We start from the raw sequence: 115343 nt of genomic DNA, 5'->3' as shown, positions 1-115343 counted from the left end.
GACGGTGTCGCCGTCGACGATGGCGGCCTCGATCTTCTGGACCTCCTCGACGCCTGCGGCCTCACCGAGCAGCAGGGACTTGGTCTCGGCGGCCAGGACGAGCGCGATGAGGATGAGCAGGATGCCGATGCAGAGGGTGCCGATGCCGTCCCAGACGCCGTCGCCGGTCGCCAGGGCGACGCTGACGCCGACCAGCGCCAGGATCAGGCCGACCAGGGCGCCGAGGTCCTCCAGGAGCACGACGGGCAGCTCGGGGGCCTTGGCGTGGCGGACGAAGTCCTTCCACGACCGCTGGCCGCGCAGGGGGTTGGACTCCTTGATGGCCGTCCGGAAGGAGAACGTCTCCGCGATGATCGCGAACACCAGGACGCCCACCGGCCAGTACCAGTGGTCGATCTCGTGGGGGTGCTTGATCTTCTCGTAGCCCTCGTAGATCGCGAACATGCCGCCGACCGAGAAGAGCACGATTGAGACGAGGAAGGCGTAGATGTAGCGCTCGCGGCCGTAGCCGAAGGGGTGTTGCGGGGTGGCCTCGCGCTGGGCCTTCTTGCCGCCGACGAGCAGCAGGGCCTGGTTGCCGGAGTCCGCGAGCGAGTGCACGGACTCGGCGAGCATCGATGACGATCCACTGAAGATGAACGCCACGAACTTCGCTACCGCGATCGCGAGGTTGGCGGCGAGTGCCGCCACGATCGCCTTGGTGCCGCCTGACGCGCTCATGTGTTCGCGTTGTCCCTTCGTACGCCGTCCCGGGCTTTGCCCGTCCTTTGCGGTGGGCCATTGTTGCAGCCCGGCAGGACGCCGGCGCGCCAGGGCACCATGTGGGTCGTTTCAGACGATGACGGTCGCCCGGAAGAGCGTGCCGTTCCCGGACACTTCGGTCTGTTCCCCGGCGGGGACGAAGACCGACTGACCGGGGGTCAGTTCATGCTCGCCCGGCCGGACCGTGCCTGCCGTGCAGAGCAGGATCTGCGGGGTCGCACGGGTGAGGTCGTGAGAAGCGGCGCCCTCTGGGAGGACGTACCGGGAGAGCCGGAACTCGTCGATCGGGGTCTCGTAGACCTCTTCGCCGTCGGGGGACGCCTCCGGGCGCAGCACGCCCGGGTCGCCGGCCTCGAAGCGGACGATGCGCAGGAGTTCGGGGACGTCGACGTGCTTGGGGGTCAGTCCGCAGCGCAGGACGTTGTCGGAGTTGGCCATGATCTCGACGCCGAGGCCGCTCAGGTAGGCGTGCGGGATGCCGGCGCCGAGGAACAGGGCCTCGCCGGGCTGGAGTCGGACATGGTTGAGGAGCATCGCGGCGATGACTCCGGGGTCGCCCGGGTAGTGGTGGGCGATGTCGGCGTAGGGCGCGAAGTCGCCGCCGAGGCGGGCGCAGGCGGCCGCGGCCTCGTGGACCGTGCGGGCCATCTCCTCGCGGTCGGCGGTGAGGACCGCGGTGAGGACCTCGCGCAGGGCCGCCTCCTCCGGCTGGGCGTGCAGGAGGTCGACGTACGGCTTGAGGGAGTCGACGCCGAGGCCGTCGAGGAGGTCGGCCGCCTCGGCCGGGGTGCGGAAGCCGCACAGGCCGTCGAACTCGGTGAGGGCGCAGATGAGTTCGGGCTTGTGGTTGGCGTCCTTGTAGTTGCGGTGGCCGGCGTCCACGGGGATGCCGCGGCGCTCCTCGTCCTCGTACCCCTCCTTCGCCTGGGCGAGGTCGGGGTGCACCTGGAGGGAGAGCGGGGCGCCGGCGGCGAGGATCTTGAGGAGGAAGGGCAGGCGGGGGCCGAACCTGGCCACGGCCTGTTCGCCCAGTTCGCGCTCGGGGGCGGCCTCGATGACGTCGACGAGCGTGCCGCGGGCGGTGCGCGAGGGGGCGCCCGGGTGGGCGCCCATCCACATCTCCGCCTGCGGTTCGCCGGTCGGGTCGGTGCCGAGCAGCTTCGGGATCGCTGTGGTGGAACCCCAGGCGTAGGGGCGGACGGTGTTGTCGAGGCGGTCCATGCTGTGTCTCTGTCTCCGTACGTACGCTGCTCGGCGGGCGCTGGTCACAAGGCGCGGGACCAGATCAGGCTCTCGAAGCGAGCGCCAGGTAAACGGCGGCGAAATCGGTGACGGCGATCAGTTCCGCGAGGGTCTCCAGTTCGTCGCCGGACTCCGGCTCCAGTTCGCTGATCGGCGTGTCGTGGCTGAGGACCAGGTCACGGGCGGCGGGGGCGGCGGTGAGGCCGCCGATCGGGCGGTCGCGGAGGAGTACCACGCGCGCGTGCAGGGCGGGCGGCTCCTCGACGCGGTCGCGGAAGAAGTCGTTCGGGTCGGCGCTCGCGGCGAGCGGGCCGGCGAGCAGGGCGCTGTGCGCGGCGAGTGCCTCGGGCAGTTCGGCGACGACGGCCGGGGCGCCGGAGAGCTCGGCGAGCGCGGCGGCGAAGCGGCGCCCGGCGGGGCCCGCGGAGGTCCCCTCGGTCCAGATGATCGGGAGGGCGTCGGCGAGCTCGGCGGCCAGGGTCTTGGCCGGGTTGCTGTAGGTCGCGATGGCGGGCCCGCAGCGCTCGGCGATCTTGTCGAGGCGGTCGGCGACCTTCTCCAGGGCGTCGGGCGGGGCGGCGAGCAGGCCGGTGCGGTCCAGGAGCGCGAGGAGCGGGGTGAGCAGTGCCCACAGCACGCCGGGGGCGGAGGCGGCGAGGGGTTCGTCCTGGTCGTACGGGGCGGTCGCCATCGGTACGAAGAGGCCGTGGGCGCCGTCGACCGCCTCGGCGAGCGGCGAGTGGGACGGGGCCACGGCGACGACGCTGCAGCCGCGGCGGTAGGCCTGTTCGGCGAGCAGGGACAGGCCCGGCTCGCTGCCGTCGGGGGTCGCGATCAGCAGCAGGTCCACGGAGCCGGCCCAGCCGGGCAGCTCCCAGCGCATGGCGCCCGCGGCGGGCGCGACGCCGGAGGGGGCCAGGCGGGTGACGGGGCTGCCGGCTCCGGCGAGCGTGCCGAGGAGGTCGGCGGCGTGGGTGGCGGCGGCGCCGGGGCCCGCGATGAGGACGGCGCGGGGGCGGCCGTCGGGTTTGAGGTCGCCCACGCCGGCCTCGGCGGCGTGGCGGGCGGCGGTGCGCACGCGGGCGCCCGCTTCGGCGGCGCCGCGGAGCAGGCCGCGGTGGTCGGCCTCCGAGAGTGCCTCGGGGGTGTCGAGCAGCGATTCGTCGAGCATGGGCGGGCAGCCTCCGGTCGCCGGGTCGTCGGGTTCGCGGGTCTCCGGGTCGCCAGGTCGTCGCTTACGCGGGGCGGCGGGCCTCGTCGACGAGGAGGACGGGGATGCCGTCGCGGACGGGGTACGCCAGGCCGCAGTCCTGGCCGGTGCAGATCAGCTCGGTGTCCTGCTCCTTGAGGGGGGCGTGGCAGGCCGGGCAGGCGAGGATCTCCAGGAGGCCGGCTTCGAGCGGCATGGGGTGTGTCCCTTCGGGGATGCGCTGGTACGTGTGCCTGTGCGGATGTGCCTGGTCAGGTTACCGCCGGGAGGGGTGGGGTGGCGGGGTTGGGCCGGGGTGCGGCTGTGCGGGCCACAGCGGCACCCCGGGCGAAGCTCAGCCCCGGATGATCCCCAGTACGTCGTCCCGCACCTTCGCCATCATGGCCTCTTCCCTCGCCTCCGCGTTCAGGCGCAGCAGCGGCTCCGTGTTGGAGGGGCGGACGTTGAACCACCAGTCGGCGGCGGTGATGGTGAGGCCGTCCAGTTCGTCCAGGGTGACGCCGTCCTGGCCCTCGTACGCGGCCCTGACGGCGGCCAGGCGGGCGGTCTGGTCGTCGACCGTGGAGTTGATCTCGCCGGAGGCGGCGTAGCGGTCGTACTGGGCGACGAGGGCGGAGAGGGTGCCGTCCTGGCCGCCGAGGGCGGCGAGGACGTGCAGGGCGGCGAGCATGCCCGTGTCGGCGTTCCAGAAGTCCGCGAAGTAGTAGTGCGCGGAGTGTTCGCCGCCGAATATCGCGCCGGTCCTGGCCATCTCGGCCTTGATGAAGGAGTGGCCCACGCGCGTGCGTACCGGTGTGCCGCCGTTCTCCTTGACGACCTCCGGCACCGACCAGGAGGTGATCAGGTTGTGGATGACCGTGCCCTTGCCGCCGTGCTTGGCGAGTTCGCGGGAGGCCACCAGGGCCGTGATCGCGGACGGGGAGACCGGGTCGCCGTTCTCGTCGACGACGAAGCAGCGGTCGGCGTCGCCGTCGAAGGCGATGCCGAGGTCGGCGCTCTCCTCGCGGACGCGCTGCTGGAGGTCCACGAGGTTGGCCGGGTCCAGGGGGTTGGCCTCGTGGTTGGGGAAAGTGCCGTCCAGCTCGAAGTACATGGGCACGAGGTCCAGGGGGAGGCCCTCGAAGACCGTCGGGACGGTGTGGCCTCCCATGCCGTTGCCCGCGTCGACGACGACCTTCAGGGGGCGGATGGCGGTCAGGTCGACGAGGGCGCGGAGGTAGGCCGCGTAGTCCCCCAGGGTGTCCCGCCGCGTGGTCGTTCCCGTCGTCGCGGCCGGTTCGGGGCCGCCCGTCTCGCTCCACTCCTCGACCAGTGCGCGGACCTCGGCGAGGCCGGTGTCCTGGCCGACCGGGGCGGCACCGGCGCGGCACATCTTGATGCCGTTGTACTGCGCCGGGTTGTGCGAGGCGGTGAACATCGCGCCCGGCAGGTTCAGCGAGCCCGATGCGTAGTACAGCTGGTCGGTCGAGCACAGGCCGATCTCGGTGACGTCCACACCGCGGGCCGCTGCTCCGCGCGCGAAGGCGGCCGACAGCCCGGGCGACGAGGGCCGCATGTCGTGCCCGGTCACGATCGCGCTCGCGCCGGTCACCTGGACGAAGGCGGCCCCGAAGAGCTCGGCGAGCGGCTCGTCCCACTGGTCCGGAACGACACCGCGCACGTCGTACGCCTTCACGAGCTGGGAGAGATCAGCGGCCACGGCCACCCCTTCTGAAAGTCCTCTGGTCACCACAAACTACCCGCAACCACTGACAGTGGACGGTGCGGTACCTGAGTGACTCCCAGCCGTAACCTCAGGTCAGAAGCGGAATGGTGTCGTCAGGACAGCATCCAGCCCAGCACCGGCGAACTCTGCCCGACCACGATCAGACACATCACCAGCAGCAGCCCGATGCTCCAGGGCAGAACCTTGCGCAGCAGGTCCCCCTCGCGGCCGGCGAGGCCCACGGCCGCGCAGGCGATGGTGAGGTTCTGCGGCGAGATCATCTTGCCGAGGACGCCGCCCGAACTGTTGGCGGCGGCCAGGAGTTCGGGCGACAGGCCGGACTCGCGGGCCGCGGTCACCTGCAGCGCTCCGAAGAGCGCGTTGGCCGAGGTGTCCGAGCCGGAGACGGCCACGCCGAACCAGCCGAGGACCGGGGAGAGGAAGGCCAGCCCCGCGCCGGCCGCCGCCACGAAGTGGCCGATCGTGGCGGCCTGTCCGGAGAGGTTCATGACGTAGGCGAGGGCCAGGACGGACGTCACGGTGAGGATCGCGAACCTCAACTCGTGCACCGTGGCGGCCCATTCCCTGGCCGCCACGCGCGCGTGCACGCCGAGAACGACCGCCGTGAAGAGGCCCGCGAGCAGCACGAGCGTGCCGCCCGTGGACACGATCGGCCACATGAAGACGTTCGCGCCGACCGGGTCGCCGTCCGCGTTCACGACGTTCAGGAAGGGCCAGTCGTACGTCTGTGTCGCCTTGGCCAGCCAGTTCTTGATCGCCGGGATCTGGGCGAGGGAGAAGATCACGACGATCAGCGCGTAAGGGGCGTAGGCGCGCAGGACTTCGCGGTGCGGGTCGTCCTCGTCCAGGTCCTCGCTGCGTGCGCCGGTGAGCACGGCCGCGCGTACGGGCTCGGCGGCGGGCCTGCGCGCGTGCGGTACGGCGACCAGGGCGCCCGCGCCGGCCAAGGCGGCGCCGATGTCGGCGAGTTGTGCGGAGACGTAGTTGGAGGCGGCGAACTGGGCTATGGCGAAGGCGATTCCGCACACCAGGGCGGGCACCCAGGTCTCGCGCAGCCCGCGCCGCCCGTCCACCAGCCAGACCAGCACCAGCGGCACCACGAGGGCCAGCAGCGGAGTCTGACGGCCCACCACGGACGCCACGGTGTCCAGGGGCAGTTCGGTGACCTGGGCGAGGGTCACGACCGGTGTGCCCATCGCGCCGAAGGCGACCGGCGCGGTGTTGGCGACCAGGGCGACGACCGCGGCGCGCACCGGGTCGAAGCCGAGCGCCACGAGCATGACCGAGCAGATGGCGACGGGTGCGCCGAAGCCGGCGAGGGCCTCCAGGAGGGCGCCGAAGCAGAAGGCGACCACGAGGGCCTGGATGCGGGGGTCGTCCGACAGCCGTCCGAAGGAGCGGCGCAGGATGTCGAAGTGCCGGGTGTGGACCGTCATCCGGTACACCCAGAGGGCGTTGACGACGATCCACAGGATGGGGAAGAGCCCGAAGACCGCTCCCTGGGCGGCGCTGGAGACCGTCTGGCCCAGCGGCATGCCGTACGCGAGCCAGGCGACCAGAGCGGCCGCCAGGAGGCCGGTGAGGCCCGCCAGGTGCGCCTTCATGCGGACGCCGCCGAGCAGGACCAGGACGATCACCAGGGGTAGGGCGGCCACCAGGGCGGACAGGCCGAGCGAGCCGGCGACGGGTTCCAGTTCCTGGACGTACACGGGAGCCCTCGATTCCGTCATGCGGAAAGCGATTTCTCGTTTCGACGTAACTGGAATGGTCATGTCCGCGACAAGCGCCCGTCAATGGGCGTGCAGCACCCGGAGGAACGCGCGTTCACGAGAAGGCGGAACGTGCCTGCCCAAGAAGGGGGCGGGGAAGGTCAGTTGTCCGGGGAGCGCAGGACCCGGAGATGGCCGCGGCGCGCGACCTCCATCGGGTCCGCCCCTCGCCCGCCGCCACCGGCCCCGGCCGCCCGCTCCTGCGGACGGGCCGCCTCACGCACGGCGTTGGCAAGCGCTTCCAGGTCGTCCCCGCTGGGCCGGGCCGGAGCCGAGCCGTCGACGAGACGGACGACCTCCCAGCCGCGCGGGGCGGTGAGGCGCTCGGAGTGCTGGGCGCACAGGTCGTAGCAGTGGGGTTCGGCGTAGGTGGCGAGCGGGCCGAGGACCGCGGTCGAGTCGGCGTAGACGTACGTCAGCGTCGCGACGGCGGGACGGCCGCAAGCGGTGCGCGAACAGCGACGTACAGGGCTCACGACGTTGGACGGTACCGCACTCTTGAGCGGGCCGCGACGACTCTCCCCGAGGTCACTCCACCGTGTCGTGGTGTGAAACGCCCCACATGCCCCTTCGGCCCCACCTCGCTGACCTGCGGCGACAGACGCGTCCAAAAGGCCGGACGGTTCTGGAACCGGTCACCACCCGGCGCAAACCATGTCAATTGCCTTGAGGTCGGCGGTCTTGGAGGGATACGGAATCGAGCCCAACCTTGGCTGGAATGGTCAACTGCCGACATGCCGCCCGGGATGCACGGGAGCGGTCCGCGCCGCCGCGTGGGCGTCGGGCACCCGGGCCCGGCGGGGACTACGCTTCACCAGTGATGGACAACCCCGTACCGCCTCGTACCGCCGGACCCGGGCCCCGCCGTCGTGATCGCCACGGTCGGGGCATGCGCGGGCCGATCGCGCCTCCGCAGGTGCCGCTCGCGGCGAGCCGTGCCGAGGCGTTCGCGGACCTGGTGCAGGACTCCGTGGAGCGTCTGGAGCGACGGTGGCCGCAGCTGGCCGACATCGATTTCCTGGTGCTCGAGGTACCGAGGCTGGAAGCGCCCGGGGAGGTCTGGAACGACGAGGCCGTTCCTCTGGGCGGCACGATTCCCTCCCTGGACGGCAGGCCGGCCCGGGTGATCGTGTACCGGCGCCCGGTGGAGATTCGCACCAAAGCGCGGGACGAGCGGGCCGCCCTCGTACACGAGATCGTCGTCGAGCAGGTCGCCGAGCTGCTGGGGCTGACTCCCGAGACGGTGGATCCGCGGTACGGCGAGGACTGAACCTCCCGCTGATCCGCATGCGCACTGATCCGCATGCGCGCTGCTCGGCATCGCGCTGCTCGGCATCGCGCTGCTCGGCATCGCGCTGCTCCGCATCGCGCTGACCGCCCCCGCTTGCGCGGTCCGCCCTACTTCTGCAGCACCGACAGGTCCTGGTCCGCCTCCGGTACCGCCACCGTTCCCCGGTCGTCAGGGAGCGTCTGGATGGTGAAGCCCGGCACGCCGTCCTCCGTGGCCGCCAGCATCCGCGCCGCGTAGACCGGGCCGCCGGAGACCGGCTCGACCGTCAGGGCGTACGTGCCCTTCCCGCCGCTCGGGGTCGGGGCCTCGACGTTCTCGGTGGTGCCCGCCTTGATCGTGTACGTCTTGGTGACGGCCGTACCGCCGTCGCTGCCCGCCGACGCGGTGACCTTGACCTCCGCCGCCCGGCCGGGGGCGACCAGGGAGAGGGTCGTGCCCTTGGCGCTGTTGTCGGCGGACGTCGCGCGCGTGCCGACCGGTCGGGTGGCGGGGATGAACGCCGTCTCCTGCTTCGACCCCTTGCCGCGTACGACCCGCAGCGCGGCGACCACCGGCACGGACTGGTCGGTGGGGGTCAGGATCAGGGAGCCGGCCTCGCCGCGGGTGAGGTCGCCGAGGTCGACCGCGGTGGTCATGCCCGCCTTGACGTGCAGTGTCTCGTTGCCTGCCGGAGTGATCTGACCGGACGGCGAGGAGAGCGCCACCTTCAGGTCCGCGTCCGAGTCGCCGGGGGTGAAGGCGACCAGGCGCACCGCGGTGGCGTCCTTGGGGATGCCCGGCAGGACGAGGCTGCCCATCGGGTCGGTGGACGCGGCCAGCCAGTCGCCGCCGAGCTTGTCGTCCAGCGCCTGTACGGCGGCGCCCACGCGCCCGCTGCGGACGTTCACATGGACGGTGAGGTTCTCCTGCTTCTCGTCCGTGAGCGTGGACAGCAGGACCGGCTCGCTGGAGTGCGGCTGGATGGTGATGCCCTCCCCCACCGTGGACTCCAGGGCCCCGTCCTTGCCGTAGAGCTCGATGTCGACGACGGCCGCGGAGTCGTCGGGGTTGGTCAGGTGCACGTAGTCCGTGCGGTCGGCGGCCGTGCTGGCGCCCGGGAACCAGAACTCAGTGTCCGGTGCGGTGCAGTTGACGCCCTGGAGACCGCGGCCGGTGCCCGCGGCGACCTCGGTGGTCTCCTGGACGGCCCAGCCGGGCGCGAACTTGCCCTCGGCGGTGCCGACGAGGGCGGGCGAGTCGCCGCCGGAGGCGTCCCCGGTGACCGGGGTGCCGGGCTCCTTCGGCGTCAGGACCGGCTTGTCGGCCTTCTTCTTCCCGCCGCCCTCCGCCGACTGCTCCGTGGCGGACAGGAGTTCGGCCTTGCCGTCGCTCCCCGTGCCCTTGGTGACGGGCGTGTACGAGGTGTACGTCGTGTCCGCGAGGTCGGAGATGCTGGGTGACGGGCACAGCAGGCTGGTGCGCTCCACGGGCAGTACGGCGGCCGCCCGGGCGGTGTCCGTGCCGGCGGCGTCCGGTGTGGTGAGCACGGCGAAGCCGGTGACGGCGGCGAGCGCGGTGGTGCCGACGATCAGGGACAGGGTGGTGCGGTTCACTGCTGACTCCCGTCGGGGCGCTCACTGCCGTTGCCGTGCGGGTGCGGCGCGTTCGGGTCGTACGCCGGGTCGTAGCCCTGGTCGTCGTAGCCCTGCTGCTGGTACTGCTGGCCGTAACCCTGGTCGTACGGCGCCTGCTGGGACTGGCCGCCGTACGCGTACGGGTCGTACTGGCCGCCCTGGTACGGGTCCGCCTGGTAGGGCTGCTGCTGGTCGTAGCCCTGCGGGTACTGCTGCTGGGCTCCCTGGTACTGCTCGCCGTAGCCGCCGCCGTGCTCGGCGCCCGCGTAGTTGGGGGTGTCCCACTCGCCGTAGGACTGCTGTTGCGGGACGACGGCGGGGGCCTCCGGAGGAGGAGGCGGGAACTCGCCGGACTGGCCACCCTCTTCGGCCTCGGCCTCGGCCTGGGCGCGCAGGCGGCGGGCGCGGCGGCCCTCGCCGGCGACGGCCTGGGCGGGGACGGCCGGCTCCTCGGGGAGGTCGTCGTCGACGTCGCGGCGGCGGCCGGGCAGGGCCAGCACGACCAGGACGAGGGCGAGGGCGCCCTGGGTCCACAGCCAGGCGGTGTGGGTGATCGGGGCGTCGAAGGTGACGTCCAGCTTCCCGCCGGAGGCGGGGAGTTCGAAGCCCTGGGCCCAGCCGTCGAGGGTGGTGCGGGTGAGCGGCTTGCCGTCCAGGGTGGCCGTCCAGCCCTCGGCGGCGGTGTCGGCGAGACGCAGGACGCGGCCTTCGGCGCCGGACGGGATCGTGGTGTGGATCTCGACGGGGCCGGCGGCGACGGGCTGCGGAGTGCCCGACTTGGGAACGATGGTGGCGCGCGCGACCTCCTGGTCGACCCGCCACAGCCCGCTGCCGTCCTGCTGGCTGAGCCGGGACAGGCCGGGGGTGGCGTCCAGGACGCGGGTGACCTCGCGGGGCGCGCCCTTGTGGACGAGGACGTAGCGCACGGCGAACTTGCCGAGCTGGTCGGCCTGGTCGGCGCCGGAGCCGGCCACGAGGTTGGCGACGATCTTGTCGAGGCTGCTGTTCTCGCCGTCGGCCGCGGTCAGTTCGGCGTCGCCGAGGCGGGCGCCGGAGCCGCGCACCAGCATGTAGCCGACGTGGGCGGCGGAGTCGCTGTCGAGGACGAGGGTGCGGGCCTGGTCGCGGGTGCCGCTCTCCTCGGCGACGAACGCGGGCACCTGCACCGGGTTCCGTCGCTCCAGCGGGCCGTCGGCGCCGCCGATCATCCAGCCGGCCGCGACGAGCAGCGGGCCCGCGGCCGAGGCGAAGGCGATCAGCGCGGCGACCGGCTGGCGCCAGCCGAAGCTCTGCTCGGCCACGCGCGAGCGTGCCCCGTCGGCACCGAGGACGGCGGCGGCGAGGAGGGCGAGGCCGTAGACGAGGGTCGCGGGGCCGGCCCAGGTGGAGGCGTTGGACAGGACGGCGAAGACGAGGCCCACGAGGGCGGCGGCCCAGGCCGTCCAGATCCCGAACTGCCGCCCGGAGCGCAGCAGGGCGGCCAGCGCGGCCAGGACGATGCCGATGAGCATCAGCCCGCTGACCGTGCCGGGACCACCGGGGCTGATGCCGAGGAGGTCGAGGGCGGAGGCGGCCGAGGCGCCGTACTCCAGGCCGGCTTCCTGGAAGAAGCCGAACGGGAGGAGGGACAGCGACCACGGGGCGAGGATCAGCAGGGGCGTGCCGAGCTGGGCCACGAAGCGCAGGCCGTAGACGGTGATCTCGCTGCGGCGCACGGCCAGCAGGCCGATGCCGAGGATGAGCGCGATGGGCCACACGATCGGCGTGAACGCCGTGGTGACGGTCAGCAGCAGGGCGTACGCCCAGGTGGCTCGCCAGCTGCCACGCGCGCCCGAGCTGTGCGCCAGGCCGCTGGCCGCGACGCCCGCGCGCGCCATCAGCGGCAGCAGGATGGCCAGCACGGCGGTGCCGATGCGGCCGCCGGCGAGGGCGCCGGTGGCGGCGGGCAGGAAGGCGTAGACGACGGCCGCCCACGCGCGCAGGAGGCGCGACTCGACGAGCGGGCGGGAGGCGAAGTAGGCGGCGAAACCGGCCAGCGGCACCGAGCAGACCAGCAGGACCGTGACCGCGAGGCCGGTCGAGCCGAACAGCACGGAGGCGAACATCGCGACGAGCGCGAGGTACGGCGGTGCGGACGGGGTGCCGCCGACGCCCACCGCGTGCCAGGCGTCGAGATAGCGCGACCACAGCTCGCTCGAGTCGGCCGGAGCGGGCAGCAGGGCGCCGCCCGCGAGCGCGCCACCGCCGAGGAGGGCGCGGCAGGCGATCAGGGAGACCAGCAGCAGGACCAGGAAGAGCACCGGGCCGGGCTTGCGGGCGATTCGCTTCAGGCGGACGAACTGCTCGACCTCGAGGAAGTCGGCGTCGTCACCGCCCGGCCCGGACTCGACCGCGCCGCCGTGCCGGCCGGCTCCGGAGGTCGCCTCGGGGTCGGAGCTGCCGAAGAGGCTGCTCGCGGCCTGCTCGACCGTGGCGCGGACGGTGGCGCCCGGCGGCGGGAACAGCGGCCGCATCTCGTCCTTGTCGACGGCCGGACGGCCGCGCCTGCGGCGCCCGGCGAGGATCCGCTCGGGCCGCAGCAGGGTGCCCAGGAGGCCGCGGATCTCGTCGACGGCCTGTCCGGGGACCTTGCCGACGAGGTAGGCCACGGTTCGCAGGAGGGTGCCGAGGACGAGGCGCACCAGCACCCAGGGCAGCACGGCCGTACGCGTGTTGACGAGCAGGGTGTAGACGGCGCCGGCCTTGTCGACCTTGTGCGGGGAGGCGGTGGTGCGGCCCGCGCAGTCGACGGTGCGGCGCTCGCGGGAGGCCGCCTCCGCGTGCCGTACGACGGCTTCCGGGGCGATCAGGACGCGGTAGCCGGCCGCGTGCGCGCGCCAGCACAGGTCGACGTCGTCGCGCATCAGGGGCAGCCGGCGGTCGAAGCCGCCGAGCTCCTCGAAGACGTCGCGCCGGATCAGCATGCCGGCGGTGGACACGGACAGCACCGGCCGGACGTGGTCGTGCTGGCCCTGGTCCTGTTCGCGGCGGTCGATGCCGGTCCAGCGGCGGCCGGAGTGGGCGATGCTGACGCCGACCTCCAGCAGCTGCCGGCGGTCGTACCAGCCGCGGAGCTTGGGGCCCACCACGGCCACGTCGTCCCGGCCCAGTTCGTACTCGGTCTCCACGACCCGCAGCAGCTGGGCCAGCGCGTCGGGTTCGGGGGCGCAGTCGTCGTGCAGCAGCCACAGCCACTGCACCGGCTCTCCGTGCGGGAGCTCGGGCATGTCGTAGGCGTCGTCGCGCCAGCTGCGGGTGACGGGGTCCCAGCCGCTGGGCCGCTTCAGGTACGGCAGCTCGTCCGGAGTGAGGACGGGGGCCATGCGGCCCGCCTCCTCGACGGCCTGGCCGAAGCCGGTGCGCCGGGCGAGGTGCAGTACGCGGTCGGCGCCGAGGACGTCGGTGACCAGCTGGGCGGAGTCGTCCGCGCTGCCGGTGTCGGCGCCCATGGCGAACTGGACGGGGCGCTCCTGGCCGAGCAGCCCGGCGAGCGCGTCGGGCAGCCAGCGGGCGCCGTCGTGGGAGACGAGGACCGCGGTCACCACATGACGCGGAAACTCAGGTGTGGCAGCGGTGTCTTGCTGGGCTGCCGTGTGGCTGTGCACGGACATCGAGGTACGGGCCCCGGTTCGGTGGACTGAGGTGGACGCCTGTGCCCCGAGGGGGCAGCGGGGCGTCTCGGACGAGCGCCCACACTATCGGCTGGGCATGGCGACGGCCCGCCGCCTGTGGATAACCCACCTGCGACGGGCCGTTCGTGACGTACGTGACGTATATGTGCGCGGACTCGAGGCATGCCCCCTCGGATCAGACCGCCGCCTTCTTCAGTCTGCGGCGCTCGCGCTCGGACAGGCCGCCCCAGATGCCGAAGCGTTCGTCGTTGGCGAGGGCGTACTCGAGGCACTCGGAGCGGACCTCACAGGCGAGGCAGACCTTCTTGGCCTCGCGGGTGGAGCCGCCCTTCTCGGGGAAGAAGGACTCGGGGTCGGTCTGGGCGCACAGCGCGCGCTCCTGCCAGCCGAGTTCCTCGTCCGCGTCGTCGACCAGCAGTTGCTGCACCGTCTCGGTCATGTGCGCCCCTCGTCTGTCTTTCGCGTCCCCGTGATGTAGCCGTACCGATTTCGGCTGAACGACACGAGTGAAATTACAAGTGTGCTGCTCCGGGCGAGTCAAGCCGAGATCTGCTATTGGGCCCCTTATTCACTCTGCGGAACCAAGGCCTAGCGGAAAGTGTTCAAATCGGCATAAACCTTGACAAGCAGACGAGACCCTTGAGGGACTCCGTTCCCGCACCGCGCCTGGGGGCCTGTACGGAGAAGGACGCCCAGGAGTTCGATCTCGTTCCGAGGACCGTGCGCCCGGTTGTGCGCCATGTGTCCCGGTGGGCACATGAACAAACCTTTCACCTGGGAGATGAACCGGATGAGGTGAAACATGTCCCACATACCGGGCGTCGAGTTGACAGTGGAGGTGTGAGCCGCTGTCCTTGTGGGCATGCTCGCGAACTTGGCACTCACCTCGACCCGCTCCGCCGGGTCCCTCGGTGCTGCCCACGCTCGCTGTAGCTGTTGTTGCTGTCCCGGCTGTTGAGCCAAGCGCGCTCCGGCTGCCTCTGAGTCCACCGCGACTCGGCTGCTTGTTCCCCCCGCCCGGACCAGGGCATCTCTGTCCCCCGCGACCCGGGCGGGCGGTACGTGACACCCAGCCATCCCCCACACTCTTCCGCCGAGGAACACCGCACTCCATGAACAGCGACAGCGACCTCCAGATCGCCGGCGACATCCTCGAAGTCCCGCACCTGCTCCAGCCCCCGCGTGAGCACCCGGCCACCGTCGCCGAGTTCGTCGGGCTGGCCCGCTCCATCGCGGCCGACCGCGCCCAGTGGGAGCACCTTGTCCAGTACGACGCGACCACCCGCTGGTACCACCGGCTGCGTACCGGCCCCGGCTACGAGGTCTGGCTGCTGTCCTGGGTGCCCGGACAGGGCAGCGGACCGCACGACCACGGCCGCTCCTCCGGTGTCCTGACCGTGCTCGACGGAACGCTGACCGAGCGGACCGGGCGGGGCACGCGCGCGTTGGAGGCGGGGGCTCAGCGGGTGTTCGCGCCGGGGTACGTGCACGAGGTGGTCAACGACACACTGGAGCCGGCCATAAGCCTGCACGTCTACTACCCGGGCCTGACCGAGATGCCGATGCACGCGCCCCAGTGCTCGGCCCCGGCCACGTACGACGAGGCGGACGCCCTAACCGCCTGACGCGTTGTCGTACCCGCCTGTAAGACTTGCTCCCATGCGCATTGTGGTTCTGGCAGGCGGCATCGGTGGTGCCCGGTTCCTGCGCGGTCTGAAGCAGGCCGCGCCGGACGCGGACGTCACGGTCATCGGCAACACCGGGGACGACATCCACCTCTTCGGGCTGAAGGTCTGCCCGGACCTCGACACGGTGATGTACACGCTCGGCGGGGGCATCAACGAGGAGCAGGGCTGGGGGCGTGCCGAGGAGACCTTCCACCTCAAGGAGGAGCTCGCGGCGTACGGCGTGGGGCCCGAGTGGTTCGGGCTCGGCGACCGGGACTTCGCCACGCACATCGTGCGGACGCAGATGATCGGCGCCGGGTATCCGCTGAGCGCGGTGACCGAGGCACTGTGCGACCGGTGGAAGCCTGGCGTACGGCTGCTCCCCATGACCGACGACCGGGTCGAGACGCATGTCGCCGTCGAGGTCGACGGGGAGCGCAAGGCCGTTCACTTCCAGGAGTACTGGGTGCGGCTGCGGGCCTCCGTGCCGGCCGAGGCGATCGTGCCGGTGGGTGCGGAGCAGTCGAAGCCGGCGCCGGGCGTCCTGGAGGCGATCGCCGAGGCGGACATCGTGCTGTTCCCGCCGTCCAACCCGGTCGTGTCCATCGGCACCATCCTCGCCGTGCCCGGCATCCGGGAGGCGATCGCCGATGCCGGAGTGCCGGTGGTCGGGCTGTCCCCGATCGTCGGGGACGCGCCCGTGCGCGGGATGGCCGACAAGGTGCTCGCGGCGGTGGGCGTCGAGTCGACGGCCGCGGCGGTCGCCGAGCACTACGGCTCGGGACTGCTGGACGGCTGGCTGGTCGACACCGTGGACGCGGGCGTGGTGGAGCGGGTGGAGGCCGCCGGGATCCGGTGCCGTGCCGTACCGCTGATGATGACCGACGTGGACGCGGCCGCGCAGATGGCGCGTGAGGCGCTGGCGCTGGCGGAGGAGGTGCGGGCGATTTGAGCGGCGTGCCTGTCGACGGTTTTCGGGTCTGGGCGGTGCCCGGGCTGCCCGAGGTGCAGCAGGGGGACGATCTCGGCAAGCTGATCGCCGCCGCCGAGCCGGGTCTGGTGGACGGGGACGTGCTGCTCGTCACCTCCAAGATCGTGTCCAAGGCGGAGGGCCGGATCGTCCAGGCGGCCGACCGGGAGGCCGCGATCGACGCCGAGACCGTGCGGGTGGTGGCGAGACGCGGTGCGCTGCGGATCGTGGAGAACCGGCAGGGGCTCGTGATGGCCGCCGCCGGGGTCGACGCCTCCAACACCCCTTCCGGGACCGTGCTGTTGCTGCCCGAGGACCCGGACGCGTCCGCGCGGGCGATCCGGGAGGGGCTGCGGGACGCCCTCGGGGTCGATGTCGGGGTCGTCGTGACGGACACGTTCGGGCGGCCCTGGCGCACGGGGCTCACGGATGTCGCGATCGGCGCCGCCGGCGTGCGGGTGCTGGACGACCTGCGCGGGGGCACGGACGCGTACGGCAATCCGCTCAGCGCGACGGTCGTCGCGACGGCGGACGAGCTGGCCGCGGCCGGTGATCTGGTCAAGGGCAAGGCCGCCGGGCTGCCCGTCGCCGTGGTGCGCGGGCTGTCGCACGTGGTGGCCGCGGAGGACGGGGAGGGGGCGCGGGCCATGGTGCGCGGTGCGCGCGACGACATGTTCCGACTCGGGACCTCGGAGGCGGTACGGGAGGCGGTCACACAGCGCCGTACCGTACGGGCCTTCACCGACGAGCCCGTCGACCCGGGCGCCGTACGGCGGGCCGTGGCCGCGGCCGTCACCGCGCCGGCGCCGCACCACACGACGCCGTGGCGGTTCGTGCTGCTGGAGTCGCAGGCCGCGCGGAGCGAACTGCTGGACGCCATGCGTGATGCCTGGGTCGCGGATCTGCGGCGGGACGGGAAGAGCGAGGAGTCGATCGGCAAGCGCGTGCGGCGGGGGGATGTGCTGCGGAAGGCGCCGTATCTGGTGGTGCCCTGCCTTGTGATGGACGGGTCGCACACATACGGCGATCCGCGCCGGGACGCTGCCGAGCGGGAGATGTTCGTGGTCGCCGCGGGGGCCGGTGTGCAGAACTTCCTCGTCGCGCTGGCCGGGGAGCGGCTGGGATCGGCGTGGGTGTCGTCCACGATGTTCTGCCGGGACGTGGTCAGGGACGTGCTGGGGCTGCCGGAGGGATGGGATCCGATGGGGGCCGTGGCGGTCGGGCATCCGGCGGAGGAACCCCGGGCTCGGCCGGAGCGGGAGGCCGGGGCGTTCATCGAGGTGCGGTGAGCCTGGCTATACGGGCGCTGGGGCGTCGTGCGGCCGCATAGTCTCGTAAGGCCGCCTAGTCTCGTAGCGCCGCCTGTTCTCGTACGGCTGCCTGGTCCCATAGGGCGGCCGGGCCTCATAGGACAGTCTGGGCTCGTACGGCAGTCTGGGCTCGTAAGGCGGTCTGGTCTCGTAGGGCGGCCAGGACACCTCCGACTTCTCCGGGAGCTCATTCGTGGCAGGACGATTCGCTCCCCGGCCCACGCGTACGACTGTGCGCGGCGGGGAGGTCGGGGTGCCCGCGGCGCGGGGCGTGCCGCGGCAGGCGCAGGCGCCGGGGCTGGTGCGGACGTATGTGCCGGAGGGGCCGCTCGAGCTCGGGCTGGTGCTCGGGCCGCTGCGGCGGGGGCCCGGGGATCCGACGTTCCGGGCGATGCCGGACGGGTCCGTGTGGCGGGCCGCTCTCACTCCTGCCGGGCCGGGGACGCTGCGGGTCGCCGCGGCGGGTGGTGCGGTTCGGGGCGAGGCGTGGGGGCCGGGGGCCGAGTGGCTGTTGGAGCGGTTGCCGGGATTGCTCGGGGCCGATGACGATCCGGCCGTGTTCGCTCCTCGGCACCGGGTGGTGGCGAGGGCGTGGCACCGGCGGCCGGGACTGCGGTTGACGCGGACCGGGCTGGTGCTGGAGTCGTTGATCCCGTCGATTCTCGAGCAGAAGGTCACGACCGACGAGGCGTACCGGGCGTGGCGGTTGCTGGTGCGGAAGTTCGGGGAGCCGGCGCCGGGGCCTGCGGCGGGTGGGCGGCTGTGGGTGATGCCGGCGCCTCGGACCTGGGCGTTGATTCCGTCGTGGGAGTGGCATCGGGCCGGGGTCGACAACAAGCGGGCGTCGACGATTCTGCGGGCTGTTCGGGTTGCGGGGCGGATGGAGGAAGCGGTGCGGATGCCTCCGGCTCAGGCGCAGGCCCGGTTGGAGCTGGTGCCGGGGGTCGGGCCGTGGACTTCGGCGGAGGTTGTGCAGCGCAGTCATGGGGCGGCGGATGCGGTGACCGTGGGGGATCTGCATCTGCCGGGGATTGTCGGGTGGGCGCTGGCCGGGGACCGGGACGCGGATGATGACGCGATGTTGGAGCTGCTGGAGCCTTATGCGGGACAGCGGCATCGGGCGGCTCGGTTGATCCTGCTGAGCGGGATGGTTTCGGCGAGGCGGGCGCCGCGGATGCCTCGGGGGGACATCGGGCGGTTGTGACCTCGGCGGCGTTGTGGTGACCGTCCCCGGGGGGCTGCGCCCCGCGTCGTTCAACGCCGGGCAGGCTCGGTCGGCTGCCCGGCGTCGGGGTGGAGTGGAGGGGTGGGTTACTGGTCCGGGGAGAAGCGGACTGCGCCTGCCGGGATCTGGGCGTTGCACCAGATGCGGATGCCGTCGCGGAGTTCGTTGTCGGGGCCTATGACGGCGCCGTCGCCGATGACCGTGCCGGTGAGGACGGAGCGTTCGCCGACGCGGGCCCGGGTGCCGACGAGGGAGTCGGTGATGACGGCGCCGGGTTCGATGACGGCGCCCGGGAGGATCGTGCTGCCGAAGATGCGCGCGCCCTCGGCGACGAAGGCGCCCTCGCCGACGACCGTGCCGCCGGTGAGCTTCGCGTCGGGGGCCACCCGTGCCGTCGGGAGGACCAGGCGGTCGCCGCAGCGGCCGGGGATCGCGGGGGACGGGGCGCGGCCCAGGACGAGGTCGGCGGAGCCGCGGACGAAGGCGGCCGGGGTGCCGAGGTCCAGCCAGTACGTCGAGTCGACCATGCCCTGGAGGTGGGCTCCGGCCGCCAGGAGGTCGGGGAAGGTCTCGCGCTCGACGGAGACCGGGCGGCCGTGCGGGATCGTGTCGATGACCGAGCGGCGGAAGACGTACGCCCCCGCGTTGATCTGGTCGGTGACGATCTCCTCGGGGGTCTGCGGCTTCTCCAGGAACGCCAGGACCTTGCCCGTCTCGTCCGTGGGGACCAGACCGTAGGCGCGCGGGTCGGTGACCTGTGTGAGGTGGAGGGAGACGTCCGCGGCCGTCCGCTCGTGGGTCTCCACCAGCGCCCTGATGTCCAGGCCCGTCAGGATGTCGCCGTTGAAGATCAGGACCGGGTCGTCGGGGGCCGAGTGGAGGCGGGAGGCGACGTTGCGGATCGCGCCGCCCGTGCCGAGGGGCTCGTCCTCCGTGACGTACTCGATGTGGAGTCCGAGGGAGGAGCCGTCGCCGAAGTACGGTTCGAAGACCTCGGCCAGATAGGAGGTGGCGAGCACGATGTGGTCGACGCCCGCCGCTCTCGCTCTCGCCAACTGATGCGTGAGGAACGGGACCCCGGCCGCGCGGACCATGGGCTTCGGTGTGTGCACCGTGAGCGGGCGCAGCCGCGTGCCCTTGCCGCCGACCAGGAGTATCGCTTCAGTCACCTGTCGTCTCTGCTTCCTGCCGGGACCGGCCGAACTCTGTTTCGGCCGGCCAGTGTATGCAGACCGTTGTCTGGTGCCTTCGATGGCCGTGCGGCATTCCGCCCCTGCCCCCCGACGGCGGTGAACGTGTCGTCCTACGGCTGCTCCCCCAGCCCTGGTCCGGGCTTATCGGCCCTGGTAGCGGGCCGCCGTCGAACGGGTCGTACCTAGCTTGCGGTAGAGCTGCCAGCCCGGGCAGGCCGTTGGGAAGCCGTCCCGGTGACCGGAGATCACATTCAGTCGTACATTCTTTCCCTTGCGGTACAGATTGCCACCGCCCGACTTCAGGTATGTCTTGCCGCGCGGATTGGCGCCGTGCAGGCCGAGTTTCCACGCGGTGAGCCGGGCGATGCCCTTCACCGCGGAGGCGGACGGCTTGGTGGAGCCGAAGCTGCCGAGGACGGCGATCCCCATGCTGTTGGTGTTGAAACCCAGCGTGTGGGCGCCCAGGACCGGCTTCGCCACACCCCCCGCACGCCCCTCGTAGATGTTTCCGCACTTGTCGACGAGGAAGTTGTAGCCGATGTCGCGCCAGCCCATGCTCAGGACGTGGTAGCGGTAGATACCGCGAATGACTGAGGGAGCCTGGGCGCACCGGTACCCGTTGCCGGAGGCCGTGTGGTGCACGAAGGCCGCCTTGACCTTCTTCGTGTAGACGAACTTCCGCTCCCGCAGGCTCTCGTTCGCGCCCCAGCCGCGCCGGGTGACGATGCGCGGGCGCGGGCCGATCTTCGGCTTCGCCCGCTGCTCCCGCGTCAGCTCTGGGGCTTCGAGGGTCAGCAGCTCCCGCTCGGTCTGGCTCCGGGTGAGTTCCGGGATCTCGGTGGCGCCGAAGGGGGCCAGGCCGGCGTTGGCGGCGGAGGCGTCCACGGCGGCGAGGGCCGCGACCGGTTCGGCGGTCGGGGCGAGGGCGCGGGCGCGGGCAGCGCCGGCGGTGACGTCCGGAGCCGCCTCCGGCGGGGTACCGGGGTCGACCAGTTCGAGGCGCATACCGGAGGGGAGCGGAGAGCCGGCCGTCACCGTACGGGGGCCGCGGGCGGTCTCCTCGACCCGGTGGTCGTGGGCCCCGGCGTCCGCGCGGACGCGTACCTCCACGCCGTCCGAGTCGCCCACCCACAGCGGTGCGGTCGCGCCGCGTACCCGGCCCGAGGTGCGCTCGGCGGTGTCCGGGTCGGCCGCGTGGTCGGCGTTGTGGGTGTCGACGTCCTGCCAGCCGGACCAGGTGCCGGTGCCGGCGGCGCGGGTACGGACCTGGACGCGGCCGTGGAGTTCGACGTCCGGGTCGTCCCAGATCACGCCGACGAGTGAGAAGTGCCGTACGTCCTGGCGGGGCAGGCCCTGTTCGGCGGTGGGGGCGAGGGTTCGGTCAGGGTGGGTGAGGGGCGCGAGGGGCAGCGACTGGGTGCTGCCGGGCGCTTCCGCGGCCGGGGCGGGTCTCGTGGGCGGTTCGGCCGGTGCGGGTGCCTTGGCCGGGGTGGTCGTCGTGACCGGGGTGTTCGTCTTGGTGGGTGCGTTCGTCTTGGTGGGTGCGTTCGTCTTGGTGGGTGCGTACGCCGTCGGCGCTCTCGCCGACAGCACGGTCTCCGTGGCCGGCGGGCTTGCCGCGGCCGCGGGCGGGGTCAGCGGAAGGGCCAGAGCGGCCGCGCAGGTGACGCCGATCGAGGAAGCAAGGAATCCACGCATGCCCCTGATCTTGGACATAGTCATACATATCTGTCCATTGGGGAATTGACGGGCCGTTGGGCGGCGTTCCGCCGAACCGGTGGCGGACCGGCGGCGATCCGTGGCCCCACCCGCCGGTGCGCGATCGCGGGCCCGCGTACGCTTCTTCGGGTGAACGCCACCGATCGCACCCCTGCCGACCTGCTGCGTTCCGCGCTCGCCGCGGACCCCGGACGCCCCCTGGTGACCTTCTACGACGATGCCACGGGCGAACGTGTCGAATTGTCCGTGGCCACCTTCGCCAATTGGGTGGCCAAGACCTCGAACCTCCTCCAGGGCGACCTCGCCGCGGGACCCGGCGACCGGGTCGCGCTGCTGCTGCCCGCGCACTGGCAGACGGCGGTGTGGTTGCTGGCGTGTTCGTCGGTGGGGGCGATCGCCGACGTGGGCGGTGATCCGGCGGTTGCCGACGTGGTGGTGAGCGGGCCGGATTCGCTGGAGGCGGCGCGGGCGTGCTCCGGGGAGCGGGTCGCGCTGGCCCTGCGGCCGCTCGGCGGGCGGTTTCCGCAGCCGCCGGCCGGGTTCGCCGACTATGCCGTCGAGGTGCCGAGTCAGGGGGACCGGTTCGCGCCGTTCGCGCCGGTGGATCCCGACGCGCCCGCGTTGATCGTGGCCGGGCGGGAGTTCAGCGCGGCGGAGGTTGTGGAGCGGGCCCGGGCGGAGGCGACGGGGGTGGGGCTGACGGGGCCCGGGTCGCGGCTGCTGTCTGCTCTGCCGTACGACACGTGGGAGGGGTTGAACGCGGGGCTGTACGCGCCGCTGGCGACCGGGGGGTCCGTGGTGTTGTGCCGGAACCTGGATCAGCTGGGCGAGGAGGCGCTGGCCAAGCGGATCGAGAGTGAGCGGGTGTCGGCTACGGCCCGGTAGGCGCGGCCTGCTTCCGACCCACCCGGCGTTGGCGCGGGCGCTCCTGGGGGCTCCGCCCCCAGACCCCCGGACCTATGCCCACCCACCGCCCGTCTCGGTCGGTCGAGAGGTGACCGTCACCTGGGGGCTGCCGCCCCCAGACCCCCGCATCCGTCCCCCGTTCGGCCCCCTCCACCCACCCCCCGACCCCCCATCCACGCCATGGTCGTAGGAGCAGCTCGCACGACACGCTCGTACGCCGTGAGGGGTGGATGCCGACGTGACCGACACCGCAGGCGCGCCTACCGCGCCCTCCCGAGCGCTCGGGCCGGGGGCGGGGGCCTCGGCGACCGGTGCCGGGCTGATACGGCGGCGTCGGCGGCGGTGGGTGCGCGGGGCCGGGGTTGGCGTCGTGGTCGTGCTGCTCGCGGCCGGCGGGGCCGGGTGGGCCGTCTACGCGAAGCTGGACGGGAACATCACGTCGGACAAGGCGGCGGCGGCCGAGCTGGCGCGGTACGAGAAGGAGCGGCCGACCTCGCTGGTGCGGGGGGCGCAGAACATTCTGGTGATCGGTTCGGACTCGCGCTCCGGGGACGAGAACCGGCGCTACGGGCGGGACTCGGGGACCGAGCGGTCCGACACCACGATCCTGTTGCATCTGGCGGCGGGGCGGGGCAGTGCCACCGCGGTGTCGTTGCCGCGGGATCTGATGGTGGACGTGCCGGGGTGCCTGCGGCCCGACGGCACCCGGTCGGAGCCCATGTTCACGATGTTCAACTACGCGTTCCAGGTGGGGGGTTCGGCCTGCACGATCCGGACCGTGGAGCGGCTGACGAACATCCGTGTCGACCACCACATGGTCGTCGACTTCCACGGGTTCAAGGACATGGTCGACGCGGTCGACGGCGTCGAGGTGTGCCTGGCCGAGCCGATCCGCGACAAGGCCGCCAAGCTGAGGCTCCCGGCGGGGCGGGTGACGCTCGACGGCGAGCAGGCCCTCGGGTATGTGCGAGCCCGCAAGACGCTGGGCAACGGCAGTGACACCGACCGGATGGACCGGCAGCAGCGGTTCCTGGGGGCGCTGGTCAACAAGGTGCAGAGCAATGACGTACTGCTGAATCCGGTGAAGCTCTATCCGGTCCTTGACGCCGCCACTTCGTCACTGACGACCGACCCGGATCTGGCGAGCCTGCGTGGTTTGTACGAACTCGTGCGCGGGCTGCGCGACATCCCCACCGAACGTGTGCAATTCCTTACAGTGCCGAGGGAGTCGTACGTCTACAACGCCAATCGTGACCAGCTCGTGGAGCCCGAAGCGGAAAGGTTGTTCGAGCGGCTGCGCTCGGACGCGCCGGTGGAGGTCGCGGAAAAGGTTCCGCGGAACTCGGCGGCTCCTGCCGACTCGGCGACTAAAAGCCGCAATTCGGCCGAGAACGACGAGGAAAGCGACGAGAGCGTGGACGGGGAGGCGAGCGAGAAGGCGGACGGCGAAGGGTCCGGTGAACCCTCCGCCGTCAATTCGCCCGCGCCGACCTTCCGCGGGAACACGGCCGCCGAGGACGCGTGCGCGTAAAGCGTTCGCCAAGGTGACGCACAGCCTCCCGGGTAAATGGGCGGATTGCCCAGTTGTAGTGACGTGGAATTAATCACCGGCGTCACTAGGAGCCGAACAAGCCGGTTAGTGTGAGCGATCCGGTGCCACCGGCCATAGGTCTGTCCTGCGGTCGAGCACTGTGTGACCGAGACCCGAGCGCCTTGGAGGGGAAGGCGCCGCGTGGCCCCGACGGAGGGTTCAGACAACCGTGGACGCGCAAGGCCGTGGGCGGGCGGACGACATCGACCCCGCAGACCAGTGGGTACTCAACCCGCACACAGGCGAATACGAACTGCGACTGACCCCTTCCGCACCGCAGTCACCGCGGTCGGCCGTTCCAGGGCCCCGTAGATCGGTCACCGACAGGGCGGGCGCCCCGCCGCGCGGGCGTACGGCTTCCCCCGCGGCCCCTGCGGCCCCCGGCCGTGAGGTGCCGCCGCCGCGCAGGCGCCGGGGCGTGCCCGAGGAGCCGTTGCCGGGGCGGCGCGGCCGACGGCCGGCGAAGAAGTCCAAGGCGAAGAAGATCCTGCTGTGGACCGGCGGCACGATGGCGTTCGTGCTGGTGGCCGCGGCGGGCGCCGGGTACCTCTACATCGAGCACCTCAACGGCAACATCACCTCCGTCGCCGACGACGGCGCGAGCACCGGTGGCTTCCAGAAGGACAAGGCGATCAACATCCTGTTGATCGGCACGGACAAGCGCACCGGCTCGGGCAACGAGGGCTACGGCGACGCGGGCAGCGTCGGTCACGCGGACACCACGATCCTGCTGCACGTCTCCAAGGACCGCTCGAACGCGACCGCGCTGAGCATCCCCCGCGACCTGATCGTCGACATCCCCGACTGTCCGACCACGCAGAAGGACGGCACGAAGGAGATCATCCCGGGCACGACCGGCGTCCGCTTCAACACCAGCCTCGGCCAGGACGACCGTACGCCCAGCTGCACCGTGCGGACCGTCACCGAACTGACCGGGGTCCAGGCCGACAACTTCATGGTGGCCGACTTCAACGCGGTCAAGACGCTGACCTCGGCGGTCGGCGGGGTCGACGTGTGTCTGGCCAAGGACATCAAGGACCCGGACTCGCACCTCGACCTGAAGAAGGGGACGCAGCACATCTCGGGCGAGACGGCGCTCGCGTTCGTGCGCACCCGGCACGCGGTCGGGTTCGGCGGCGACCTGAGCCGGATCACGCTGCAGCAGCAGTTCCTCAGTGCGCTGATGCGCAAGCTGAAGTCCAACGACACGCTGACCAACCCGGCGAAGATGATCAAGCTGGCCGAGGCGGGGACGAAGGCGCTGACCGTCGACTCCCAGCTGGACAGCATCAACAAGCTGAAGGACCTGGGTCTGGAGCTGGGCAAGCTCAACGTCAAGAACCTGACGTTCACCACGGTTCCGGTGATCGACAACCCGGCGGAGAAGGTCAAGGCGACCGTCGTGGTCAACCCGAACTCGGCGCCCCAGGTCTTCGACATGATCAAGAACGACGTGTCGTTCACCGAGGTCAAGGCGCAGAAGAAGAAGGAGGCCGCCGCCGTGGCCGCCCGGCTGAAGGGCACCAAGGCGGACGCCTCCGAGGTGCGGGTGCGCATCCTCAACGGCGGTGCGGAGGCCGGCAGCGCGCAGGCGGAGCTGGAGTACCTGCAGAACGAAGAGGGCGTGCTGAAGTCGGAGAACGCGGGCAACGCGAACGCCGAGCTGGCGAAGACGACCCTCGAGTACGCTCCCGACCAGGCCGACCAGGCGCGGCGGCTGGCCGCCATCATGGGCCTGTCCGGCTCGGCGATGAAGCCGGGCGAGAGCGTGACCAACTCCCAGGGCCTGCCGACGATGACCCTGACCCTGGGCAAGGACTTCAAGGGCGCGGGCGTGTCGCTCACCGCTCCGACGAAGGCGCCGGAGGGGGTTCAGCAGTCCACCGCGGACAAGGTCGAGTGCGCCAAGTGACCTGAGGGGCCCGGCTTACGTCTGACAGGGCGTGGGGCAGGCCCGTCGACGGCGCGAGGGTAGGGGGGAACTGGGGATGACGCACAGCAGTGTGCACGGGGAGGGGACGCGACGGGGCGTCCGGCGCGCGAGTGGGGCGGGGCAGGAGGGCGGCCGTCGTGGGGACGACGGCGACGGCTCCGGCAGACCCTCCTCCGGCGGCGGGCACGGCGGGCGGCGCGGCCGGCGACGGCAGGCCAGGCGCAGGCACCGGGTGCTGCGCTGGTCGGCGACGGCCCTCGCGGTGCTGATACTCGGCACGGCCGGCGCCGGATACCTCTACTACCAGCACCTCAACGGCAACATCGAGAAGGGCCGGCGCAGCAACGCCGACTCCAAGGCGCGCAAGACCGAGCCGAACGCGGCCGGTCAGACGCCGCTGAACATCCTGCTGATCGGCTCGGACAGCCGTAAGTCCGACGCGAACGTGTCGCTCGGCGGCGGCAGGGACAACCGCGACAACCCGCCGCTGGCCGACGTGCAGATGCTCATCCACCTGTCCGCGGACCGCAAGAGCGCCGCGGTGGTGAGCATTCCGCGTGACACCCGGGTCGACATCCCGGCGTGCAAGGACCCGGACAGCGACGAGACGTACCCGGCCACCAACGAGATCATCAACACGACGCTGGGCCGCGGCGGCGCCGGCTGCACGCTGGCCACCTGGGAGAACCTCACCGGGATCTACATCGACCACTGGATGACGATCGACTTCGCGGGCGTGGTGAGCATGGCCGACGCCATCGGCGGCGTCGAGGTCTGTGTGAACCAGAACGTGTGGGACCGCGCGCGGCCGAACGTGCCCGGCGGCTCCGGCCTGAAGATGACGGCCGGCCGGAAGAAGGTCAAGGGCAAGCAGGCCCTGGAGTGGCTGCGCACCCGGCACGCCTGGGGCAGCGACCCGCTGCGGGCCCGCGCCCAGCACATGTACATGAACTCGATGATCCGCACGCTGAAGAGCCAGAACGTCTTCACCGACGGCGGCCGGCTGATGAACCTCGCCGAGGCCGCCACCAACTCCCTGACGGTCTCCGAGGAACTCGGCACGGTCAAGAAGCTGTACGACCTCGGGATGCAGCTCAAGACGGTGCCCACGGACCGCATCACCATGACCACGATGCCGACCGTCGAGGACAACGAGAACGCCAACCACCTGCTGCCGGCCGGGGCCGACGCCGAGAAGATGTGGGCGATGCTCCGCGACGACGTGCCCTTCGACGACAAGGGCGCCAAGGCGGACGCCAAACCGGCGAGTCCGGCGAGTACGGCGAGCGCCGGCCGGACCACCGACGACCCCGCCGCGGCCGACGACGAGATCGGCGTCCTGGTGCAGAACGCCACGCGGTCCGCCACCCTCGGCCCGGTCAGCGGCCGGGCGAGGGACATCGCCCGGGAACTCGTGGGCAACGGGTTCACCCAGGCCACGACGGACACCTCGGCGGCGCTCGCCGAGGAGCGGACCCTCGTGCGCTATCCGAGCGCCGAACTGGCGGGGGATGCCCAGGCGGTGGCGAAGTCCCTCGGGATTCCGGCTGGTTCGGTGCGGAAGTCGGCGGACGTGTCCGGTGTCACAGTCGTCGTCGGCGCCGACTGGCGTTCCGGCACGGCCTATCCGAAGCAGAAGACGCCTCAGGCCGGGGATCTGCCGAGCAATTCCGACGCCATCAACGGATCCGACACCGGTCAGTGCATGGACGTGTACGAGCCGTATCAATGGTAGAACCCGGCCGCGCGGTCCCGCCCTTCGGCCCTGCCGCGCGGTCGAACTCCCTTTCAATAGAAACCGGTGAAAGTTCACTCGCCGCCGAACCGTGCGGATAGTGTGAGCGATCCATGGGGGAAGGCGCCGTGTGGCCCTGACGGAGGATTCGGACAACCTTGGACGCACCAGGCCGTGAGCGGGCGGAGCACATCGACCCCGCAGACCAGTGGGTACTCAATCCGAACACCGGCGAATACGAACTGCGGTTGACGCCCGCCGCACCGCGCCGGACCGTTCCCCAGCCCCGGGGCAGCCGTACGGCACCGCCGGCGACCCCCGGCCGTGAGGTCCCGCCCCCGCGCAGACGCGGCCCCGCCCCCGAGGAGCCGCTGCCGGGCAGGCGCGGACGCCGGCCGGTCAAGAAGAAGTCCGGGGCGAAGAAGGCCCTGTTGTGGACCGGCGGCAGCCTGGCGTTCGTCCTGGTCGCCACCGCGGGCGCCGGCTACTTCTACCTCAAGCACCTCGAGGGCAACGTCAAGACGACGGACGTCGGTGACGCGGGCTCCAGCAGCTTCAAGAAGGACGAGGCGTTCAACATCCTCGTCATCGGCACCGACAAGCGCACCGGCGAGGGCAACGACGGTTACGGCGACACGGGCAGCGTCGGCCACGCCGACACCACGATCCTGCTGCACGTCGCCAAGGACCGCTCCAACGCGACCGCGCTGAGCATCCCCCGCGACCTGATCGTCGACATCCCGGAGTGCCAGGCCAAGAAGGACGACGGCACCGAGGTGACCGTCCAGGGACAGCAGGGTGTCCGCTTCAACCGGAGCCTCGGCGAGAGCGGCCGGGACGCGGGCTGCACCATGCGGACGGTCAAGGAGGCCACCGGCATCCAGCCGGACCACTTCATGATGGCCGACTTCAACGCCGTCAAGACGCTGACCACGGCGGTGGAGGGCGTCGAGGTGTGTGTGACGGAAGCCGTCAACGACAAGCAGTCCAAGCTCGTCCTGCCCAAGGGCGAGTCCACGGTCCAGGGCGAGAAGGCCCTCGCCTTCCTGCGCACCCGCAAGAGCTTCGGTAACAGCGGCGACCTCGACCGCATCAAGGTGCAGCAGCAGTTCCTGGGCTCGCTGATGCGCAAGATGTCCTCCGGCGACACCCTCACCAACCCCACGAAACTGCTGAAGCTGGCCGAGGCGGCCACCAACGCCCTCACCGTGGACACCGCGATCGGCAAGGTCGGCACGCTCAAGGACCTGGCCCTGGAACTGAAGAAGGTGCCCACCAAGAACATCACCTTCGCCACGATCCCGGTGGTGGACAACCCCACCGAGGAGATCAAGGCGACGGTGATCGTCGACGAGACCAGGGCGCCCCAGGTCTTCGACATGATCAAGAACGACATCTCGTTCACCGAGGTCAAGGCGCAGCAGAAGAAGGAGGCCGCCGCCGTGGCCGCCCGCCTCAAGGGCACCAAGGCGGACGCCTCCGAGGTGCGGGTCCAGGTCTTCAACGGCGGTGCCGCGTCCGGCAGCGCGCAGACCCAGCTGGACTGGCTGCAGAACAGCGCGGGCGTCGTCAAGTCGGAGAACGCGGGCAACGCGGACGCCGACCAGGCGAAGACGACCCTCGAGTACGCGCCCGACCAGGCCGACCAGGCCCGCCGGCTGGCCGACATCATGGGCCTCTCGGGCTCGGCGATGACGCCGGGCGAGAGCGTGACCAACTCCCAGGGACAGCCGACGATGACCCTGATCCTGGGCAAGGACTTCAAGGGCGCGGGCGTGAAACTCAACTCCGCCTCGGCCCAGACCCCGGGCGTGGACAAGTCCACGGCCGACAAGGTCCAGTGCGCGAGTTGACGAGCAGAACGCGCAAGTTGACGAAATAGAGCAACCTGACGGGCCCGTCGTATGTCTCCTGGACGTACGGCGGGCCGCGCCATGGCGCGAGGGCGGTAGTCGGGGAGGACTCGGAAGTGACGCGGAACAGTGTTCGGGATGTCGAACCGGCCACCAAGGAGGTCGGCACCACCGGCGACGGCCTGCACGGCGGGCGCGCCGGGCGCCGGTCGCCACGGGGCCACCGACTGCTGCGCTGGTCCGCGGCGACGCTCGCCGTGCTGATAATCGGCTCGGCCACCGCCGGTTACCTCTACTACCGGCACCTGAACGGCAACATCAAGAAGGACGAGCTCAACCTCGGCGACAACAAGGTCGCCGAACCGACGCCGAACGCCGCCGGCCAGACCCCGCTGAACATCCTGCTGATCGGCTCCGACGCCCGCGACACCGAGGAGAACCAGCAACTCGGCGGCGCCCGCGAGACGTTCGGCTCGACGCCGCTGGCGGACGTGCAGATGCTGGTGCACCTGTCCGCCGACCGCTCCAACATGTCGGTCGTCAGCATGCCCCGCGACACCCTCGTGAAGATCCCGAAGTGCACGGACCCGGACGACGACGAGGTGTACCCGGCGAGCGAGGGCCGGGTCATGACCAACCGGAGCCTCGGCCACGGCGGTCCGGGCTGCACGGTGGCCACCTGGCAGGAGCTCACCGGCATCCACATCGACCACTTCGTGATGGTCGACTTCGCGGGCGTGGTGTCCATGGCGGACGCCGTCGGCGGGGTCCCGGTCTGTGTGGACGCCAACATCCTCTCGCGCGACTGGCAGGGCCACGGCTCCGGTCTGAAGCTGAAGGAGGGCACCACCCCGGTGAAGGGCGAGCAGGCCCTGCAGTGGCTGCGCACCCGCTACGGCTTCGAGGACGGCAGCGACCTCGCCCGCGCCAAGGCCCAGCACATGTACATGAACTCGATGGTCCGCACCCTGCGCGAGAACGCCACCCTGAGCAGCCCCAACAAGCTCCGCAAACTCGCCGAGAAGGCCACCGCGGCCCTCACGGTCGACCCGGGCCTCGACACCGTCAAGAAGCTCTACGACCTCAGCAACGAGCTGCGCAGGGTCGATCCGGCGCGCATCACCATGACCACCATGCCCAACCGGTACGTCGGTGCCCGCGTCGAGCCGACCGAGGACGCCGAGCAGCTGTTCCGCCTCGTCCGGGAGGACATCGCGCTGGACGGCAAGGACGAGAAGAAGGCGACCCCGGCTCCCTCGGCGACCGCCTCCGGCGACCCGGCCGCCGCCGACGACGAGATCGGCGTCCTCGTCCAGAACGGCACCCGCACCGACACCCTCCGCGCGGCGAACGACCGGGCGAGCACGGTGACCGGGCTGCTCGTGGAGAAGGGCTTCACCAAGGCGGAGGCGGACACCTCCTCCGCACTCAGTGAGGACCGAACGGTCGTCCGCTACCCGAGCGCCGAGCTGAAGGGCGACGCCCAGCGGGTCGCCAAGTCCCTCGGGATTCCGGCTAGTTCGGTGGAGCGGTCGACGGACGTCTCCGGGGTCACGGTCGTCGTGGGCGCGGACTGGCGCGAGGGTACGGCGTACCGGGCGCCCGAGGAGGACGACACCACCCCGAAGTCCGCCGAGGCGCTCAACGGGGCCGACGAGGACGCCTGCATGCACGTGAACCCGAAGTTCACCTGGTCCTGACGGTCAGGCGGACGCTTCCTGCGCGTCCGCCTGCACCGCCGGGCGCCGGCTCGCGATCACCTTGCGGGCGAGCGAGCGCGGGCTGGTCAGGAAGCCCCAGCCCCACGACATGTGCATGGTGGCGAGGGCCACGGGGATCTGCAGCCGCGCCTTCGGCGACAGCCCCTTGCCCGCGGGCAGGGACCCGAGGGTGATCGCCGCGAGGTAGCCGCCCGGGAGCACGAGGGCCCACGGGGTGACCAGGACGCCGACGACGAGTCCCGCCACGATCGCGCACACCGCGGTCGGCGGGGCGAGGTAGCGCAGGTTGATGGAGCCCTCGTGGTAGCGGGCGACGACGTGCCGCCAGCGGCCGTAGTCCCGGTACTGCCGGGCGAGGGCGCGCACGCTCGGCCGGGGCCGGTACGACACCTTCAGCTCGGGCGAGAACCAGATCAGCCCGCCCGCCTCCCGGATGCGGAAGTTGAGCTCCCAGTCCTGGGCGCGGATGAACTCCACGTTGTACCCGCCCTGCAGCTCCAGCGCCTCGCGCCGGAACACCCCGAGGTACACGGTCTCGGCCTCGCCGGCCTCGCCGCCCGTGTGGAAGGATGCGTTGCCCACGCCGATCCTCGAGGTCATGGCGGCGGCGACCGCGTGCTCCCAGTCGTTCTCGCCCTCGGCGTGCATGATGCCGCCGACGTTCTGCGCGCCGGTCTCCTCCAGGAGCCGTACGGCGGTGGTGATGTAGTTCGGCGAGAGCATGCCGTGGCCGTCGACGCGCACGACGACCGGGTGCCGGGAGGCCCCGATCGCGGCGTTCAGCGCGGCGGGCGTACGGCCGGTGGGGTTCGGCACGGTGTGTACACGCGGGTCTTCGCGCACGAGTTCGGCCGCGATCTCGTCCGTACGGTCCGTGGACGGACCGAGGGCGATGACGACCTCCATCTCGCCGGCGTACTCCTGCGCGAGGATCGCTTGGACGGCTCCGCGCAGGTGCCGCTCCTCGTTGAGGACGGGCATGATGACGGACACGGCGGGGAGCTGCACGTCGGGCTTGGCGTTCATAGGGAGCAAACGTTACCGCGAACGGGGGACAGCGCCGCGCCCCGCCCGGGGCGGTGCACCGGACCGCAGATCGTATGGGCCTACGGTGCTCACGATCCCACGTACGGCCCCTCGCGGAGGTGTCCCCCCATGCCCACGCCGCCCCGCTCCCCAGCCGCCCGACCCCCGCGCCGCCCGCAGCCACAGCGGTCGGCGCGGCCCCCCGTACGACGGAAAAAGCCGCGCTGGGCCATGCGGGCGGTGACGACCCTCTCGGTGGTCGTGCTCGCCTCGGCCGGAATCGGTCACGCGGTGGTCACCAGCCTGGACGCGGACATCGCCCGGGTCGACGCCTTCAAGGACATGAAGAACCGCCCGAGGGCGGGCCACGGCATGAACGTCCTGCTCGTCGGCACGGACGGCCGCGACAGGATCACCGAGGCCGAGCGGCAGAAGTACCGGCTCGGCGGCGCCCCCTGCCACTGCACCGACACGATGATGATCGTGCACATCTCGGAGGACCGGGAGCGGGCGAGCGTGGTGAGCCTGCCGCGCGACTCGTACGCCATGACACCGGCCCACACCGACGGGACGACGGGCGAACGGCATCGCGGACACCCGGTCAAGCTCAACGCGGCGTACGCGGAGGGCGGTCCGCAGCTGACCGTCCGGACCGTCGAGAACATGACCCGCGTGAAGATCGACCACTACCTGGAGGTCGACTTCACCAGTTTCATGAAGACGGTCGACGTGCTCGGCGGGGTCAAGATCTGCACCGCCGAGCCGCTCAAGGACACGTACACCGGCCTCGACCTCCCGCCCGGCACACACACCCTGCAGGGCGGCCAGGCCCTCCAGTACGTCCGCTCCCGCCACGTCGACGGCGCCTCCGACCTCGGCCGGATGCAGCGCCAGCAGCGCTTCCTGGCCGCCCTGATCGACCGCACGACCTCCTCCGGGATCCTGCTGAACCCGATGAAGTTCCGGGACATCACGCGGGCCGTCCTCGGCTCCGTACGCGCCGACAAGGGCTTCGGCACGCACGAACTGCTCGACCTCGGCCGGGCGATGCGCAACTTCTCGCCCTCCTCCTCGGAGTTCACGACGGTGCCGATCGGGCAGATGGGGTACCCCGTGGAGGGCGTCGGCTCGACTCTGAAGTGGGACGCCAAGAAGGCCGGCCGCCTCTTCCAATCACTCCGCGACGACAAGCCCCTGTCGGTCCACAAGCCGAAGGCCAAGGCCCTGCGCGTGGACGTCGCCCCCCAGCAGATCCGCGTCCAGGTCGAGAACGGCACGGCGACGGCCGGCCTCGGCAAACGCGTGGACGCGGCACTGGCGGCGACGGGCTTCCGCACCACCCGGCTTCCGGTCAACGCGGCCGATCGCACGCTGAAGCGCACGGTCGTCGCGTACGACCCCCGCTGGGACCGCTCCGCCAAGTCCCTCGCGGCCGCGTTGCCGGGCAGCGAGCTGCGCGCGGTGAAGGGGCTCGGCGCGACGCTGAAGGTGATCGCCGGGGCGGACTTCCGAGAGGTGCGGAAGGTTCGGGCGGTGGATCCGGCGCAGGGAGAGTTCGGGGTGGTGCGGGGGGACGAGGTGTTGTGTTCGTAGGGGTTCGGGAGTTCTTCCCTGGACCCGCTCAGTCCTCGAAGCCCTCCGCCACCCGCCGCTCCCGCAGCTCCATGATCGCCCGGCGTCGGGCCAGGCGGTGCGTGCGGCGGATCTGGGCCTCCTGGTAGCGGCGCTTGTCGCGCTCGGTCTCCGGGAACACCGGCGGTACGCGGCGGGGCCTGCCGTCGGCGTCGACGGCGGCGAAGACGAGGTAGGCCGAGCCGACCTGGGTGGCCGGGTTCGACTCGTTCCAGCGCTCGGCCAGCACCCGCACCCCGACCTCCATCGAGGTCCGGCCGGTCCAGTTGACCTGGGCCTTCACATGGACGAGGTCGCCGACCCGGACCGGCTCCAGGAACGCCATCTCGTCCATGGACGCGGTGACCGCGGGCCCGCCGCTGTGCCGGCCGGCCACGGCTCCGGCCGCGTCGTCGACCAGCTTCATGATCACGCCGCCGTGCACGGTGCCCAGGAGGTTCGTGTCGGCGTGGGTCATGATGTGGCTGAGCGTGGTCCGGGACGCCGAGGTCGGCTTGCCCGGGATATCCGGAGTCTCCGATTCCGCGGCGGAGGCCTGATCTGTCATGGCCTCCACCTTATGCGGAGGTGACATCCCGGGATTTTGTGTCAGCTTCGCAACAGCAGTGCCCTTATTTTCCGACGAACCTTGTAAGGCACATAGCAGTGCCCTGCACACTGGGGCCCATGAACGATTGGCCCGAGGCATGGTCCGACGACAACCGCGGCAGCCGGTACGGACGCGGCAGCGCAGGCGCACAGCCCGAGAGCGCCCGTGTCATGCGGCAGGTCCGCCGCGGCCAGGCGGCTCCGCCCGGGCAGGGAGGGTACGGGGGCCCCGGCGCCCCGGCCCCGCCGTACGGCGGGGTTCCGCAGCAGCCGTCGTACGTCAACGGCGGTGACGACACCGTCTACGACGACGGGTACGACAGCGGCTACAACACGGGCCAGGTCTACGGCGGTGGCCCCGGTGGTCCCCCCGGCGCCGGCACCCGTGGTCCGCGCCCCGCGCCGAACTGGCGTCGGCGGATCAAGCTGACCTCGATCACCGTGCTGGTGGTGCTGGTCGCGACGACCGTCGGCACGTACTTCTGGGCCGACTCCAAGCTCAACCGCGAGGTCGACCTGTCCAAGGTCATCGACCGGCCGGAGGCGGGCGAGGGCACGAACTACCTGATCGTCGGCTCCGACAGCCGCGCGGGGATGTCCGCCGAGGAGAAGAAGAAGCTGCACACCGGCTCCGCCGAGGGCAAGCGCACCGACTCGATGATGATCCTGCACGTCGGCGGCAACGGCGACACGCTGATCTCGCTGCCGCGCGACTCGGACGTGGAGATCCCGACGTTCAAGGGCTCCGACTCCGGCAAGACGTACCCGGGCACCGGCCGCCACGTGAAGCTGAACGCGGCCTACGCGGAGGACGGCCCCGAACTCCTCGTCCGCACCGTCGAGTTCAACACCGGCCTGCACATCGACCACTACGTGGAGATCGGCTTCGCCGGCTTCGCGAACATCGTGGACTCGGTCGGCGGCGTCGAGATCGACATCCCGAAGGGCGGCATGAAGGACACCAAGTCCGGCGCCGACTTCGAGGCGGGCAAGCAGACCCTGAACGGCGAGCAGGCGCTCGCCTTCGTCCGTACCCGGTACGCGCTCAAGGGCTCCGACCTCGACCGGACGAAGAACCAGCAGAAGTTCCTCAACGCCCTCGCCAACCAGGTCGCGACCCCGAGCACGATCCTCAACCCGTTCAAGCTGTACCCGACCATGGGCTCGGGCCTGGACTCGCTGATCGTCGACAAGGACATGGGGCTGTACGACCTGGCCAAGATGTTCTGGGCCATGAAGGGCGTCAACGGCGGCGACGGCAAGTCGATGAACATGCCGACCTCCGGATCCACCAGCAGCGGCAACCTCATCTGGGACAAGACCAAGCTGAAGACCCTGGTCGACGAGCTGAAGAACGACGAGAAGGTCACGGTCTCCGAGTGAGTGACCCCTCCCGACCCGGCAGAGCACCGTTCGACGCGGTGCTCTGCGACGTCGACAACGTGATCCGCTTCTACGACTCCTCCCGGCTGCACGCCCTGGAGCGCGCCGCCGGGCTGGCCGAGGGCACCACCATGAAGGTCGCCTTCGCCCCGGAGACGGTTCAGCCCCTCGTCCTGGGCCGGATCGACGGCCAGGAGTGGGTGCGCGCGATCGCCGAGCCCCTGATCGGCCAGGTCCCCGAGGCGACGGCCTGGGAGCTGGGCACGGCCCTCCTGGAGTCGCCCTTCCACGCGAACGACGAGGTCGTCTCCCTCCTCCGCCGGTCCCGCATCCGGGTCCCCCTCGTCCTCGTCACCAACGCCACCCTCCGCCTGGAGGACGACCTCACCGCCCTCGGCCTGACCGACCTCGCGGACCACGTCGTGAACAGCGCCCGCGTGGGCCTCGCCAAACCGGACCCCCGCATCTACCGCCTGGCCACGTCCCTGGCCGGCACCCGCCCCGACCGCTGCCTCTTCGTCGACGACACCGAGGAGAACGTGGAGGCGGCGGCAGCGCTGGGCATGCACCCGGTCCACTTCCGCGAACCGGCCGATCTGGCACGGGCGTTGGAGCCACTGTTCGCCTAGGCGGCCGGCCTCACGTGAAGTCCGCGTAGGCCAGGTGGCGTGCGCAGCGCCGACAGCGGAAGAGGTACGCCGTCGGCCGACCGCCGGCATCCAGCGCGGCCAGGAAGGCCGCGTCGTGGTCCGCCGCGAGGGTCTCCAGGGCGTCCGGCCACGACCGCAGCTCGCGGGCGCACGTACCCGAGGAAGACGGCCGCGTCGCCGCAGTGGGACAGCCAACGCTCCTGCTGCCACCCGGAGAACCCGGGCGTGCGCCGCTCGACCGCGTGCACCACCTCCATCGGCACGTCCCGCCCGTCGACCTCCGTGAACTGCGCCTCGTACCGTTCGGCGGCGCTGCCGTCCGCGATGCACCACGGGCACAGGGGGTCCGAGAGGTCGGCAGCGCTGAAGACCGGGCCGGTGTAGGCGTAGCCGCGGCGGAGGCCGCAGCACGCGCACGGGGCGTCCGAGGGGGCCACGGAGCCCGTGCCGACGGGGTCGGGGTGGTACGGGAAGGCGGGCAGCGGCTCGGTGTCGGTCACGGGCCCACCCTGCCCCGCCACGCACCAAGGGCACCCGGCAGGGTGCCCTTGAAGCCTTTCTCAGTCCGGTGTCACATCGTCGCGCCCGCCATCGCGCGGCAGGTCTGGGCGCAGCGGCGGCAGGCCTCGGCGCAGGCGGTCATCTGGGGGTCGTCGGGCATCGACATGCAGGCCTCGGCGCACGCGTCGCAGGCCTTGGCGCACAGGGCGCACATGTCGGTGGCGAGGGTCGAGCGGCGCATCATCATGTCCGAGCACATGCGGGTCGTCTCGGAGCAGTCGATGAGGGCCCGCATGATCTGCATCTGGGCCTGTCCGCCCTTCTGCATACAGGAGCTCATCGTCTCCTCGCATGCGCTGTGACAGGTCATGCACGCCTCGATGCAGTCCTGCATCTCCTTGCTGAGCTGGGTGGTGGTGGGCTGCTGCATGGTTCCTCCTCCGGTGGCGGGAACCGCGGGGGCGGAACCCGCCCTTCCGTACTACGCCTGCGCGGGCGGGTGCGCCACGGGGCGGACCGGAGGAATCCGTGAACGGTACGCACGTCGCCCTCCGCCTCAAGATCAGGCGGAGGGCGACGGGACAGAGGCGGAGGTGCCTTACGGCAGGTTGCGCGCCATCACGATCCGCTGGACCTGGTTCGTGCCCTCGTAGATCTGCGTGATCTTGGCGTCGCGCATCATGCGCTCGACCGGGTAGTCCCGCGTGTAGCCGTACCCGCCCAGGAGCTGCACCGCGTCCGTGGTGACCTCCATCGCCACGTCCGAGGCGAAGCACTTCGCCGCCGCGCCCTGGAAGGTGAGGTCGGCGTCGCCGCGCTCGGACTTCGCCGCGGCCTGGTACGTCAGGGCGCGGGCGGCCTCGATCTTCATGGCCATGTCGGCGAGCATGAACTGGATGCCCTGGAAGTCGCCGATGGGCTTGCCGAACTGCTTGCGCTCCTGGACGTAGCCCTTGGCGTAGTCCAGCGCGCCCTGTGCGATACCGAGCGCCTGGGCCGCGATCGTGATGCGGGTGTGGTCCAGGGTCTTCATCGCGGTGGCGAAGCCGGTGCCCTCCTCGCCGATCATGCGGTCGGCCGGGATACGGACGTTGTCCAGATAGACCTCGCGGGTCGGGCTGCCCTTGATGCCGAGCTTCTTCTCCGGGGCCCCGAAGGAGACACCCTCGTCCGACTTCTCGACGACGAAGGCCGAGATGCCCTTGCTGCGCTTCGTGGGGTCGGTGACCGCCATCACCGTGTAGTACTCGGAGACGCCCGCGTTGGTGATCCAGCGCTTCACGCCGTTCAGCACGTAGTGGTCGCCGTCGCGGACGGCCTTGGTCTTCATGCCGGCCGCGTCGGAGCCCGCGTCCGGCTCGGAGAGGGCGTACGAGAACATCGCGTCGCCCTTGGCGAGCGGGGCCATGTACTTCTTCTTCAGGTCCTCGGATCCGGAGAGGATCACGGGGAGGGAGCCGAGCTTGTTCACCGCGGGGATCAGGGAGGAGGACGCGCAGACGCGCGCGACCTCCTCGATCACGATCACCGTGGCCAGCGCGTCCGCGCCCGCGCCGCCGTACTCCTCGGGCACGTGGATCGCGTGCAGGTCGCCCGCCACCAGGGCCTCCAGCGCCTCCTGGGGGAAGCGGGACTCCTCGTCCACCACGGCGGCGTACGGCGCGATCTTCGCCTCGGCCAGTGAACGGATCGCGTCACGGAGCATGTCGTGCTCTTCGGACGGGCGGTACAGGTCGAAGTCAGCCGATCCGGCCAAGGTCTCTCACGCTCCAAAGACGCTGTGATGCTGGCGCTAATTACCGTTAAGTAACCCAAATTTTAAGGGCCCGCCGACGGGAGTGATACGTGAGCTTGGCGACAGCGGGAAAGTCAGCAGAGAAGTTGCCCGCCGAGGGGCCGCCCCATGCCCCGACTATGCTCTTCCCGCGCACCTCACGCACCCCCCTGTCGTCCCCCGGGAGCACCACATGAGCCTCAAGATCACCGTGATCGGCACCGGCTACCTCGGCGCCACGCACGCCGCCGCCATGGCCGAGCTCGGGTACGAGGTGCTGGGGCTGGACGTCGTACCGGAGAAGATCGAGATGCTCCAGCGGGGCGAGGTCCCGATGTACGAGCCGGGGCTCGAGGACCTGCTGCGCAAGCACGTCGCCGGGATCGAGGGGTCGAGCGGGCGGCTGCGGTTCACCATGGACTTCGCCGAGGTGGCGGCGTTCGGTGACGTCCACTTCGTCTGCGTGAACACTCCGCAGCGGCACGGCGAGTACGCCGCCGACATGTCGCACGTGGAATCCGCGATCGCCTCCCTCGCACCGCACCTGGCCGGTCCCGCGCTCGTCGTCGGCAAGTCGACCGTCCCGGTCGGCTCCGCCGACCGGCTGGCCCGCTATCTCGCCGAGAACGCCCCGGCCGGCGAGGACGCCGAGCTGGCCTGGAACCCGGAGTTCCTGCGGGAGGGCTTCGCCGTCCAGGACACACTGCGGCCGGACCGGATCGTGGTGGGCGTGCGCAGCGAGCGGGCGGAGAAGCTGCTCCGCGAGGTGTACGCGACGCCGGTCTCCGCGGGCACGCCCTTCGTGGTCACCGACTTCCCGACCGCCGAACTGGTGAAGACGGCCGCGAACTCGTTCCTGGCCACCAAGATCTCCTTCATCAACGCGATGGCGGAGGTGTGCGAGGCCGCGGACGGGGACGTGGCCAAGCTGGCCGAGGCCATCGGGTACGACGACCGGATCGGGAAGAAGTTCCTGCGGGCCGGGATCGGCTTCGGGGGCGGCTGTCTGCCCAAGGACATCCGCGCCTTCATGGCCCGGGCGGGAGAGCTGGGTGCCGACCAGGCGCTGACCTTCCTGCGGGAGATCGACTCGATCAACATGCGCCAGCGCGGGCAGATGGTGGAGCTGACCCGGCAGGTGCTGGGCGGCGGTTCCTTCCTCGGCAAGCGGGTCGCCGTGCTCGGCGCCACCTTCAAGCCCGACTCGGACGACGTCCGCGACTCGCCCGCGCTGAACGTCGCCGGGCAGATCCACCTCCAGGGCGGCCAGGTGACGGTGTACGACCCGAAGGGCATGGACAACGCCCGCCGGCTCTTCCCGACCCTCGGGTACGCCGACTCCGCGGTCGAGGCCGTACGGGGCGCCGACGTCGTCCTCCACCTAACCGAGTGGCGCGAGTTCCGCGAGCTGGACCCGGCGGCGCTCGGCGAGGTGGCCACGGACCGGGTGATCCTGGACGGGCGCAACGCCCTCGACCCGGAGCTGTGGCGGCGGGCCGGGTGGCGTTACCGGGCGATGGGGCGGCCGACGGCCTGAAAGGAATTCGGGTCCCAGAAGACCGGTTCCATGAATTGCTGACGGGTTCGACGAAACTCCGGGATTTCTCGCGGATTCGGTGAAGGCCCGGCTGCATTTACGGCGATCCCATGGGGGCCGTACGCGGAAATCCCCGCGTGCGGCCCCCTTGCCGAGCCGCGTCCGAAGCAAGTCCCGCACGGCATCTGAGGTCACCGGGACCGGCATATGCCTGCCGTCCGCCGAATCCTCAACACGAGTTCGATTCCCTTTCGAGCAGTATTCGGAATCGACCGTTCTCACAGACCGGCACCCCCCGAAAGAGAGGTAGGCAACGGCCGTTTAACAAACGCGTAGCCAAGCGGAATCCACGCTCCACTCCACTGGTCGTCATTCGCCACACCTTCCGTCGGCTTTGACCAGACCATGCCAGGAGTGAGACATGCCCATGTTCCGTAGGGCGGAGTGGCCACGGGACCACCGCGACGAAGTGGTGGCGGGCGCGCTCGTCGGCGCGGTGATCATCGTGCTGGGGTACGCCTCGGGAATCGGTGCCCCCTCCGGCACCGCCGAGGCCGCCGCTCCCCCGGCCTCGCCGCCCGCGGCCACCGCTCCGGCGAGCCCCGCCGCACCGGGAAACTCCGGCGGCACCGGCGCGCAGGCCCCCGGCACGGGTGAGCTGCCGTCGTACGGGGGAGTCGGCGGGATCGGCGGCACGGGTGCGGACACCGGCTACGGCACCGGCGGCCAGGGCGACCACAGCGGTCACACCGGCGGCACGGGCGGCACGGGCGACCCCGGCCACCCCGGTCACGAGACCTCGCCCACCCCGGCCCCCGGCACCACCTCACCCACCCCCTCGCCGACCGACCCCGACGCCGACACCTGCGAGGACGGCGAGGTCACCCTCGTGCAGCCGCTCCTGACCGGACTCGCCGAGCCCATGTTCGGCCTCCTGAACGGCGGCGACACCGAGGAGACGCCCGAGCCGCAGCCCTCCCCCTGTGTCGGGCTCGCCCCCGTCTCCGTCACCGGGCTCCTCGGCATCAGCGCCTCCCCGCTGCCGGAGGCGACGCCGTGACCCGGAACCTCCGCCGCGCTCTGCTGCTGCTCGTCCTCACCCCGCTGCTGTACGCCCTGGCCGGCGCGCCCCAGACCGCCTCCGCCCACACCGGGCTGGTCTCGTCCTCCCCCAAGGACGGCGCCGAGCTCGCCGAGGCCCCCGACCAGCTCACCCTCACCTTCGACGAGCCCGTCGACCTCGCCGACGTCCGCGTACTGACGATGGACGGCAACCGGCTCCCGGTGTCCCGCACACCGGGCGGCGGCTCCGACAGCGTGCGGGTCGCCCTCGCGGCCCCGGTGGGCGGTGAGCTCGCGGTCGTCTGGTCGGTGATCGACGAGAAGGACGGGCACGCGTCCTCCGGCCGGCTCACCTTCACGACCGGCTCCGGCGCGGCCGCCGCGGCCACCACGACCGGCGGCGACGAGGCCGCGTCCCCCGTTCCCGCACCCTCCCCCTCGGTGCGGAAGGGCCTCGTCGCCGCCCGCTGGGCCGGCTATCTCTCGCTGGCACTGTTCGTCGGCGGGCTGGCCTTCGTCGCGCTGCTGTGGCCGCGCGGCACGCACGAGCCGCGGGCCCGGGCGCTGCTCGTACTCGCCTGGATCGGCGGCCTGCTGTCGACGGTCGCCACCGTCGGCCTCCAGGGCGCATACTCCCCCACGCTCGACTTCGCTCGCGCGGGGGGACCCCCATCGCTCGGCGGCTTCCGGGACGCGCTGCGCCCCGGGACGTACGCCGACGTGCTGGCCACCGAACCCGGCGTGGTGCTCGCCGCGCGCGGTCTGCTGTGGGTGCTCGCGGCCGTGGTGCTGGGCGCGCTGATGCAGGGCGGGCCGGGCACCTCCCGTTCCCCGGGCTGGCGGGTGGGCGCCCTGGCGGTGAGCTTCGGGCTGCTGCGTACGACCGGAATGGCGGGCCACAACTCCGAGGGCAGCCGACCCACCTGGGGTGCCGTCGCCGACTTCGTCCATCTGCTCGGTGCCGCGCTGTGGATCGGCGGGCTGGTCATGCTCACGGTGGCCGTGCTGCCGCGCCGGCGGGCCGGTGAGCTGGCCGCGGTGGTGCCGGGCTACTCGCGGCTCGCGGCCGTGAGCGTCACGGCCATCGTCGCCGCGGGGCTGGTGCTCGCCTGGCAGGTGGTGGGGTCGTACGACGCCCTGCTGCACAGCTCGTACGGACATCTCCTGCTCCTCAAGACGGCCGTCCTCGGGACCGTCCTCCTCGCCGCGTACGCCAGCCGCCAATGGGTGCGTACGCGCCTTGATCTCGCCGTGCTCCTGCGCGGTGACGCCGCGACCGTGCGGCCTTTCGGTTACTCGGTCGCGGCCGAGACGGGGCTCGTCCTCGTCGTGCTCGTCGTGACGAGTCTGCTGGTCACGGCCGACCCCGGCCGCTGAACTCCCCCAATGCACGAAGGAGTCGTAGTGAAAGAGAGCAACAACACCGGTGAACGGCGGCGCAGGCCGCCGACCGGGAACCGGGGCCTGCTGGTCGCCGGGCTCGGTGCGGCGCTGGCCGCCGTACTCAGTCTCGGGCTGCTGAACGCGGCCTCCGGCTCCACGAGCTCCTCGGAGCAGGCCGCGGGCGCGGCTCAGGCGCCCGCTGCCGCCGCCGAGGCGCAGCCCGCGGCGGCCGCCGCTGCCGACTACCAGGTCGACATCATGGGCAACGAGTTCGGCTCCGAGGACCAGCTCGTCGTCGAGGTCGGCCAGACGGTCCAGTGGACCAACCACGACAGCGCGCCGCACACGGTCACCACCACCAAGGCCCCGGTGAAGTTCGACTCCGGGACGCTGGAGCAGGGCGACTCGTGGTCCTACACCTTCACCAAGGCGGGGACGTACGAGTACTACTGCGCGGTGCACCCGGACATGGTGGCGTCCGTGAAGGTCGTCGAGGCCGGCGGCGGAGGCGGCTCCACGCCGACGCCCACCCCCACCCCCACGGCCCCGCCCACGAGCGGCCCCACTCCCACTCCGACGCCCACCACGACTCCGACCACGGGGCCGACCGCCACGCCGACCCCCACGGACGGCTCCGGTGGCGGCTCCGGTGACGACGAGCAGTGCGCCAGCGTCCAGAACGTGCTGATGCCGATCCTCCAGCACCTCTACGCGGCGCACCTGGAGCGGTCGCCGGGTGAGCAGGTGCAGGACGCTCTCGCCCTCGACTCGTACATCAAGATGCACACGGTGTGGATCGAGAGCATCCTCAAGCCGGCCATCGCCGACGGCGGTTCGATCCTCGACAGCACGCTCAGCGTGCTGCTGAACCACGTCAACAAGGCGCACCTGGAGGAGTCGCTCGGACAGCAGATCACCGATCTGCTCGACGTCGACAGCTACGTCAAGATGCACACCGTCTGGGCCGGGCAGCTGCTCGCTCCCACCACGGACTACGTCAGCAACAACTGCTGACGCGATCCGCGACAACGGGGACGCCGCTCCGGCCGGGGCTCAGCCGGCCGGAGCGGCGCCCTCCCCATTCTCCACACCTTCGCCACGCTTCGGGAACCGCTTCCAAGGAGTCCGGGATGACGACCGTCACCCTGCCCACCGTCCCTCCCCCGCCGGACTCGCGCACCGGCACCGGCCGGTCGCTGCCCCTGCCCGGCCGGTACTCGGTCGCCCCCGGCCGCTCGCTCGCCGAACTCACCGCCTGGTACGGCCCGTTGCCGACCCGGCGCCGCCGCGTCGCGCTCGCCGGGGCGTCCCTCACCGTGTCCGACCCCCGGTCCGACACCGACGCGCAGACCCTCCTCGCCGAAGCCGAACACCCCCGCTTCCACTTCGAGTTCGACGACCCTCGCCTCGAGGCCGCGCTCACCTCCGAGCGCGTGCACGAGTCCCACGGCCGTCTCCAGCTCTCCGGCGACCTCGACCTGAACGGCGTCGCCTTCCCCGTCCTGCTGCGGCTGCGCGTGGTCGAGCGGGCCGACGACCGGCTGCTCGTGGTGGGCGCCGCCCGGCTGCCGTACCGGCTGCTGCGCCGCGCCACCGGGTTCCGGCTGCCGTGGCGCGTGCCGGCCACCCGGCTGCGGCTGCTCGTCGCGGCGGAGTTCGCGTGAGGGCGGCCCGGCGCATGGCCCGGCCCACGGTCCGCGGCGCCGCCGCGTCCGCCGTCCTCGCCCTCCTCGCCCTGCCGCTGCTCCCTGCCCAGCAGGCCTCGGCGGCCTCGTACAGCGTGGCGATGAAGGGGTACGCCTTCTCGCCCGCGAGCCTGTCCGTCCCCGTCGGGTCCACGGTCACCTGGACCAACCAGGACACGGCACCGCACGACGTGAAGACCACCTCGGGCCCGGTCTCGATCCACTCCCCCATGCTCGACAAGGGGGAGAGCTGGAGCTTCACGTTCGGCACGGCCGGGTCCTACGGCTACTACTGCACGGTCCATCCGGACATGACGGCCGGGATCACGGTCAAGGCGGCGGCACCGGCGACGACGGCCGCGCCCACGCACGACCACTCCGAGGACTCGGGCTCGTCCGGCTCGTCGACCGGCTCCTCGGGTACGTCGGGCTCCTCCGGTACGTCGGGTTCCTCGGGTTCCTCGACCGGGCATGCGGACCACCAGGCGTCCTCGCCCGGCCGGACGCCGGCGAGCAGCAAGGCGCCGACGATGAGCATGCCGCCGTCTCCGTCGGCGTCCGCCGCCCCCGGGGCGGCCGTACCGCAGTCACCGCAGCCGGGGCAGATGGCACAGCCCCAGACCGCCGCCTCGTCGGTCCGTCCGCTCGACCCCCTGCTGGTGCTGGCCGGCATCGTCGCCGGGGTCGCCGTGCTGTGTCTGCTGGTCGTCGGGTCCCGGTCGGCGGCGCACCACAGGACCGAGGAGACGGAGGCGTAGGCACAGGCGTAGGCGTTGGCGTAGATCAGTCCTTCGCCCGGTAGCGGCGCATCTTCGCGCGTGCGCCGCAGACCTGCATCGAGCACCAGCGGCCGCGTCCGGCCGGGCTGCGGTCGTAGTACGCCCAGTGGCAGTCGACGGCCTCGCAGGCCTTCAGCCGCGTCCAGGTGCCCTCGACGAGGGCCTGGGCGACGGCCGCCGCGACCCGGGAGAGCAGCGGGCCCTCGTCCGCCGGGGCGAGGGCCGCCGAGCCGTCGCCCGCGTCGACCGTCACCACGACGGGCGCCCGCGCGAGCAGCTCGCCCAGCGGGGTCACCGTGCGGTGCGGCGGGTGGCCCGCGTGGGCGAGCAGGGCCGCGCGCAGGGACTCGCGCAGTTCGCGGGCGGCCGGGAGGTCGTCCTCCGTCAGCCCGAATTCCGCCCTGCCCAGCGAGTCGACGCCCGACTCGATGTCCAGCGTGTTGACCAGGGACTGGATCAGGGCCAGCCCCCCGGGCGCGGGGGATCTCTCACTCACTCCTGCGACGTTACTGCCAATAGGGATGCATGCGGTAACCGTTACTGGTTACCCTGCTCTACAGGTAACCCCAAAAGGGGTGACTCCGACTTCGAGGAGGAAGTCATGGCTCTCGCCAAGCTGGGTGTCGTCGTCCTGGACTGTCCCGACCCCAACGCCCTCGCCGCCTTCTACGCCGAGGTGCTCGGCGGCACCGTGGAGGACCAGGGAGAGTGGGTGGACCTGAAGCTGCCGGACGGTCAGGCCCTGGCCTTCCAGGCCGCACCCGGATACGTACCGCCGAAGTGGCCCGCGCCCGACCACTCGCAGCAGTTCCATCTGGATCTGGACGTGCCGGACCTGGACGCGGCCGAGAAGGAGGTGCTGGCGCTGGGCGCGAAGCCGCTGGACACGGAGGACCGCACGCGGACCTTCCGGGTTTACGCGGACCCGGCGGGGCACCCGTTCTGTCTCTGCGCCTGCTGATCGCCCCGTTGACCGTCGTCTGCTGACCGCCTGTCGAGCCGGGAGGACCCCATGGCACCCGTGACACCCGTGGCCCGCTTCCGTTCCGTCGTGATCGACTGCCCCGACCCGCACGCGCTCGCCGACTTCTACGCCCAGGTCGGCGGCGGCACGCCGGAGGCCGAGGACGACGACTGGGTCGTCCTGCGGATTCCGGACGGGCCGCGGCTCGCCTTCCAGCGGGCGCCCGGCTTCATTCCGCCGGAGTGGCCGCGCGCGGACCGCAACTCGCAGCAGTTCCATGTCGACTTCGACGGCGGGACCACCTGGGAGGAGATCGACATCGCCGAGGAGAAGGTACTGGCGCTGGGGGCGCGGGTCCTGGACCGGGAGGACTACGAGAAGAAGGACTTCCGGGTGTACGCCGACCCGGCGGGCCATCCCTTCTGCCTCTGCCGGATCGACCCGCTGTAGGTGTCCCTGGGGCGTCCTCGGCTCAGCCGTCCAGGTCGGCGATCTTCGCCGTCGACGGCTCCCGGCGCAGCTGGGCCGCGCGGGCGGTGAAGTCGGCGCTGCGCAGGACGCGCTGGACGTTGCCCCAGGTCAGCAGGGCGATGTCGGACTCGGGCCAGCCCCGGCGCAGGAGTTCGGCGATGAGGTGCGGGTAGCAGGAGGCGTCGCCGAGCTCCTGCGGGTGGGCGGTGCCGGCGTCGAAGGTGCCGGACAGGCCCACGCACTCCGCGCCCGCGACCCGGCGCACGTGGTCGAGGTGGTCGGCGACGTCCCGGACCGTCGGGCCGGTCTGCTCGGCGGTCAGCGGCACCATGCACAGCCCCTTGGCCTCGCCCAGCTCGGCGAGCAGGTCGTCGGGAAGGTTGGCCGGGTGCGGACGCAGGGCGCGGGCGGCCGAACGGGTGCACAGGGCCGGCGCCTTGGACACCGCGAAGACCCGGCGGACGGTGTCCGCGGAGGCGCCGGAGAGGTCGGCGACGACGCCGAGGCGGTTCATCTCGCGCAGCACCTCCTCGCCGAACCGGGTGAGCCCGGCCTCGCTCGCCCAGGTCGCGCCGGTCAGGGTGAGGGCGCGCAGGCCCAGCGCGTGCAGGGAACGCAGGGTGCCGAGGGAGTCGCCGAGGGCGGCCGCTCCGGCGGGGCCGAGCAGCACGGAGATGCGGCCGCAGTTGCGTACGTCGGTGATCTGGCCGGCGGTGTAGGCGAGGCGCAGGCCCTCGGGGTAGGCGCGCACGACCGTCTTGACCAGGTCGAGCTGTTCCAGGGTGGCGCCGACGGCCCGGTCGCCGTCGAGGCCCTCGGGCAGGTGCAGCGACCACAGCAGCGCGCCGACATGGCCCTCGCGCAGCCGCGGCACGTCCGTGTCGACGGCGCTCTCGCCGAGCTCCAGGTCGTACCAGGGCAGGTGGCGCAGCGCCCAGGGCAGCCCGTTGTAGCCGTCGGCGACGGGGTGCACGCCGAGGATCGCGCGGGCCCGCTCCAGCGGGGAGGTGCCGGGGTCGGCGACGAGGGCGTACGGCTCCGCCGGGACGGACTCCGCGAGCGGCTCGGGGAGGGATTCGGGGAGGGACTCGGGCAGGTCGTCGAGCTCGCCGAGCTCTGTGGCGGTGTGCAGGTCGTCCTGGAGGTCTGCCATGGCGGGCTCCGTCCTGATCGCAGTACGGTCACCGTCGCACGGAGCCGGAGGGCCTTCCTGGTGGGCGGGGCGTTCGGGGTATGGGCCCGGGCACCTTTGGCCATGAATCTTCGTCCTTAAGTACGTGAAGGTTCAAAAACCGGTCCGCCTCCTTGTTGTGGACGCCGACCCGGGCGCCCGCCCCCTGATGACAGCGCTCGGCGAACGCGGATTCGAGGTGTACGCGGCCAACCGCGGCCGGTTCGCGATACCCGTCGGCCGCTCCGTACGGCCCGACCTGATTGTCCTGGACATGGCCCTGCCGGACGGCGACGGCGTCGAGACGTACGACGGACTGCGCGCCGTGGGCGTCCACGCGCCGGTGCTGTTCCTGACCGCGCGCGAGGACAGCGCGGCCGGAGAGCAGCTGGGCCGCGTGATGACGGACGCGGACGACCACCTCACCAAGCCGTTGGAGCTCGACGAAGTGATCGCCCGCGTCCAGGACCTGCTGGCCCGCGACCGGGCCGACGAGAGCCGGCTGCTGCGCCACGGGGACCTCGCGGTGGACGCGGCGCGCCGCGAGGTCTGGCGGGCCGGGACCCGGATCGAGCTCTCGACCCGGGAGTTCGCGCTGCTCGGCTACCTGCTGGACAACGCGGGCCAGGTCGTCACGAAGAAGCAGATTCTGGAACGGGTCTGGGGAGCGCCGTTCCGCACCGGGACCGTCGAGACGTACGTCTACTATCTGCGCCGCAAGCTGGGCGACCACGACCAGTCACTGATCCGGACCGTGCGCGGCCTCGGCTACACGATGGCGCGCGGCTGAGCTGCCGCCCGGCATCAGCCGTCGAGCGACTCGATCGTCGCGTTGGACGGCCCCCGCCTGGCCTGGAGGTCCCGCGCCACGTCCTCCGCCGCGCCCAGCACCCGTACCGCGTTCTGCCAGGTCAGCTTGGCCAGGTCGGACGTCGACCAGCCGCGGTCGAGCAGTTCGGCGATGAGGTTCGGATAGCCGGAGACGTCGTTCAGGCCGTCCGGGGTGAAGGCGGTGCCGTCGTAGTCGCCGCCGATGCCCAGGTGGTCGATGCCCGCGACCTCGCGCATGTGGTCCAGGTGGTCGGCCACCGTCGAGACCGTCGCGACCGGACGCGGGGAGCGCTCCTCGAAGGCGCGGTGCACCTTCATCGCCTCGGCGGTGGTGGCGAGGTGGTGGAAGCCGTGGGCGCGCATGTTCTCGTCGGCCGCGGCGGTCCAGTCGACGGCCGCCTGGAGCACGAACTTCGGCACGAACGTCACCATCGCCATGCCGCCGTTGGCCGGCAGCCGCTCCAGGACGTCGTCCGGGATGTTGCGCGGGTGGTCGCAGACGGCCCGCGACGAGGAGTGGGAGAAGATCACCGGCGCCGAGCTGGTGTCCAGCGCGTCCCGCATGGTCGTCGCCGCCACGTGCGAGAGGTCGACCAGCATGCCCTCCCGGTTCATCTCCCGCACGACCTCACGGCCGAAGGCCGACAGCCCGCCGACGCCCGGTTTGTCGGTCGCGGAGTCCGCCCACGCCACGTTGTCGTTGTGGGTGAGGGTCAGGTACCGGACGCCGAGGGCGTACAACCCCCGCAGCGTGCCGAGGGAGTTGGCGATGGAGTGGCCGCCCTCCGCCCCCATCAGGGAGGCGATACGGCCTTCCGCGCGCGCCGCCTCCATGTCCGCGGCCGTCAGGGCCGGCCGCAGGTCCTGCGGGTGACGGGCGAGCAACTGCCGTACGCAGTCGATCTGTTCCAGCGTCGCCGGGACCGCGTCGGGCAGGTCGGAGCGGACGTACACCGACCAGTACTGCGCGCCGACGCCGCCCTCGCGCAGGCGGGGGATGTCGGTGTGCAGGTGGGCGTTCTGGTGGCCGGCGAGGTCGCGGGCGTCGAGGTCGTAGCGGACCTGTTCGCGCAGCGCCCAGGGCAGGTCGTTGTGCCCGTCGACGACGGGGAACTCCCGCAGCAGCTCCCGGGCTTCCGCCAGCGAGGGGGAGGTCATGGCCGTCACTTCCCGAAGCCGAAGCCGTTGCCCGATCCGTCCACCTTGGTGCGCAGGCGCTTGCCCTTCTCGGTGGCCTGGTCGTTCAGTTCCTGCTGGAAGTCCCGCATCCGGCCGAGGAGTTCCTCGTCGGAGGTGGCCAGGATCCGGGCCGCCAGCAGGCCCGCGTTGCGGGCACCGGCGACCGAGACCGTCGCGACCGGGACACCGGCCGGCATCTGCACGATCGACAACAGCGAGTCCATGCCGTCGAGGTACTTCAGCGGCACCGGCACGCCGATCACCGGCAGCGGGGTGACCGAGGCGAGCATGCCCGGGAGGTGGGCGGCGCCGCCGGCCCCCGCGATGATGACCTTCAGTCCGCGCTCGGCGGCCTGCTCGCCGTACGCCACCATCTCGCGCGGCATGCGGTGCGCGGAGACGACGTCGACCTCGTAGTCGATCTCGAACTCGTCGAGGGCCTGGGCGGCGGCCTCCATGACGGGCCAGTCGGAGTCCGACCCCATGACGATGCCTACTACGGGGCTCATTCGGTGATCGTGCCTCTCAGATAGCCGGCAGCGTGACGGGCGCGCTCCAGCACGTCGTCGAGGTCGTCGCCGTAGGTGTTGACGTGGCCGACCTTGCGGCCGGGCTTCACGTCCTTGCCGTACATGTGGATCTTCAGCCCGGGGTCGCGGGCCATGCAGTGCAGGTACGCGGAGTACATGTCCGGGTAGTCGCCGCCGAGGACGTTGACCATGACCGTCCACTTCGCGCGCGGGCGAGGGTCGCCGAGCGGGAGGTCGAGGACGGCCCGGACGTGGTTGGCGAACTGGGACGTGATCGCGCCGTCCATCGACCAGTGGCCGGAGTTGTGGGGGCGCATGGCGAGCTCGTTGACGAGGATGCGACCGTCGCGGGTCTGGAACAGCTCGACGGCGAGGTGGCCGACGACGTCCAGTTCCTTGGCGATCCGCAGCGCCATCTCCTCGGCGCGCAGGGCCAGTGCCTGGTCGAGGTCGGGAGCGGGCGCGATGACGGTGTCGCAGACGCCGTTCACCTGCTGGGACTCGACGACCGGATAGGCGACGGCCTGACCGTGCGGCGACCGTACGACGTTCGCGGCCAGCTCCCGTACGAAGTCGACCTTCTCCTCGGCGAGCACGGGGACACCCGCGCGGAACGGCTCCTCGGCCTCCGCCGCGTTGTCGACGACCCACACGCCCTTGCCGTCGTAGCCGCCGCGGACGGTCTTGAGGACGACAGGGAAGCCGTCGCCCTCCTCCGCGAAGGCGGCCACGTCCGCGGGGTCGCTCACGATCCGGTGCCGTGGACACGGCACCCCGATCGCGTCGAGCTTCGCGCGCATCACGCCCTTGTCCTGGGCGTGCACGAGCGCGTCGGGGCCCGGGCGGACGGGGATGCCGTCCGCCTCCAGGGCCCTGAGGTGCTCGGTGGGGACGTGCTCGTGATCGAAGGTGATCACGTCACAGCCCCGCGCGAACGCGCGCAGCGTCTCGAGGTCGCGATAGTCGCCGATGACGACATCGCTCACGACCTGCGCCGCGGAATCCTGGGGAGTGTCACTGAGAAGCTTGAAACGGATGCCGAGCGGGATGCCTGCCTCGTGTGTCATACGAGCGAGCTGACCCCCGCCGACCATGCCGACTACCGGGAACGTCACGTCCCTAGGGTATCGGGCACGCCACAGTGGCTGATTTCACCGTCCCTGGGCCGTTCCTTTGCCTGGCTGTGAGTCCATGCACAGGCGATCACGAACGGGGGGTGGTTAGCATGGCTGGGTTGACGAATCCGACGGACGGGGGCCTGGACGGCCATGGAAAGTGGTTCCTCGGCGTCTCGTACGGCGCCCCCGGCACCCCGCAGCGCGGCGCGGCAGCGCGTCGACCGGCTGTTGCGCGAGGCCGCCAAGTTCGGTGCGGTGGGCGGGGCGGGAGTCCTGGTCAATCTCCTCGTCTTCAACCTGGTCCGGCACACCACCGACCTCCAGGTCGTGCGGGCCAGTGTCATCGCGACGGTCGTGGCGATCGTCTTCAACTACATAGGGTTCCGCTACTTCACCTACCGTGACCGCGACAAGACCGGCCGCACCAAGGAACTCACCCTCTTCCTACTGTTCAGCCTGGTCGGACTGGTCATCGAGAACGGCCTGCTCTACGTGGCGACCTACGGCTTCGGCTGGGACAGCTCCCTGCAGAGCAACATCTTCAAGTTCGTCGGCATCGGCATAGCCACGCTCTTCCGCTTCTGGTCGTACCGCACGTGGGTGTTCCGCACGCTTCCGGCCAAGGAAACGGTGGCCGACGCGGAGTCGATCCTGGCCAGGGCGGCGAAGAAGCCGCGCTCGCAGCAGCGCGTGCCCTAGAAGGGCTTCAACGGACCGTGGGCTCCTCGTCCTCCGCCGACGTCTTCTTCACCGGCGTACGCGACAGGAACAGAGCGAACACCGGCGGCTGGGTCTGGAGCATCTCCAGACGGCCGCCGTCGGCCTCCGCGAGGTCCCGGGCGACCGCCAGGCCGATGCCCGTGGAGTTGCGGCCGCTGATAGCGCGCTCGAAGATGCGGGCGCCCAGGTCGGCGGGGACGCCCGGTCCCTCGTCGGTGACCTCGATGACCGCCTGGTTGCCGGTGACACGGGTACGCAGCGCGACCGTGCCGCCGCCGTGCATGAGGGAGTTCTCGATCAGCGCGGCCAGCACCTGCGCGACCGCCCCCGGTGTACCGACCGCCGTCAGGTGCCGCTTGCCGGAACTCACGATCGCCCGGCCCACGCCGCGGTAGGCGGGCCGCCACTCGGCGAGCTGCTGCTGGATGACCTCGTCGAGGTCGAAGGTGACGGCGGAGCCGGTGCGCGGGTCGCGGGAGTTCGTCAGCAGCCGCTCGACCACGTCCGTGAGGCGTTCCACCTGGGTGAGCGCGACGTTGGCCTCCTCCTTCACCGTGTCCGGGTCGTCGGTGAGGGTGATCTCCTCCAGGCGCATGGACAGCGCGGTCAGCGGCGTACGCAGCTGGTGGGAGGCGTCGGCGGCGAGCCGGCGTTCCGCCGTCAGCATGCGGGCGATGCGCTCGGCGGAGGAGTCCAGGACGTCGGCGACCCGGTCCAGCTCGGGGACGCCGTAGCGCTTGTGGCGGGGCCGCGGGTCGCCCGAGCCGAGGCGTTCGGCGGTCTCGGCGAGGTCGGTGAGCGGGGAGGAGAGCTTGTTGGCCTGCCGGATCGCGAGCAGTACCGCGGCGATCACCGCGAGCAGCGCCACCAGCCCGATGATCAGCAGCGTGCGGCCGACCTCGCGGGTCACCGAGGAGCGCGGCTCCTGGACGACGACGGTCTCGCCCCGCTCGCCCTTGGCCTCGCCGCGGATGACGTCACCGGTCGGCTTGGTGCCGACCTCGATGGGCGCCTCTCCCGGGATCCGGATCACGGCGAAGCGGTCACCGGCGACCTGGTCCTTCAGGACCTCCGCGTCGACGGTGCCGGTCCCGAGGAGCCGGCTGTCCACGATGCTGGCCAGCCGGGCCGCCTCCAGGTCCACCCGTTCCTGGGCGCTGCTGCTGATGGTGCGGGTCTCGACGATGACGAGGGACACCCCGAAGACGGCGATGACCACGAGCACCACGGCGAGGGTGGACTGGATCAGACGGCGACGCATGTTCTCTTACCTGTTCGACGTCTGCCCGGGCTGCCGGGACCGTCTGGACTGTCTGGGATGTCCGGCGGCCCTGCCGGGCCGGTGCGGGTTCAACTCTTCTCGAAGCGGAAGCCGACCCCGCGCACGGTCGCGATGTACCGAGGGTTCGCCGCGTCGTCGCCGAGCTTCTTGCGCAGCCAGGAGATGTGCATGTCGAGCGTCTTGGTGGACGACCACCAGGTCGTGTCCCACACCTCGCGCATCAGCTGGTCCCGGGTGACGACCCGCCCCGCGTCCCGCACCAGCACCCGCAGCAGGTCGAACTCCTTGGCGGTGAGCTGCAGTTCCTCCTCGCCCATCCACGCCCGGTGCGACTCGACGTCGATCCGCACGCCGTGCGTGGCCGGCGGCTGCGACGGCTCCGCCGCCCCGCGCCGCAGCAGGGCCCGCACCCGGGCGAGCAGCTCGGCGAGCCGGAAGGGCTTGGTGACGTAGTCGTCGGCGCCCGCGTCGAGACCGACGACGGTGTCCACCTCGTCGGCGCGCGCGGTCAGGATGAGGATCGGAACGGCGAGGCCTTCGGCGCGCAGCCGGCGCGCCACCTCCAGGCCGTCCATACCGGGCAGCCCGAGGTCGAGCACGACGAGGTCGATGCCGCCCTGGATGCCGGCGTCGAGCGCGGTGGGGCCGTCCTCGCGCACCTCTACCTCGTAGCCTTCCCGGCGCAGGGCGCGGGCCAGCGGCTCCGAGATGGACGCGTCGTCCTCGGCGAGCAGTACACGGGTCATGAGGTGATGGTAGTCCGCCCATGACCAGTGCTGGGGTGTGATCGACGGTGAGTGATTCTTACCTTTGGGCGTACTGACACGAACCTGTGTGTGTGGGATGCGAACTGCGTAAGGACCTTCGAAAGGGTGTGTACGGTTCCTCTGCCACCTGTGATTCGGGTCTCAAGTCCTTCCATTTCGTGCGGTGTCCTGCCGTATGGTGATTGGGCGCCTGTAGCACCGCGGGGACCTTTGGCGAGGATTTGACGCTGAAGGTCTCTTTTGTGTGTGCCCCCACCCCACTCCGGGCGCGTCCCGAGCAGCAAGGAACGACCATGGCGTCCAGCCTGACGAAGGACTCGGTGACTCCGGGCACCCCCGGTTCCGAGACCTCCTTCTTCGGCCACCCCCGCGGACTGGCCACTCTCTTCATGACCGAGATGTGGGAGCGCTTCTCCTACTACGGCATGAGGGCCCTCCTCCCGCTGTACCTCGTCGCCCCGGGCGGCCTGCACCTCAGCGCGGCGACGGCGACAGCGATCTACTCCGTGTACGTGTCGCTGGTGTACCTGCTCGCCATGCCGGGCGGCTGGTTCGGCGACCGCGTCTGGGGTCCGCGCAAGACCGTCGCCGTCGCCGGCGCGGTCATCATGCTCGGCCACCTCACGCTGGCCCTGCCGTCCTCCGGGACGTTCTACGCCGGCCTCGGTCTGGTCGCGATCGGCTCGGGTCTGCTGAAGGCCAACATCTCGACGATGGTCGGCCACCTGTACTCCGGCCCGGACGACCCGCGCCGCGACGGCGGCTTCACCGTCTTCTACATGGGCATCAACCTCGGTGCCTTCGCGGCGCCGCTGATCATCGGCACCATCGGCGAGAACGTCAACTGGCACTTCGGCTTCGCGCTCGCCGCGCTCGGCATGGCGCTGGGCCTCGCCCAGTTCCTGATCGGCAGCCGCCACCTCGCGGAGCGCTCCAGTGTCGTCCCGACGCCGCTGTCCGCCGAGGAGAAGTCCTCGACGCTGCGCAAGGCCGCGGTCTGGGCGGGCATCGCCGTCGTCTTCTACGCGATCGTCGGCTTCACCGGCCACTACACGCTGAACTGGATCCTGGTCCCGCTGACCCTGCTCGGCGTGATCATCCCGGTGATGGTCCTGACCCGCATCAAGCGCGACAAGGACCTGGACAGCACCGAGCAGAAGTCGATGTCCGCGTACATCTGGTTCTTCGTGGCCGCGGCCGTGTTCTGGATGATCTACGACCAGGGCGGCTCGACCCTGTCGATCTTCGCCGACTCCTCCGCCGAGAACTCCGTCCTCGGCTGGGACTTCCCGGTCTCCTGGTACCAGTCGGTCAACCCGGTGCTGATCATGGCGCTGGCCCCGGTCTTCGCCTGGTTCTGGCTCGCGCTGAACCGGCGCGGCAAGGAGCCGAGCACGATCGTGAAGTTCTCCTCCGGCCTGGTGCTGGTCGGCGCGTCCTTCTTCCTCTTCCTGGCCCCGCTGTCGATCGCCGAGGGCGGTCACAAGGCGGCCGCGCTGTGGCTGGTGGCGATCTACTTCGTGCAGACCGTGGGTGAGCTCCTGCTCTCCCCGGTGGGCCTGTCGGTCACGACGAAGATGGCCCCCGCCAAGTACGCCTCCCAGATGATGGGCGTCTGGTTCCTCGCCGTCACCGCGGGCGACGCCACGACGGGTCTGCTCTCCATCGCCGGCGTCGACCTCAACAAGACCGGCGTCGTGGCCCTGGAGGCCACCCTCGCCGTGGTCGCCGGCGTCGCGGTCTGGATGTACCGGGGCAAGGTCAAGGAGCTGATGGGCAGCGTCCGCTGAGACCTGCCGCACGGGAAGGGCACCCCGCGCCGGGGTGCCCTTCCCGTGCTGCCTGACGGGGGCCGCGCGACCGCTACCGCAAGCGCCGCCTCCCCGGCAGGAACGTGAACACCGCGCCGCCCAGCAGGACCGCCGTACCGGCGACCAGGGCCAGGGCCTTGAGGGCGCCGTCGTCCTCGGCGCCGGTCTCGGCGAGGCCGCCGCTCGTCGACGAGCCGCCCGCACTGCCGGATGCCGCCGAACCGCCCGCCGCGCCGCTCGCCTGCTGGGTGGTGTCCAGGGTGAGGGAGACCTCCGACGTCGTGGGGGTGCAGGTCGTGGTCGTGCCGAGGGCGTTGATCGTGAGGACGCCCGGGGAGAGGGTGGACTCGCCGGTGGCGCCCGGCTTGTAGGTGCCCGTCAGGTCCGGGATCTCCATCGGGTCGCCGGACTTGATGTCCTCGGCGTTCGTGGGTCCTTCGACATGCACCGTGCCCTGGTCGGCGCCGCCCACCGCCACCTCCATCGACGGCTTGACCGAGTCCTTGGGGATGTCGGCCGGGCTGTCCATCACCGAGCCCTTGAACTGGACGGTGAGGTCGTAACTCCCGCCGTTCTTCTTGGCGTTGATCTGCACCGGCGAGGTCGCGTCCTTGTCGCCGATGGGCGTCTTGCAGGCGTACGGCACCTTGACCTCCTTGCCGGTGAAGTCGGTCTGACCGCCACCGCCGCCGCCGGACCCGGAGCCGCCCGTGTCCGTGCCCTGGCTTTCGGTGGCGGACGCGCTGGGTGTGGCGGTCGGCGTCGCGGACGCGCTGTCCGTCGGGTCCGGGGACTCCGTCGGCGTCGAGGTCCCGTCCCCCGCCGTCACGTTGATGGTCGCCGCCGGCTGCACGGCCCCCGTGGGCGCGCACTTGGTGTCCGTCGACATGACGTTGATGTCGTACGCGTCCGGCGTCAGCGTCACCTCTCCGGGCGCCGTCAGTTTCAGCGTGCCCTTCATGTCGGACAGCACCATGTCGCCGCCCTTGGGGATGGCGGGGTTCTCGCGCGGCCCCTGCATCGCGACGTCGGCGGTCTGCGCACCGGCCGCCTTGAGCGTGCCGGACGGCTGGACGGAGTTCGCGGGCAGGTCGATCAGGTCGGGGTTCTTCGAGGCGGCCTGCACGAACTTCCACCCCACCTCGACCTCGTCGCCGACCTTCGCGGTGGCCGGCGCGGTGACCTCGACCCTGGTGGTGCCGTCGACCGGGGGCAGACCGGCGGCCGCGGGCGGCACACACCGGGTCGCGTACGCCACCTCGGCGGCCTGGGCGGGCGCGGCGGCGACGCCGAGCACCAGGGCGACGCCCGCCGCCACCGCCCCCACTCTTCGTAGGCCACGTACGCCGGGTGCGCCGGGTACGCCGGCCGGTGTGGCTCTCCTTCGCATGCTCACGGGGGTCCCTTCCTGGTGGGAGTCGCAGGACTCGTCGGGTTGTCGTCGTGCGGTGCGGAGAGCCGACCGGCCGTCCCCGGATCCGCGTCCGGGGTGAACCACGGCAGGGTCGAAGCGGAGGGGGGCGGCTGGGCCGAGGAGGACTTCGTACCTGGCAGTCCCGGCAACCCCGGAAGACGCAGGGCGAGTTCGGGCATCCGCAGCCCGCGCCGGCCGCCGCGCAGGCCGCCCGCGCGCCGCGGCCGTACGTGGTCCACCACCGCCATCCCGGCGCGGAACAGCGCGGCCGGCACGACCAGGCAGACCAGGACCCAGAACAGGGTCACGCCCCAGGGCCGCCCCACGCCCCAGGGCTGCTCGGCGAGAACCTTCCCGCCGTACTTCAGCGACACCGTGTAGCCACCGTGGGCGCCGCCCGTGAGCTCGACGGGCAGCTCGATCCGCGCCTTGCGGCCGGGCTGGATCGTGCCGCGCCACTGCTGTTCCTGCCACTGCGGGGCGAACACTCCGTGGGAGGTGCCGACTTGGAAGACGGGGTTCTTGACGGCGGACGTGCCGACGTTGCCGACGGTGAAGACGAGGGTGCGCGCGGGCGGCGCCCCGAACCAGGTCAGCAGCCCGCTCGACCCCTCCAGCCGGGTGTCGGTGAGCACCGAGAGACGACCGCCCGACGGCTCGGCGGGCAGCGGTTCGACCGCGTGCCCGGCGACCTGGAAGATCGCGTCGGCCTCCGCCTTCGCCCCCTGCACCGTCGCCACGTGCACCACGCACGGACACGGCACCGGCGGCTCGGCGACCGGCAGTTTCCGGCTGAAGCGTCCCTCGGCGTCGGTGGTCACGGCCCGGCCGTCCGCGTTGGCACAGGAGTTGGTGCCGCCGGTCACGCCCCGCGACGGCACGGACTGCCCGCAGATCAGGATCATCAGCAGCGCCCGCGCCCGCCAGCCGTCCCCGCTGATGGTGATCGAACCCCCGGTCCCGGCCTGCGACTTGGACAGCTTCACACTCGGCTGCTCGGCGGCCGCGCCCACGCCCGCCGAGGACAGCACGAGCAGCGCGAGCACCATGACCAGCACCGGAATCCGCCGTACCTTGCCGCTCACGTCATCGCTCCCGTCAACTCCACGTCCGTACGCGGGGATTCGGCCACTTCGCGGCCGCTACGGCGCCCAGGTCGTCGTACGACGAAGAAGGCCCCCATCAACGCCGCCGCCACCGCACCCCCGGCCCCCGCCGCCGCGCCCCACGGCACGAACCGCGCCGAGACCTCCCCCGTGTCCCGCGCCCCCTCCCCCGCCGTCACCGTCAGCCGTACGTCGACCGCGTCCAGGGCAGGCCGGTCGGGCCACGGTTCGCTGAGGTGGAGACGTCGGCCCGGGGGCAGTTCGACGGGCAGGGTGCGCGGGGCGCGGTCGAGGACCGGGCCGAACAGGCCGTCCGCGCGCACGGCGAGCTTCGGCACGAGGACCGTCGTACCGCGGTTGACCAGGTCGTACGTGATCCGGTCGGCGCGTACGGCGACATGCTCGACGGTCAGCGCGGCGAGCTCCGGGACGGTCGCGCGCAGCTGGAGACCCACGCGCCGGGTGCCGCCGTCCGCGTCCCGCGCGACGATCTCGGCCGTGCGGTCACCGGCCGGGACGGTCACCGTGAAGGGGACCTCGGCGCGGGTGCGGGCGGGGACGCGTACGGCGGTCTCGGCGAAGGCGACCGGGACGCCGGTGCCGTGCAGCCGTACGGTGATCGCCCCGGCGCCGCGGTTCGTCACGGCCACCGTGTCCTGGAGAACGCTCCCGGGGGCGCCCTCGCCGTAGAAGGACGGGCGTCCGCCGCCGGAGGGCGCGAGGGACCACCCGTCGGCGGCGACCGCCGTGGGGACGGAGCTCAGCAGGACCAGCAGCGACAGACACAGGACACGGGTGGCGGACGACATCGGCGGCTCCAGCAGTCATGCGCATCAATCCGTCAGCGGCGTGCCGCCTGGTTCCTCCGGGTCAGCCACAGCGCGCCCGCCGCGCCGACGAGCAGCACGGTGCCGCCGAGGGTGCCAAGTGCGATCGCGGAGTCCTCGGGGCCGGTCTGCGGGAGGTCGGCGCCGGAGTCGGCACCGGAGTCGGAGCCCGAGCCGCTCTGGGGGACGCCACCGCCCGCCGCCGTGACGTCCAGGCTCAGCGACGCCCCGGGACTGTTCGTCGGCGTACACGTCGTCGTCGTGCCCAGCGCCTTGATGGTGAGCACGCCCGCGGTGAAGGTGACCTTGCCGGTCTTCTTCGGCGTGTACGTGCCCGACAGGTCGTTGATCTTGATCGGGGTGTTGGCGGGGATCGCGGCCTGGTTGGCGGGGCCGGTCACCGTGAGGGTCCCGCTGTCGGCGCCGCCGAGCTTGATGGTGGCGCTCGGGTTCATCGCGCCCTTGCCCAGTTCGACGGGGCTGGACGAGACGCCCTTCTGCCACGACATGGTCACCTTGTAGGCGCTGCCGCTCTTGACGGCCTCGATGTCGATGGGCGAGACGGCACTCTTGTCGCCGATCGGCGTCTTGCACTGGTAGTTGACGTCGACGACCTCGGCATGGGCTGCGGGGGCGGCCATCAGGACCGCCGAGCCGGCCAGGGCCACGGCGGACGCGAGCGCGGCGGTTCGTTTCTGGTACGTCCGGTTCGACACTGTCCCCTCATTCCTGAAGGCGTTCCTGACGGCACATCAGATCGGCCGTCAAGGTACGCCCGGGGTCGTGGAGAGGGAAGACAAAGTGCGCGTCGGATCTGTGGGGATCCGGCGCGCGAGACGTGACGTACGGCGTGATGTACGACGTGATCCATGACGTGATCTACGACGTGCTGCGCAGGGAGCTTTGAACCGCAGGTAACCCCTGTTCGCGGGCTATGTGGGTTACGCCGGTGCGCCGAGTTCGGCCCAGACCTTCTTGCCCGAGACCCCGGGGATGCGGACAACCCCCCAGTCCAGGCACAGCCGCTGCACGATGAACATGCCGTGGCCGCCGGGGCGGCCGGCGCGGTGCGGGGTGCGTGGGGCCGGCTGGCCGGTGCCCTTGTCGGAGACCTCGATCCGGATCACCTTGTTGTCGCAGGTGATCCACAGCTCGTCGGGGCCCTCGGCGTGCAGGCAGGCGTTGGTGACCAGTTCGGAGACGACGAGCAGGACGTCCTCGGCGGCGGCCCGCTGGTCGGCGGTCGCGGCGGGCAGCCAGCCCCACGCGTACAGCGCCTGGCGGGTGAAGTCGCGGGCGAGCGGGACGACGCCGCTCTCACCGTCGAAGTCCAGTCTGCGGACCTGACGCCCGCGCCCCCCCGACGACACGGCCACGCCCCCGTCGGACGCGCCCGTCGCGGGCGAGTCCCCCTCGGACGCGCCGGTCATGGGCGCGCCCCCCTCGGACGCCCCGGAAGCGCCGCTGGGCTCCGGGCGGCGGTCGCCCGGCGGGTAAGGCCGGGTGGTGCTCATCAGCGCTTCACCTCACCGATTCACCGGTTCACGATTCAAAAGTCCCACACAGTCCGTTTCTGCGCGGTCGGTCACCGAACACTCAGTACGGGAGTCTCCTGCCCGACCGGACCGGCAGAACACCCCTGTATTCGGCACGAAAGCCGTGACGCCTGAAAAGCGCCGGTCACAGGGGGACGAGCGAGGCACGGTCACCATGGTCGGGCCGGATCCGCCGGCTCAGCCGGCGTCGCCGGACTCGTCGGCCAGGGCCGCTTCCAGGGTGTCATGGACAGTGAAGACAGCATCCGCCCCCGTGATCTCGAAGACCCGCGCGACCACGGGCAGCATCGCCGCCAGATGCACTCCACCCCCGGCGGCCTCGGCCTTCAGTCGCGCGCCCAGCAGCACGTTCAGCCCAGTGGAGTCGCAGAACTCCAGGCGCGAGCAGTCGACCACCAGTCGGCTGAATCCCTTGGCGAGACACTCCTCGAGTGGCTCACGCAACAGATCGGCGGTGTGGTGATCCAACTCACCCGCCGGGGTCACAACGGCGCTGGAGCCCGTTTCCCGAACCTCGACCAGAAGCCGGCCCGACTGTGCGCTGCCGACTGTCCCGCGGTCCATGCCGTCTTCTCTCCCGACGTCGTGGCTGCTGACTGACGCCCCCGAACACTACGCCTTCTCCACACTCTCCGACACTCGACCAACCACCCACAAACGGACATAACCGCACATAATGCACTTGCGGTGGCCTCGGGAAACCGGGTAGGGCTAGTAGGGACACGTACTCGACACGGCCGGCTTTGGAGGCGCCGCACACCGCAGTGCACTGAACTGGCTTCGGCAGCCATATGCCGAGAACGATGGAGGACATCATGTCACCCCGGCTCGACGCATCGCATACCCATCAAGCGACGTCGACATCCCCCCCGGAACATCTGGATCCCATCGAGCAGGACGACGTACTCGCCGGACTTCCGGACATCCCCCCCTTCGACGAGGTGGGGCCGGTGGACGCACGGGCCCTGTCCAAGACCCTCTTCGCGCGCCTCGAGTCGCTGGAGGAAGGCACCCACGAGTACTCGTACGTCCGCAACACGCTCGTCGAACTCAACCTCGCCCTGGTCAAGTTCGCCGCCTCCCGCTTCCGCTCCCGCAGCGAGCCGATGGAGGACATCATCCAGGTCGGCACGATCGGCCTGATCAAGGCGATCGACCGCTTCGAACTCAGCCGCGGAGTGGAGTTCCCCACCTTCGCGATGCCAACCATCGTCGGCGAGATCAAGCGCTTCTTCCGCGACACCTCGTGGTCCGTGCGCGTACCCCGCCGACTCCAGGAACTCCGGCTCGACCTGGCCAAGGCCGGCGACGAACTGGCCCAGAAGCTCGACCGCGCCCCCACGGTGGGCGAGCTCGCGGAGCGCCTTGGCCTGTCGAAGGACGAGGTCGTCGAGGGCATGGCGGCGTCGAACGCGTACACCGCCTCCTCCCTGGACGCCCAGCCCGAGGAGGACGACTCCGAAGGCGCCCTCGCGGACCGCATCGGCTACGAGGACAACGGCCTCGAAGGCATCGAGTACGTCGAGTCGTTGAAGCCGCTCATCGCCGAACTCCCCTCCCGCGACCGCACGATCCTCTCCCTGCGCTTCGTCGCGGGCATGACCCAGTCCGAGATCGGCGACGAGCTCGGCATCTCGCAGATGCACGTGTCCCGACTGCTGTCGCGGACGCTGGTGCGACTGCGGAAGGGATTGACGGTCGAGGAGTGACGGTCGAGAAGTGACTGTCCAGGAGTGACGGCGGGCGCAGATGCGCCGCGCGCCGCGTGCCGTCGAGGGTGATTGCGCGACCCGGCCCGATGTGGGCCGGGTTGCGGCGTTTCCGGTGGCTGCCCATCGGCGGCTGAAAGCTTGCTGTTACCCGGGGGAACCCCTTTCCTCCCGGGGTCCCGTCCATCACTATGGTCACCCTTCACAGACTGGCTGGTACGTCAGGACTGCTGTGGCTGACGGCTGTGGCTTGGGATGGCTTCGCGGGGGCGAGGAGGCGGGCGGATGGCTGGGGCCGACGGGATCGACGGCGGCGAGGGCGAAGCGAGCGGGAGCGGCCCGTACGCAGCCGCCCCCGACGCACGCCTCACCGAACTCCTGCGCGCCGACCCGACCACCGCGTACCTGGCCCTCCAGGAACTCCGCGCCCGGCACCGCACTCCGGTCCTCGCCTACGCCCGCCTCTGCGCCACCAGCGACTCCACCGCCCGCCAGCTGGCCGCACAGGCCTTCACACTCGCGGCCCGGGAAACGGCACGCGGCATCGACCCCGGCGTCCCCTGGCGACACCGGCTCCTGCTGCTGACGGTGCGCGTGGCGGCGTCCTGGGCCACGGACGAACGCTCGGCCGGCCTCGACGCGAGCCTGCTCCTGGTCCTCAACACGACGGGCGCCGACGGCCCGACCCCGCCCCTCCTCGGCCCGTTCCAGTCGCTGCCGTCGCGGGCTCAAGGGCTCATCTGGTACGGGGTGCTGGAGCGGGAGTCACCCTCCAGAACGGCCGGTTACCTCGGCCTGACCCGCGAGGACGTGACGTACGGCACGGACCAGGCCCTCCAGTCCATGGCCCAGGCCTGCCTGCGCTCCCGCCTCGCCGGCTCCGACGATCCGCACTGCGGCGACTTCCGCCGGCTCATCGAGGAGGCCGTACGACCGGACAGCCCGCGTGAGAGTCCCGACCTGCACGCCCACATGGCGCACTGCGCCCACTGCACGACGGCGTACGAGGAACTGTCCGCCCTGCGGGACGCGCCGCGCACGGCGTTGGCGGAGGGGCTGCTGCCGTGGGCGGGACCGGCGTACGCGGCACGCGAGGGCCGGGCGGCACGAAGCGTGGAGTCCCGTAAGGCGCCCGGCACTTGGCAGCCGTCCCGCCGCCTGGTGCTGACCTCGGCGGCGCTCGGCGTGGCCGTGGCCCCGCTGCTGCTGTTCCTGGTGACGCAGGGCGGCGGTTCGGCGCCGCAGGGGTCGGCGGGCGCCGCGGTGACCACACCGGCGAACCCGCCTCCGGTGACGGTGACGGCGACCGTCTCGGCGACACCGTCCCCGTCGGCGACGAGCAAGTCACCGTCGCCTTCCCCGACGAGGAGTTCGCCCCCGCCGAGAACGCCGACCGTGACCCCGACACCGACACCGTCGCCGTTCCGCCCGCCGGGTGGGACGTACGCCCAAGTGGTGAACGTCGCCTCGGGCCGCTGCCTCGACGTGTCCGGCACCTTCGAGAAGGGCACGGACGTCATCACGGCCCCGTGCGACACGTCCTCCTCCCAACGCTGGCGCGTCGACGCCGACCGCGGTGTGCTGCAGTCGTCCGCCGACCCGGACTTCTGCCTGGACAGCCGGGGTGACGTGGACAAGGGCGTCGGCATCTGGGAGTGCGAGTCCTTGGACGGCAGCAACGGCGACAACCTCAGGTTCACGGTGGACGACGACGGGGTGATCCGCCCGACGATCGCCATCGCGACGGCGCTCACGCCGGTGGGGGGAGGGCTGTCGCTGGAGCCGTTGAGCGGGGGCGCAGGGCAGCGGTGGCGGGCGGGTGCGGGCTGACCGCCCTCCGTCGGCGGCGCGGTCCGAGCCACTGAACTTGCTCGGTTCGGCCGGCTGTTGGCCGACTTCCCCCTCGTACCGACGAAATGGACCCAGTCGTGCCCCACGTCCTGAACCTATGGCGTCAGCAGTTGGGAACTGTTCCCGAGTCGGTCTGGCAGCGCACCGAGCTGGAGGTGCTGATCCTCGCGGACACCGGGCTCACGAACCTGCCGCCCGGGATCGGACGGCTGCTTCGGCTGACGACCCTGGACCTCGGCCACAACCACCTCACCTCGGTGCCCGACGAACTGGGCGACCTGGCCGACCTCAGCGGCTGTCTGTACCTGCACGACAACAAGCTGTCCCAGATCCCCGACGCACTGGGCGGACTGACGCGGCTGCGCTACCTCAACGTCGGCGAGAACACGCTCAGCGCCCTGCCCGAGGCCGTCGGCGGGATGACCGGTCTGATCGAACTCCGGGCGCAGCACAACCGGCTGGCCACGCTGCCCGACAGCATCGGCAGCCTCCTCCGGCTGCGCGAACTCTGGCTCCGGGGCAACGCGATCGAGAGCCTGCCGCCGTCCATGGCCGACCTTCACGACCTGCGTCACCTGGAGCTGCGCGAGAACGCCCTCGCCGAACTCCCGGCGTCGCTGGCCGGCCTGCCCCGGCTGCGCCAGCTCGACGTGCGCAGCAACCGCCTCACCCGGCTGCCGGACTGGATCGCCGACCTGCCCGCGCTGGAGAAGCTGGACCTGCGCTGGAACGCCTGCGAACCCTCCCGATCGCTGCTGACCGAGCTGGAACGGCGGGGCTGCGTCGTCCTGATGTGACATGTGACGCGCCGGACGACGCGTGCCGAGGAGCGGTGTGCCGAGGAATGGCGTCACACCACCCGGTCCCCCCGCCGCCACACCCCGCTGACCAGTGGAACCCCCGGCCGGTAGGCCAGGTGCACATGGCTGGGCGCGTCGAGCAGGGTCACGTCGGCGTACGCCCCCGGCGTGAGGCGGCCGACGTCCTCGCGGCGCAGCGCCCGCGCGCCGCCCGCGGTCGCCGACCACACCGCCTCGTCCGGCGTCATCCCCATGTCCCGTACCGCGAGGGCGATGCAGAAGGGCACGGAGGAGGTGAAGGACGAGCCCGGGTTGCAGTCGGTGGACAGGGCGACCGTGACGCCGGCGTCGAGGAGACGGCGGGCGTTCGGCCACTCGGCGCGGGTGGAGAACTCGGCGCCGGGGAGGAGGGTCGCCACCGTGTTGCCACCGGCCAGCGCATCGACGTCCGCGTCCGTCAGGTGCGTGCAGTGGTCGGCGCTGGCAGCGTCCAGTTCGACGGCCAGCTGGACGCCCGGGCCGTACGACAGCTGGTTGGCGTGGATGCGCGGGTGCAGTCCCTTGGCCTTGCCGGCCGTGAGGATCGTGCGGGCCTGGTCGCCGTCGAAGGCGCCCTTCTCGCAGAAGACGTCGATCCAACGGGCGTACGGGGCACAGGCGTCGAGCATCTCGCCGGTGACGAGGGCCACGTACGCGGCGGGGTCGTCGGCGTAGTCGGGCGAGACGATGTGGGCGCCGAGGTAGGTGACCTCGTCGGTGTGGGCGGCGGCGATGCGCAGGGCGCGGGACTCGTCCTCGACCGTCAGGCCGTAGCCGGACTTCGTCTCGAAGGTGGTCGTGCCCTGGCGCAGGGCCTCGGCGAGGTAGCGGGTGAGGTTGCGTTCGAGGTCGTCGTCGCTCGCGGCGCGGGTCGCGGCGACCGTCGTACGGATGCCGCCCGCGGAGTACGAGCGCCCCGACATCCGGGCGTTGAACTCCGCCGTCCGGTCGCCCGCGAAGACGAGGTGGGAGTGGGAGTCGACGAAGCCCGGGAGGACCGCCCCGCCTCCGGCGTCGACGCGATTGTCAGTGGCGGGTGCTTTGCTTGATTCACCGGTCCACGCGATGCGGTCGCCGTCGATGACGACGGCCGCGTCCTGGACCAGACCGAAGGGGGAACCGTCACCGAGGGAGGGGTCGTTGGTGACCAGCGTGGCGATGTTGGTGATGACAGTGCTGCTCATCGTGTCCTCGTGGGCTTCGGTGGGGTTCAGGAACGCAGGGCTTCGACCGCGGCCGCCAGCGCCCGCGGCACATCCGGTACGAGCGCGTGCACCCCGTCGCGTACGACATGCCGCCCGCCCACGATGGTGTGCCGTACGTCCGCCGCGGTCGCCGCGAATACGGCCGTCTCGGCGCCGAGCCTGGGCACCGGCCCCGCTGTCCTGACCGAGTCGAGCGCGATCGTCGTGAGGTCGGCGAGCGCGCCGGGCTCGATGGCGCCGGCCTCGTCCCAGCCGAGGGCGGCGTGACCGTCGGCTGAGGCGGCCCGCAGCAGGGCGGCTGCGGTCCAGTGGCCGCGGGTGCGGGTGCGCAGGCGCTCGTTGAGCTCCATCGCGCGTGCCTCTTCGAGCAGATCGATGACGGCGTGGCTGTCGGAGCCGAGGGAGAGCGGGGAGCCGGCTTTCTGAAGGGCGGCCGCCGGGCCGATGCCGTCGGCCAGGTCGCGCTCGGTGGTGGGGCACATGCAGGTGCCGGTCCCCGTGTCGCCGAGCAGGGCTATGTCCTCGTCCGTGAGGTGCGTGTTGTGGACGCCGGTGGTGCGCGGGCCCAGCACCCCGTGCTCGGCGAGGAGCTGGGTCGGTGTGCAGCCGTGCGTCTCCCGGCAGGCGTCGTTCTCGGCGGTCTGCTCGGACAGGTGCACATGGAGCGGGGCCCGCCGCTCTTGGGCCCACCGCGCCACCGTCGCCAACTGCCGGGCGGGGACGGCCCGTACGGAGTGGATGGCGGCCCCGATCCGCGCGTGATCCCGGTCCTTGAGAACTGAACAGCGTTCCGCCCAGGCGTCCGCGCTTCCGTCGGAGAAGCGGAGCTGGTGGGTGGTGGGCGGCTGTCCGAAGCCGGAGGAAAGGTAGGCGGTGTCGAGGAGGGTGATGCGGATACCGGCTTCGGAGGCGGCGTCGACGAGGGCCTCGCCCATCGCGTTCGGGTCGGCGTACGGGGTGCCGCCCGGGGCGTGGTGCAGGTAGTGGAACTCGCCCACCGCCGTCACGCCGGCCAGCGCCATCTCCGCGTACACGGCGCGGGCGAGCGCGTGGTAGGTCTCCGGGGTCAGCCGGTCGGCGACGGAGTACATGACCTCGCGCCAGGTCCAGAAGGTGCCGGAGCCGACCTGGACGGTGCCGCGCAGCGCCCGGTGGAAGGCGTGCGAGTGGGCGTTCGCCAGGCCCGGAAGGGTCAGGCCGCGGAGGATCTCGGCGCCGGGGGGCGGGGCCGGGGCGTCCCTGCGGACGGCGGTGATGCGGCCGTCCGTGACCTCGACGACGACTCCCGGCTCGACGTGGGTGCCGAGCCAGGCGTGCTCCAGCCAGTACGTCCGTGTGTGCCGCGTCGGCGGTTGCTCCGTTGGCGTCACGTGCAGGCCAGCCCTTCCAGTACGTCGGCGAGTGCGGTCACCCCGGCCACGCAGTCGTCCTCGGCCGCGTACTCGGCCGGGGAGTGCGAGACGCCGGTGGGGTTGCGCACGAACAGCATGGCGGTCGGGATGCTCCCGGAGAGGATTCCGGCGTCGTGTCCGGCACCGGTACCCAGGACGGGCACCTTCAGGTCGGTGTCCTTGCCGCTGTCCCTGCCCAGGATGCGGGCGAGTTCGTCACGCAGGGCGTGGTCGAACTCGACGACCGGCGTGAAGGACTCACGGACGACATCGAGGTCGACGCCGTGTGCGGCGGCGTACTCACGGGCGGCCCTCTCCACCCCGCCCACGACCGTGTCGAGGCTCTCCTGGTCGGCGGCGCGGGAGTCGAGCCAGCCGCGCACCAGGGAGGGGATCGCGTTGACGCCGTTCGGCTCTACGACGATCTTGCCGAAGGTGGCGACGGCACCGGCGAGTTGAGCCTCACGGCGGGCGGCGAGCACGGTCTCGGCGTAGGACAGCATGGGGTCGCGCCGGTCGACCAGCCTGGTGGTCCCGGCATGGTTGGCCTCGCCCCGGAAGTCGAACCGCCACCGCCCGTGCGGCCAGATGGCACTGGCGATGCCGACCCGGTCGCCGGACAGGTCGAGCGCGCGCCCCTGTTCGACGTGCAGCTCGACGAAGGCGCCGATGCGACCGAGCCGCTCCGGGTCCGGTCCGATGGTCTCGGGGTCGTACCCGGCGGCCTCCATGGCCCGCGGCAGCGTGACCCCGTCCCCGTCGGTCAGCCGGTGCGCCTGCTCGACGGTGAGCTGCCCGGCGGCGAGCCGGGACCCGACGCAGGCGAGCCCGAACCGGGCGCCCTCCTCGTCACCGAAGTTCACGATGGCGAGAGGCTTGGCGAACGTGACCTGCCGGGCGCGGAGTTCGTCGAGCGCGGCGAAGGAGGACACCACTCCGAGGGGCCCGTCGAAGGCCCCGCCATCGGGCACGGAGTCGAGATGCGACCCGGTGACGACGGCATCCCCGGCACCGGGATCGCCGAGCCACGCCCACTGGTTCCCGTTCCGGTCCACCTCGTAGGCCAGCCCCCGCGCCTCGGCCTGTGCCTTGAACCAGGCCCGGCACTCGACATCGGCACCGGTCCAGGCGAAGCGGCGGTAGCCGCCGGAGTCCGGATGCCGGCCGATGGGGCGCAATTCACGCCACATCTCCTGGAAGGAAGCACCGGCCGCACCAGCCCCTGTGCCGCCGGCCGCCCCAGCCCCTGTGTCCGCAGCCGCACCGGACCCCGTGCCGCCGCCCCCACCAGGCTGTGGGCAGTCCGCCGCACCAGGTTGTGGGCAGTCGTTCCGCAGGGCGATGGGGGTCCCCCCGCTCGAACGAAGTTGAGAGTGGGGGAGGGTGGGCACAGCCGGACCCGCACCCGGCGACGAGACATCAGCCCCCACCGAGGGGTCGCCGCCACGCCGGCCACCGTGCTGCGTCACGCCTCGTCACCCTCGCGCATAGGAACCCGCACACCCCGCTCCACGGCCGCCGACTCCGCGATGTCGTACCCCGCGTCCACGTGCCGGATGACGCCCATGCCGGGGTCGTTGGTCAGGACGCGGCGGATCTTCTCGCCGCCCAGCTTCGTACCGTCGGCCACGGTCACCTGGCCGGCGTGGATCGAGCGTCCCATGCCGACGCCGCCGCCGTGGTGGATGGACACCCAGGACGCACCGGACGCCACGTTCACCATGGCGTTCAGCAGCGGCCAGTCGGCGATCGCGTCCGAGCCGTCGAGCATCGCTTCGGTCTCGCGGTACGGCGACGCCACGGAACCGGCGTCGAGGTGGTCGCGGCCGATCGCGAGGGGCGCGGCCAGCTCGCCGCTGGCGACCATGTCGTTGAACCGCTCGCCGGCCTTGTCGCGCTCGCCGTAGCCGAGCCAGCAGATACGGGCGGGCAGGCCCTGGAAGTGCACGCGCTCGCCGGCCATCTTGATCCAGCGGTGCAGGGACTCGTTCTCCGGGAAGAGCTCGAGGATCGCCTTGTCGGTCTTCGCGATGTCGGAGGCCTCGCCGGACAGCGCGGCCCAGCGGAAGGGGCCCTTGCCCTCGCAGAACAGCGGGCGGATGTAGGCGGGGACGAAGCCGGGGAAGGCGAACGCGCGGTCGTACCCGGCGAGTTGGGCCTCGCCGCGGATGGAGTTGCCGTAGTCGAAGACCTCGGCGCCGGCGTCCATGAAGCCGACCATGGCCTCGACGTGCCGGGCCATCGACTCGCGGGCCCGGGTGGTGAAGCCGGCCGGGTCCTTGGCCGCGGCCGACGCCATGTCGTCGAAGTCGACGCCCACCGGCAGGTAGGCCAGCGGGTCGTGCGCCGAGGTCTGGTCGGTGACGATGTCGACGGGGGCGCCCTCGGCGAGCATGCGCGGGAGCAGCTCGGCCGCGTTGCCGAGCAGGCCGATGGAGAGGGGGCGGCGGGCGTCGCGGGCCTCGACGGCGAGTTGGAGGGCGTGCTCCAGCGAGTCGGCCTGCACGTCGAGGTAGCGGTGCTCGATGCGGCGCTCGATGGCACGCGGGTCGCAGTCGATGCAGATCGCGACGCCGTCGTTCATGGTGACGGCGAGCGGCTGGGCGCCGCCCATGCCGCCGAGGCCGGCGGTGAGGGTGATCGTCCCGGCGAGGGTGCCGCCGAACTTCTTCGCGGCGACGGCGGAGAAGGTCTCGTAGGTGCCCTGGAGGATGCCCTGGGTGCCGATGTAGATCCAGGAGCCGGCGGTCATCTGGCCGTACATGGTCAGGCCCAGCTGTTCCAGGCGCCGGAACTCCTCCCAGTTCGCCCAGTCCCCGACCAGGTTCGAGTTGGCGATGAGGACGCGCGGGGCCCACTCGTGGGTCTGCAAGACGCCGACGGGGCGGCCGGACTGGACGAGCATCGTCTCGTCCTGCTTGAGGGTGCGCAGTGTGCGGACCATGGCGTCGAAGGAGCGCCAGTCGCGGGCGGCCTTGCCCGTGCCGCCGTAGACGACGAGCTTGTCGGGGTGTTCTGCGACCTCCGGGTCGAGGTTGTTCTGCAGCATCCGCAGAGCGGCTTCCTGCTGCCATCCCAGGGCGCTCAGTTCCGTACCGCGCGGTGCTCGTACGGGGCGGGGTCCTGACATGGTCTGCCTCCTGGCTCCTGGTGGATTGCTCCCAGCGGATTTCTTACTGTCGATATTCACATCCTGGCTCGCTGAATAGAACTAGTCAATACGTTCGTGCGTCGGTGTTGGTGGGGCACGGATGTTTCGCTGGACTCATGGGCGCCGGAAACGACAGGACGGGGGACGTGGTGGACAAGGGCTACGGCAACGCGGATGACCTGGGCGGCGACACCGACGAGGAGCGGGTCGTCCGCCGGGACGAGGCGGTGCGCGCCGCCGTGGAGCAGGGGCTGCTCGGACCGGACTCCCCCATCGTGGGCCTGCTGGACGTCACCGGCATCCGGGAGTCGGCCGCGGCACTGCGGGCGGCCTTCGACGAGGTCACCGCGCCGGGCACGCCCGTGCTGCACGCCTTCGCGGTGAAGGCCACCCCGCTGGTGGCGGTGCTGCGACTGCTGCGGGAGGAGGGAATCGGCGCGGAGGTGGCGAGCCCGGGCGAGCTGGCGCTGGCGCGCGCGGCGGGGCTGCCGCCGGGCCGGACGGTCCTGGACTCGCCCGCCAAGACACCGGCCGAGCTGCGGGAGGCGCTGGCGCTGGGGATCGCCGTCAACGCGGACAACCCGCAGGAGCTGGACCGCATCGACGGTCTGATGAAGTCGGCGGTCAGTCGATCGCCCATCGGGATCCGGGTGAACCCGCAGGTCGGGGCCGGGGCCATCGAAGCCCTCTCCACTGCCACGGCGACCTCGAAGTTCGGGGTGGCGCTGCGGGACGAGGGAGCGCGCGAGTGGGTGGTGCGGGCGTACGCCGAGCGCCCCTGGCTGTCCCGGCTGCACGCGCACACCGGGTCGCAGGGCGTGCCGCTGTCGCTGATGGCCGAGGGCGTGGCGGCGACGTACGCGCTCGCGGAGGAGATCAACCGGCGGATCGGGCGTCCGCAGATCGACACCATCGACATCGGCGGCGGGCTGCCGGTGAACTTCTCGTCGGACGTGACGACACCGACGTACGCGGACTACGCGCGCGTGCTGAAGGAGGCCGTGCCGGGGCTGTTCGACGGGCGGTACGGGCTGGTGACCGAGTTCGGGCGGTCGCTGCTGGCGAAGCACGGGACGGTGGTGGCGCGGGTCGAGTACGCCAAGAGCGCGGGCGGCCGGCCGGTCGCGGTGACGCACGCGGGCGTGCAGGTGGCGACGCGGACGGTGTACGCGCCGGGGGCATGGCCGCTCAGGATCGCCGCGTACGACGGCAAGGGGCGGCCGAAGGAGGGGCCCGAAGTGGCTCAGGACGTGGCGGGGCCGGCGTGCTTCGCGGGCGACCTGCTCGCCCAGGGGTATCCCCTGCCGCTGCTCGGACAGGGCGACTACGCCGCGGCGCTGGACACGGGCGCGTACTACTTCGCGCACCACTACGCGTACAACTCCCTCGCCCGGCCCGGGATCTACGGTTTCGCGCCGGACGGGGCGGGCGGCACCGCCTTCGCGACCGTGCGGGAGGCGCAGACCGTCGAGGAGATCGTGGCCGAGTCGGGAGGGGCGCACGCTGCCGCGCTCACCACCCTGCGCACACCCGGGCGCCGTTGACGCGCTCCGGTGGACCTGCTGATCAATTGGCCTGAGAACAGGGTCAGTTGACCCACCTTAGTCAGTTGCCGCATGTTCCACCGGAAAATGCCAGAACCCTCACCCCTCGCGCACACGTTGCGTAGCTTCGGCGTCACTCAGCCGAATCCCAGGGGGAGGGGGAGCCACGGTGCCCGGAATCGACGAGTGCCTGCTCGAAGCCATGCGACTGCCCGGTGCCCGGGGTGCCGCACTGGTCGACTGGACGAGCGGCCTGGCCCTGGGCGCCGTCGGGGAGGCCCCGGGCGGCGACCAGGAGGCGGCCGCGGTGGAGGCCGCGGAGCTCGCCCGGCTCGCCGCCGAGCAGCACGCCTTCGCACCCGACCCCGGCGAGGAAGCGGGAGGGGAAGAGGAAGGACGAGGCGAAGGGGGCGCAGGGCACGACGTGGGGGCCGATCCCCCCGTCGAGGACCTGATCATCAGCAACCGGGACAGCTATCACGTGCTGCGGTTCGTGCGGACGTCCTTCGACAGCAGCGTGTGTCTGCACCTGTGGCTGGCCCGCGCCGAGGGCAATCTCGCGCTGGCCCGCATACGGCTCGGCGAGATGGCCGGACGGCTGGTGCTGGGATGACCGCCGTGCAGACCACCCCGCCGCCCCGGCTGCCGGTGCGGCACAAGGCGGCGGCCAGGGACCGCGGCTGGGGCGGCGTCTCACCGATGCTGACCCGGCTCGCCGCCGAGCGGGCCACCGGGGTCCTGGTCCGCGAGCGCGGCTCGCTGCATCTCGCCGGGGGCCGGGTGGTGCACGCCGACAGCCCGTCGGCCCCCGGCCTGGAGGTCCTGCTCACCGCCCACGGCACCGTCGACGCCGGTGTCTGGCGGCAGGCGCTGGCCGAGACCGGCGACCGGCACCGCGCCGGCCACCTCCTGGTCGACGGCGGGCACCTGGCCGCGGGCGCGCTGGAGCTGTGCCGGCTGACCGCGCTGTACGACGCCGCGTACTTCGCCCTCGCCCCCAGCAGCACGCCGGGCCGTTTCCGCTACGGCACGGAAGCCGAAGCCGATGGTGGGCCCGGGCCCGCCTGCGGGTGCCCCATGCCCGTGGCCGCTCTCGAACGCGAGACCCTGCGCCGCCGGGACCTCCTGCACCGCATCTGGCCCGATCCGACGACCGACGAGGCCCCGCTGACCCGGGCGCACCGCGTCGCGCTCCCGCCACCCACCTCCCGCCAGCGGGCCGTCCTGGCGGTCCTGGCGGGGTCGGCCGCCGTACGCACGGCGACGGACATCGCGCGGGAACTGGGCCGCCCGGCCTTCCACACGCTCGTGGACATACGGCGGCTGGCGGCGGCCGGCGCCGTCCGACCCCGCCCACCGGCCCCCGCCGAGACACCTGAAGCGCCCGACATACCCGACCCCCTCGCAGCAATCCCCACCGACGTCACCGACCCCCACATCACGCTGCTGAAAAGGCTCAGGGATGCGCTGGAGGCCCTTTGAACGGCAGCGGCAGCGGCAGCAGCAGGGGACCCGCGCCGAGAGGAGAAACCTGATGGCAGCGGAGACCGACATCCTGGAGGAGTTACGCCGGCTCAGAGCCCGCGTGCCCCAGCTCACCGGCGCCCTCGCGACCGGCGCCGACGGTCTCGTCCTCGCCCAGGACACCCCCGGCGTCGACCCGCGGAACATGGCCGCGCTCACCGCCACCGCCCGCGACCTCGCCGCGCAGCTGGCCGACGCGACGGGGCAGGGGGACTTCCGCGAGCTGCTCGTACGCGGGATCCACGGCTATGTGGCGACGTACGCGGCGGGCAGCGGCGCCCTCCTGACCCTGCTCGCCGAGGACCGCGTCAACGTCGGCCGCCTGCACCTGGAGGGCCGGCGCGCGGTCGCCCGCATCGGCGAGCTCGTCGAGGCCACGGCCGCACCCGAGGCCGCCGCGGCCACCCCGGCCGCACCGGCCATCCCGGCCGCAGCCGCCCCGACGACCGCCCCGGCCAAGCCCTCCGCGAAGGCCCCCGCCAAGACCGCCGCCGCCCGGACCAGAACCCCGCGCACACCGCGCACCACGACGACCACCAACGCCCGTACCACCACCGAAAGTTGAGAGGAACCGAGGGAACAGTCATGGCCAACACCGAAACCGCTCTCAAAGAAGCACTCGCCGCCATCGAGGGCGCCACCGGCGTCGCACTCGTCGACTACACCAGCGGCATGGCGCTGGGCACGTTGGGCGGCAGCAAGAGCTTCGACCTCAATGTCGCCGCCGCCGGCAACACCGACGTCGTCCGCTCCAAGCTGCGCACCATGGAACACCTCGGGCTCAAGGGCCAGATCGAGGACATCCTGATCACACTGTCCGACCAGTACCACCTGATCCGGCTGATCAGCGGCCGCGGCGGCAACGGTCTCTTCCTCTACCTGGTGCTGGACGCCAAGCGGGCCAACCTGGCGATGGCCCGCCACCAGCTCAAGAAGATCGAGGAGGACCTGGAGGTCTGACCGTCTGAACTAGACGAGGGCCGCGGTGCGGCGGCGCGCTCCACCCGGGGCCGCGTCGCCCGCCGCGATGCCCGTGCTGCGGTAGGCCTTGACCGTCTTGCCGGCCGGACGGCCGCCGTTCGCGGCGAGCCAGTCGACGCGCACCCACAGCAGCGCGTCGTCGGCCCGCTCGCGCCGCCCGAGCCAGGCGGCCTTCAGCCGCAGTCCCGTACCCCAGCCGGCGAGCAGCATGCCGCCCGCGGCGGGCACGGCGAACGAGCTGCCCAGCGCGGCCAGGAAGGCCAGCAGCAGCCACCAGCGGTGTCCCCGGCGCCAGTTGCGCGCGCTCACCGCGCGGTCCTGGAGCACGTCGTGCTTCCCGGCGCGCACGGCCGAGCGCGCCAGCACGACGTACCGGTTGCGCCCGCGGTACGCCACCAAGGCCGCGGCGACGATGAACAGGGCGGCCCCGGCCATCACCCCGATCCGTCGGCCCGTGATGCCCGGCACCAGTACGCCGACGCCCGCAGCCAACACGCCCAGCCACCACATCGGCGCGGCTCCGGCCCGTACGACGACGGCCACCCGAGCCAGTCCCTGACCGCCGCGACCCTCGCGAACTCCGCGTGACACGATCCGCCTCCTCGTCGCCCCAACACGTTTTCTGGTCGCGCAGATTAGCGAAAGAACGTGAGACGAGTCTGAGAGGGACGCACATCTCGTCAGATCAGAGGGGACGCACCTCTCATTCGACGAACAGCCCCCGCGCCGCCGCCCCCGCGTCGAACTCCTCCAGCCGCGCCTGCGCGTCCGGCAGGTCGTCGCACATCGCCTCCAGCAGGACGCGGCCCAGCAGCATCGGCGCGCAGGCCGTGTCGAAGGCGAGCCCGGTGCCGACGGCGGCGGGCAGCAGCAGGTCGGACACCTTGGCGACCGGCGCGAAGGCGGAGTCGGCGACCGTGACGACGGTCAGGCCCGCCTCCTTGGCGTACGCCAGGGTGTCCACCACCTCGCGCGGATGCCGGGGCAGCGCGAAGCACAGCAGGGTCGTGGCGCCCGCGTGGACGGCGGCGTCGATCCGGTCGTGGATCATCGTGCCGCCCTCGTTGAGCAGCCGTACGTCGGGATGGACCTTGGCGGCGAAGTACGCGAAGCCGTACGCCTGCGAGGCCGCCGCCCGCAACCCGAGCACCGGGAGCGGGCGCGAGGCCGCGAGCAGCCGTCCCGCCCGCTGCACGGGCCTCGGGTCGGCCAGCACCTCCGCGAGGTGCCGCAGGTTCTCGATCTCGGCCTCGACGGCCTGCTGGTACTCGTTGTACGAGGCCGAGGCCGCCGTCTGTTCGGTGGGGGCGACCTCGCGCAGGTGCTTGCGCAGGGCGGGGTAGCCGTCGAAGCCGAGGGCGACCGCGAAGCGGGTGACGGAGGGCTGGCTGACCCCGGCCAGCTCGGCCAGCTCCACGCTGGACAGGAAGGGCACGTCGGCGGCCCGCCGCACCATGCTGTGCGCGATGCGCCGCTGGGTCGGCGTCAGCCGGTGTCCCTCGAACAGGGCCTGCAACCGCGCGGCGGGGCTGTCCGGCACGACCTCGCGCCCGTCCCGCACACCCGCACCTGTCTCCGGTCCCACCGCACCCGTCTCCGTGTCCGCGCTCATGCCTCGCTCCCCCTCCAGATGTCCGTGAACCGGTCGAGCAGTCCGGCCGCCGCCGTCACGTCGTGCGTGAGCGGCCGGTCGGTCGGGTCCTCGTCGAGCACCGACTCGGCGAGCTCCTGCGCGCGGCCCACCGGAAGGTCCGGGTCGGGCCTGAGGTCGCGCTGGCGCAGCGCCCGTACGGCGGCGACGAGTTCGCAGCCGACGACCAGACGGTACGCGCCGCTCAGGCGCAGTGTCTGACGGGCGGCGAGCGAGGCGAAGCTGGCCTGTTCCTCGACGCCCCGGGAGAGTACAGCGTGGCCCAGGGAGGCGGGCGCTGAGAAGGCCCGCACCTCACCGAGGGCGGCGCCGGCGGCGTACTCCAGGATCATCACGCCGGAGGAGGCGGGCTCCGGGTCGGCGAGGAAGGGCCGCAGGCGGGTGAAACCGGGCTCGTTCAGGGACGACAGGCGGGATGTCGACAGCCGTGCCACCTGGGTCATCGCCAGCCGGAAGTGGTCCAGGGCGAGGGCGAGTTGGGCCTGGTAGAAGCCGCCGTGGTGGTAGGCGGCCAGGTCCTCGGGGCAGATCAGGGGGTTCTCGGCCGCCGCGTTGATCTCTATCGCGAGGACCTCCTCCAGGGCGTCGGCCGCGTCGTGGGCCGGGCCGTGGATCTGGGGCAGGCAGCGGAAGCCGTACGGGTCCTGGATGCGGCCGAGCGGCGGGGTGGGCCGGTCGGCGGCGCCGATCAGCTCCCGCATCCGGCGGGCGACCTCGCTGGAGCCGCGGTGCGGGCGGGCGGCGTGCACGGGGGCGGCGTACGCCTCGTGGGAGCCGTCGACGGCGAGCAGGGAGAGGGCGCCGACGACCTGGGTGGCCTCGATCAGTCCGCGCAGTTCGTGCAGGGCGAGGGCGGCCTGGCCGAGGGTGAGGGCGTTGCTGCTGATGAAGGCCAGGGCGTCGTTGTTGTCGAGCGGCTGGGCCTCGGGGGCGCCCGGTCCGCGCCAGGGGTGTTCCCCGGCCAGCGCGAGGCCGGCCTGGGCGAGGGCGGCGATGTCCCCGGTGCCGACCGAGCCGAACTCGTTCACGACCGGGTAGGCCCCGCTCTCCAGCGCCTCGCACAGGGCCGTGACGACGGTGGGCCTGAGGCCCGCGCCGCCGGCCAGCAGCTGGTTGGCGCGGACGGCGAGCATCGCCCGCACCTGCCGGGCCGGGAGTTCCTCGCCGATGGCGCCGGCGTGGCTGCGCAGCAGCCGCAGTCCGTGCTCGGCGGCCGCCTCGGTGGGCACGTCCTCGTTCCGGTTGGCGCCGACGCCGGTGGAGCGGCCGTAGACGCGTCCGGTGGCGGCGATCCGGCGGGCGGCGTCCCAGGATTCCTCGACGCGGCGCGTCGCCTCACTGCCCGGGACCGGCCGCGCGGCCCCGTCGGCGAGGCGCACGACGTCCGCGACGCCGAGACCGACCCCGTCGAGGACGACAAGACCAGAGCCCGTAGTCCACGGCGTGTCCACGATCCGAGACGACATCAAGCCCAAAACCTCCTCAATCCGGACAGCTGATCTTGCTTATCGGTCATCCGTTACCTCGGATTAACACCAAGGCGTTGACAAGCTATTCACCTACCGAGAACTCTGCATGACGTTATACAGCCGGGCAAGGGACAACTCATGATCCAGTTCGACGCGGTCCACAAGCGCTTCCCCAACGGCACGACAGCAGTCCACGACCTCACCCTCGACATGCCGGAAGGGGGCGTGACCGTCCTCGTCGGATCCTCCGGTTGCGGCAAGACGACCACCCTTCGGATGATCAACCGGATGGTCGAGCCGACCTCCGGCACCATTCGTGTCGGCGGCAAGGACGTCACGCGGCAGGACGCCGCCGACCTGCGCCGTTCCATCGGGTACGTCATCCAGCAGTCGGGCCTCTTTCCGCACCGTACGGTGCTCGACAACATAGCGACCGTGCCACTGCTGCTCGGCCACGGCCGCCGCAGGGCCAGGGCCCGGGCGGCCGAGCTCCTCGACACCGTCGGCCTGACCGCCGAGGCCGGCCGCCGCTACCCGCACCAGCTCTCCGGCGGCCAGCAGCAGCGCGTCGGCGTCGCCCGCGCGCTCGCCGCCGACCCGCCGGTGCTCCTCATGGACGAGCCGTTCGGCGCGGTCGACCCGGTCGTGCGCACCCAGCTCCAGGACGAACTGCTCAGGCTCCAGAAGGAGTTGAGCAAGACCATCGTCTTCGTCACGCACGACATCGACGAGGCGGTACGGCTCGGCGACCAGATCGCGATCTTCCGTACCGGCGGCCACCTCGTGCAGTGCGCCACCCCCTCCGAGCTCCTCGCCCGCCCCGCCGACGACTTCGTCGCCGACTTCCTGGGCGCCGAGCGCGGCCTCAAGCTGCTCTCGCTGAAGACCCTCGCGGACGTCCCGCAGGGCCCGGCCCCCGAGGGCGACGCCTGGACACTCGTCCTCGACGAGGCGCGCAAGCCGCTGCACTGGGCGTCGAAGGACGCCGAGATCCCCGTACGGCCGCTCAAGGACGACGATTCCCTGCTCGCGGCGCTCAACGAGTCCGTCGCCTCGCCGGGCGGCCTGATCGCCCGGGTCGACGCGGCCGGCGTCCTCACCGGCGTCTCGTCCCGCGACGACATCCACACCCACGCCGGCCAGGCCCACACCGACGCCCGCGCCAGGACGGGTGCGGCCGCATGACCATCGACTGGTCGTGGATATCCGGCCACACCGACGACCTCACCACCCTCACGGTCTCCCACCTCCAGGCGGCCCTGACCGCGGTCTTCTTCGGCCTGCTGATCTCGCTCCCGCTCGCGGTGGTCGCCCACCGGGTCCGCTTCCTGCGCGGGTTCCTGCTCGGCGCGTCGAACGTCCTGTTCACGATCCCGTCGATCGCGATCTTCGTGCTCCTGCTCCCGGTCAGCGGCCTCACCCGCACCACCACCGTGATCGGCCTGACGGTCTACACCCTGGTCGTCCTGCTCCGGAACACCGTCGAGGGCCTCGACTCGGTCCCCGCGAAGACGAAGGAGGCCGCGAAGGCGATGGGCACCCGCCCCCTGCGCACGCTCCTCACCGTCGAGCTCCCGCTCGCGCTGCCCGTGATCATGGCGGGCGTCCGGATCGCGACGGTCATGTCGATCTCCCTGGTCTCCGTCGCGACCTACATCGGCGACGGCGGCCTCGGCCAGCTCTTCACCGACGGCTTCCAGCGCAACTACCCGACCCCGGTGATCGTGGGAGTGGTCCTCACCCTCCTCCTCGCCGTCGTCGCGGACGCGCTGCTGGTCGCCCTCCAGTACGTCCTCACCCCGTGGAAGAGGCGGCGAGCCTGAGATGTACGAACTCTTCTCCAACCTCGGCGGCTGGCTGACCAGCGGCACCCAGTGGGCCGGCTCGGACGGCATCGCCCACCGCCTCGCCGAGCACCTCCAGTACTCCCTTCTGGCCACGCTCATCGCGACCGCCATCGGCCTCCCGCTGGGCCTGCTGATCGGCCACACCGGCCGCGGCGCGTTCCTCGCGATCAACCTCGCGTCCTTCGGCCGCGCCCTGCCGACCGTGGGCCTGGTCGTCCTGGTCTTCCTGGCCAGCGGCCTGTCCATGACCCCGGTGTACGTCTCCCTGGTCGCCCTCGCGGTCCCGGCGATCGTCACCAACACCTACGCCGGCATGACCGCCGTCGACCCGGACGTGAAGGACGCGGCCCGCGGACAGGGCATGCGCGGCCACCAGGTCCTGCTCCACGTGGAGCTGCCCCTGGCCCTCCCGCTGATCATGACCGGCCTGCGCCTGGCCCTCATCCAGGTGGTGGCCACGGCGACTATCGCCGCGTACGTCTCCTTCGGCGGCCTGGGCCGCTACGTCTTCGACGGCCTCGCCCAGCGCGACCTCGTCCAGGTCCTCGGCGGCGCGGTGCTGGTCGCCGCGGTCGCCGTCGTCCTGGACCTCGGCCTGGCCGGCCTCCAGCGCTTCCTCTTCCGCCACCGCACCGCCTAGGAATCCGGAAATGAATCGTCGTACCCTCCTCGGCGGCCTGTTCGCGGCCGCCTCCGTCCCCGCCCTCTCCTCCTGCGCGAGCGGCATCACGTCCCTGGACAGCCAGGGCTCCACCTCCGGCGGCAGCGGCTCCAGCAAGGGCGGGGTCACCATCGGCACCGCCAACTTCACCGAGAACCAGGTGCTGGGCTACCTCTACGCGGCCGTCCTCGGAGCGGCCGGCGTGAAGACCACCGTCCGCCCCAACCTCGGCACCCGCGAGATCCTCATCCCCGCCCTCAAGGGCGGCGACATCGACCTCCTCCCCGAGTACCAGGGCGCCCTCCTGCACTACCTCGCCCCGAAGGCGACGGCCACCGAGGAGGGCGAGATGCAGAACGCCCTCGCCCTCGCCCTCCCCGCCGGCCTCCAGGTGCTGCCGTACGGCATGGCCGAGGACTCGGACGCCTTCGCCGTCACCCAGGAGACGGCGAAGAAGTACGGCCTGACCTCCCTCGCCGACCTCAGGAAGCAGAACGGCAAGCTGGTCATCGGCGCCGCGCCCGAGGTCAAGAAGCGCGAGGTCGGCGTGATCGGCCTGAAGGACGTGTACGGGGTGGAGTTCAAGGAGTTCAAGTCCCTCGACTCCTCCGGCCCGCTGGTCAAGGGCGCCCTGAAGAAGGGCGACGTGGACGTGGCGAACCTCTTCACCACGGACACCGACATCGTGGCCAACGACTGGGTCGTGCTGTCCGACCCGAAGAACCTCATCCCCGGCCAGCACGTCGTCCCCCTCATCGCCGACCGCAAGGCCGACTCCACGGTCCGCAAGGCCCTCGCCGGACTCGGCAACGTCCTGACCACGGAAGACCTCACCGAGCTCAACCGCCAGGTCGACAAGGACAAGAAGGACCCGGAGGACGTGGCGAACGCGTACGCCGAGCAGCAGGGGCTGACGCGGCGGGCCTGAACACCCCCTCCCGAACAGGGGGGCTAACCCCAGTGCGACAGGCGCCCCGGCTCCCTACCGTGGATCGCATGACCGGAATGGATGCGCGGGACACCGAGATCAAGAAGGAACTCAACGCCACCCTGCAGGCCCGCAGGGAACTGGGCGACGAGTACGAGTCCGCGCTGGTCGACTCGTTCCTGGAGAAGGTCGACCAGCGGATCGACGGCGCCGTGGAGCGCCGGTTGCGCCGGCAGATGGCCGAGCAGCAGATGGTGGCGGCCCGGGGCTCCCGGTCGCCGAAGCCGACCGACTCCTGGGGCGAGCGCTTCGGCTTCGGCATCGTCTCGCTGGTCCTGGCGATCCCGCTGTCCGCGATCGGCGGCGGCGTCGCCCACCTGCCGGGTCTGCTGGTCGCCTGGATCGGCATCGTCGGGGTCAACGCCGTCCAGGTGGCCCGCACCAACCCGGGCCTGTTCCGCGGTGGCCGGCGGCGCGGGTCGTCCCAGGACAGTGACTGGGAGGACTGACCGGCGAAGGCTCAGACCTGGCGGGTGGGCAGCACCGTGATCTGCCCCAGGTTGACCCGCCGCGGCCGGCTCGCCACGTAGGCCACCACATCGGCGACCTCCTCGGAAGCCAGCCCGCCCAGAGCGTCGAACATCCCGTCCAGCTGCCCGGACAGCTCCGCGTTGTCGATGTGGGACTTCAGCTCGGTGTCCGTCAGCCCCGGCTCGACGTTGGTGACCCGGACGTCACGCGGCCCGAACTCGGTGCGCAGCGACTGGGAGAGATGGGTCAGCGCGGCCTTGGTGGCGCCGTACACCGCGTAGGCGGGGTACGTGACGTGCGCGGCGACGGACGAGATGTTCACCAGGTCCGCGGTACGTCCCTCCGCGGCCGCCGCCGCCAGGTCGCCGGTGAAGGCGCGGACGACCCGCAGGACGCCGGTGACGTTCGTGTCGAGCATCCGCTGCCACTCGTCGATGCGCCCCGCCTCGACCGGGTTGGGCAGCATGACGCCGGCCGAGTTGACGACCAGGTCGACGGGCCCGTACGCCTCGTGGATCCGGGCCGCGGCCGCCTCCACCGACGCGTCGTCGGTGACGTCCGCGACCACGGCCAGCGCCTGTCCTCCGTCGGCCCGGATCTTCTCCGCGATCGCCTCCAGCCGCTCCGCGCGCCGCGCCAGCAGCGCGACCCGCGCCCCCTGATCGGCAAGCAGCACGGCGACGGCCTCGCCGATCCCGCTGGCGGCACCGGTGACGACGGCGGTACGTCCGGCCAGGTTCTCGTACGACATGAGGGACTCCTCGGGTGTTCGGTCTGCGCCGGTCCGTCCGGCGACGACACCCACCCTCGTCCGCCCCGCCCCGGCCACCCAGGGATGAGCTTTTCCTGGGTCTGCCAGTACCAGGCTCCGGTCCCGCCCCTCGCCTAGGCTCACACCATGGACGGCGAACTCGGAGACTTCCTGCGCTCACGTCGGGCCCGCATCCAGCCCGAGGAGGTGGGGCTCCCCTCGTACGGGCGGCGCCGGGTTCCCGGACTGCGCCGCGAGGAGGTGGCGCAGCTGGCCGGGGTGAGCGTCGACTACTACATCCGCCTGGAGCAGGGGCGCGGGCCGTCCGTGTCGGACGCCGTCCTGGACGCGATCGCGCGCGTCCTGAACATGGACGAGACGGAGCACGCCTACCTGCGTACGGTGGCCCGGCCACGCCGGACGAAAAGCAGCCGCCCCGCAGCGCCCCGCGTCCGCCCCGGCGTCCAGCTGATCCTGGACGGCATGGAACGCGTCCCGGCGTTCGTCATCGGCCGCCGTCTGGACGTCCTCGCCTGGAACGCCCTCGCCGACGCCCTGAACGGCTTCAGCCGGATGGCGGCCGGCGAGCGCAACGCGGCCCGCCAGGTCTTCCTCGACCCCGCCGCCCGCGACCTGTTCCCGGACTGGTCCGCGGTGGCCGCGCAGAACGTCGCCCAGCTGCACCTGAACGCGGGCCACCACCCCGACGACTCCGGGATGGCCGCACTGATCGGTGAGCTCTCCCTCAAGAGCGAGGACTTCCGCCGGCTGTGGGCGGACCACGAGGTCATGGAGTGCAGGTTCGGGGTGAAACGCGTCCGCCACCCGGTGGCGGGCCTGCTCACCCTGCCGTACGAGACGCTCACGGTCCCGGCGGACCCGGAGCAGACGATCGTGGTCTACACGCCGGAACCCGGTTCGGAGACGGCGGAGCGGCTGGCGCTGCTGGGAAGCTGGGCGACCACTCGGGCACGCTGAGGAGAACCCGCTGAGCAGGACCTGCCGAGGTGAACCCGCTGTAGTGAACCTGCTGAGGTGGACCCGCTGAAAAAGCTATGCGCGGGGACCGCCGCACCCCCGTTACCGGGGGGCGGGACGACGGCGGTCCCCGCGAGGGACGCGGGCCGGGTCAGGGCCAGACTCCGCGTCCTAGGCGTCTGTGGAGGTCCGGGAGCCGCTCCGGAGGTCCGTGACGCCGTTTACGGTGTCGGCCGGGGCGGGGAGCCGCTCCCGCCCTGCCGACAACCACTAATGTGCCGGACCCGTGTTAAGCGTGTGCTGCGCGGACGTGACGCCCTCGTACCACTTCTGCGAAGTCCACCATTCGGGCACCCGACCGCAAGTTCGCCGTGGACACGGGCCGTTCACCGCACGTTTCCCGCCCAGGGCCTGCCCGGCGGATCAGATCGCAGACGCGGGGTCCGGCACGCACACCTGCCGCGTTGTCGTCGGTCGCCGAAGCTCCGCTTCGACTCCCTCCTCCGCCTTGCAGCTGCACGCTCCCCCATCGCCCCCGCTCACCGGCGCTGATCAGTCGCCGCCGATTTCCTGCGACCTGATCCGCCGGACAGGCCCTACTTCCCGCCCTTGGCGAGGAACGCCAGCAGGTCCTGCCGGCTGATGACTCCCGTGGGCTTGCCCTCGACGAGGACGATCGCCGCGTCGGCCGCGCCCAGTACGGACATCAGGTCGCCGACCGGCTCGCCGGAGCCGACCTGGGGCAGCGGGGCGGACATGTGCTTCTCCAGCGGGTCGTCGAGCGAGGCGCGCTGGGTGAACAGGGCGTCGAGCAGCTCGCGTTCGACGACGGAGCCGACGACCTCGGCGGCCATCACGTCCGGGTGACCGGCGCCGGGCTTGACGATCGGCATCTGCGAGACGCCGTACTCGCGCAGCACCTCGATGGCCTGGCCGACGGTCTCGTCCGGGTGCATGTGGACGAGGGACGGCATGGCGCCGTGCTCCTTGTCGTTGAGGACGTCGGCGACGCGGGCGCTGGGGCCCTCGTCCTCCAGGAAGCCGTAGTCGGCCATCCACTCGTCGTTGAAGATCTTGCTGAGGTAGCCGCGCCCGCTGTCGGGCAGGAGGACGACCACCACGTCGTCCTCGCCGAGCGGCTCGGCGACCTTCAGTGCCGCGACGACGGCCATGCCGCAGGAGCCGCCCACCAGCAGGCCCTCCTCCTTGGCCAGCCGGCGGGTCATCTGGAAGGAGTCCTTGTCCGACACCGCCACGATCTCGTCGGCGACGGTCCGGTCGTAGGCGGTGGGCCAGAAGTCCTCACCGACACCCTCGACGAGATACGGCCGTCCCGAGCCGCCGGAGTAGACGGAGCCCTCGGGGTCGGCGCCGACGACCTGGACCCGACCGTCACTGACGTCCTTCAGGTAGCGGCCGGTACCGGAGATGGTGCCGCCCGTGCCCACGCCCGCGACGAAGTGGGTGATCTTCCCCTCCGTCTGGTCCCACAGCTCGGGGCCGGTCGAGTGGTAGTGGGAGAGCGGGTTGTTCGGGTTGGAGTACTGGTCGGGCTTCCACGCGCCCGGCGTCTCCCGGACCAGCCGGTCGGAGACGTTGTAGTAGGAGTCGGGGTGCTCCGGGTCGACGGCGGTCGGGCAGACGACGACCTCGGCGCCGTACGCCCGCAGCACGTTGATCTTGTCGGTGCTCACCTTGTCGGGGCACACGAAGATGCACTTGTACCCCTTGCGCTGGGCCACGATGGCCAGCCCGACACCCGTGTTTCCGCTGGTCGGCTCGACGATCGTGCCGCCGGGCTTGAGCGCGCCGCTCTCTTCCGCCGCCTCGATCATGCGCAGGGCGATGCGGTCCTTCACCGAGCCGCCCGGGTTGAAGTACTCCACCTTGGCCAGGACGGTTGCCCTGATGCCCTTGGTCACGCTGTTGAGCCTCACCAGCGGGGTGTTGCCGACGAGACTGATCATCGAGTCGTGGAATTGCACCGTTTGTCTCCGGATGCTTGCAAAAGAAATGGTCCTGATTGGTTCCGCCAGCCTATGGCTTCTTCGGAGACCGTGAAGGTCGTTCACTCCCCGTTGAGATTGGGCGACGGTCCGTACGGGGCAAGGAGTGGATGTACGGACACGAGGAGGTGGCGGCGACGCATGACGAGGATGTCGAGGGCGAGGGTGGCCCGGCGGATCGCGGCCGGAGCCGCGTACGGCGGCGGTGGGGTCGGTCTGGTCGGCGCGGCGGCCATGGGCCTGGTGCTGGCGGAGGTCCAGCTCGCCAAGCGCCAGGTGGGCAACGGGACGTCGCCGCACGTCCCCCAGGCGGACGGCCGGTACGGCAGTGGTTACACCACCCCCGGTGAACCGCCGCTGCGGCTGGTGATACTGGGCGACTCCACGGCCGCCGGCCAGGGCGTCCGCCGCAGCGGCCAGACGCCGGGCGCGCTGCTGGCGTCGGGGCTGGCGGCGGTGGCGGAACGCCCGGTGGTCCTGCGTAACGTCGCCCTCCCCGGGGCGACCTCCGACGACCTGGACCGCCAGGTGGCACTGGTCCTGGCGGACCCGGCCCCGGTCCCCGACATCTGCGTGATCATGATCGGCGCGAACGACGTGACCACCCGGATGCCGCCGACCCGCTCGGTACGTCATCTGGCGGCGGCGGTACGACGGCTGCGGACGGCCGGCGCGGAGGTCGTGGTCGGCACCTGCCCCGACCTGGGCACGATCGCGCCCGTGCAGCAGCCACTGCGCTGGCTGGCCCGCCGGGCCTCGCGGCAGCTGGCGGCCGCCCAGACGATCGGCGCCGTCGAGCAGGGCGGCCGTACGGTCTCGCTGGGCGATCTCCTGGGTCCCGAGTTCGCGGCGAACCCGCGCGAACTGTTCGGCCCGGACAACTACCACCCCTCGGCGGAGGGCTACGCCACCGCGGCGATGGCCGTCCTGCCGACGGTGTGCGCCGCGCTGGGCCTGTGGCCGGCCGAGGAGGAGCGTCCGGACGCCTCCCGCCGCGAGGGCTTCCTGCCGGTGGCACGAGCCGCGGCGGAGGCCGCGTCCGAGGCCGGTACGGAGGTCACGGCGGCGATGTCGACGGGGCCCAAGGGGCCGTGGGCACTGCTCAAGCGGCGTCGTCGGCGGCGGGTGTCGGCCGTCGAACCGGAGACCCAAGCAAGCGCTTAGTAAATTGCGGCCAGGGTCACACCGCGCGAAGCGTGACCCTGGCCATACGTACGGGTAACTTCCCACACAGCCCTGCACAACCCCCGTACTCCCACCCGTCGCCCGACCACCGCCCCTCAACGAGGCGCTACGCGCCGCCCCTCCTCGTCTGGAGCCGTCATGCCCGAAGCCGTCATCGTTTCGACCGCCCGCTCTCCCATCGGCCGCGCTTTCAAGGGCTCCCTGAAGGACCTGCGCCCGGACGACCTGACCGCCACGATCATCCAGGCCGCGCTCGCCAAGGTCCCGGAGCTGGACCCGAGGGACATCGACGACCTGATGCTCGGCTGCGGTCTGCCCGGCGGCGAGCAGGGCAACAACCTCGGCCGGATCGTCGCCGTACAGATGGGGATGGACCACCTCCCCGGCTGCACGGTCACCCGCTACTGCTCCTCCTCGCTCCAGACGAGCCGCATGGCCCTGCACGCCATCAAGGCCGGCGAGGGCGACGTCTTCATCTCGGCCGGTGTCGAGATGGTCTCCCGCTTCGTCAAGGGCAACTCCGACAGCCTCCCCGACACGCACAACCCCTTCTTCGCCGAGGCCGAGGCCCGTACGGCCGCCGTCGCGGAGCAGGAGGGCACCACCTGGCACGACCCGCGCGAGGACGGCCTCGTGCCGGACGCCTACATCGCGATGGGCCAGACCGCCGAGAACCTCGCCCGCTGGAAGGGCGTCACCCGCCAGGACATGGACGAGTTCGGCGTCCGCTCCCAGAACCTCGCCGAGGAAGCCCTCAAGAACGGCTTCTGGGAGCGCGAGATCACCCCGGTGACCCTCCCCGACGGCTCGGTCGTCGCCAAGGACGACGGCCCGCGCGCCGGCGTCACCCTGGAGGGCGTCCAGGGCCTCAAGCCGGTCTTCCGCCCCGACGGCATGGTCACCGCCGCCAACTGCTGCCCGCTGAACGACGGTGCCGCCGCGCTGGTCATCATGAGCGACACCAAGGCCCGCGAACTCGGCCTGACCCCGCTCGCCCGCATCGTGTCGACCGGCGTCTCCGGCCTGTCCCCCGAGATCATGGGCCTCGGCCCGGTCGAGGCGTCCCAGCAGGCGCTGCGCCGCGCGGGCCTGGGCATCGGCGACATCGACCTGGTCGAGATCAACGAGGCGTTCGCCGCCCAGGTGATCCCCTCCTACCGCGAGCTCGGCATCGACGTCGACAAGCTGAACGTCAACGGCGGCGCCATCGCGGTGGGCCACCCCTTCGGCATGACGGGCGCCCGCATCACCGGCACGCTCATCAACTCCCTCCAGTTCCACGACAAGCAGTTCGGCCTGGAGACGATGTGCGTCGGCGGCGGCCAGGGCATGGCGATGGTCATCGAGCGCCTGAGCTGACCAACTCCCTGTAATCGCACTGGAACAGAGCGTCACAGGCCGGCCCAGAACCGTGGAATCCCCAGGTTCTGGGCCGATTTGTGATCCAATCTCACCCAGGATGTGACCTATCTCCCTCGGAAAGGGATTCGCGCAGGTCAGCACCACTTCAGCCCCACCCCCCGGATCCAAGGCCCTGTCCGTTTCGTGACGTTACGCACTGACAGCTGGATAGTCCGCCCTTCAAGCTGATGTAGGAAGTCGGGGGTCGACTTTGAACCGGGAGTACGTCAGTGAGCGCCATGCCGATCGCCTTGTTGGTCACCACGGCCGCCACGGGCGCCGTGGGCGTCGCCGTCCTGCGCACCCTCATGGTGCTGCGCCGGCAGGTGGCCGCCCTGCACACCGAGCTCGCCAAGGGCAACGCCGCCGCAGCGCGGGGTCGTGTGCCGGCCGCCCGCCACTCCGCCGACGTCGACGAGATACGCGCCGCCGTGGCCGAGGCCCTCGCCGAGGAGCGTGAGCGCGAGCTCGCCGAGGCGCGCGCCTTCTGGGCCGCGCAGGAGGCCCGTGACGCCTCTGACGCGCCCTCGCTGCTGGGCCTGCCCGACAGCGAACTGTTCCTGCCCCGGCAGGCCGATTTCGTCGGTCTGGAGCCCCTGGAGCCGGTCGCCGAGCACGGCACCGACGCCGAGGAGTCCGCGGAACTGGCCGCGGCCCGCCGCCGTCACCCCTCCCACCCGGACTTCGTCCCGGTCTCGTCACCGGTCGTGAACGACCACGAGCGCACGGTGGCCACGCTGGAGGAGCTGGCGGCGTCCCAGGTCGAACTGGCCGACGTCCGCCCCGGCCCGCTGGGCACCCTGGACGTCTACGTCTTCGCCGACGGCACCACCCTGTGCATGACCCCCGGCCACCGCGAGACGGCGGAACGCCTGGCCTCGGCCCTGCACGCCGGCGAGACACCGACGCTGCTGGGCGGTTCGGGCATCTCGGGCGCGTACACGCTGACGTTCGCGTGCGGCGAGGAGAACGTCTACATCCTGGCGGACCGCGTCATAGCGTCCCTCTAGCGCAGACGCGAGCTCAACTCAAACCCCCGCCCGCTTCTGCGCCTCCTCCACCAACCGCACCGCATCATCCACCTGGCCCTCGTCCGTGAGGACGAGGGCCAAGTCGTGCACGGCGACGGTGATCTGGTCGGCCGCGGCGAACATCCCCGCGTCCGGCATCTCCCGAGGCTCGGCCCCGGGCGCCTCCACCTTCTGCGCCCATCGGGCGAACTCCCTGGCCAGCCCCAGAGCCTCGGCGGCAGCGCCCCGCTGCAACCGGCTCTGCGGAGCGGCCCGAAGACGATCGGCGAAGTGATCCACCGCACGGCACAGACGCGTCGTATCCACCACGCCGCGAGCGTAGGGCCTTGGCGGCGGATCATGCCAGCGGAGACCTGTCCGGTGCTTGCCCGTCGGCCCGATCCGCCCGAAAAGGCACTACGCGCCCCACCGGGACTGTTGCCAACGGGCGAACGCTCAGGCACGGTGACCTGAAGGACCGGCTTACATCCCCTTTGCGTCCGGAGGCGCCGATGTCCCACGTCCTCTCCGAGGAGACCCACCGCAACATGCTCGCCCGCATCCCCCACTGCACCGGTCGTGAAGTGTCCGACTGGCTCCGCACCGTCGAAGAAGGCCCCTCCCTCTTCCGCTTCGAGGAGAAGGTCAGCTGGCTCCGGCACGAACACAACCTCGCGTACGGCCACGCGAAGGCCATCGTTCACGAGTACGACCTGAGGAGGGCCGCGCGCAACTTCGCCTAGGCGCGCACCACGACAAAGGGCCCCGGGACGGTACCCGGGGCCCTTTCGCCGCTACTCGCGACTACCGCTGCGGCAACTGCCGCTGCACGCGCTAGTCGCTGCTGTTGAGGATCGCGATGATCCTCAGGAACTCCATGTAGATCCACACCAGCGTCAGCGTCAGCCCGAAGGCCGCCAGCCACGCCTCCTCGCGCGGAGCGCCGTAGGCGATGCCGTCCTCGACCTGCTTGAAGTCCAGGGCGAGGAAGCAGGCGCCGAGCAGGATGCCGACGACGCCGAAGATCACGCCGAGCGGTCCGCTGCGGAAGCCGAGGCCGTCACCGCCGCCGAAGACGGCGAACAGCAGGTTCACCATCATCAGCAGGATGAAGCCGAGCGCGGCCGCCATCACGAAGCCGTAGAACCGGCGGTTGACGCGGATCCAGCCTGCCTTGTACGCCACCAGCACACCGGCGAAGACCGCCATGGTGCCGATCACGGCCTGCATGGCCGCACCGTCGGCGATGCGGTTGTCGACGATGTTGGACAGGACGCCGAGGAAGACGCCCTCGAACGCGGCGTACATCAGGATCAGCGCGGGCGAGGCCTTGCGCTTGAAGGACTGGACGAACGCCAGGACCATGCCGATCAGCGCGGCGCCGATACCGATGCCGTACGAACGACTGATGTTCGCGTCGTCGATGGGCAGCAGTGCCCAGGCCAGCGCGGCCGTGACGATCAGGACGCCGAGGGTGGTGCCGGTGCGCAGGACGACGTCGTCCATCGTCATGCGGCCGGTGGTGACCGGTGCCTGCGGCGGTGCTCCCTGCTGAAGATCCTGCTGCGCGTACGGGTTCTGCGCGTACGGGTTGCCGGCCTGCGGCTGCGCGTACGGGTTGCCCTGCGTACCCACAGCTGCGCTCCCGGCCTGCGGCGCGGTGTTGAAGCCCGCGTAGCCGTTGTCGCGGCTGAACCCCCGTCGCGAGAAGACCGGGTTGCTGCTCCTCATTTCACTCCTCCATGGCCACCGTGTGTGTGGGCCTTGGCTCAAGAGTAATAGGTAGGCAAAGGAATGACCCTAGTGCTTGGGGAGGATCTTTCCCTCGTCGTGCTGGCCAACACGCTACGCGGCCCGCTGATTCCCGGCCACGGCGGCCTCACCCGAACGGAAACCCCGTGTACCCCTCGGCCAGGTCGGTCTCGGCGGCCCGGGAGGACGCGAGCCGTTCCAGCCGGGCCAGCTGGAGGCGGTCCTCGAAGGCGGTGGCGTCGGGGGCCCGGTGCAGGAGGGTCGTCATGTCGTAGGAGAACCGCTCGGCCTGCCAGACCCGGCCGAGGCAGGTCGCGGAGTAGGCGTCGAGCAGCTCGGCCGAGCCGGTCTCCTTCTCGTACGTCAGTGCCCTCGCGAAGGTGACGACGTCCCCGACGGCCAGGTTGAGGCCCTTGGCTCCCGTCGGCGGCACGATGTGGGCCGCGTCGCCGGCCAGGAACAGGCGGCCGTGCCGCATGGGCTCGTGGACGTAGGAGCGCATCGGGGTGACCGACTTCTGGGTGATCGGGCCGCGCTGAAGGCGCCAGCCGTCGGCGGTCTCGAAGCGGCGCTCCAGTTCCGCCCAGATGTCCTCGTCGCGCCACGCCTCGGCGTCGGTGCCCTCGGGCACCTGGAGGTAGAGGCGGGAGACGGACGGGGTGCGCATGGACAGCAGGGCGAACCCGCGGTCGTGGTGGGCGTAGACCAGCTCGTCGTGGGAGGGCGGCACGTCGGCGAGGATGCCGAGCCAACCGAAGGGGTACGTCCGTTCGAAGGTCCGGGACAGCGCGGCGGGGACCGCCTTGCGGGCCACGCCCCAGAAGCCGTCGCAGCCGACGACGTAGTCGCACTCCAGGACGTCCTCGACCCCCTCGTGCCGGAAGCGGACGCGCGGGCTGTCGGTGTCGGCGCCCTCGACGGCCAGCGCCTCCGCCTCGAAGAGCAGCGGGCCGCCCTCCTTGAGCTGGAGGGCGATGAGGTCCTTGCAGACCTCGGTCTGGGCGTAGACCATCACCGACCGGCCGCCGGTGAGGGCGGGGAAGTCGACGCGGTGGCGCTTCTTGGCGTACCGCAGCTCTATGCCGTCGTGGCGCAGGCCCTCGCGGTCCATGCGCTCCGAGGCGCCGGCCGCGCGCAGGACGTCCACCGTGCCCTGCTCCAGGATTCCGGCCCGCTGCCGCTGCTCGACATAGGCGCGGTCGCGGCTCTCCAGGACGACCGAGTCGATGCCGGCGTTGTGGAGCAGCCGGGCGAGGAGGAGGCCGGCGGGGCCCGCTCCGATGATGCCGACGGTGGTGCGCATCGACCAGCCTCCGTGTTTCCGGGTCTTCGCGTGTTCGCGTCTTCGTTTGTTCGCGTGGTGAAGTTTATTTCACTCACTTTCAGACATGAGTTTCCGACCGCACGCGCCCGCTGTCAACGGTCGTGCGGTGAACTCTTCAATGGAGGGTGCAGGTTCCCGAAGTGCCCGGAGCCGGACTTGAACCGGCACGCCCGCGAAGGGGCAGCGAGGTTTAAGCTCGCCGTGTCTGCATTCCACCATCCGGGCAGGCCATGGGCTCCGCATCGAGGTTCCGAGCCTATCGGGAGACATCCCCCGTACATCGGCCGGGCGGACCCATGTTGTCTTATTTTATTGACGCCTGAGGGAGCATCAGCACCCGGAACAGGCCATCCGCACTTGCCAATAGCCTTGCGCGTGCCCTTCGACCGCGCCTGCGGAATGACGGAATTTCACCGTCCGAACGAGGGGGCTCCACCTGTTCTCTGCACACTCCGGCCGTTTTCTCTGCGCAACACCGGCCGTCCTCTGCACACCACCCGTCAGGGACGGCCGTCATCCCCAGGTATGACACCGCGGAGTGTGGTCCGACCCGAGTCCCCCTGCGGAACCGGAGCAGCGGCTGACTACACGGCGGCTCGCGGCCCGGACGATGGATGTCGTCCCTCCGACCAACCCATCGTTCCTGGGGAGTGCCTTCTCGTGACCACCGCATCCATCGCCGGCCGGGCCACCGCCGTGGCCGCGCGTGCCACGGATCTGTCGAAGATCTACGGACAGGGCGAGACCCAGGTGGTCGCCCTCGACCGGGTCTCCGTCGACTTCCGGCAGGCCGAGTTCACCGCGATCATGGGCCCCTCGGGGTCCGGCAAGTCCACGCTGATGCACTGCGTGGCCGGTCTGGACACGTTCTCCTCGGGTTCGGTGCGCATCGGCGAGACCGAGCTGGGCTCGCTGAAGGACAAGCAGCTGACCAAGCTGCGCCGGGACAAGATCGGCTTCATCTTCCAGGCGTTCAACCTGCTGCCGACCCTCACGGCCCTGGAGAACATCACGCTGCCCATGGACATCGCGGGCCGCAAGCCGGACAAGCAGTGGCTGGACTCGGTGATCGCGATGGTCGGCCTCGCCGACCGGCTCGGCCACCGCCCCTCCCAGCTGTCCGGCGGCCAGCAGCAGCGCGTCGCCGTGGCCCGCGCCCTGGCCTCCAGGCCCGACATCATCTTCGGCGACGAGCCGACCGGAAACCTCGACTCGCGCTCCGGCGCCGAGGTGCTGGGCTTCCTGCGCAACTCCGTACGGGAGCTCGGGCAGACCGTGGTGATGGTGACCCACGACCCGGTGGCGGCGGCGTACGCGGACCGCGTGGTGTTCCTGGCGGACGGGCGGATCGTCGACGAGGTGTACGGCCCGACTGCTGAGTCCGTCCTCGACTTCATGAAGCAGTTCGACGCGAAGGGCCGTACCAGCTGATGTTCCGCACCGCCCTGCGCAACGTGTTCGCGCACAAGGCCAGGCTGCTCATGACCGTGCTCGCCGTGATGCTCGGCGTGGCCTTCGTGTCGGGCACCCTGGTCTTCACCAACACCATCTCCGAGGCGTACCAGAAGAGTTCGGCCAAGGGCTTCGACCAGGTCGACGTGGCCGTGGAACCCGAGCACCAGGACAGCGAGGGCGACACCGTCGGCAAGACGGCCGAGCTGACGCAGCCGCTGCTCGACGAGAGCACGAAGGTGCCGGGCGCCGCCTCCGCCATCGGCGTGGTCAACGGCTTCACCGCCATCGCCGACAAGGACGGCAAGCTGATCGGCGGCGGCTTCCAGTCTCAGGGCGGGAACTACTGGGGCACCAAGGACACCCGGTATCCGCTGGTCAGCGGGCATGCGCCGAGCGGTGCGGGCGAGGTCCTGATCGACTCGGAGACGGCGAAGCGCGCCGGGTACGAGGTCGGCGACACCGTACGGCTCTCGGTGGACGGCCCGGTGCTCGACCCGAAGATCACCGGCATCTTCACCACCGACGACGGCAATGTCGCCGCCGGCGGCAGCCTCGCCCTCTTCGACACGGCCACGGCCCAGCGGCTGTTCGGCAAGACGGGCACGTACGACCAGATCGACGTGCGGGCGAAGGCGGGCGTGAGTCAGACCGCGCTGAAGGCGGAGCTGGACAAGGCGCTGCCGAAGAACCTCGTCGAGACGACGACCGGCGAGCAACTGGCCGCCGACCAGGCGGAGATGATCTCCTCCTCGATGTCCGGCCTCAAGCAGGGCCTGCTGGTCTTCGCGGGCATCGCGCTGTTCGTCGGTACGTTCATCATCGCCAACACCTTCACCATGCTGGTCGCCCAGCGCACCAAGGAGCTGGCCCTGCTGCGGGCCGTCGGTGCCTCGCGCCGGCAGGTCACCCGCTCGGTCCTCATCGAGGCGTTCGTGGTGGGCGTGGTCGCCGCGGTGACCGGTCTCGCCGCGGGTATCGGCATCGGGGCGGGGCTGCGGTCGCTGATGGGCTCGCTCGGCGCGACCGTCCCGGACGGACCGCTGATCATCACGCCCGGCACGGTCGGGGCGGCCCTCGCGGTCGGCGTCCTCGTCACCATGCTGGCGGCCTGGCTGCCGGGCCGCCGGGCCGCGAAGATCCCGCCGGTGGCGGCGATGAGCAGCCTGTACGCCGCGGCGACCACCAAGTCACTGGTGCTGCGCAACACACTGGGCGCGCTCTTCTCGGGCGCGGGCATCGCGGTCGTCCTCGCGGCGACGACGATGTCCGGCTCGGACGGCCAGGCCCCGATGGGCCTCGGCGCGGTCCTCCTGATCATCGGCGTCTTCATCCTCACCCCGCTGCTGTCCCGCCCGCTGATCGCGGCCGCGGCACCGGTCCTGCGCGTCTTCGGCGTCTCGGGCAAGCTGGCCCGCCAGAACTCGGTGCGCAACCCGCGCCGTACGGCCGCCACCGCCTCCGCGCTGATGATCGGCCTCACCCTGATCACCGGCATGACGGTGATGGCGGGCAGCCTGCAGAAGTCGATCGACAAGATGGCGGCGTCCGCGATCAAGGCCGACTACGTGGTGTCCATGGCGAACGGCAACGAGCTGTCGCCGGACGTCGAGAAGAAGCTGGGCCGGATCGACGACGTCACCGCAACCAGCCCGCTGCGCAACGCGCCCTCCCGCATCGACGGCGAGACCGAGTACCTCACCGGCGTCACGGGCAGCACCATCGGCGAGCTGACCGACCTCAAGGTCGACAGCGGCGCCTTCAAGGTGGGCGGCACGCAGGTCGTCGTGGACGACACGACGGCCACGTCCCACGGCTGGAAGGCCGGTTCGAGCTTCACCGTCTCCTACGAGGACGGCGAGAAGCAGAAGCTGACCGTCGCCGGGGTCTACGAGGGCAACGAGATGATCCAGGGCATCATCCTGGACAACGCCACGCTCTCCCCGCACCAGTCGGACCCCGCCGACATGCAGGTCATGGTCAAGACGTCCGACGGCACGTCCGGCGCGACGAAGGACCAGCTGGAGAAGGCCCTCGGCTCCAACCCGGCCATCAAGGTCCAGGACAAGAAGGACCTCTCCGACGAGATCGCGCAGATGTTCACGCTGATGCTGAACATGCTCTACGGCCTGCTGGCCATGGCCGTCCTCGTCGCGGTCCTCGGTGTCATCAACACCCTGGCCATGTCGGTCTTCGAACGCTCCCAGGAGATCGGCATGCTCCGCGCGATCGGCCTGGACCGCAGGGGCATCAAGCGGATGGTCCGCCTGGAGTCCCTGGTCATCTGCCTCTTCGGCGGAGTCCTGGGCATCGGCCTGGGCGTGTTCTTCGGCTGGGCGGCCGGCGAACTCCTCGGCTCGAGCCTGGCGACGTACGAACTCGTCCTGCCGTGGGCCCGGATGGCGGTCTTCCTGCTCCTGGCGGCGACGGTCGGCGTCCTGGCGGCGCTGTGGCCGGCCCGGCGGGCCGGACGGCTGAACATGCTGGCGGCGATCAAGTCCGAGTAGCGGTACGGCAGTCGGGGCCCGTCGCCGGTGGCGACGGGCCCCTCTTGTTTGTTCTGCTTGTTGGTTCTGCTTGCTCGTCTGCTTCAGTTCCAGGTACGGGACCGCAGAGGCATCCCCGAGTCACCGGACTCGGGGGTCCGGATCGCCACGACCTGGTTCACGCCGATGCGGTTGTGCTCGAAGGCGAGCGCGGAGGCGGCCATGTACAGCCGCCAGACCCGGGCCCGCCCGGCACCGGCGAGCTGCACCGCACGTGTCCACTCCCCCTCCAGGTTCGTGACCCAGCGGCGCAGCGTGAGGGCGTAGTGCTCGCGGATCGACTCGACGTCCCGCACCTCGAACCCGGCGCGTTCGAGCTGGGTGACGGTGGTGCCGACGGGGGCGAGCTCCCCGTCCGGAAACACATAGGAGTCGATGAACTCGTCGACGTTGTACGCCGATTCGTCCCGGTGGGGCCGCCGGGCGATCTGATGGTTGAGCAGCCGCCCACCGGGCTTGAGAAGCCGCCGGAGCACCTCGGCGTACTCCAGGTACCGCTCGGAGCCGACATGTTCGGCCATCCCGACGGAGGAGATCGCGTCGTAGGGCCCGTCGGCCACATCCCGGTAGTCCTGTACGCGGATCTCGACCCGGTCGGTGAGTCCCTCGTCAGCGACGCGCTTACGGGCGTACGCGGCCTGCTCCTGGGAGAGCGTGATCCCGACGACGCTCACGCCGTGCTCGCGGGCGGCGTGGATGGCCATGGAGCCCCAGCCGCAGCCGACGTCGAGGAGGCGCCCGCCGGGGCTCAGGCCGAGCTTGCGGGAGATGAGTTCGAGCTTGTCGCGCTGGGCGCCTTCGAGGGTGCCGCCCTCGGACTCCGGGGCCTGCCAGTAGGCGCAGGAGTACACCATGCTCGGCCCGAGGACGATCTCGTAGAAGTCGTTCCCGACGTCGTAGTGATGGCTGATGGCCCGCTTGTCGGTGCGCTTGGTGTGCAGATGACGGCGGGGTCTGCGGACCTCCTCGCGGGGCGGGGCGGGCGGCAGCGGGGGTCCGGCCAGGGCGATGAGTCCGCGTACGGCGGCCCGCACCTCGGGGTCGCGCAGGGCCTGGGCGAGGCTGCGGGCGTCCTCGTCGCGCTCCCAGATGAGCCCGGACATCAGGTCGAGGCCGGCGTAGAGGTCCCCCTCGATGTCCAGGTCGCCGGCGACCCAGGCACGGGCGAGGCCCAGCTCGCCGGGCTTCCACAGCAACCGCCGCACAGCCCGCCGATTACGCACCACGAGTGTCGGCGCGCCCGGCGGCCCCGCCTGCGAACCGTCCCAGGCGCGGATGCGCACGGGTAGCGGTACACCCAGCAACTGTTCAACGAGGCTCTTCAGCCGCAGCGCGGCGTCTGCCATGGCGCAACCTCCGTGACGAGGGATCCCGGAATGTCCCTTACCTACGTAAACACCTGCGGGGCCGGGGCGCAGTCCCTCGTTCGCGTTACGGCTTCGCAAAATGCGTGCACGTGACACGGACTTTGCCGTGAGCGGGAACGCCGAAGGGGCCGCCCGCACCACGGATGGCGGGCGGCCCCTTCGGGGCGTTCGGTGACTCAGCGACTCGGTGACCGGAGGTCAGGAGGCCTTGGCCTGCTCGGCCTTCGGCTTGTCCTCGGCCTTGGACCGGCTCTCGGTCTTGCTCGCGGCAGCGACCGGCGCCGGCTTGGCGGCCTCGTAGAACTCCTCGCGCGGAGTCTCCAGGGCACCGAGGGCGACGACCTCGCGCTTGAGGAACATGGCGAGGGTCCAGTCGGCGAAGACGCGGATCTTGCGGTTCCAGGTCGGCATGGCCAGACCGTGGTAGCCGCGGTGCATGTACCAGGCGAGACGGCCCTTGAGCTTGATCTTCATCTTGCCCATGACGATCATCGCGACGCCCTTGTGGAGGCCGAGGCCTGCCACAGCACCCTTGTTGGCGTGGCTGTAGTCCTTCTGCGGGAAGCCCCGCATACCGGAGATCACGTTGTCGCCGAGGACCCGCGCCTGACGGAGGGCGTGCTGGGCGTTCGGGGGGCACCAGGCGTTCTCGTTGCCCGCCTTGCGGCCGATGAGGTCCGGGACCTGGGCGTTGTCGCCCGCGGCCCAGATGTAGTCCGTGCCCTTGACCTGGAGCGTCGGCTCGCAGTCGACGTGACCACGGGGGCCCAGCGGAAGGCCGTAGCGGCCAAGGGCGGGGTTCGGCTTGACGCCGGCCGTCCACACGATGGTGTTGGAGTCGACCTCCAGGCCGTTCTTCAGCACCACGTGGCCGTCGACGCAGGAGTCCATGGAGGTGGAGAGGTAGATCTCCACGCCCCGGCTCTCCAGGTGCTCCTTGCCGTACTGGCCGAGCTTGGGGCCGACCTCCGGGAGGATCTTGTCGGCGGCGTCGACGAGGACGAACCGCATGTCCTCGCGGGAGACGTTGTTGTAGTACTTGGCCGCGTCGCGGGCCATGTCCTCGACCTCGCCGATGGTCTCCGCACCCGCGAAGCCACCGCCGATGAAGACGAAGGTGAGCGCCTTGCGGCGGATCTCCTCGTCGTTCGTGGAGTCGGCCTTGTCGAGCTGCTCGAGGACGTGGTTGCGCAGGCCGATGGCCTCCTCGATGCCCTTCATACCGATGCCCTGCTCGGCGAGGCCGGGGATCGGGAAGGTGCGGGAGACCGCGCCGAGGGCGACGACCAGATAGTCGAAGGGCAGCTCGTACGCCTCGCCGACCAGCGGCGAGATCGTGGCGACCTTGCGGTCCTGATCGATGGTGGTGACCCGGCCGGTGAGGACCTCCGCCTTGGGCAGCACGCGTCGCAGCGGGACGACGACGTGGCGCGGGGAGATGCTGCCGGCGGCGGTTTCGGGGAGGAAGGGCTGGTAGGTCATGTACGACCGGGGGTCGACGACCGTGACGGTCGCCTCGCCGTAGCGCATCTTCTTCATGATGCGCCGAGCTGCGTACAGGCCTACGTACCCACCGCCTACTACGAGGATCCTGGGACGCTCCGTGGTGCTCATGCCATCGAGTATCCACCCGCCTCAGGGGGGTCGCTCGTGCGCCCCTTCACAAGCTTCCTGGTGGTGTGTGCTATCCTCCGCCGCTCGCGTGATCCACGTCATGGCGCGGAGTGGGAACCAGCGTGTACGGCAGGCCGTTGTCAATGCCGCGTGAGCTGCCTCTCTGGCCCCGAAACCCCTCCGTCGGGCCCTCGCGAGAGACCCTTCCGGAGCCTCCGTGAAACGTCCTCGCACGCCTCTTTTGAACACGTTCACGCGGGTGTTGAACCCCCGGAGGGGTCAACGGGGACGCCTTCGTCCTCCGACAGGGCCGAATTCCTTGTGAAGAACTTCACGAACTTTCCCCGGGGAGTGTCACCGAGGGGCCCACCAGGGCCCCTCGGGTGTGCTCAAACGGGCATCCTGCCTGCTCAGCAGAGTGCTACGCGAGCTCTTCGGCCACGCTCCAGGCGATGCCGTCGAGGATGTCGTGCTCGCTGACGACGACCTCCGCCGCGCCGATCCGCTCCATGATCGAGAGCAGGATCAGGGCGCCCGCGGCGATGACGTCGACGCGGCCCGGGTGCATGGAGGGGACGGCCGCGCGTTCGGCGTGGGTGGAGTGCAGGAGCCACTCGGTGATCTCGCGGACGCGGTCGTGGGTGACGCGGGAGTGGTGGATGGCCGTGGAGTCGTACTCGGGGAGGTCCTGGGCGATCGCCGAGACCGTCGTCACCGAGCCGGCCAGGCCCACCAGCGTGTGCGCCTCGCGCAGCGGGACCGTCTGCTCGGCGAGGTCGAGGGCCGCCTCGATGTCGGCCCGCATCGCCGCGATCTGCTCCGCGGACGGCGGGTCGCTCACCACCCCGTCCTTCACCAGGTGCCGCTCGGTCATCCGGACACAGCCCACGTCGACCGAGCGCGCCGCGCGCACGTGGTCGTCGCCGACGACGAACTCGGTCGAGCCGCCGCCGATGTCCACCACCAGGTAGGGCTTGGCGAGGTCGCCGCGGCCGGTCAGTTCCTTGGTGGCGCCGGTGAAGGAGAACTCCGCCTCGTGGTCGCCGGTGATGACCTCCGGCTCGACACCGAGGATGTCCAGCACCCCTCGTACGAACTCGTCCCGGTTCTCCGCGTCCCGGGAGGCGGAGGTGGCGACGAAGCGCAGGCGCTCCGCGCCGTGCTCCTTGATGATCGCCGCGTACTCGCGGCAGGCGGCGAAGGTCCGCTCCAGGGCCTCGGGGGCGAGCCGCCCGGTGCTGTCGACGCCCTGGCCGAGGCGGACGATCGTCATACGGCGGTCGAGGTCGACCAGTTCGGCGGTCGCCCCCGCGCCGGAGGCGCTATTGGATGCAGTGGTGTCGGCGACGAGGAGCCGGATGGAGTTCGTACCGCAGTCGACGGCGGCGACCCGGGTCACTTGGCGTCCTCCTGAACGGACTGAGCATGCTGAGCGGGCTCCGTGGATGTCTCCTGGAGTCGCGTCACACACGTCCCCTTCCGCCACCACTCCGGCAGCATCTCCAGCGCCTCGTCGCCCAGCGGGTTGACCCCGGGGCCGGCCGCCAGGGAGTGGGCGACCAGGACGTGCAGGCACTTCACCCGGTCCGGCATGCCGCCCGCGCTGGGGAAGCCCGTCAGCTCCTCGATCTCGTCGCGGCGCCGGATGTAGTCCTCGTGCGCGGCACGGTAGGCGGCGGCGAGTTCCGGGTCGGTCGCCAGCCGCTCGGTCATCTCCTTCATGACGCCGTTCGCCTCGAGGGTGCCGATGGCGGAGTTCGCCTTGGGGCACGTCAGGTAGTACAGCGTCGGGAAGGGCGTGCCGTCGGGGAGGCGGGGGGCCGTCTCGACCACGTCCGGCTCGCCGCACGGGCAGCGGTGCGCGATCGCGCGCAGACCGCGCGGCGGACGCCCGAGCTGCTGCTTGAAGGCCTCGACGTCCGCGTCGGTGGGCTCGGTGCGCGGAGTAGGGGGCGGGGGCGTTTGCATGCCTGTCTTTCTATCGCTCAGTTCACTGGCAGTTCACTGCTTGGAGGCGTCGGATCAGCTGTCGGAGGCGTCGGACTTGTCGACGCCGTCCCAGACGTTCGCGTACCAGGGGCGGTCGGCCGCCCCGAGGTCGGCGCGCGACTGCCTGGCCGCGTCCGGGTCGATGACGATGTAACCAGTCTCCCCCGGCATCACATAGTGCAGCCGCTGCCGGATCTGCTGCTCCGCGTACGCGTCGTCCTGCCAGCGCGCCTTGAGGTCGCGCAGCTGCTCGACCCGCTGCCGGGCCTGCTCCTGCTGCTGCTCGAGATCGGCGATCTCGGCGCGCTGGGAGACGTACTGCCTTATGGGATAGGCCAGGGCCACGATCAGCGTGCACAGGACCAGGGCGAGGAGCGCGGCCCGTCCGGTGAGCCGGGAGCGGCGGGCCTGCCGCTTGGTCTGGGAACGGTACACACGGGCCGCGGTCTGCTCGCCGAGCAGCTTGATCCTGGTCGCGGTGGAGAAACGGTCCCGGTCCTTCACGGCCATGTTTCCCCGCCTCCCGTCTCACACGTGCGTACGTCCCCGCACACGGTACGGGACCGGTACGGGGACGTACGTACGACTGGCTGAGGCTTAGCCCTGCTTGGCTCAGCCCTTGAAGCGGGGGAACGCGCTGCGGCCGGCGTACACCGCGGCGTCGTCGAGGATCTCCTCGATGCGCAGCAGCTGGTTGTACTTGGCGACGCGGTCCGAGCGGGCCGGGGCGCCGGTCTTGATCTGGCCGCAGTTCACCGCGACGGCGAGGTCGGCGATGGTGACGTCCTCGGTCTCGCCGGAGCGGTGGGACATCATGCACTTGAAGCCGTTGCGCTGGGCCATCTCGACGGCGTCCAGGGTCTCGGTCAGCGAGCCGATCTGGTTCACCTTGACGAGCAGGGCGTTCGCGGAGCCCTCCTCGATGCCGCGGGCCAGGCGCTCGGGGTTGGTGACGAAGAGGTCGTCGCCGACGATCTGGACCTTGTCGCCGAGCTTGTCGGTGATGACCTTCCAGCCGGCCCAGTCGTCCTCGTACAGCGGGTCCTCGATGGAGACCAGCGGGTACGAGGCCACGAGCTCCTCGTAGTACTCGGTCATCTCGGCGGCCGAGCGGGACTTGCCCTCGAACTCGTACTTGCCGTCCTTGTAGAACTCGGACGCGGCGACGTCGAGCGCGAGCGCGATCTGCTCACCGGGGACGTAGCCGGCCTGCTTGATGGCCTCGAGGATGAGGTCGAGCGCGGCGCGGTTCGACTCCAGGTTCGGGGCGAAGCCGCCCTCGTCGCCCAGGCCGGTGGACAGGCCCTTGGTCTTCAGCACCTTCTTGAGGGTGTGGTAGACCTCGGCGCCCCAGCGCAGCGCCTCGGAGAAGGACTCCGCGCCGATCGGGGCGATCATGAACTCCTGGATGTCCACGTTGGAGTCGGCGTGCGAGCCGCCGTTCAGGATGTTCATCATCGGAACGGGCAGCAGGTGCGCGTTCGGGCCGCCCAGGTAGCGGAAGAGCGGGAGGTCGCTGGCCTCGGAGGCGGCGTGGGCGACGGCGAGCGAGACGCCGAGGATGGCGTTGGCGCCGAGGGAGCCCTTGTTGTCGGTGGCGTCCAGGTCGAACATCGCCTGGTCGATCAGGCGCTGCTCGGTGGCGTCGTAGCCGACGAGCTCCGGGCCGATCTGCTCGATCACGGCGAGGACGGCCTTCTCGACGCCCTTGCCCAGGTAGCGGTTGGGGTCACCGTCGCGGAGCTCGATGGCCTCGAAGGCGCCCGTGGAGGCGCCGGAGGGGACGGCGGCACGACCCGTGCTGCCGTCGTCGAGGCCGACCTCGACCTCGACCGTGGGGTTGCCTCGGGAGTCCAGGATTTCCCGGGCTACGACGACGTCGATGGACGGCACGAGCATCTCCTTCTTCAATGTGACGCGGTTCGGCAGGACCGCGGTGGGTTCTGCGAGACGAGCCTAACCGGCTCCGGGCGATCGGCCAGCCGGTCGACCACCGGATGGACAGAACCGAGAGTAAATTGTTTCCGAACGGAACAAAGAGTGGCGTGCAACTCGCGGGGAAATCGCACAGGACCGGCATGAAAAAGCCCCGCCCCGGTGCGTACGGGGGAAGACGCACCGGAGCGGGGAGCCCGTGGGGACGGGGGGGTGGCCCTCACGAGGCCTCCACTATGGAGTCCACGGATAAGAGGGCGCTGTGGTTCAGCTGAGAGCCGCGTAGTACTTCAGGCGCGACTCTTGCCTTCAGTCGCGGCTCTTGCCTTCGGGCGCAGCCCTCACTTCAGGTGCAGCCCTCACTTCAGGTGCAGCCCTTACTTCAGGTGCAGCTGCTGGCCCGGGTAGATGAGGTCGGCGTCGGTGACGATGTCCTTGTTCAGCTCGAACAGCTTGTCCCAGCCGCCCTTGACGTCGTGCTCCTCGGCTATGGAGCTGAGGGTGTCGCCGGAGACGACCTTGTACTCGCCGTCGCCCTTCTTGACCTTCTTGCCGGTCGGGGTGGTGACGGTCTTCTTCGCGGCCGGGCGGTCCGCGGAACGGGAGGCCGGCTGCTCGGTCGAACGGCTGCTCTCCGAGGAGCTGCTGTCCGAGCTGCCGGAGCCGCTGGACGTGTTCGACGAGGTGTCGGCGCTGCCGTTGTAGGCGGAGTTCGACAGGTTCACACCGCAGTTCGGCCAAGCGCCCTTGCCCTGACCCGCGAGGACCTTCTCGGCGACGGCTATCTGCTGCGCCTTGGAGGCCTGGTTGGCCTGCGCGGCGTACTGCGTGCCGCCGTACGCGGCCCAGGTGGAGGCCGAGAACTGCAGACCGCCGTAGTAGCCGTTGCCGGTGTTGATGGACCAGTTGCCGCCGGACTCGCACTGGGCCACGGCGTCCCACTCGGAGGCGGTGGCGGCGGAGGCACTGCCGGCGGCCATCAGCGGGGCGGCGACGGCGGCACCGGTGACACCGGCGATGGCGATGGCACGGGTGGCCTTGGACGGACGGCGGTGCTTGCCCTTGGCGGAAAACAGCATGGTGGATCCCCTCACCGACGCCTGCGAGGTGAGCTGTCGGGTTCGGGCCGGTTGAGTTGCCCGGCCGTGCCTCGCGCTGTTTCGTGCGCGGCACGGCTTAACCCCAAGCCGGTCCCAGCTCAACTGCTGGTCCCGGCACTTACCTTGGGTCCCCCGCTCCTGCCTACGGCGCTTTACGCGACGACTGTTCCCGGGCGCCACTGGCAGGATTCGGCGTTGCGGCGGCCGGGGCTCGTGTTGGCGAGCGGTCCCGACGGTAGACACGCGATCCGCGGAATTTCAAAGACGATCAAGGCTTCTGAGACTCATCCCACACTTCGCCAAATCGGACATTCGGTGGCGAAGTGTGACGCGAACTCCCGCTAGTTTTCGCCCGATTCGATACCTACGGTGAGGGTCTGACCGGGCACGATGACGCTCGCGTCGGCGCCGATCGCCTGCTTGTTCTCCGCGTAGAGCTCACGCCACCCGCCTTGGAGGCCAAGGGAGTCGGCAATGGAGGCGAGAGTGTCCCCGGGGCGGACGGTGTACGAGTCCGCGCGGGCGGCGTGACGGCCGGCAGAGGCGCCCGCGTCGGCGGCGGCGGTACCCGCGTCCGTGTCCGTGGCCGCGGCCGTCTCGTCGGCGCTGTCGCCTCGATGCTTGCCCGCACCGAGGGAGCCGGTGTCGACGAGGGCCGAAGAGCCGCCCTCTTGCCAGAAGTTGTCCGAGTCGTCCGGATTCGTCACGCCGGTGGAGTCACTGCCGGAGTCGCCGCCGGAGCCCTGCGAGGCGCCGGGGGTTGCAGCAGAATCGGACGATGTGTCGGACTTTGCCGAGTTGTCGGCTTCGCCGGAAGAATCCGACCGGGCGTCAGAATCGGACGGCGTGGGCGACACGGACGACGAAGGCGCGTCCGAAGCCGCATCGCCGGACGAGTCCGCCGACGACCCGGAGGAGTCGGACAAGCCGGACGAGTCAGATGAGCCGGACGAATCCTTCGCGCCCGACGTCGCGTCGTCCGCCACACCCGTGTCGACGCCGGGCGCCGCGGTGTCCTTGCTGAGGCCGTTGAGCAGGCCGCAGGTGGACCAGTAGCCGACGCCCTGGTCCGCGAGGATCTTCTCCGCGACGGCTATCTGCTGGGAGCGGCTGGCCTGGTCGGCGCGCGAGGCGTAGTCGAGGCCGCCGTACTGCTCCCAGTCGTCCTGGGCGATGTGGAGCCCGCCGTAGTACCCGTCGCCGGCGTTCTCGCTCCAGGAGCCGTCCGTCTCGCAGTTCGCCACCTGGTCCCACGTGGTGCCGGTCGCCGCGCTCGCGCCGGTGGCGCCGAGGAGCGGGATCGCGATGGCGGAGCCGGTCACTCCGGCCGCCACAAGGATGGCCGGAGCCTGGCGGGGGCGACGATGACGGCCGTTCCCGGAGAGCATGCGGAAACCTTTCGCGAGACAACGGTGACCAGCGTGGCGGGTGAGGCTCGGCGCCGCGCTGGCGTGAACGTATAGGCAGTCGATCACTTGTCACAAGTTAATGCCGCGCAGATCACGTGAAGATCACAGACTTGAGGGCGCGTCACCTTTACGCAGGTGAGCGAGTCAGCCACGCGGCGTGAACTCGACGGGCAACGTCCGCAGCCCGCGCATGATGAGACCGCCCCGCCACCGCAAATCAGCTGAATCCATCGCGAGTTGCAGGTCCGGAAGACGGGTGAGAAGCGTCGCGAGCGCGGTCTGGCCCTCCAAGCGGGCGAGGGGGGCGCCGAGGCAGTAGTGGATGCCGTGGCCGTATCCGAGGTGCTGGTTGTCGCGGCGGGACAGGTCGAGCGTGTCCGGATCGGCGAACCGCTCAGGGTCCCGGTCCGCGGCGGCGAGGACGACGAGGACGGGGTCGCCGGTCGCGATGTCCTGTCCGCCGATGCTGACCGGCTCGGTCGCGAACCGCCAGGTGGCGAGCTCGACGGGGCCGTCGTAGCGGAGGAGTTCCTCCACACCGGTCTCGAGGAGCGCCGTGTCGTCGGCGGCGAGCGCCTTCTGGAGTCGGTCTCGCTGTTCGGGGTGGGTGAGGAGGGCGTAGGTGCCGTTGCCGATGAGATTGACGGTTGTCTCGAAGCCTGCGAACAGGAGGATGAAGGCCATGGCCGCGGCCTCGTTCTCGGTGAGGTGCTCACCGTGGTCGGAGGCCCGGATGAGACCGGAGATGAGGTCCTCGCCGGGGGCGCTCTCGGCCGTCAGGGCCTCGCGCTTGCGGTGGATGAGCTCGGCGAGATAGCCCCGCATCTTCTTCACCGACCGCGCCACTCCGCCGCGCGGCCCGCCGCCATGACGGATCATCATCCCCGCCCAGTCCCGGAAATCGTCCTGGTCCTCACGGGGAACCCCGAGCAGGTCGCAGATCGCGTAGATGGGGAGCGGGAAGGCGAAGTCGTGGATGAGGTCGGCGCTGCCCCTGTCGGCGAACTGGTCGATGAGGTGGTCGGTCAACTCCTGCACGCGGGGCGCGAATTCGGCGACGCGTCTCGGGGTGAACGCCTTGGAGACGAGTCGGCGCAGCCTCGTGTGGTCGGGCGGGTCGATGTTGAGCAGGTGCGTCATCAACTCGGCCTTGCGCTCGCCGGGGATGCCGGTCTTGCCCTTGGCGTGCGCGGGCTCGTCGTGGTGCGCGGGGTTCTTGGAGAGCCGCTGGTCGGCGAGAGCCTGTTTGGCGTCCGTGTAGCGGGTGACCAGCCATGCCTCCACGCCGCTGGGGAGTCGGGTCTTGTGGGCGGGGGCGTTTTCCCGGAGCCAGGCGTAGGCGGGGTAGGGGTCCGTCGCGAACTCCCAGGTGAAGAGTTCGGGGGCAGGGCTCGTGGGGGTGGGCTGGTCGGTCACTCCTTGACGGTAGCTGGGTTCTTGGCGGGGACGTTCCTGGCGGCGGACTGACCCCGAAATGTCCATGCCGACAGCTGTGCGGTACGCCTCTTTCTGCTGCCTCTGCCTCTCTACTCCTCTCGCTCCCCCTCCCCTTGCGTCTCCGGCTGCGTCTCCGTCCGCCTGATCGCGTCCCGGTACGTCCGCGCCGCCGCTCGTAGGGCCGCCTCCGGATCCACGCCCTCCGCCTCGGCCCGTACCGCCAGTGCGAGCAGGTCGTAGCCGACGCCCTCGGCCGCCGGCAACGGCACGTCCAGGCCCGCCGTCCGCACTCTCGACGCCAGCTTCGCCGCCAGGGCGAGGCCCGGCTGGCCGAGGGGGACGCCGTCCGTCACCGACTCGCGCTGCTTCTCTATCGCCTTCGTGCGCAGCCAGTGCTCCTTGACCTCCTCGGGGGTCGTGGCGGTCTCGTCCCCGAAGACGTGCGGGTGGCGGTGGATGAGCTTGGTGACGATGCCGCCGGCGACGTCGTCGATGGAGAAGGGGGCCTCGGAGTCCTCCTCGGCGATGCGGGCGTGGAAGACCACCTGGAGCAGGACGTCGCCCAGCTCCTCGCGGAGTTCGTCTCGGTCGCCCTCCTCGATGGCCTCGACGAGCTCGTACGCCTCCTCGATGCCGTACTTCGCCAGGCCCTTGTGGGTCTGCTGGGACGACCACGGGCACTCGGCGCGGATGCGGTCCATGACCTGGACGAGGTCCAGGAGGCGGGCGCCCGGCAGGTCGTAGGAGGCGGGGAGCAGCTCCAGGTCGGGCATGTGGACGCGGCCGGAGCCCGCGAGGCGTGCCAGGCCGTCTGTGAGGGCCGGCTCGCCCTCGCCGGTGGCGACCACGACGACCGTCCGTCCGCCGGCGCACGCGTCGATCAGTTCCTCGGCGGTCGGGGACGCCTCGTCGACCGTTATGCCCGCCTCGCGCAGATACGGCAGCTGCGGGTGGGCGCCGTCCGCGCACAGCACTCGGTCGGCGGCGTGCAGTGCCTGCCAGGCGGGCCAGGACAACAGGCCGGGGGCGACGCGGTGGCTGGTGGTGAGGAGGACGATGCGGCCGGTGGCGGGCTCGGGAGCGGTGGCGGCTTCGGGGCTGGTTGCGTTCACGATTCGAAGCTAACGCACGCCGCCGACGAGGCGATCAAGTTGTCCACAGGGCGGGGGGCTCGATGTGATCGTATGAACAACCCCGCGGTGCGGTCAGGCCGTCTGCTGCGTCTCCGTCGTCGTGACCTCCCGCACCCACGGCGTCTTCGTGTCGACGCGGCTGCTCTTGTCCACGTCCCAGGTGCCGTAGCGCGGGTTGAGGTCGACGTTCAGCTTCTTGGAGGCCTCGGCCAGGGCGTTCCAGAAGGCGGGGTCGCCGGTGTTGGTACCGAGGCTGGTGGCGAGCTTCTGGGCCTCCAGCTGGAGGCGGAGGTTCTCGTCCAGGCGCTCGGGGGCGATGCCGTACTGCTGCAGCCAGGCGGCCTCCAGGGCCTTGGAGCCGCCGGTCTGCTCCTCCAGGCCGCTGCGCATCTGCTGGATCTCCTTGCGGCTGACGCTCACGCCCGCGTCCTGGGCGGCGCGCTGCAGCACCCGCTCCAGGACCATGTTGTGCAGGGTGTCGCGGGAGAGCGTCCCGGTCTTGGCGATCGCCTGCTCGTACTGCGCGTCGTCCGGTACCGCCGCCCGCTGTGCCGCGCGCACCTCGTTCACCCGGGTCTCCAGCTGGGAGACGGTGATCCGCTGGCCGCCGACGACGGCCGCCGCGCCGGGATGCGCGTCGTTGCCACAGGCGGTGATGAGGGGGGCCGCGGCGATCGCGGCGGAGAGGAGGAGCCCGGTGCGACGACGGCGGTGCAAGGAAGCCTCCCGAGGAGTTTGTGCGGCGGTGCACAAGGTCTTGCGGTGATCGATGGTAGGCAGTGGGCAAGCTCTGGCCAACCCATTCGACCAACGATTCGGCAGTACTTCTGGCACCGCCGCGCCTCACCGGCCACGGCGGCTGCGGTACGTCTTGGCGTGCAGGGGCTTCGTGCCCCTGCGGCCGCGCACCTAACCGCGCACCTGACCCAGCCACTGGAGGGTCCGGCGGATCTCCGCCGCGAAGGGGTGGCCCGGGCCGTGCAGACGCTCCGCGTCGTGCAGCAGCCGTACCAGCGTGTCGTGGGCGGCGGCGCGGTCGCCCAGGGCGAGGAGGAGGTGGCCGATGCGGCGGCGGACGTCGTGGGCGAGTTCCGGGTCGCCGGCCACGTACTGGTTCTCGTAGTACGGCAGCAGTGCCCGGTACTCGGCGAGCGCCGCCGCCGGTTCGCCGAGCTGCTCCAGGCACTGGGCGGCCTCGTAGCGGTAGCGGAGCGACTGGGGGTCGGCCTGGCCGGCCTCAGCGGCGCGTTCGTCGGCGAGGCGGCGCAGTTCGGGCAGCGCGCGCCGGTACTGGCCGTCGTCCATGAGGGTGGCCGCGTACTGCTTGCGCAGGGTGCGGACGACCGGGGAACGCTCGCCGTGCTGTTCGGCGGCGGCCGGCAGGATCGCGCCGAGGATGTCGACGGCCTGGGTGATGCGGCCCTCGCCGAGGAGACGCTTGACCTCGTCGACGGCCCGGGCGACGTCCGGCTTCTCGGCGGCGGGCGGCACGGCCGCGGGGGCGGGCTGGGGCGCGGGCGTACGGGCGCGGTCCGGCCAGGGGGCGTGCGGGCGCAGGAAGGGGCGGGTGGGGTCGAGGGGCGCCCCGGTGGGCATGCCGCGCGGGGGCAGGAGCTGCGCCAGGTCCTCGTACACGTCCTGCGCGGAGGCCGGGCGGTGCTGCGGGTCCTTGGCGAGCAGGCGCAGGACGAGCGCTTCGAGGGGCTCCGGGACTTCGGCGCGGATACGGCGCACGGGCAGCGGAGGCTCGTACAGGTGCCGGTGCAGCACGCCGAGGGCCGTCGAGCCGGCGAATGGGACGTCTCCGCTGAGGAGCTCGTGCAGGAGTACGCCGAGCGCGTACAGGTCGGTGTACGGGCCGACCGCGCCGCCCATCGCCTGCTCGGGGGCCATGTAGGCGGGAGAGCCGATGGGGGTGCCGGTGTGGGTGAGGCGGGTGGTGTCCGCGTCCATCACGGACGCGACGCCGAGGTCGAGGACGGTGACCGTGCCGTCCTGCTTCACCATCACGTTGCGCGGCTTGAGGTCGCGGTGGACGATCGGCACGGCGTGCACGGCGCTCAGCACGGCGCACAGTTGCGCGGCGACCGCGACCGCCCATTGCCACGGGTACGGGTCGTGCTCGGCGAGGTGGTCGGAGAGGTCGGCGCCGTCGACGTACTGCATGACGAGGAACAGCTCCTCGCCCTCGCTGCCCGCGTCGTGGACCGTGACCAGGCCGGGGTGGTCGACCTGCGCGGTCACCCGGCACTCGCGCACGAAGCGGCGGCGCAGCTCGTCCGCCTCCTGGCCGGCCACCTTGTCGGGGCGCAGCAGCTTCACCGCCACGCGCCGGTCGAGCCGCTGGTCGTAGGCCGTCCAGACCTGGCCCATGCCGCCCTGCCCGATGAGCGTGGACAGTTCATAGCGGCCGGCGACGACACGTCCCGTCGTCACGCTCACCTTCCGCCCTCGTGATTGCCGTCGTGGTGGCGGTCGTGGTGACCGTCCTGGCGGCGCAGGTAGTCACTGAGCTCGTCGAGCTCGGCGCGCACCTGGTCGATGCGGGCGGGCGCGGGGCGGTGGGGCGGCGGGGTGGTGGGCAGGGGCGGCTGCGGCGTCTGCGAAGGCTGCGGCGTGTGCGGGCTGTGCGACGCCGCAGGCGTCTGGGGCATGGTCGTCGCGGTGTACGGGGACGGTGTCGGCGCCGCGGCCTGCGGGTAGCCGTACGCCGGTGTCGGTGTGGGCGCCGGTCCGGGCTGCGGTGCGTAGGCGCCGTAGCGGAGCTGGTGGAAGTGGCGTACGTCCGCCGCGAGGTAGTACGCGGTCACGGCGACGAGCCCGCCGAGGAGCAGGATCATCCCCGTCCAGCCACCCACCGTGTGGACCTCGTCGCCGGGCTCGGTGCCGAGCAGCACGAGCGCGAGGATGACGTTCACGAACGCGGCGACGAACAGACCCCAGTCGATCCCCTTGCGCGTGACGATCGCCAGGCGCAGCAGCATCGCCCAGGCCAGGATGCCGATGCTGAAGAACGAGAGCGCCACGAACAGCACGCGCAGGAAGACCAGCCACCCCGTCGGGGGCGGCTGCTTCACCGGCTGCGTGTAGCCGTGGCCATGCATGAAAACTCCTGGAGTCTGAGGTGGACGCACCAGTGCGGCCGACGTCGGGCAACGCCGGTCGCACGATTGTCGCTTCGAGCGTATAGGCCGACACGGACAACCGGTCCTGGGTTGTACCGAACCGTTGTCATGCTGGTCACTCCGCCCGCCGTCACGCCGATCGCTCCGCCCGTTGTCGTGCCGATCGCTCCGCCTCAGCCGGGCGCGACCGTCCCGTCCGTCAGGCCGTCGTACATCCCGCGGACGAGCTGCTCCCCGAGTCGGCCCGCGCTCCTGAGAGCCCGCTCGAAGTCGTCGAGGGCGCGGAAGCGCGCGCCGTAGCGAAGTTGTTCGTCGAGCGGGAGCCGGGGCAGCTGGAGGCGGCGCACGTCGAGCCGGGTGGCGGTGGACGCGTAGCTGCTGGCCTGGCGGTTGTTGGCGGTGCCGCGCAGGAAGCCGGCGAGGAACCACGGGTCGAGCGCCGTGGGATCGGGGCGCAGGAGCACGAGGTTGCGCCCCAGGGCGGCGCCCGCCGTGGCGTCGTCGATCACGCGCGTCACCGAGCCGCCGCCGAGCACCGGCACCACGACGTCGCCGGTCTCCACGAGGACGGCCTCCTCGTCGCTCTCGGGCAGCGTCCCCGAGGGGGCGTTTCCGGCGAGGACGTCGTGGTCGGTGAGGACGGGCACGCGCGCGTGGCCGCCGTTTCCGCCCGTACGCATCACCAGCGCGCCCCCGCGCGCGAGTTCGCCGACGGTCGTGAGCGGCCAGCGCGTGGGCTGTGCGCCGGCCGCGGCGGGCGGCGGGGTGAGGTCGGTGGTCAAGCGCAGGGTCTCGCCGAGGCGTTCGCGCACCGCGGTGAGCGCCTCGGCGCCGTCGGCAGCCGCCGCGGGCGGCAGGTGGCGGGCCGGGGCGAAGTCCACGTCGTCGTCCAGGAGTGCGATGACGGGCACGGAGCGGGCCAGGCCGGGCCGTTCGTCGAGACGACCGGCCTTGTCGAAGGCACGCCAGGCGTCGAGTACGGCCTCCCGCACGGCTCGCCAGTCCGGCCCGCCACGCCCCTCGGTCGCGAACTGCCCCGCGTCGGCGAGCAGTACCTCGGGCTGCGCGGGCGCCCTCTCGGGCCGGCGCAGCACCCACAGGTGGAGCGGGATGTTGTACGGCGGTGCGGCGCCGACCGGCAGAGCGAGGACGGCGCGCAGCGCGCCACGGCGCAGCAGGTCGGCGCGGATACGGCGGCCCGAGCGGCGGGAGGCGGCGGCGGGCGGCATGAGGACGACGGCGGTGCCGCCGTCCTTGAGGCGGGCTAGCGCGTGCTGCACCCAGGCCAGCTCGGACTCGTTGCGCGCCGGGAAGCCGTACTCCCAGCGGGGGTCGTACGCGAGTTCGTCGTGCCCCCAGTTGCGCTCGTTGAACGGCGGGTGGCACAGGACCGCGTCGGCCTGCAGTCCGGCGTGGGCGTCGGCGCGCAGGGTGTCGCCGGCCGCGGCGCGCACGGTCACCCGGGCGTGCAGTGCGAGCCGGAGCGCGGTGAGCGCGGCGAGGTCGGGGGCGCTGTCCTGGGCGTACAGCTCCTGGCCGGGGCGCGGGGTGACGGCACGCAGCAGGGCACCGGTGCCGCAGGCCGGGTCGAGGACGGTGCGCGCGGGGCCGGCGAGGTCGGCCATGAGGCCGGCGAGTTCGGCGGGGGTGAGCGTGTACTGGCGCGGGTTGGCGTCGAGGTGCCGGCCGAGGAGGAACTCGAACGTCTGGCGGGCGCCCAGCTCGGCGGCGAGCTCCGCGGCGCCGCGGAGGAGGGGGGCGGAGGGGAGGAGGGCGGGGCCGCTGGGGGCGTGGATGGCGGGCGTGTGGTGTGCGGGGGTGTGGTGTGCGGGGGTGTGGTGTGCGGGGCTCGTGTTCGCGGGGCCGCCGGTGTTCACGGCCCCACGGGCATTTCCGCCTCCGCCGGTGTTGACTCGCCCGTCGGTGTTCACGGCACCCAGGCTGTTCACAGACTGCGGCGAGTTCACACCCTGCGGCGTGTGAATCTCCCGTCCGCCACCTCCGCGCCCGCCCCGCAGCGCGCCGAAGCGCGGCACGAGCACCTGCTCCAGCGCGCCCGGCAGCATCGCGGCCAGCCGTTCGTCGGAACCGGCACTCACCTCCAGCCAGACCGTGGGGCGGTCGTGGATCAGAAGCAGGACGCAACCGGCGTGGGTGAGAGCCGTGACCGGTCCCTCGGGGTGGCCGGCGAGCTGTTGCCAGACGCGTTCACGCAGGGGGACCTCGGCGAGTTTCCCCTGATGGCGCAGCCAGGCCTCGACCTCGGCGAGGGCGAAGGACGGGCTGGTCTCGGTGCCGCCGACCGGCTTGGGGAAGTCGGCGTGCCGACGCCGCCAGTTGCTGACGGCGGCACGCCCGACACCGGCGAGCCGCGCGATTCCGGCGGCGGTCACCTCTGTCGCGTTGTCCTGCACGGCCCGGCTCCCCTCATCGTCCCGCGTGGGTCCACGTAAGCCTCGTGTCGTCCCCGCGTCCGTGTGTGGCGCCGAGCATACCGGCGTACTCAAGATCCATGCATTCACGCCCGTGTACACAACTACCTCCGTGAACCGTGTTGACTCAGTTCACAGGCTCTGTTCTTATTGACCCAGCGAACGAGCGACCGTCGAACGGCGGCAGTCGCCGCGTGGGGAGGGGACACAACCATGGGCATGAAGGGCAAAATCGCGCTGGGCGCCGTCGTCGGAGTCGTCGTGATCGGCGTGGCCTCGGCGAACGCCGGGGACGGCGGGAGCGACAGCGGCTCGGGCAAGAGCGGCAAGGGCTCTTCGGCGTCCGCGCAGAGCAAGCCCGGCGGCGAGAAGGACAAGGACGCGGGAACGACGGAGGTCGCGAAGAAAAAGGCCGCGTTCTCGGGAAGCGGCGACTTCGAGGTCGGTACGGACGTCAAGCCCGGCACTTACCGCACCACCGGCAACAGCGACGGCCTGTGCTACTGGGAACGGGCCAAGGACGCCTCGGGCGAGATGGACTCGCTGCTGGCCAACGACAATGTCAGCGGCACCAGTTACGTGACCGTCAAGGCCACGGACAAGCTCTTCAAGTCGAGCGACTGCAACGACTGGGAGGCCGTCGACCTGAAGGCGAAGGGCTCCCCCGCCTCGGAGATGGCCGGCGACGGCGGCATGTTCAGAGTCGGCGCCGACATCGCGCCCGGCACCTACAAGTCCACCGGCAACGCGGACGACTCCTGCTACTGGGAGCGCGACAAGAACGCCGAGCACTCGATGGACTCGATCATCGCGAACGACAACGTGAACGGCACGGCCGTCGTGACGATCAGCTCCTCGGACGGCTACTTCAAGACGGCCGGCTGCAAGGACTGGAAGAAGACCGGCTGACTCCGGCCGCCGGCCGCCCGCCACGCAGCCACGGCCCACGCCACGCACGACTGCGGCGGCCTACGGCATCCATCGCTGCACGGGGCCGCGGCGCACCACTCGTCCGAGGCACATCCGCCCGACGCGCGCGACCACTCGTCGCCTCGCCACGCCCCGCCACACCCCGCCTCGCCACTGCTCACCGCACCGCATCCTCATCAAGGAATTCCCATGCGCCGTACCGCACTTGCCGCCCTCTGCCTTGCCGCCACGGCCACCACCGCACTCACCGGCTGTCTGCCCGGTGAGGACAAGGCCGACAGCGGCCCGAAGACACCGGCTCGGTCGAGCGAGCCGAGCACGCCGAGCGCAC

103 protein-coding genes, 1 tRNA gene and 1 riboswitch (2 of these 105 cut by a window edge) are annotated in these 115343 nt (G+C 71.3%); of the genes, 47 read left to right on the top strand and 57 right to left on the bottom strand.

What is annotated here, in order from left to right; translation table 11 throughout:
* The 7 genes from OG252_RS30325 to OG252_RS30295 form a co-directional block, all read right to left on the bottom strand.
* Positions 1-720: the 5' portion of a cation diffusion facilitator family transporter gene (locus OG252_RS30325; protein ID WP_266438694.1), read on the bottom strand. The gene continues 261 nt to the left of window position 1, outside the view; only the first 720 of its 981 coding nucleotides appear in the window; the start codon lies at positions 718-720; the stop codon falls past the left edge of the window.
* Positions 721-831: 111 nt separating this feature from the next.
* Positions 832-1983: a mannose-6-phosphate isomerase, class I gene (gene manA / locus OG252_RS30320; protein ID WP_329340072.1), complete on the bottom strand. Its 1152-nt coding sequence runs from the start codon at positions 1981-1983 to the stop codon at positions 832-834.
* Positions 1984-2047: 64 nt separating this feature from the next.
* Entirely contained in the window at positions 2048-3175 is a 1128-nt protein-coding gene (locus OG252_RS30315) for an SIS domain-containing protein (RefSeq protein ID WP_266438688.1), read from the bottom strand.
* Between the two features lie 64 nt (positions 3176-3239).
* Positions 3240-3410 (bottom strand): Trm112 family protein, encoded by a 171-nt coding sequence (locus tag OG252_RS30310; RefSeq protein ID WP_007382472.1) that lies wholly within the window; start codon positions 3408-3410, stop codon positions 3240-3242.
* Positions 3411-3548: 138 nt separating this feature from the next.
* Entirely contained in the window at positions 3549-4913 is a 1365-nt protein-coding gene (locus OG252_RS30305) for a phosphomannomutase/phosphoglucomutase (RefSeq protein WP_266438684.1), read from the bottom strand.
* A gap of 119 nt (positions 4914-5032) precedes the next feature.
* Positions 5033-6649 (bottom strand): L-lactate permease, encoded by a 1617-nt coding sequence (locus OG252_RS30300; RefSeq protein ID WP_329345220.1) that lies wholly within the window; start codon positions 6647-6649, stop codon positions 5033-5035.
* Between the two features lie 161 nt (positions 6650-6810).
* Entirely contained in the window at positions 6811-7185 is a 375-nt protein-coding gene (locus tag OG252_RS30295) for a DUF3499 domain-containing protein (RefSeq protein WP_329340068.1), read from the bottom strand.
* Positions 7186-7529: 344 nt separating this feature from the next.
* Between OG252_RS30295 and OG252_RS30290 the strand changes: the two genes are divergently transcribed.
* Positions 7530-7979, top strand: coding sequence for a metallopeptidase family protein (locus OG252_RS30290; RefSeq protein ID WP_266448422.1), 450 nt, complete (start codon positions 7530-7532; stop codon positions 7977-7979).
* 128 nt (positions 7980-8107) lie between these two features.
* Here the strand turns inward: OG252_RS30290 and OG252_RS30285 are convergent, their stop codons facing one another.
* The 3 genes from OG252_RS30285 to OG252_RS30275 all read right to left on the bottom strand — a co-directional run bounded on the left by OG252_RS30285 (position 8108) and on the right by OG252_RS30275 (position 13723).
* Positions 8108-9592 carry a DUF5719 family protein gene (locus OG252_RS30285; RefSeq protein WP_329340067.1) on the bottom strand — a complete coding sequence of 495 codons (1485 nt, stop codon included), beginning with the start codon at positions 9590-9592 and terminating at the stop codon, positions 8108-8110.
* Positions 9589-13263 (bottom strand): glycosyltransferase family 2 protein, encoded by a 3675-nt coding sequence (locus OG252_RS30280; RefSeq protein WP_266438678.1) that lies wholly within the window; start codon positions 13261-13263, stop codon positions 9589-9591. The genes OG252_RS30285 and OG252_RS30280 overlap by 4 nt, the downstream gene beginning before the upstream one ends.
* A gap of 196 nt (positions 13264-13459) precedes the next feature.
* Positions 13460-13723 carry a WhiB family transcriptional regulator gene (locus tag OG252_RS30275; protein ID WP_010034659.1) on the bottom strand — a complete coding sequence of 88 codons (264 nt, stop codon included), beginning with the start codon at positions 13721-13723 and terminating at the stop codon, positions 13460-13462.
* Positions 13724-14396: 673 nt separating this feature from the next.
* On the opposite strand from OG252_RS30275, the gene OG252_RS30270 reads away from it, so the two are divergent.
* The 4 genes from OG252_RS30270 (at position 14397) to OG252_RS30255 (ending at position 18435) form a co-directional block, all read left to right on the top strand.
* Positions 14397-14909 (top strand): cysteine dioxygenase, encoded by a 513-nt coding sequence (locus OG252_RS30270; protein ID WP_266438660.1) that lies wholly within the window; start codon positions 14397-14399, stop codon positions 14907-14909.
* A 34-nt stretch (positions 14910-14943) separates the two neighbouring features.
* Positions 14944-15903 carry a 2-phospho-L-lactate transferase gene (gene cofD / locus OG252_RS30265; protein ID WP_329340065.1) on the top strand — a complete coding sequence of 320 codons (960 nt, stop codon included), beginning with the start codon at positions 14944-14946 and terminating at the stop codon, positions 15901-15903.
* Entirely contained in the window at positions 15900-17210 is a 1311-nt protein-coding gene (locus OG252_RS30260; RefSeq protein ID WP_266438654.1) for a coenzyme F420-0:L-glutamate ligase, read from the top strand. Before cofD ends, OG252_RS30260 begins: the two co-directional genes overlap by 4 nt.
* Positions 17211-17424: 214 nt before the next feature.
* Positions 17425-18435, top strand: coding sequence for a DNA-3-methyladenine glycosylase family protein (locus OG252_RS30255; protein ID WP_329340064.1), 1011 nt, complete (start codon positions 17425-17427; stop codon positions 18433-18435).
* A gap of 107 nt (positions 18436-18542) precedes the next feature.
* Here the strand turns inward: OG252_RS30255 and OG252_RS30250 are convergent, their stop codons facing one another.
* Both OG252_RS30250 and OG252_RS30245 read right to left on the bottom strand, forming a co-directional pair.
* Positions 18543-19625, bottom strand: coding sequence for an NDP-sugar synthase (locus OG252_RS30250; protein WP_329340062.1), 1083 nt, complete (start codon positions 19623-19625; stop codon positions 18543-18545).
* Positions 19626-19790: 165 nt separating this feature from the next.
* Positions 19791-21347, bottom strand: a complete 1557-nt coding sequence (locus tag OG252_RS30245; protein WP_329340060.1) for a peptidoglycan recognition protein family protein — start codon at positions 21345-21347, stop codon at positions 19791-19793.
* 150 nt (positions 21348-21497) lie between these two features.
* Between OG252_RS30245 and OG252_RS30240 the strand changes: the two genes are divergently transcribed.
* The 6 genes from OG252_RS30240 (at position 21498) to OG252_RS30215 (ending at position 31086) form a co-directional block, all read left to right on the top strand.
* Positions 21498-22253, top strand: a complete 756-nt coding sequence (locus tag OG252_RS30240; RefSeq protein WP_266438644.1) for a TIGR03089 family protein — start codon at positions 21498-21500, stop codon at positions 22251-22253.
* 259 nt (positions 22254-22512) lie between these two features.
* A complete protein-coding gene (locus OG252_RS30235) occupies positions 22513-23805 on the top strand; it encodes an LCP family protein (protein WP_329340056.1) in 1293 nt (430 codons plus the stop codon).
* Positions 23806-24034: 229 nt separating this feature from the next.
* A complete protein-coding gene (locus OG252_RS30230; RefSeq protein WP_329340054.1) occupies positions 24035-25777 on the top strand; it encodes an LCP family protein in 1743 nt (580 codons plus the stop codon).
* A gap of 76 nt (positions 25778-25853) precedes the next feature.
* Complete coding sequence (locus tag OG252_RS30225) at positions 25854-27533, top strand: LCP family protein (protein WP_329340053.1); 1680 nt, start codon at positions 25854-25856, stop codon at positions 27531-27533.
* Positions 27534-27691: 158 nt separating this feature from the next.
* Positions 27692-29386: an LCP family protein gene (locus tag OG252_RS30220; protein WP_266438634.1), complete on the top strand. Its 1695-nt coding sequence runs from the start codon at positions 27692-27694 to the stop codon at positions 29384-29386.
* A gap of 116 nt (positions 29387-29502) precedes the next feature.
* Entirely contained in the window at positions 29503-31086 is a 1584-nt protein-coding gene (locus tag OG252_RS30215; RefSeq protein WP_406493388.1) for an LCP family protein, read from the top strand.
* A gap of 3 nt (positions 31087-31089) precedes the next feature.
* On the opposite strand, the gene OG252_RS30210 is transcribed toward OG252_RS30215, so the two are convergent.
* Positions 31090-32133 carry a glycosyltransferase family 2 protein gene (locus tag OG252_RS30210; RefSeq protein ID WP_329340051.1) on the bottom strand — a complete coding sequence of 348 codons (1044 nt, stop codon included), beginning with the start codon at positions 32131-32133 and terminating at the stop codon, positions 31090-31092.
* Between the two features lie 129 nt (positions 32134-32262).
* Between OG252_RS30210 and OG252_RS30205 the strand changes: the two genes are divergently transcribed.
* On the top strand, positions 32263-33726 hold the full coding sequence (locus tag OG252_RS30205; RefSeq protein ID WP_329340049.1) for an LCP family protein: 1464 nt from the start codon (positions 32263-32265) through the stop codon (positions 33724-33726).
* A 28-nt stretch (positions 33727-33754) separates the two neighbouring features.
* Here OG252_RS30205 and OG252_RS30200 read toward each other — a convergent pair whose 3' ends face one another.
* The gene (locus OG252_RS30200; RefSeq protein WP_266438625.1) at positions 33755-34312 is read right to left on the bottom strand and encodes an acyl-CoA thioesterase; all 558 of its coding nucleotides are present in this window, start codon (positions 34310-34312) and stop codon (positions 33755-33757) included.
* A 119-nt stretch (positions 34313-34431) separates the two neighbouring features.
* Between OG252_RS30200 and OG252_RS30195 the strand changes: the two genes are divergently transcribed.
* A complete protein-coding gene (locus tag OG252_RS30195; RefSeq protein WP_266438622.1) occupies positions 34432-35736 on the top strand; it encodes an LCP family protein in 1305 nt (434 codons plus the stop codon).
* Positions 35733-36365, top strand: a complete 633-nt coding sequence (locus OG252_RS30190) for an HAD family hydrolase (protein ID WP_329340046.1) — start codon at positions 35733-35735, stop codon at positions 36363-36365. Before OG252_RS30195 ends, OG252_RS30190 begins: the two co-directional genes overlap by 4 nt.
* Here the strand turns inward: OG252_RS30190 and OG252_RS30185 are convergent.
* The 3 genes from OG252_RS30185 to OG252_RS30175 all read right to left on the bottom strand — a co-directional run bounded on the left by OG252_RS30185 (position 36362) and on the right by OG252_RS30175 (position 38643).
* The gene (locus OG252_RS30185; RefSeq protein WP_329340044.1) at positions 36362-36886 is read right to left on the bottom strand and encodes a CbrC family protein; all 525 of its coding nucleotides are present in this window, start codon (positions 36884-36886) and stop codon (positions 36362-36364) included. The genes OG252_RS30190 and OG252_RS30185 overlap by 4 nt on opposite strands.
* 71 nt (positions 36887-36957) lie before the next feature.
* Complete coding sequence (locus tag OG252_RS30180) at positions 36958-37317, bottom strand: four-helix bundle copper-binding protein (protein ID WP_329340042.1); 360 nt, start codon at positions 37315-37317, stop codon at positions 36958-36960.
* A gap of 168 nt (positions 37318-37485) precedes the next feature.
* On the bottom strand, positions 37486-38643 hold the full coding sequence (locus tag OG252_RS30175) for an acyl-CoA dehydrogenase (protein WP_266438613.1): 1158 nt from the start codon (positions 38641-38643) through the stop codon (positions 37486-37488).
* Positions 38644-38854: 211 nt separating this feature from the next.
* Here OG252_RS30175 and OG252_RS30170 point away from each other — a divergent pair, with 211 nt between their 5' ends.
* From OG252_RS30170 to OG252_RS30145, 6 genes are all read left to right on the top strand, one after another.
* Positions 38855-40198, top strand: a complete 1344-nt coding sequence (locus tag OG252_RS30170) for a UDP-glucose dehydrogenase family protein (RefSeq protein WP_266438610.1) — start codon at positions 38855-38857, stop codon at positions 40196-40198.
* Between the two features lie 421 nt (positions 40199-40619).
* Positions 40620-41258 (top strand): hypothetical protein, encoded by a 639-nt coding sequence (locus OG252_RS30165; protein WP_266438608.1) that lies wholly within the window; start codon positions 40620-40622, stop codon positions 41256-41258.
* A complete protein-coding gene (locus tag OG252_RS30160; protein ID WP_329340039.1) occupies positions 41255-42637 on the top strand; it encodes a copper resistance CopC/CopD family protein in 1383 nt (460 codons plus the stop codon). The genes OG252_RS30165 and OG252_RS30160 overlap by 4 nt, the downstream gene beginning before the upstream one ends.
* A gap of 27 nt (positions 42638-42664) precedes the next feature.
* Positions 42665-43657, top strand: a complete 993-nt coding sequence (locus OG252_RS30155; protein ID WP_266438604.1) for a cupredoxin domain-containing protein — start codon at positions 42665-42667, stop codon at positions 43655-43657.
* 116 nt (positions 43658-43773) lie between these two features.
* Positions 43774-44307: a hypothetical protein gene (locus tag OG252_RS30150; RefSeq protein WP_266438602.1), complete on the top strand. Its 534-nt coding sequence runs from the start codon at positions 43774-43776 to the stop codon at positions 44305-44307.
* Positions 44304-45086, top strand: coding sequence for a cupredoxin domain-containing protein (locus tag OG252_RS30145; protein ID WP_329340036.1), 783 nt, complete (start codon positions 44304-44306; stop codon positions 45084-45086). The genes OG252_RS30150 and OG252_RS30145 overlap by 4 nt, the downstream gene beginning before the upstream one ends.
* Before the next feature lie 25 nt (positions 45087-45111).
* Here the strand turns inward: OG252_RS30145 and OG252_RS30140 are convergent, their stop codons facing one another.
* Positions 45112-45603 (bottom strand): CGNR zinc finger domain-containing protein, encoded by a 492-nt coding sequence (locus OG252_RS30140; protein WP_329340034.1) that lies wholly within the window; start codon positions 45601-45603, stop codon positions 45112-45114.
* A gap of 105 nt (positions 45604-45708) precedes the next feature.
* Here OG252_RS30140 and OG252_RS30135 point away from each other — a divergent pair, with 105 nt between their 5' ends.
* Both OG252_RS30135 and OG252_RS30130 read left to right on the top strand, forming a co-directional pair.
* Positions 45709-46068, top strand: coding sequence for a VOC family protein (locus OG252_RS30135; RefSeq protein WP_329340032.1), 360 nt, complete (start codon positions 45709-45711; stop codon positions 46066-46068).
* Positions 46069-46119: 51 nt separating this feature from the next.
* Entirely contained in the window at positions 46120-46521 is a 402-nt protein-coding gene (locus OG252_RS30130; protein ID WP_406493401.1) for a VOC family protein, read from the top strand.
* A gap of 22 nt (positions 46522-46543) precedes the next feature.
* Here OG252_RS30130 and OG252_RS30125 read toward each other — a convergent pair whose 3' ends face one another.
* The gene (locus OG252_RS30125; RefSeq protein WP_329340031.1) at positions 46544-47695 is read right to left on the bottom strand and encodes a dipeptidase; all 1152 of its coding nucleotides are present in this window, start codon (positions 47693-47695) and stop codon (positions 46544-46546) included.
* A gap of 157 nt (positions 47696-47852) precedes the next feature.
* Here OG252_RS30125 and OG252_RS30120 point away from each other — a divergent pair, with 157 nt between their 5' ends.
* Positions 47853-48503, top strand: a complete 651-nt coding sequence (locus OG252_RS30120) for a response regulator transcription factor (RefSeq protein WP_266438566.1) — start codon at positions 47853-47855, stop codon at positions 48501-48503.
* Positions 48504-48517: 14 nt separating this feature from the next.
* Here OG252_RS30120 and OG252_RS30115 read toward each other — a convergent pair whose 3' ends face one another.
* Genes OG252_RS30115 through OG252_RS30105 form a run of 3 tightly spaced genes read right to left on the bottom strand, consistent with a single transcriptional unit; the run spans position 48518 to position 51368 of the window.
* Positions 48518-49702, bottom strand: coding sequence for a dipeptidase (locus OG252_RS30115; RefSeq protein WP_266438564.1), 1185 nt, complete (start codon positions 49700-49702; stop codon positions 48518-48520).
* A gap of 5 nt (positions 49703-49707) precedes the next feature.
* Positions 49708-50232, bottom strand: coding sequence for a 5-(carboxyamino)imidazole ribonucleotide mutase (gene purE / locus OG252_RS30110; RefSeq protein ID WP_266438562.1), 525 nt, complete (start codon positions 50230-50232; stop codon positions 49708-49710).
* Complete coding sequence (locus tag OG252_RS30105) at positions 50229-51368, bottom strand: 5-(carboxyamino)imidazole ribonucleotide synthase (protein WP_266438559.1); 1140 nt, start codon at positions 51366-51368, stop codon at positions 50229-50231. The genes purE and OG252_RS30105 overlap by 4 nt, the downstream gene beginning before the upstream one ends.
* Before the next feature lie 153 nt (positions 51369-51521).
* Here OG252_RS30105 and OG252_RS30100 point away from each other — a divergent pair, with 153 nt between their 5' ends.
* Positions 51522-52070 carry a GtrA family protein gene (locus OG252_RS30100; RefSeq protein WP_329340026.1) on the top strand — a complete coding sequence of 183 codons (549 nt, stop codon included), beginning with the start codon at positions 51522-51524 and terminating at the stop codon, positions 52068-52070.
* Positions 52071-52077: 7 nt separating this feature from the next.
* Here the strand turns inward: OG252_RS30100 and OG252_RS30095 are convergent, their stop codons facing one another.
* Entirely contained in the window at positions 52078-53352 is a 1275-nt protein-coding gene (locus OG252_RS30095) for an ATP-binding protein (RefSeq protein WP_266438555.1), read from the bottom strand.
* 89 nt (positions 53353-53441) lie between these two features.
* Entirely contained in the window at positions 53442-54119 is a 678-nt protein-coding gene (locus OG252_RS30090; protein WP_266438553.1) for a response regulator transcription factor, read from the bottom strand.
* A 314-nt stretch (positions 54120-54433) separates the two neighbouring features.
* Between OG252_RS30090 and OG252_RS30085 the strand changes: the two genes are divergently transcribed.
* A complete protein-coding gene (locus OG252_RS30085; protein WP_329340023.1) occupies positions 54434-55930 on the top strand; it encodes an oligopeptide:H+ symporter in 1497 nt (498 codons plus the stop codon).
* 73 nt (positions 55931-56003) lie between these two features.
* Here OG252_RS30085 and OG252_RS30080 read toward each other — a convergent pair whose 3' ends face one another.
* From OG252_RS30080 to OG252_RS30055, 6 genes are all read right to left on the bottom strand, one after another.
* Positions 56004-57341, bottom strand: a complete 1338-nt coding sequence (locus tag OG252_RS30080; protein WP_329340021.1) for a hypothetical protein — start codon at positions 57339-57341, stop codon at positions 56004-56006.
* Between the two features lie 2 nt (positions 57342-57343).
* Positions 57344-58414 (bottom strand): hypothetical protein, encoded by a 1071-nt coding sequence (locus OG252_RS30075; protein WP_329345219.1) that lies wholly within the window; start codon positions 58412-58414, stop codon positions 57344-57346.
* Positions 58415-58446: 32 nt separating this feature from the next.
* Positions 58447-59280 carry a hypothetical protein gene (locus tag OG252_RS30070; protein WP_329340020.1) on the bottom strand — a complete coding sequence of 278 codons (834 nt, stop codon included), beginning with the start codon at positions 59278-59280 and terminating at the stop codon, positions 58447-58449.
* Positions 59281-59312: 32 nt separating this feature from the next.
* Positions 59313-60014: an LPXTG cell wall anchor domain-containing protein gene (locus OG252_RS30065; protein WP_329340019.1), complete on the bottom strand. Its 702-nt coding sequence runs from the start codon at positions 60012-60014 to the stop codon at positions 59313-59315.
* Between the two features lie 225 nt (positions 60015-60239).
* Positions 60240-60812: an ATP-binding protein gene (locus tag OG252_RS30060; RefSeq protein WP_266438541.1), complete on the bottom strand. Its 573-nt coding sequence runs from the start codon at positions 60810-60812 to the stop codon at positions 60240-60242.
* Positions 60813-61031: 219 nt separating this feature from the next.
* Positions 61032-61418 carry an STAS domain-containing protein gene (locus OG252_RS30055; protein ID WP_329340018.1) on the bottom strand — a complete coding sequence of 129 codons (387 nt, stop codon included), beginning with the start codon at positions 61416-61418 and terminating at the stop codon, positions 61032-61034.
* A gap of 239 nt (positions 61419-61657) precedes the next feature.
* Between OG252_RS30055 and OG252_RS30050 the strand changes: the two genes are divergently transcribed.
* From OG252_RS30050 to OG252_RS30040, 3 genes are all read left to right on the top strand, one after another.
* Complete coding sequence (locus tag OG252_RS30050) at positions 61658-62563, top strand: RNA polymerase sigma factor SigF (protein ID WP_266438535.1); 906 nt, start codon at positions 61658-61660, stop codon at positions 62561-62563.
* 285 nt (positions 62564-62848) lie between these two features.
* Positions 62849-64393, top strand: coding sequence for an RICIN domain-containing protein (locus OG252_RS30045; protein WP_329340015.1), 1545 nt, complete (start codon positions 62849-62851; stop codon positions 64391-64393).
* Positions 64394-64524: 131 nt separating this feature from the next.
* Positions 64525-65211, top strand: a complete 687-nt coding sequence (locus OG252_RS30040; protein WP_329340012.1) for a leucine-rich repeat domain-containing protein — start codon at positions 64525-64527, stop codon at positions 65209-65211.
* 53 nt (positions 65212-65264) lie between these two features.
* On the opposite strand, the gene hutI is transcribed toward OG252_RS30040, so the two are convergent.
* The 4 genes from hutI to hutU all read right to left on the bottom strand — a co-directional run bounded on the left by hutI (position 65265) and on the right by hutU (position 70979).
* Positions 65265-66437 carry an imidazolonepropionase gene (gene hutI / locus OG252_RS30035; RefSeq protein WP_329340010.1) on the bottom strand — a complete coding sequence of 391 codons (1173 nt, stop codon included), beginning with the start codon at positions 66435-66437 and terminating at the stop codon, positions 65265-65267.
* Positions 66438-66463: 26 nt separating this feature from the next.
* Complete coding sequence (locus OG252_RS30030) at positions 66464-67828, bottom strand: formimidoylglutamate deiminase (RefSeq protein WP_329340008.1); 1365 nt, start codon at positions 67826-67828, stop codon at positions 66464-66466.
* Positions 67825-69039, bottom strand: a complete 1215-nt coding sequence (locus OG252_RS30025) for an allantoate amidohydrolase (protein ID WP_443068435.1) — start codon at positions 69037-69039, stop codon at positions 67825-67827. Before OG252_RS30025 ends, OG252_RS30030 begins: the two co-directional genes overlap by 4 nt.
* Before the next feature lie 275 nt (positions 69040-69314).
* On the bottom strand, positions 69315-70979 hold the full coding sequence (hutU, locus tag OG252_RS30020; protein ID WP_329340006.1) for a urocanate hydratase: 1665 nt from the start codon (positions 70977-70979) through the stop codon (positions 69315-69317).
* 137 nt (positions 70980-71116) lie between these two features.
* Here hutU and OG252_RS30015 point away from each other — a divergent pair, with 137 nt between their 5' ends.
* The 5 genes from OG252_RS30015 to OG252_RS29995 all read left to right on the top strand — a co-directional run bounded on the left by OG252_RS30015 (position 71117) and on the right by OG252_RS29995 (position 75028).
* A complete protein-coding gene (locus tag OG252_RS30015) occupies positions 71117-72544 on the top strand; it encodes a diaminopimelate decarboxylase (protein ID WP_329340004.1) in 1428 nt (475 codons plus the stop codon).
* Between the two features lie 169 nt (positions 72545-72713).
* Positions 72714-73157, top strand: a complete 444-nt coding sequence (locus OG252_RS30010) for a hypothetical protein (protein WP_329340002.1) — start codon at positions 72714-72716, stop codon at positions 73155-73157.
* On the top strand, positions 73154-74026 hold the full coding sequence (locus OG252_RS30005; protein WP_329340000.1) for a transcriptional regulator: 873 nt from the start codon (positions 73154-73156) through the stop codon (positions 74024-74026). Before OG252_RS30010 ends, OG252_RS30005 begins: the two co-directional genes overlap by 4 nt.
* Before the next feature lie 52 nt (positions 74027-74078).
* The gene (locus OG252_RS30000) at positions 74079-74633 is read left to right on the top strand and encodes a roadblock/LC7 domain-containing protein (protein ID WP_329339998.1); all 555 of its coding nucleotides are present in this window, start codon (positions 74079-74081) and stop codon (positions 74631-74633) included.
* Between the two features lie 20 nt (positions 74634-74653).
* On the top strand, positions 74654-75028 hold the full coding sequence (locus OG252_RS29995; protein ID WP_266438510.1) for a hypothetical protein: 375 nt from the start codon (positions 74654-74656) through the stop codon (positions 75026-75028).
* A gap of 9 nt (positions 75029-75037) precedes the next feature.
* On the opposite strand, the gene OG252_RS29990 is transcribed toward OG252_RS29995, so the two are convergent.
* The 3 genes from OG252_RS29990 to OG252_RS29980 all read right to left on the bottom strand — a co-directional run bounded on the left by OG252_RS29990 (position 75038) and on the right by OG252_RS29980 (position 78166).
* Positions 75038-75592 carry a hypothetical protein gene (locus OG252_RS29990; RefSeq protein WP_443068507.1) on the bottom strand — a complete coding sequence of 185 codons (555 nt, stop codon included), beginning with the start codon at positions 75590-75592 and terminating at the stop codon, positions 75038-75040.
* 160 nt (positions 75593-75752) lie between these two features.
* Positions 75753-76661 (bottom strand): MurR/RpiR family transcriptional regulator, encoded by a 909-nt coding sequence (locus OG252_RS29985; protein WP_329339995.1) that lies wholly within the window; start codon positions 76659-76661, stop codon positions 75753-75755.
* The gene (locus OG252_RS29980) at positions 76658-78166 is read right to left on the bottom strand and encodes an aromatic amino acid ammonia-lyase (protein WP_329339993.1); all 1509 of its coding nucleotides are present in this window, start codon (positions 78164-78166) and stop codon (positions 76658-76660) included. Before OG252_RS29980 ends, OG252_RS29985 begins: the two co-directional genes overlap by 4 nt.
* Before the next feature lie 141 nt (positions 78167-78307).
* On the opposite strand from OG252_RS29980, the gene OG252_RS29975 reads away from it, so the two are divergent.
* The 5 genes from OG252_RS29975 to OG252_RS29955 all read left to right on the top strand — a co-directional run bounded on the left by OG252_RS29975 (position 78308) and on the right by OG252_RS29955 (position 82114).
* Entirely contained in the window at positions 78308-79354 is a 1047-nt protein-coding gene (locus OG252_RS29975; protein WP_266438502.1) for an ABC transporter ATP-binding protein, read from the top strand.
* Positions 79351-79992 carry an ABC transporter permease gene (locus OG252_RS29970; protein ID WP_329339991.1) on the top strand — a complete coding sequence of 214 codons (642 nt, stop codon included), beginning with the start codon at positions 79351-79353 and terminating at the stop codon, positions 79990-79992. Before OG252_RS29975 ends, OG252_RS29970 begins: the two co-directional genes overlap by 4 nt.
* Position 79993: 1 nt before the next feature.
* Entirely contained in the window at positions 79994-80656 is a 663-nt protein-coding gene (locus OG252_RS29965) for an ABC transporter permease (protein ID WP_329339989.1), read from the top strand.
* A gap of 10 nt (positions 80657-80666) precedes the next feature.
* Positions 80667-81605, top strand: a complete 939-nt coding sequence (locus OG252_RS29960; protein ID WP_266438495.1) for an ABC transporter substrate-binding protein — start codon at positions 80667-80669, stop codon at positions 81603-81605.
* A gap of 77 nt (positions 81606-81682) precedes the next feature.
* Positions 81683-82114: a hypothetical protein gene (locus OG252_RS29955; protein ID WP_266448405.1), complete on the top strand. Its 432-nt coding sequence runs from the start codon at positions 81683-81685 to the stop codon at positions 82112-82114.
* Between the two features lie 11 nt (positions 82115-82125).
* On the opposite strand, the gene OG252_RS29950 is transcribed toward OG252_RS29955, so the two are convergent.
* Entirely contained in the window at positions 82126-82887 is a 762-nt protein-coding gene (locus OG252_RS29950) for an SDR family oxidoreductase (protein ID WP_266438493.1), read from the bottom strand.
* 147 nt (positions 82888-83034) lie between these two features.
* Between OG252_RS29950 and OG252_RS29945 the strand changes: the two genes are divergently transcribed.
* Entirely contained in the window at positions 83035-83865 is an 831-nt protein-coding gene (locus OG252_RS29945; protein WP_266438490.1) for a helix-turn-helix transcriptional regulator, read from the top strand.
* 596 nt (positions 83866-84461) lie between these two features.
* On the opposite strand, the gene OG252_RS29940 is transcribed toward OG252_RS29945, so the two are convergent.
* Positions 84462-85850 carry a cystathionine beta-synthase gene (locus OG252_RS29940; protein WP_266438487.1) on the bottom strand — a complete coding sequence of 463 codons (1389 nt, stop codon included), beginning with the start codon at positions 85848-85850 and terminating at the stop codon, positions 84462-84464.
* Positions 85851-86012: 162 nt separating this feature from the next.
* On the opposite strand from OG252_RS29940, the gene OG252_RS29935 reads away from it, so the two are divergent.
* The 3 genes from OG252_RS29935 (at position 86013) to OG252_RS29925 (ending at position 89467) form a co-directional block, all read left to right on the top strand.
* Positions 86013-87035 carry an SGNH/GDSL hydrolase family protein gene (locus tag OG252_RS29935; RefSeq protein ID WP_329339985.1) on the top strand — a complete coding sequence of 341 codons (1023 nt, stop codon included), beginning with the start codon at positions 86013-86015 and terminating at the stop codon, positions 87033-87035.
* 159 nt (positions 87036-87194) lie between these two features.
* Positions 87195-88415 (top strand): acetyl-CoA C-acetyltransferase, encoded by a 1221-nt coding sequence (locus OG252_RS29930; RefSeq protein ID WP_266438481.1) that lies wholly within the window; start codon positions 87195-87197, stop codon positions 88413-88415.
* A gap of 281 nt (positions 88416-88696) precedes the next feature.
* The gene (locus OG252_RS29925) at positions 88697-89467 is read left to right on the top strand and encodes a hypothetical protein (protein WP_266448402.1); all 771 of its coding nucleotides are present in this window, start codon (positions 88697-88699) and stop codon (positions 89465-89467) included.
* 18 nt (positions 89468-89485) lie between these two features.
* Here OG252_RS29925 and OG252_RS29920 read toward each other — a convergent pair whose 3' ends face one another.
* Positions 89486-89797 (bottom strand): hypothetical protein, encoded by a 312-nt coding sequence (locus OG252_RS29920; protein WP_266438478.1) that lies wholly within the window; start codon positions 89795-89797, stop codon positions 89486-89488.
* A gap of 182 nt (positions 89798-89979) precedes the next feature.
* Here OG252_RS29920 and OG252_RS29915 point away from each other — a divergent pair, with 182 nt between their 5' ends.
* Complete coding sequence (locus tag OG252_RS29915; RefSeq protein ID WP_266438476.1) at positions 89980-90210, top strand: DUF4287 domain-containing protein; 231 nt, start codon at positions 89980-89982, stop codon at positions 90208-90210.
* 91 nt (positions 90211-90301) lie between these two features.
* Here OG252_RS29915 and OG252_RS29910 read toward each other — a convergent pair whose 3' ends face one another.
* The 3 genes from OG252_RS29910 to OG252_RS29900 all read right to left on the bottom strand — a co-directional run bounded on the left by OG252_RS29910 (position 90302) and on the right by OG252_RS29900 (position 92768).
* Positions 90302-91198, bottom strand: coding sequence for a Bax inhibitor-1/YccA family protein (locus OG252_RS29910; protein ID WP_266438474.1), 897 nt, complete (start codon positions 91196-91198; stop codon positions 90302-90304).
* Positions 91199-91346: 148 nt separating this feature from the next.
* Positions 91347-92522 (bottom strand): 4-hydroxybenzoate 3-monooxygenase, encoded by a 1176-nt coding sequence (locus tag OG252_RS29905; protein WP_329339982.1) that lies wholly within the window; start codon positions 92520-92522, stop codon positions 91347-91349.
* A 162-nt stretch (positions 92523-92684) separates the two neighbouring features.
* Positions 92685-92768: transfer RNA gene (locus tag OG252_RS29900), tRNA-Leu, on the bottom strand.
* A gap of 435 nt (positions 92769-93203) precedes the next feature.
* On the opposite strand from OG252_RS29900, the gene OG252_RS29895 reads away from it, so the two are divergent.
* A complete protein-coding gene (locus OG252_RS29895; protein ID WP_266438468.1) occupies positions 93204-93974 on the top strand; it encodes an ABC transporter ATP-binding protein in 771 nt (256 codons plus the stop codon).
* The gene (locus tag OG252_RS29890) at positions 93974-96502 is read left to right on the top strand and encodes an ABC transporter permease (protein WP_329339979.1); all 2529 of its coding nucleotides are present in this window, start codon (positions 93974-93976) and stop codon (positions 96500-96502) included. Before OG252_RS29895 ends, OG252_RS29890 begins: the two co-directional genes overlap by 1 nt.
* Positions 96503-96585: 83 nt before the next feature.
* Here OG252_RS29890 and OG252_RS29885 read toward each other — a convergent pair whose 3' ends face one another.
* The 14 genes from OG252_RS29885 to OG252_RS29820 form a co-directional block, all read right to left on the bottom strand.
* On the bottom strand, positions 96586-97887 hold the full coding sequence (locus OG252_RS29885; protein ID WP_329339977.1) for a cyclopropane-fatty-acyl-phospholipid synthase family protein: 1302 nt from the start codon (positions 97885-97887) through the stop codon (positions 96586-96588).
* Between the two features lie 219 nt (positions 97888-98106).
* A complete protein-coding gene (locus OG252_RS29880; protein ID WP_266438462.1) occupies positions 98107-99522 on the bottom strand; it encodes an NAD(P)/FAD-dependent oxidoreductase in 1416 nt (471 codons plus the stop codon).
* Between the two features lie 421 nt (positions 99523-99943).
* On the bottom strand, positions 99944-100921 hold the full coding sequence (locus OG252_RS29875; RefSeq protein WP_266438459.1) for a Ppx/GppA phosphatase family protein: 978 nt from the start codon (positions 100919-100921) through the stop codon (positions 99944-99946).
* Positions 100918-101490 carry a DUF501 domain-containing protein gene (locus OG252_RS29870; RefSeq protein WP_266438457.1) on the bottom strand — a complete coding sequence of 191 codons (573 nt, stop codon included), beginning with the start codon at positions 101488-101490 and terminating at the stop codon, positions 100918-100920. The genes OG252_RS29875 and OG252_RS29870 overlap by 4 nt, the downstream gene beginning before the upstream one ends.
* Before the next feature lie 54 nt (positions 101491-101544).
* Positions 101545-102021 carry an FtsB family cell division protein gene (locus OG252_RS29865; RefSeq protein ID WP_329339973.1) on the bottom strand — a complete coding sequence of 159 codons (477 nt, stop codon included), beginning with the start codon at positions 102019-102021 and terminating at the stop codon, positions 101545-101547.
* A gap of 102 nt (positions 102022-102123) precedes the next feature.
* Complete coding sequence (eno, locus tag OG252_RS29860) at positions 102124-103410, bottom strand: phosphopyruvate hydratase (RefSeq protein ID WP_266438452.1); 1287 nt, start codon at positions 103408-103410, stop codon at positions 102124-102126.
* 413 nt (positions 103411-103823) lie between these two features.
* Positions 103824-104525: a LysM peptidoglycan-binding domain-containing protein gene (locus tag OG252_RS29855; RefSeq protein ID WP_266438449.1), complete on the bottom strand. Its 702-nt coding sequence runs from the start codon at positions 104523-104525 to the stop codon at positions 103824-103826.
* Positions 104526-104528: 3 nt separating this feature from the next.
* Positions 104529-104706, bottom strand: a riboswitch (cyclic di-AMP (ydaO/yuaA leader).
* 181 nt (positions 104707-104887) lie between these two features.
* On the bottom strand, positions 104888-105934 hold the full coding sequence (locus OG252_RS29850) for a LysM peptidoglycan-binding domain-containing protein (protein WP_329339969.1): 1047 nt from the start codon (positions 105932-105934) through the stop codon (positions 104888-104890).
* 165 nt (positions 105935-106099) lie between these two features.
* A complete protein-coding gene (locus OG252_RS29845; RefSeq protein ID WP_329339966.1) occupies positions 106100-107371 on the bottom strand; it encodes a cytochrome P450 family protein in 1272 nt (423 codons plus the stop codon).
* A gap of 110 nt (positions 107372-107481) precedes the next feature.
* On the bottom strand, positions 107482-108504 hold the full coding sequence (locus OG252_RS29840; RefSeq protein ID WP_329339964.1) for a nucleoside triphosphate pyrophosphohydrolase: 1023 nt from the start codon (positions 108502-108504) through the stop codon (positions 107482-107484).
* Positions 108505-108597: 93 nt separating this feature from the next.
* A complete protein-coding gene (locus tag OG252_RS29835) occupies positions 108598-109242 on the bottom strand; it encodes a SurA N-terminal domain-containing protein (RefSeq protein WP_329339962.1) in 645 nt (214 codons plus the stop codon).
* 192 nt (positions 109243-109434) lie between these two features.
* Entirely contained in the window at positions 109435-110925 is a 1491-nt protein-coding gene (locus OG252_RS29830; RefSeq protein WP_329345217.1) for a protein kinase domain-containing protein, read from the bottom strand.
* Positions 110926-110963: 38 nt separating this feature from the next.
* Entirely contained in the window at positions 110964-111629 is a 666-nt protein-coding gene (locus tag OG252_RS29825) for a hypothetical protein (protein ID WP_329339960.1), read from the bottom strand.
* Between the two features lie 194 nt (positions 111630-111823).
* A complete protein-coding gene (locus OG252_RS29820; RefSeq protein ID WP_266438434.1) occupies positions 111824-114064 on the bottom strand; it encodes an N-6 DNA methylase in 2241 nt (746 codons plus the stop codon).
* Between the two features lie 231 nt (positions 114065-114295).
* Here OG252_RS29820 and OG252_RS29815 point away from each other — a divergent pair, with 231 nt between their 5' ends.
* Positions 114296-114991, top strand: a complete 696-nt coding sequence (locus tag OG252_RS29815) for a hypothetical protein (RefSeq protein WP_266438432.1) — start codon at positions 114296-114298, stop codon at positions 114989-114991.
* 210 nt (positions 114992-115201) lie between these two features.
* Positions 115202-115343 carry the beginning of a hypothetical protein gene (locus OG252_RS29810; RefSeq protein WP_266438429.1) on the top strand. 662 nt of this gene lie beyond the right edge of the window, so only the first 142 of its 804 coding nucleotides appear in the window; the start codon lies at positions 115202-115204; the stop codon falls past the right edge of the window.

The sequence above is a fragment of the Streptomyces sp. NBC_01352 genome, assembly GCF_036237295.1.
Classification (GTDB): Bacteria; Actinomycetota; Actinomycetes; order Streptomycetales; family Streptomycetaceae; genus Streptomyces; species Streptomyces plumbiresistens.
Note: the sequence above shows the minus strand (reverse complement) of the source record. Positions and strands in the feature narration are given on the sequence as shown.

Coding starts and splice junctions, on each gene's coding strand:
- manA (WP_329340072.1), bottom strand. CDS start 1,983: ATGGACCGCCTCGACAACACCGTCCGCCCCTACGCCTGGGGTTCCACC.
- OG252_RS30315 (WP_266438688.1), bottom strand. CDS start 3,175: ATGCTCGACGAATCGCTGCTCGACACCCCCGAGGCACTCTCGGAGGCC.
- OG252_RS30310 (WP_007382472.1), bottom strand. CDS start 3,410: ATGCCGCTCGAAGCCGGCCTCCTGGAGATCCTCGCCTGCCCGGCCTGC.
- OG252_RS30290 (WP_266448422.1), top strand. CDS start 7,530: ATGGACAACCCCGTACCGCCTCGTACCGCCGGACCCGGGCCCCGCCGT.
- OG252_RS30280 (WP_266438678.1), bottom strand. CDS start 13,263: ATGTCCGTGCACAGCCACACGGCAGCCCAGCAAGACACCGCTGCCACA.
- OG252_RS30275 (WP_010034659.1), bottom strand. CDS start 13,723: ATGACCGAGACGGTGCAGCAACTGCTGGTCGACGACGCGGACGAGGAA.
- OG252_RS30270 (WP_266438660.1), top strand. CDS start 14,397: ATGAACAGCGACAGCGACCTCCAGATCGCCGGCGACATCCTCGAAGTC.
- cofD (WP_329340065.1), top strand. CDS start 14,944: ATGCGCATTGTGGTTCTGGCAGGCGGCATCGGTGGTGCCCGGTTCCTG.
- OG252_RS30245 (WP_329340060.1), bottom strand. CDS start 21,347: ATGCGTGGATTCCTTGCTTCCTCGATCGGCGTCACCTGCGCGGCCGCT.
- OG252_RS30225 (WP_329340053.1), top strand. CDS start 25,854: ATGACGCACAGCAGTGTGCACGGGGAGGGGACGCGACGGGGCGTCCGG.
- OG252_RS30210 (WP_329340051.1), bottom strand. CDS start 32,133: ATGAACGCCAAGCCCGACGTGCAGCTCCCCGCCGTGTCCGTCATCATG.
- OG252_RS30205 (WP_329340049.1), top strand. CDS start 32,263: ATGCCCACGCCGCCCCGCTCCCCAGCCGCCCGACCCCCGCGCCGCCCG.
- OG252_RS30200 (WP_266438625.1), bottom strand. CDS start 34,312: ATGACAGATCAGGCCTCCGCCGCGGAATCGGAGACTCCGGATATCCCG.
- OG252_RS30195 (WP_266438622.1), top strand. CDS start 34,432: ATGAACGATTGGCCCGAGGCATGGTCCGACGACAACCGCGGCAGCCGG.
- OG252_RS30180 (WP_329340042.1), bottom strand. CDS start 37,317: ATGCAGCAGCCCACCACCACCCAGCTCAGCAAGGAGATGCAGGACTGC.
- OG252_RS30170 (WP_266438610.1), top strand. CDS start 38,855: ATGAGCCTCAAGATCACCGTGATCGGCACCGGCTACCTCGGCGCCACG.
- OG252_RS30165 (WP_266438608.1), top strand. CDS start 40,620: ATGCCCATGTTCCGTAGGGCGGAGTGGCCACGGGACCACCGCGACGAA.
- OG252_RS30150 (WP_266438602.1), top strand. CDS start 43,774: ATGACGACCGTCACCCTGCCCACCGTCCCTCCCCCGCCGGACTCGCGC.
- OG252_RS30135 (WP_329340032.1), top strand. CDS start 45,709: ATGGCTCTCGCCAAGCTGGGTGTCGTCGTCCTGGACTGTCCCGACCCC.
- OG252_RS30130 (WP_406493401.1), top strand. CDS start 46,120: ATGGCACCCGTGACACCCGTGGCCCGCTTCCGTTCCGTCGTGATCGAC.
- OG252_RS30125 (WP_329340031.1), bottom strand. CDS start 47,695: ATGGCAGACCTCCAGGACGACCTGCACACCGCCACAGAGCTCGGCGAG.
- OG252_RS30115 (WP_266438564.1), bottom strand. CDS start 49,702: ATGACCTCCCCCTCGCTGGCGGAAGCCCGGGAGCTGCTGCGGGAGTTC.
- purE (WP_266438562.1), bottom strand. CDS start 50,232: ATGAGCCCCGTAGTAGGCATCGTCATGGGGTCGGACTCCGACTGGCCC.
- OG252_RS30100 (WP_329340026.1), top strand. CDS start 51,522: ATGGAAAGTGGTTCCTCGGCGTCTCGTACGGCGCCCCCGGCACCCCGC.
- OG252_RS30095 (WP_266438555.1), bottom strand. CDS start 53,352: ATGCGTCGCCGTCTGATCCAGTCCACCCTCGCCGTGGTGCTCGTGGTC.
- OG252_RS30090 (WP_266438553.1), bottom strand. CDS start 54,119: ATGACCCGTGTACTGCTCGCCGAGGACGACGCGTCCATCTCGGAGCCG.
- OG252_RS30085 (WP_329340023.1), top strand. CDS start 54,434: ATGGCGTCCAGCCTGACGAAGGACTCGGTGACTCCGGGCACCCCCGGT.
- OG252_RS30080 (WP_329340021.1), bottom strand. CDS start 57,341: ATGCGAAGGAGAGCCACACCGGCCGGCGTACCCGGCGCACCCGGCGTA.
- OG252_RS30075 (WP_329345219.1), bottom strand. CDS start 58,414: ATGGTGCTCGCGCTGCTCGTGCTGTCCTCGGCGGGCGTGGGCGCGGCC.
- OG252_RS30070 (WP_329340020.1), bottom strand. CDS start 59,280: ATGTCGTCCGCCACCCGTGTCCTGTGTCTGTCGCTGCTGGTCCTGCTG.
- OG252_RS30060 (WP_266438541.1), bottom strand. CDS start 60,812: ATGAGCACCACCCGGCCTTACCCGCCGGGCGACCGCCGCCCGGAGCCC.
- OG252_RS30055 (WP_329340018.1), bottom strand. CDS start 61,418: ATGGACCGCGGGACAGTCGGCAGCGCACAGTCGGGCCGGCTTCTGGTC.
- OG252_RS30050 (WP_266438535.1), top strand. CDS start 61,658: ATGGAGGACATCATGTCACCCCGGCTCGACGCATCGCATACCCATCAA.
- OG252_RS30045 (WP_329340015.1), top strand. CDS start 62,849: ATGGCTGGGGCCGACGGGATCGACGGCGGCGAGGGCGAAGCGAGCGGG.
- hutI (WP_329340010.1), bottom strand. CDS start 66,437: ATGAGCAGCACTGTCATCACCAACATCGCCACGCTGGTCACCAACGAC.
- OG252_RS30025 (WP_443068435.1), bottom strand. CDS start 69,039: ATGTGGCGTGAATTGCGCCCCATCGGCCGGCATCCGGACTCCGGCGGC.
- hutU (WP_329340006.1), bottom strand. CDS start 70,979: ATGTCAGGACCCCGCCCCGTACGAGCACCGCGCGGTACGGAACTGAGC.
- OG252_RS30015 (WP_329340004.1), top strand. CDS start 71,117: ATGGGCGCCGGAAACGACAGGACGGGGGACGTGGTGGACAAGGGCTAC.
- OG252_RS30005 (WP_329340000.1), top strand. CDS start 73,154: ATGACCGCCGTGCAGACCACCCCGCCGCCCCGGCTGCCGGTGCGGCAC.
- OG252_RS30000 (WP_329339998.1), top strand. CDS start 74,079: ATGGCAGCGGAGACCGACATCCTGGAGGAGTTACGCCGGCTCAGAGCC.
- OG252_RS29995 (WP_266438510.1), top strand. CDS start 74,654: ATGGCCAACACCGAAACCGCTCTCAAAGAAGCACTCGCCGCCATCGAG.
- OG252_RS29985 (WP_329339995.1), bottom strand. CDS start 76,661: ATGAGCGCGGACACGGAGACGGGTGCGGTGGGACCGGAGACAGGTGCG.
- OG252_RS29980 (WP_329339993.1), bottom strand. CDS start 78,166: ATGTCGTCTCGGATCGTGGACACGCCGTGGACTACGGGCTCTGGTCTT.
- OG252_RS29975 (WP_266438502.1), top strand. CDS start 78,308: ATGATCCAGTTCGACGCGGTCCACAAGCGCTTCCCCAACGGCACGACA.
- OG252_RS29970 (WP_329339991.1), top strand. CDS start 79,351: ATGACCATCGACTGGTCGTGGATATCCGGCCACACCGACGACCTCACC.
- OG252_RS29965 (WP_329339989.1), top strand. CDS start 79,994: ATGTACGAACTCTTCTCCAACCTCGGCGGCTGGCTGACCAGCGGCACC.
- OG252_RS29960 (WP_266438495.1), top strand. CDS start 80,667: ATGAATCGTCGTACCCTCCTCGGCGGCCTGTTCGCGGCCGCCTCCGTC.
- OG252_RS29955 (WP_266448405.1), top strand. CDS start 81,683: ATGGATGCGCGGGACACCGAGATCAAGAAGGAACTCAACGCCACCCTG.
- OG252_RS29950 (WP_266438493.1), bottom strand. CDS start 82,887: ATGTCGTACGAGAACCTGGCCGGACGTACCGCCGTCGTCACCGGTGCC.
- OG252_RS29945 (WP_266438490.1), top strand. CDS start 83,035: ATGGACGGCGAACTCGGAGACTTCCTGCGCTCACGTCGGGCCCGCATC.
- OG252_RS29935 (WP_329339985.1), top strand. CDS start 86,013: ATGACGAGGATGTCGAGGGCGAGGGTGGCCCGGCGGATCGCGGCCGGA.
- OG252_RS29930 (WP_266438481.1), top strand. CDS start 87,195: ATGCCCGAAGCCGTCATCGTTTCGACCGCCCGCTCTCCCATCGGCCGC.
- OG252_RS29925 (WP_266448402.1), top strand. CDS start 88,697: ATGCCGATCGCCTTGTTGGTCACCACGGCCGCCACGGGCGCCGTGGGC.
- OG252_RS29915 (WP_266438476.1), top strand. CDS start 89,980: ATGTCCCACGTCCTCTCCGAGGAGACCCACCGCAACATGCTCGCCCGC.
- OG252_RS29910 (WP_266438474.1), bottom strand. CDS start 91,198: ATGAGGAGCAGCAACCCGGTCTTCTCGCGACGGGGGTTCAGCCGCGAC.
- OG252_RS29905 (WP_329339982.1), bottom strand. CDS start 92,522: ATGCGCACCACCGTCGGCATCATCGGAGCGGGCCCCGCCGGCCTCCTC.
- OG252_RS29890 (WP_329339979.1), top strand. CDS start 93,974: ATGTTCCGCACCGCCCTGCGCAACGTGTTCGCGCACAAGGCCAGGCTG.
- OG252_RS29885 (WP_329339977.1), bottom strand. CDS start 97,887: ATGGCAGACGCCGCGCTGCGGCTGAAGAGCCTCGTTGAACAGTTGCTG.
- OG252_RS29880 (WP_266438462.1), bottom strand. CDS start 99,522: ATGAGCACCACGGAGCGTCCCAGGATCCTCGTAGTAGGCGGTGGGTAC.
- OG252_RS29870 (WP_266438457.1), bottom strand. CDS start 101,490: ATGCAAACGCCCCCGCCCCCTACTCCGCGCACCGAGCCCACCGACGCG.
- OG252_RS29865 (WP_329339973.1), bottom strand. CDS start 102,021: ATGGCCGTGAAGGACCGGGACCGTTTCTCCACCGCGACCAGGATCAAG.
- eno (WP_266438452.1), bottom strand. CDS start 103,410: ATGCTCGTGCCGTCCATCGACGTCGTCGTAGCCCGGGAAATCCTGGAC.
- OG252_RS29855 (WP_266438449.1), bottom strand. CDS start 104,525: ATGCTGTTTTCCGCCAAGGGCAAGCACCGCCGTCCGTCCAAGGCCACC.
- OG252_RS29850 (WP_329339969.1), bottom strand. CDS start 105,934: ATGCTCTCCGGGAACGGCCGTCATCGTCGCCCCCGCCAGGCTCCGGCC.
- OG252_RS29825 (WP_329339960.1), bottom strand. CDS start 111,629: ATGCATGGCCACGGCTACACGCAGCCGGTGAAGCAGCCGCCCCCGACG.
- OG252_RS29815 (WP_266438432.1), top strand. CDS start 114,296: ATGGGCATGAAGGGCAAAATCGCGCTGGGCGCCGTCGTCGGAGTCGTC.